This is a genomic window from Roseovarius sp., from assembly GCF_040219995.1.
Taxonomy (GTDB): Bacteria; Pseudomonadota; Alphaproteobacteria; order Rhodobacterales; family Rhodobacteraceae; genus Roseovarius.
In genome coordinates this window covers 1-93018 of record NZ_JAVJUC010000015.1, presented here as the reverse complement: position 1 = coordinate 93018, position 93018 = coordinate 1, and the positions used below count along the sequence as shown (strand labels likewise).

Sequence of the window (93018 nt, the reverse complement as noted above, 5' to 3'; positions counted from 1 at the left end):
CCTACCGGGTGAAGGAGGACATCGAGGCGCAGGACCTCAAGATGCGCCTGCACAAGACGCTCGACTACGAGGTCGACGTGCTGGAACATCAGTTTAACCGCAACCATGTCGATACGCTCAACGGCGTGGCGCGCTTCACCGACGCCCATACCGTCGAGGTCGCGACCGAGGCGGGCGAGGTCACGCGCCTCACCGCCGACCGGTTCCTGATCTCGACCGGCACCAAGACCTATCGCCCCGACACCGTGCCCTTCAACGGCAGCACCGTGGTCGACAGTGACGAGTTTCTCGAACTCGGGCAGATCCCGCGCAGCCTGATCGTGGTCGGTGCGGGCGTGATCGGGGTGGAATACGCCACCATGTTCTCGGCGCTCGACGTGCGGGTCACGCTGATCGAGCCGCGCGAGACCTTCCTCGATTTCATCGACCGCGCGATCATCCGGGATTTCACCCATCAGATCCTCGAAAACGGCGTCGACCTGCGGCTCGGCTCTGCCATCGACAAGATCGAGGATGCAGGCAAACATGTGGAGGTGAGCCTTGCCAATGGCCGCCACGTGCGCGCCGAGATGCTGCTTTTCGCCGCCGGACGGATGGGGGCGACGGACAAGCTCAACCTTGCTGCCGCCGGGCTGGAAACCGACCATCGCGGGCGGCTCGAGGTGGATCGCAAGACCTATCAGACCGCCGTGCCGCATATCTACGCGGCGGGGGACGTGATCGGGCATCCCTCGCTCGCGTCGACCTCGATGCAGCAGGGCCGCGTCGCCGCCTGCGACGCGCTCGACACGCCGACATTGCCCGAAAGCCCGTGGTTCCCCTATGGCATCTATTCGGTCCCCGAGATTTCCACCTGCGGCATGTCCGAAGAGGAAATGCAGGAGCGCGGCATCCCCTACGAGGTCGGCGTCGCCCGTTTCCGCGAAACCTCGCGCGGCCATATCATGGGGTTGGAACATGGGCTCTTGAAGATGCTCTTCTCGCTCAAGACTCGCCGGGTGCTCGGGGTGCAGATCGTGGGCGAGGGGGCGACGGAACTGATCCACATCGCGCAGGCGGTGCTCAACCTCAAGGGCACGGTGGATTACTTCGTGCAGAACACCTTCAACTACCCGACGCTGGCCGAGGCCTACAAGATCGCCGGTCTGGACGCGTTCAACCGGATGCCGATCCCCGAGGAATACAAGGTCAAGCAGGGCGGCAAGAAGGCCAAGAGCGCGTGAGCCTCTACGCCGACGCCGATGCCTGCCCCGTCAAGGACGAGGTCGAGCGGGTGGGCACCCGGCACGGGCTGCGGATGTTCATCGTCTCCAACGGCGGCTTGCGCCCCTCGCGCAATCCGCTGGTCGAGACGGTGATCGTGCCCGACGGTCCCGACGTGGCCGACATGTGGATCGCCGAACGCGCGGGGCCGGGCGATGTGGTGATCACCGGGGATATTCCATTGGCTGCAAGATGCGTCGAGGCCGGGGCGCAGGTGCTCAAGCACAATGGCGAGGCGCTGACGGCGGCCAATATCGGCAATGTGCTCGCCACCCGCGATCTCATGGCCGATCTGCGCGCCGCCGACCCGTTCCGCCAGGGCGGCGGCAAGGGCTTCACCAAGGCCGACCGCTCGCGCTTTCTCGAGGCACTGGAACGCGCGGTGCGGGCTGCCGGGCACTCCACCACCTGACGGCGCATCGTGACCGGGTGGGGCGCTTTTGCGCGGCCTGCCTGTGCAAGTCCGCGTCCTTTCCCCTCAGAACAAACTGCCTTGCCCCTTGGGTGGCTCTTTCGGCTTGGGCGCCTTGCGAGCGGGGTTCGCGGTATCGCCAACGCTCAGAACCCCGTCGGCGAATTCGATCTCCAGCGCCTTGGCCGCCGCCGCCGCGTCGCGCGTGGTCACAAGCGCGCCATCGCCGCGCACCACCGCATAGCCGCGCCGCAATGTCGCCTTGTAGCCCAGCGTCTCGCGCAGCCGGTCAAGCGCGTCGATCCGCTCGCGCCAGCCTTTGGTCTGCCGCCCTGCGGCATCTGAAAACCGCGCTGTCATCCGATCCAACTCGCGCCTCTTTTGGTCAATATCCCGCGTCAGCGCGTGGATATTGAGCCGCGCGGCGGTGTTCGCAAGACGCTGCCGGTCGCCTTCGACCGCACGCCGCAACAGCGACGGACGCAGCGCGCCGGCCGCATCCGACAGCGCCACGCGCCGCACCTGCACCGAGCGGATGAGTGCCGCGGGCAGGCGATCCGACCATGTGTCGAACCTCTGGCGCGGGGCCTCCAGCAAGGTCTCGACGCGCGGCAGGGCGCGCGCCAGATCGCGTAGCCGCTGACCGCGCAAACCAATGGACTGGCTCTGCGCATGGCTGAGCCGCGCCGCCTGATTGTCAAGCCAGGCCAGCAGATCAAGCCGCACCGGCACCGCCAGTTCCGCCGCCGCCGTCGGCGTCGGCGCGCGCTTGTCCGAGGCGTAATCAATCAGCGTCGTGTCGGTCTCGTGCCCCACTGCAGAGATCAGCGGAATGTCACTCTCGGCGGCGGCGCGCACCACTGCCTCGTCGTTGAAGCCCCACAGATCCTCGACCGACCCGCCCCCGCGCGCGACGATGATCAGATCCGGGCGCGGCAAGGCCCCGCCGGGGCTCAGCGCGTTGAACCCGCGAATCGCATTCACCACCTCGGGCGCGCAACGCTCGCCCTGCACGGCGACCGGCCAGATCAGCACCTTGCGCGGAAACCGCTCGCGCAGCCGGTGCAGGATGTCGCGAATGACCGCGCCCGAGGGTGAGGTGACGACACCGATGATCTCGGGCAGGTAGGGCAGGGGCCGCTTGCGCTCGGCTGCAAACAGCCCCTCGGCTGCGAGTGCCGCCTTGCGCTTTTCCAGCATCGCCATCAACGCACCCATGCCCGCAGGTTTGATATCCTCGATCACGATCTGATAGCGCGACTGTCCGGGGAAGGTGGTCAGCCGCCCGGTGGCCACCACTTCCATCCCTTCCTCGGGCTGCACCGAGAGGCGCGTCGCCACGCCCTTCCAGATCACCCCGGACAGAACCGCGCGGTCATCCTTGAGGTCAAGATAGATATGGCCCGAGCGGGGCCTTGATATCCGCCCCAATTCGCCGCGCACCCGGACGTGGCTGAACTCGCCCTCGATCACCCGCTTGATCGCGCCCGACAGGTCAGAGACCGAGAATTCCGGGGCGTTCTCGCCGGGCGTGTCTTCCAGAAGATCCATGCGCACCTCGCTTGTCCTGGCCGCAGACTATGCGAGCCGTGCATCAGAGGAAAGAGCGATGCGGGAGCGTGGTTGCGCCTCAGGCTGCGCTGTCGCCGGTCTTGATGTAACAGTCCGAGCAGCACAGAGCACAAGCGTTCAGCGGCGCGTAGATCTCAGCCGCCTGTTCCATGGCCGGGGCGCAGGTCTCGAATTGGCCCAGATCCTGCATCTCCAGTTCCGGCAGGACCTGGCAATTTTCGCTATGCAGGAAATGGCAGCCATCCGATTCGGGCACTTTGGTTACAAGATAGCGTGTCTGCATCATCGCGATCTCCTCTTCATATTGCGTCTCATGCGTTGCAGAGCGTCGGCGTCGGCCTTGCCAGCCTCGGGCCGAGCGACTACAGGGGCCAGAAAACAGGAGCTTTGTAACAGATGAATATCCTGATCCTCGGCGGCGGTGGCCGTGAACACAGCATCGCATGGGCCGCGTTGCAGAACCCCAAATGCGACCGGCTGATCGTGGCCCCCGGCAATGCCGGGATCGCCGAAATCGCGGATTGCGCCACGCTGGATATTCTCGACGGGGGTTTCGTGGCCGGGTTTTGCGAGGCCGAGGCGATTGATTTCGTGATCATCGGCCCCGAGGCCCCGCTGGCCGCAGGCGTGGCCGACCGGCTGCGCGAGGCGGGTCTGCTGGTCTTTGGCCCCGGCGCCGAGGCGGCGCGGCTCGAGGCCTCCAAGAGTTTCACCAAGACAATCTGCGATGCAGCGGGGGCACCCACGGCCGCCTATGGCCATTTCACCGATCTCGCGGCGGCAAGGGACTATGTGCAGGCCCAAGGCGCGCCGATCGTGGTCAAGGCCGACGGGCTGGCCGCAGGCAAGGGCGTGATCGTGGCCGAGACCGAGGATCAGGCGCTCGCCGCGCTCGACGACATGTTCGGCGGCGAGTTTGGCGCAGCCGGGGCCGAGGTGGTGATCGAGGAATTCATGACCGGAGAAGAAGCCTCGTTCTTCGTTCTCTGCGACGGAGAGACGGCCCTGCCCATCGGCACCGCGCAGGATCACAAGCGCGTCGGCGAGGGCGACACCGGCCCCAATACCGGCGGCATGGGGGCCTATTCCCCCGCGCCGGTGATGACCGAGGCGGTCACGCAAAAGGCGCTCGACCGGATCGTGCGCCCGGTTCTCGCGGAAATGGTGCGGCGCGGCACGCCCTATCAGGGGGTGCTTTTCGTCGGGCTGATGATCGAGAACGAGCAGCCCCGGCTGGTCGAGTTCAACGTCCGCTTCGGCGATCCGGAATGTCAGGTGCTGATGATGCGCCTGGGCGGTCAGGCGCTCGACCTGATGCAGGCGGCGGCCGAGGGGCGGCTGGACGAAGCCCGGGTCAACTGGGCCGAAGATCACGCGCTGACGGTGGTGATGGCGGCGAATGGCTATCCGGGGGCGTATGAAAAGGGCAGCGTGATCACCGGGCTGGACGAGGCCCCCGAGGACAGCTTTCACCAGGTGTTTCACGCAGGCACCGCGCGCAAGGATGGCCGGTTCGTCGCCAGCGGCGGCCGCGTTCTGGCGCTGACCGCGCGCGGGGCGACACTGCAAGAGGCCGCCGACCGCGCTTACGGGTTGGTCGACCGGATCGACTGGCCGCAAGGGTTTTGCCGCCGCGACATCGGCTGGCGCGCGCTCGGATGATCCTGCGCGACACGCCGGGGACGCTGCAGCTGCTTTTCGCGGTGCGCGGATCGGTCCTGCCGCAGATCTTGCCGCGCATCGTCGGGGTGACGGTGATCGCCGTCCTCATGGTGGCGGTGGACCGTCATGTCGTGACCCTGACCCATACCAGCACCGCGCCCTTTGCGGTGTTCGGGGTGGCGCTGTCGCTCTTTCTGGGGTTTCGCAACAACGCCGCCTATGACCGCTGGTGGGAGGCGCGCAAGCTGTGGGGGCAGCTGGTCGCCGACCTGCGCGCACTGGCCCGCGAGACGACGCTCTTCACGGACGATGCCGCGCGCCGCGACCGCATGCTGCGGCTCGCGCTCGCCTTCATCCATCTGCACCGCGCGCAACTGCGCAAGCTGGGGCCGTCAAAGGCGGCGTAGATGTGGAGCGATGACGATTTCTCGCAGGCCGCGCATCCGCCCTGTGCCGCGCTCGACCGGATTACCGAGGAGATCGCGGCCGGGCACAAGGCGGGCCGGATAGACGGGTTCGGCCTCAAGGCGCTGAGCGAGCGGATGGGGCAGATCGCGCTGGCGCAGGCGGGATGCGAGCGGATCGCGGCCACACCGCTGCCCTACGTCTATTCGCTGCTCGTGTTTCGCACGACCTATCTCTATTGCCTGCTGGTGCCGCTCGCGCTGCTGGATGTGGCGGGGTGGATGACGCCTGCGTTCGTGGCGGTGATCGCCTACGTGTTCTTCGGCCTTGCCGAAGTGACCGAGGAACTGGCGCACCCCTTTGGCGAGACGGTGAACGGCCTGCCGCTCGACGCGATGTGCCGCACCATCGAGATCAGCCTCGCGCCGCATCTTGGACAGACCCCGCCCGCGCCATTGCAACCGAAAAACTATTACCTGAGTTGAGAGCGGCGGAACGGATCTCGGATCGCTGCCGCGCTCCGACCGGGGCGGGGGGCCAGCCCCCCGCGCCCCCCGGAGTATTTTCGCCAAGAAGAAATCAGCGGCAGGACATCGCCTGGTCAAAGCCGGGGGCGCTGGCCTCGATCCCGAGGCGGCGCGTGGTGAGGTCGGGACCCTTGAAACCCACCGCCACGAGGGTCTCGAACCCGGCATCGGCCAGCACGATCTCTGGCCCCCGACCGCAGTCGCGCAGCCCGCCCCAGATCACCTCGTCGCCGATCCGGTGATTGGTCACGCCGCGCAGATGCGCGATCTGCGTGAGGCCACCGGGGGCCCAAGTCCAGACCCGCAGGGTCTTGCCCAGATGCGGCGTCTCGACATAGGCGATATCGGTCACACCGTCGCCGTTGAGATCGGCAATCGCGGCGGGGGCGAGCCAGCGAAACCGCGTGCCGATATGCGGCGTGGCGGCGGATTTCACCAGATCGCCCCGGCGCAGCGTGTAAACGGCCAGTTGCGCGCCTTCACGCGGGCTCGATTCGACCAGCACCACATCGTTCTGCCCGTCGCCATCGGCATCCACCACGCGCGGTGCGATATCCTCGAAGACATGGGCGGGGTCCGGGCCATTCCGCAGATCGAGCCGTATCTCGCGGCCCGCCGCATCGCGCACCGCCAGCACCCGGCGCTCGGGGATGGTGCCCATGATGCGATGCGGATAGCTGTCGTCGGGGACCTCGAACCGTGCCGCGGCGATACCCGCGCCGGGGGCGCTGACCCATGCCTCACCGGCCGCGCCCACCGTGGCGAGCGTGGTGCCAAGCGCGGCGATGAGGACCGCCGCGCGCATTGGCTCAGATCTGCTTTTCGGGCATCTGCACCACGAGACCGTCCAGCGCGTCGCTCACCTTCAACTGGCAGGTCAGGCGCGAGCGCACGGCATCGGGCTCATAGGCGAAATCGAGCATGTCCTCTTCCATGTCGTCCTTGGCGGGCAGTTTCTCGACCCAGTCCGGCGCGACATAGACATGGCAGGTGGAGCACGCACAAGCCCCGCCGCAATCGGCCTCGATGCCGGGGATATTGTTGTCGCGTGCGCCTTCCATCACGGTAAGGCCATTGGCGACCTCGACCTCGTGGCGGGTTCCGTTGTGCTCGATATAGGTGATTTTGGCCATACCCGGCATGCTCCCTTTCATCGCGTGTCAATGGGCTAACTAGCCAAGCCCCCCGCCCGAGACCAGCCTCATTTGCGACGCTGGCGCAAAAGAGTTGCGACAAAATCTACATGTTCTATATTTGTTCTCATGACGCATCCCCTGCCGCGCCCCCCCTCTGCCGTTGTCGCCGCACGGCTCGACGCGCCGCGCCCGGGCGCGCGGGTGACGGTGGCGGGGCTGGTGCTGCTGCGCCAGCGCCCCGGCACCGCGCAGGGCGTGGTTTTCGTCACGCTGGAGGATGAAACCGGCGTGGTGAACGTGGTGATCTGGCGCAAGGTGTTCGAGCGGTTTCGCCGGGCCGTCATCGCCGGGCGGCTGTTGCGGGTGACCGGCCGGGTGGAGCGGCAGAACGGCGTGGTGCATGTGGTGGCCGATCTGATCGAGGATCTCTCGCCGCTGCTCGACCGGCTGAGCGATCCGGACTGCGCGCTTTCGCAAGCGGGCGAAACCGGCTAAGCTTCGCGCAAAAACCCGCCCCCTCTGAGGCCCGAGCCGATGATCCGCCATCCTTTTCCCGCCGTTCTGGTGATCTTGACCGGGGTGCTCCTGACGGGGTGTCAGGCCTCCTTGCCCGGCCCCTCGGAACCCGCGCTCGTCACCCGGCTGGAAGAGGCGCCGCCGGGGGCTGCCCCCGGCACCTGCTGGGGCAAGACCGTGACACCGGCGGTGATCGAGACGGTGACGGAACAGGTCCAGACCGCACCGCCCGAGGTGGACAACTCGGGTCGTGTCATCCGCCCTGCACGCTACGTGACCGAAACCCGACAGGCGATCATCGAAGAGCGCAAGACCACCTGGTTCGAGGTGCCCTGCGCCGAGATGCAGACGCCGGATTTCACGGCCTCGGTGCAGCGCGCGCTGGCCGCGCGCGGGGGCTATCGCGGGGCGGTGACGGGGCAGATGGATGCCCGCACCCGCGCAGCGATACGCCGCTATCAGTCGGCGCGTGGTCTCGATAGCGGGATATTGTCGCTGGCAACGGCGCGCGAACTGGGGCTGGTCGCGGTAGAACGACCTGCGGGGTAACAGCTGGGGCGGATGGTCTGTAGTGGCCGTCAACCCGAACCCACCCACAGACGACCGCAGGGGTTTACAACCGGCAGCCCCGCGTCTCATGTATCAGGCAAAGACATTAACCTTGGATCCCCATGACCACCGCCACCGTTCAGCGTTCCAACCTGATCGGCGCCGCCTATGCCTTGGCGGCGGTGATGTGCTTCTCGATCAACGATGTGGGGATCAAGTTCCTCTCGGATGCCTATGCCCTGCATCAGGTGGTGTTCATTCGCGCGCTGGTCGGGCTGACGGCGTTCACCTGCTTCGTCATGCCGTTCGCCGGTGGCCCGCGCCTTTTGCGCACGCGGCGTCCCGTGGTGCACCTGATCCGGGGGCTTTGCGTGGTGTCGGCCAACATGTGCCTGTTCCTTGGACTGGCCGCCCTTCCCATCGCCGACGCCACCGCGATCTTCTTCGTCTCACCGCTGGTCATCACCGTCTTTTCGGTGATCTTCCTGAAAGAGGTGGTCGGCCCCCGCCGCTGGGCCGCCATCGTCGTGGGCTTCGTCGGCGTTCTGGTGATCGTCAAGCCGGGCACCTCGGCCTTTCAACTGGCCTCGTTGCTGCCCATCGTGGCGGCATTTCTCTACGCCACGCTGCACATGCTCACCCGCAAGATCGGCGGCACCGAATCTGCGCCCACCATGGCCTTCTATATCCAGCTCACCTTTCTCATCGCCAGCAGCATGATCGGGCTGGGGCTGGGCGACGGGCGCTTTGCCGGGTCGGGGCACCCGTCGCTGGAGTTCCTCTTTCGCGCCTGGGTCTGGCCGCCGGTCGGGGATTACCCGATCCTCGCCATGCTGGGCATCTCCGGCATGCTGGGCGGCCTGTTCATTTCTCAGGCCTACCGCCTGTCCGAGGCCGCCTTTGCCGCACCGTTCGAATATGTCGCCATGCCGATGGCGATCATGTGGGGGGTGACGGTGTTCGGCACATGGCCCGATGCCACCGCCTGGATCGGAATTGCCCTCATCGTCGGCTCCGGTCTCTATCTGGTGTGGCGCGAGTCGGTGAAGGATGCGAGGCTGACACCCAAGACAAACCGATACCGACGCTAAACCGACGTGATACCGACGCGATACAGAGGAGGAAAAGATGAGCCTGACGATCATTCCATTCGCTGAAGGCGAGGCGCATCTCGACTGGCTGGGTCTCTGTGCGGCGTTGCAAGCCGGGCACGATCTGCCCCGCGCCGAGATCGCCGACACCTTCCTCTATCGCGGCAAGGACACGCTCCTGAACCGCTCCGCCTGGATCGACGGGATGGGCATCGCGGTCAAATGCGCGACGATCTTTCCGGGCAATCCCGCCAAGGGCGATCCGATGATCAACGGCGCGGTCAACCTCTATGATGACGCCAACGGGACGCTCTCGGCGCTGGTCGATTTTCACCTTGTCACCAAATGGAAAACCGCCGGCGACAGCCTCTATGCCGCCACCCGTCTGGCGCGGGCTGACAGCGAAAATATCCTTATAGTTGGGGCGGGTACGGTGGGTCGCTCGCTCTGGCAGGCCTATTCTGCGGCCTTCCCCAAGGCGCGCTTTACCATCTGGAACCGCACCCGCGCCAATGCTGAAACCATGGCGGCAGAGTGTGACGGCATGGCCGTGGCCGATGATCTGGAGGCCGCCGTGCGCGCCGCCGATATCGTCACCTCTGCCACCATGTCCACCGATCCGCTGATCAAGGGGGACTGGTTCCAGCCCGGCCAGCATATCGACCTGATCGGCGCCTACCGCCCCGACATGCGCGAGGTCGATGATGAGGCCCTGCGCCGCGCGCGGGTCTTCGTCGACAGCTTTGAGACCACGGTGGGCCATATCGGCGAGATCAAGATCCCGCTGGAAACCGGCGCGATCACCCGCGACCATCTGTTGGCGGATTACTATGAGCGCGAGAAATTTCACCGGCAAAGTGACGACGAAATCACCCTCTTCAAGAACGGCGGCGGCGCGCATCTCGACCTGATGACCAGCCGTTACATCCTCGATGCCTGGCGGGCGGCAGCATGATCTGGCTCGGGCTTCTGGCGCTTGCCGTCGGGCTGCTTGCCGCAGCACCCTTTCTGCGCGAGATGTCCAAGCCCGAGATGGACGACACCGCCCGCCGCCATGCGCCCGGCGCCTTCGCCACGCTCTCGCGCGGTGTCACGCATTACCGCTGGATGGGGGCTGCGCGCGGCCCGGTCGCGGTCTGCGTGCATGGGCTGACCACGCCCTCCTTCGTCTGGTACGGGGTGGCGCAGGGGCTGGGGGCAATGGGCTTTCGCGTGCTGATCTACGACCTCTACGGGCGCGGTTACAGCGACCGGCCCGACGGTCCGCAGGACAGCGCCTTTTTCGTCACCCAACTTGAGGAATTACTGGAAGATCAGGGTATTGGCGGTGACATCACCCTTTTGGGGTATTCCATGGGCGGGGCCATCAGCACCGCCTTTGCGGCCCTTTATCCTGAGCGCCTGCGCCAGATCGTGCTGATCGCCCCGGCAGGGCTTGGCCATGATCTGGGCCCGATGGCGCGGCTGGTGGCGCGTGGCAACATGGTCAGCAGCTGGCTCATGCGCGCGATCTTCCCGCGCGTATTTCGCCAAGGCACCGAGGCCGAGCGCGATCTGCCCAGCAGTGTCGAAGACATCGTTGATCTGCAACAGGACGAGCTGAAATATCGTGGCTTCGTGCCCGCAATCGAACGCTCGATGAGCGGTATGCTGTCCGAGGATCTGGCCGAGGCGCACGTTGATATCGCCGAGGCCGGCCTGCCCGTCCTGGCCATCTGGGGGCGCGAGGACGAGATCATACCGCTCAGTGCCATGGGGCGGCTTGCCCAGATCAATCGCAATGCCCGACAAGAGGTGATCGAGGGGGCGGGCCACGGTCTGACCTACACCCACACAGACGAATTGTTGCACGCGATGCGCGACCTGATGCGCGACTAGGCCGCCTGCAACCGCCGTTCCTTCACCGGCAGATGCACGATGGCCGAGAACGCGCCGACGCCCACGCCGACCCACCATACCACGGTGTAATCGCCGTGCAGGTCATAGAGCTTGCCACCCAGCCAGACGCCCATAAAGCTGCCAAGCTGGTGCGAGAAGAACACGATCCCGTAGAGCGTGCCCATGTAGCGCAGCCCGTAGATCTGCGCGATCAGGCCAGAGGTGAGCGGCACCGTCGCCAGCCACAGCGCCCCCATCGATACCGAGAACAAGAGCACCGTGGCGGGCGTGATCGGCGTCAGGATGAAGGCCGCCGCAATCAGGGTGCGCCCCAGATAGATGCCCGCCAGCAGGTTCTTCTTGGAATAGCGATGGCCCAGCCACCCCGCCGTCAGCGTGCCCGCGATATTGGCGAGACCAATGAGCGAGATCGCCACCGCACCAAGCGCCGAGGTGGTGGTGATCCCGATGTTGTGCAGCGCGCCGCCGGGCAGGATCGGGCCGCACATCTCGGTCACAAAAGCCGGGAAATGCGCGGTGATAAAGCCCAACTGATAGCCGCAGCTGAAAAACCCAAGGAAAATCAGCGTATAGGACGGATCGCGGAACGCACGGCGCAGGATCGTGCCCATCGATTCCTCGATCACGCTGCGATCCACCGGCTCGGGCGCGCGCATCATCGGCAGCATCGCCAGCACCGCCAGGATCACGGCGGCAAAGACCAGGAACACGCTCTGCCATGTCATCGCCGACAGCATGAACTCTGCCACCGGCGCGCCGAAAACCTGCCCCGCCGAGCCGGCGGCGGTCGCGATGGCGAGGCTCATCGAGCGATTCTCGTCAGAGCTTGCGCGCCCCACCACCGCGAGGATCACACCAAAGCCGGTGCCCGCGATGCCAAAGCCCACGAGGATCTCATAAAGCTGATGCGCCTCGGGCGTGACCGCGAAGGACGACAGCACCAGCCCGGCCGCATAGGTCAGCGCCCCGAGGATGATCGCCTTTTGGTCCCCGAGTTTCTCGGCCAGTGCCCCGAAAATTGGCTGGCCGATTCCCCAGGCGAGGTTCTGGATCGCGATAGCGAGCGAGAACTCCGCGCGTGGCCAGTTGAACTCCGACGCAATCGGGATCTGGAACACCCCGAAAGAGGCGCGGATCGCAAAGGAGATCAGGATGATCGTGCAGCCCGCGATCAGGACAGGCGTGATGAGAGGGGCGGATTTTTGCATGAGGGCCTCGCGCGGTTCTCGCGCAGATTACGGCAATTGAACGGCTGGTCAATTCAGCCTTTGTGATGAGGCGCATCACGTTTTGCGGCATCGGGCCGTTTCGGGCACGAGGGATGGCGCGCGCCTGTCACCCCAGCAACTGCCCGACCATCCGGCTCGCCGGATCTTCCAGCGCCTCGATCACGTCGAAATGGTGCCGTCCCCGTGCCACCTCGTGCCCGGCCCCCCAGGCTTCGGCCAGCCACCGCGCCTGATCCAGAAACACCGGTCGCTCCTCGGCCCCGACCCAGACCGTGACCGGCACGGGCAGGGGGCGCATCAGGACCGGGCTTTCGGCCTCGGCTGCCGCCATGTCCAATCGGAACTGCTCGTTCATCGTGGTTTGCAGAAGTGGCCGCAAGTCCGACACCGGCGAGATCGGCATGACATGGCTGAGCCTAGCGGCCACCTCGGCCGGCAAGACCCCCGGCACCGCCATGCGCGTCACCAGATGCCCGCCTGCCGAATGCCCGGCAATCGCAATTCGCCCATCGACCCGCGCCGCCGCCACCGTCACGGCGAGGCTGATCTGCCGTGTGATATCGGCGATCCGTACCTCGGGGCAGAGATCATAGGACGGCATCGCCACCGCCCAGCCCCGCGCCAGCGGCCCGGCGGCCAGATGCGACCAGAAGGACCGGTCGAACCGCAGCCAATAGCCGCCATGCACGAAAACCACGAGGCCCTGCGCCGTGCCCTTGGGGTGAAAGAGATCGAACGCCTGACGCGCGCCCTTGCCATAGGGCAGGCCGAGTTCCGCACGCCGCTCCGCGCCTAGCCGCGCGCGAAACGCCTCTGCGGCGACGGTCCAGCGCGCGGGATATTGCGCCCCGCCCGGAATATGCGGGACATTGGCATAGGCATCGTCCAGTTCCACGGCGTGATCTCCCTTATCTGGCCCTAGACATTCCTAGCCCAAGCTGGTCTGTCATGACGAGACCAAAAGACACGCCCGGAGGACACCGCCATGACAACGACCGACCTGAAATCCCTGCTCAACGACCCCAGCCTGCTGGCGGAGAAGGCCTATATCGGCGGGCAATGGGTGGATGGCGACAATGGCACGTTCGAAGTCACCAATCCCGCGCGTGGCGACGTGATCGCCCATGTCGCCGATCTCAGCCGGGCGCAGGTGGCCCGCGCCATCGCCGAGGCCGAGGCGGCACAAAAGGATTGGGCCAAGTGGACCGGCAAGGAACGCGCCGCCGTGCTGCGCAAGTTCTTCGATCTGATGATGCAGAATCAGCACGATCTGGGCGTGATCCTGACCGCCGAACAGGGCAAGCCGCTGGCCGAGGCCACGGGCGAGGTGGCCTATGGCGCGTCCTTCATCGAGTTCTTCGGCGAAGAGGCCAAGCGCATCTATGGCGAGATGATCCCCGGCCATCAGCGCGACAAGCGGATCATGGTGCTCAAGCAGCCGATCGGCGTTGCCGCCTCAATCACGCCGTGGAACTTTCCCAATGCGATGATCGCCCGCAAGGCAGCACCTGCCCTGGCGGCGGGCTGTGCCTTCGTCGGGCGCCCGGCGGCGGAAACGCCGCTCTCGGCCACGGTGATGGGCGTGCTCGCGGAACGCGCGGGCATCCCGGCGGGCGTTTTCAATATCGTCACCTCGTCGCGGTCATCCGAGGTGGGCAAGGAATTCTGCGAGAACCCGAGCGTGCGCAAGCTGACCTTCACCGGCTCCACCGAGGTCGGGCGCATCCTGTTGCGGCAGGCCGCCGACAGCGTGATGAAATGCTCGATGGAACTGGGCGGCAACGCGCCCTTCATCGTCTTCGACGACGCCGATCTCGATGCCGCCGTCGAGGGCGCGATCCTGTGCAAGTTCCGCAACAACGGCCAGACCTGCGTCTGTGCCAACCGCATCTACGTGCAATCGGGCGTCTATGACGCGTTCGCCGCCAAGCTCAAGGCGGCGGTCGAAAAGCTGAAAGTCGGCGACGGTCTGGAAGAGGGCACATCACTCGGCCCGCTGATCAATGCCGATGCTCTGGTCAAGGTGCGCGAGCACGTGGCCGATGCAACCGCCAAGGGCGGCACGGTGATCCTCGGCGGGTCCGAAGAGACCGACGGGCTGTTCCTGCCGCCCACCATCATCACCGGTGCGACCCGGGACATGGATTTCGCCACCGAGGAGACCTTCGGTCCCCTCGCGCCGCTTTTCAAGTTCGAGGATGAAGACGAGGTGATCGACCTCGCCAATGACACGATCTTCGGCCTTGCCTCTTACTTCTATGCCAAGGATCTCAGCCGGGTCTACAAGGTGGCCGAGGCGCTGGAATACGGGATCGTCGGGGTCAATACCGGCATCATCTCGACCGAGGTCGCACCCTTCGGTGGGGTCAAGCAATCCGGGCTCGGGCGCGAGGGCAGCCATCACGGCATCGAGGATTACCTCGAAATGAAATATGTCTGCCTGAGTGTCTGATTGTCTCGACCGGCGCGCGGGCATTGGTTAGGGTACCGAAAACCGACCGCTAGAGGGAGGCGGCTCATGTTCCGCGTCATGTCTCTGACCTGTATTCCGGCGCTTCTGTCGGTCCTGCCTGCCGTCGCGCAAGAGGACGATGTGCGCCGGGTCACCGGCACGCTTGGCTATCTGCAGCGCATCGCCCTGCCGCCCGAGGCGCGTGCCACGGTGGTGGCCGAGGGCCGCTTTGGCGCGATGCTGGGCGAGGCAACGCTCAATCCCGACGGCAAACAGGTGCCACTGCCCTTCGAGATGGCGGTGCCGCCGGGCCTGTCGGGCGAGGTAAGCGCGGTGATCCGCGTCCATGGCGCGCCCCGGTGGGTGCTGCGCGGTCTGGCGTTCGAGGCCGGGCGCGCGCCCGTCGATTTGGGTGCGCTGACGCTGGAGCCGGTCACGCCGATTGCCTTCGCCAGCGAGCTCGTTTGCGGGGATGTGCCGGTCATGGTCGGCATATTGGGCGAGGAGATGGTGCTGCGCGCCGAGGGTCGCGATATCCCGCTCGTGCAGGTCGAGGCTGCCTCGGGCGCGCGCTATGAAGGCGTCAAGGACCCAGAGACGACCGTGTGGAACAAGGGCGACGCGACCACGATCCGGCTCGAGGGACGGGATCTGCCAGAGTGCCGCGAGGTGCCTCCGGCGGACGAGATGCCCTACCGCGCGCGCGGTAACGAGCCGGGATGGTATGTGGATTTCGGCCCGGAGACCGCAGAGATCGTCGGCGACTACGGCGAAATCACACGCGAGGCTCCGCGCCCCGTGGTGCAGGTCGTGCCCGGGGCCTATGAGTTCGATATGCCCGACGCAGGTGCGCATCTGCGGATCGAAGAACAGCTTTGTCATGACGACATGAGCGGCATGCCATATCCCGACACCGCCTATCTTGCGCTTGATGGCCGCGACCTGCGCGGCTGCGGCGGCGATCCGGCCTCGCTGCTGACCGATGGCGTCTGGCAGGTCACGGCCTTGGGTGACGCGGAGTTGATCGAGCCCGAGCGCCTGTCACTCAATTTCCTCAATCCGGGCCGTGTCGCGGGCAGCAGCGGGTGTAACCGCCTCGTCGGGGATTTCACGCTCACCGGCGAGGGGATGCAGTTCGGGGCCATGGGCAGTACGATGATGGCGTGCCATGAGCCACTGATGGAGCAAGAGCGCCGCATGCTCGACGCGCTCGAACAGGTTACCCGGTTCGATGTCACCGAGGATGGTACATTGCTGCTGATTGGCGGCGAAAGCGGGGCTGTGCTGCTCGAAGCACGTCAGCCCTGAAACGGCAGACGCCCGGCCGAGGGACATACGGCCGGGCGCAAGGTGCCTTTGGCGGGGTGTCCCGCCTCAGTTCACCTTTTCGGCGTCCACCACATCCTTGGCAACGGACTGATCGCCACTGGCAATCGAAATGCGGCGCGGCTTCAGCGCCTCGGGCATTTCGCGCTCCAGATCGATATGCAGCATGCCATCGGCATGCGACGCGCCGGTCACCCGGACATGATCGGCCAGTTGGAACCGGCGCTCAAAGGCGCGGGTTGCGATGCCGCGATGCAGATAGGTGCGGTCGCTGTCATCCTCGGCCTTGGCGGCTGAGACGACGAGCGCGCCATCCTTCACTTCGACGCTGAGGTCGTCGGCCCCAAAGCCTGCGACGGCGATCGAGATGCGATAGGCATCGTCGGCGGTCTTCTCGATATTGTAGGGCGGATAGGTGGGCTGCGTCACGTCGCTGGCCATCACCCGGTCCAGCAGGTCGGCGATCTGGTCGAACCCGACCGTCGCCCGGTAGAGCGGTGCAAGATCAAAGTTGCGCATGGGTCATCCTCCTTTGAGCGATACCTGTTTTCACGGCCTTCCCATCGGGACAGGCCTGTAGGGTTCCCGGCCCATTCCGTGGCACCGGGTGCAGATGATTTGGGAAGCGGTCCCGCCCCTGTCAAGAGGCGCGCAGATCGGCTCAGGGCTTGGCGAAACGCGCGCCCGACGCGCGCTTGCCCTCGCCCACCTGCACCCGCTTGAAGCCGGGATTGACCGTGGCCTGTCCGGCGGTGGCTGCGTGCAGGTCGCGTTTGAGCATGGGCAGAAGCGTGCTCAGGTCCATACCATAGGCGCGCCGATCCTCGCCTTGCCAGTTGCCTGCACTGACCAGCGACAGGATGCGCGCGCGATTGCCATGGCGGGCAAAAACCGGCGCGCCGGACGAGCCGAAGATCACGTCGCAGTCGAAGCCCATGATCCCCTCGGCGCGCCACAGCATGTTGCATTCGCGCTGCCACGAGGGGGCCTTGTCGCGGTCGCGCCCGTAAGAGACGACGCTCACGCTCTCGCCGTCGCGGGGGCGCTCATGCACGACAAAGGGCGCGGCAAGCGCGCTGCTGATCGGGGTGGCGAGGCGCAGGAGGGCCGCATCATTGCGGATGTTCTCGACCCGCGTGCCGCCCTGCGGATCATAGCCGGGGGCGGTGGCGTAGCCCTTCACCCCGGCCTCGGCGATCACCTCGCCATCGCGCAGCCCGGCGCGAAAGCGGATCGTTTCGGCCGCAACAGGCTGACCGGCGCGGTCATAGACGCAATGCGCCGCCGTCAGCACCTGATCGGGTGCAATCAGCACGCCGGTACAGAATCCGCTGCGTCCGATATCCACGCGCCCCACGGCCTCCCAGCCGAACAGGTCGTCACGGTCGGTCAGCCTGATCAGCCCGCTTGATTGTGCCACGGCCCCGCCAGCCCACAGGCAGAGCGCGGCAACAAGGACCGGGATATGCCGTGACCCGATCATGGCTTGGCGAATTTCGCGCCGGTGTCGCGGCGCTCGCCAAAGGTAAAGGTCTTGGGGGCTGCGTCCTGAAACACGCCTTGCCCCGCGTCGAGGGCGGCGCGCAGGGTCTGCAGCGGGGCCACCAGCTGCGTGCCGAGCGATACCTTGCGCCCTTCCACCTCGGCCATGGCCGACACCACCGAGACGATGCGCGGCCGCCCGCCCTCAAAGGAAAAGACCGGCGCGCCGCTCGATCCGAAATCGACATCGCAGGACATGATGAGCACCCCTTGCTGGCGCGCCATCACCTTGCACACATTCTGGAGCGACGGGGCCTCAGAGCGGTCCTTGGCATAGCTGACCACGCCGATATCCTGCCCCTTGCGCGGGCGCTCGTCGGTCTCGAACGGGGTGACGCGGGTGTTGTTGATCGGATGATGCAGTTCCAGAAGCGCCAGATCATAGCGCACCCGGTCGGCCGTCACCTCGGCGTCGAAATCATAATCGGGATGAACCACGGCACGGCGGATCGTGCGATAGGCCACGGCGCGCCCGTTGCGCCACCCGGCCATGAATTCGATGCGACCATGATCCACCCGTGTGCCGGTTGCGCGATCATAGAGGCAATGCGCCGCCGTCAGCACCAGATCGGGGGCGACCAACGCGCCAGTGCAAAATCCGCGACCGCCCAGTTCCAGCCGCCCGACGGCTTCCCATTGACGGGCGGCATCGCCCACATCCAGCCGTTCAAGGCGGCTGTCCTGCGCAATGGCGCTGCCGGCCAGCATGATAAAAAGGGTGACAAGAACAGGGCGCAGCATCGGACCTCCGGCACATCATTACGCCCGTCGGGTAGCAGGCGTTTGGGGCCAGAATATGACCGGCTCAGCGCAGGATAGGAACCCCGGACATGCCTGCCGCGGCGCGCTCCATCGCGGGCGGCTTCGGCCCGCCGGTGGCCCAGTCGAGCAATTCGACCGTATGCACCACGGGCGTGCAGGTGCCCGAGCCGATCTGCATCATGCAGCCGATATTTCCCGCCGCGATCACGTCCGGCGTCTTTGCCTCCAGCGTGCGGATCTTGCGCGCCTTTAGCTGCTTGGAAATCTCCGGTTGCATCAGGTTGTAGGTGCCCGCCGAACCGCAGCACAGGTGGGCGTCTGCCGGCTCGACCACGGTGAACCCGGCGCGCTTGAGCAGGTCCTTGGGATAGGTCTTGATCTGCTGACCATGCTGGAGCGAGCAGGCGGCGTGATAGGCAATCACCATTTCCTTCTTCGCGCCTTCCGGCAGGTCAAGCTGCATCAGCAACTCGCTCACATCCATTGCGATATCGCTCACCCGGGCTGCATCCTCCGCGAGCGGTTCCAGCCGGAACATATGCCCGTAATCCTTGACCGTGGTGCCGCATCCGCTGGTGTTGATCACGATGGCATCTAGCCCTTCGCCGTCCATCTCGCGTGCCCAGGCCCGGATGTTCTTCGCCGCTGTCGCGTGGCTTTCCTCGGTCTTGCCCATGTGATGCGTCAGCGCACCGCAGCAACCCGCACCCTCGGCCACCACCACCTCGCAGCCCAGCCGGGTCAGCAGGCGGATGGTGGCGTCGTTGATATCGGTGTTGAGCGCCTTTTGCGCACAGCCCGTCATCAGCGCCACCCGCTTCTTGCGCGCACCTTGCGCGGGGAACGTCTGCGGATCGTCATTGCGGCTGACGGGCGGCACCTGCTTTGGGGCCATCTCCAGCATCGCGCGCAGCCGGGCATCGGGCATCAGCCGCGCGAACGGCCGCCCGATTTTGGCCCCGAGCAGAGCCACGCGAAACCGCATCGGATAGGGCAGAATGCGCGCCAGGATCCAGCGCAGGGCGCGGTCGCCCATAGGGCGCTTGTAGCGCTCCTCAATGTATTCGCGCGCCTGATCCACCAGATGCATGTAATGCACGCCCGAGGGGCAGGTGGTCATGCAAGCGAGGCACGACAGGCAGCGGTCGATATGCTTGACGGTCTTCTCGTCGGGAACGCGGTCATTCTCCAGCATATCCTTGATGAGGTAGATACGCCCGCGCGGGCTGTCGAGCTCATCGCCCAGTACTTGATAGGTCGGGCAGGTGGCGGTGCAGAACCCGCAATGCACGCAAGAGCGCAGGATTTCGTTGGAGCGCGCGATCTTCGGGTCTTCGAGCTGTTCGGCGGTGAATTCGGTCTTCATGTGCTGTCTCTCCGGGCGCGGCTCAGGCGGTCTCGCCCTGCGCCATCAGGCCGGGGTTGAGGATTTGGCGGGGGTCGAATTTCTGTCGCAACCCCTCTTGCAGGGCGGCCACCGGCGCGGGCAGCGGCGGGAAGGTGGCGCGGCTCCGATCCCCCCGGATCAGCATCGCGTGCCCGCCTTTCGCTGCCACGGCGGCGCGCAGCCTGCCCGCGCTCACGCCCGAGCCCTCTGGGGCCAGCAGCCAGATCAGCCCGCCGCCCCAATCATAGAGCGCCTCTGCTCCGGCAAGATCGGCCACGATCCCGGCCGCGTCCGTGGGCTTGACCGAGATGCGCCAGACGTCGCCGTCGCGTCCGTGAAACGGGGCAACGTCGCGCACGTATTGCCAATCCGCCTCGGTCTTTTCCGGGTCTGTCTCCAGCGCGAAATTGCCGAACTCCGCCAGCAGCGATTGCAATTCTCCGGCGCGGTAGGCCACGGAGTTTTCGAACCCCTCCAGCCGGATCATCGTGACTGGCGCGCCATCCGTACCGCCTTGCAGATGCGCCGCCCCGGTCACCTCGTAGGGCGAGCCGAGCGCACGGCTGAGCGCGGTGATCGCCTGCGCGTCGCTCAGGCCCTCAACCCGCATCACCCCGGTACTGCGCGGGCGCGGCAGCACCTTGAGCGCAACTTCCGTCAGCACGCCCAACGTGCCGTAACTCCCGGCCATCAGCTTCACCAGATCATAGCCGGTCACGTTCTTCATCACCCGCCCGCCATTCTTGACGATGCGCCCCTGCCCATCGACGAACCGCACGCCCAAAAGGACATCGCGGCAGGCCCCAGCCTGTATGCGGCGCGGCCCGCTGACATTGGCGGCCACCACGCCGCCGATGGTGGGTGTGCCGCTCGTGCCCAAAAGCCCGCGATGATCCATCGGCTCGAAGGCCAGCCGCTGGCCCTCGGCCTCCAGCGCCGCCTCGATTTCCGCCAGCGGCGTGCCCGCCTTGGCGACCAGCGTCAGCGCGCCCGGCTCATAGAGCTCGATGCCCTTCAGCCCAGACGTGCTCAGCCGCGCCCCGTTCGAAGCCCGTCCAAGGGGCCGCGTGCCGCCGCCCTCGATGCGCAGAGGCCCCTCCGCGCCGGTGATGATCTCGGCAAGTTCCGCCTCGGTTTTCGGTGTCATGCTGTTTCTTCTCGGCAAAAATACCCTGGGGGTCCGGGGGTGAACCCCTCGGGTCTACTATGTCAGGCCGCGCGCCGCGGGTCGGACGAATCGAGCGGAAACACCTTGGCCGGGTTGAGCAGCCATTTGGGATCGAACACGTCCTTGACGTCCATCTGCGCGGCCAGATCATCGGGCGCGTATTGATGTGCCATCAGGTCACGCTTCTCGATCCCCACGCCATGCTCGCCGGTGAGGCACCCGCCCACCTCGACGCAAAGCTTGAGAATCTCCGCCCCGAATTCCTCGCACAGTTCCAGATCGCCCGGCTTGTTGGCATCGAACAGGATGAGCGGATGCATGTTGCCGTCGCCCGCGTGAAACACATTCGCAACATCCAGCCCGAACTGCTCCGACATCTCGCCGATGCGGCGCAGGACATGTGGCAGCTGGCTCACCGGGATGGTGCCATCGAGGCACATGTAATCGTTGATATTGCCCATGGCACCAAAGGCCGATTTGCGGCCCAGCCAGATCTTGGCGCTTTCCTCGGCGGACCGGCTCTGGCGCAGTTCCACCGGATCGTGCCGCCGTGCGATCTCTTCGATGAGGGCCAGTTGTTCGTCGATCTCGGCATCCGATCCCTCAACCTCGACGATCAGCAACGCTTCGCAATCGGGATAGCCCGCCTTGGCGAAATCCTCGGTCGCACGGATGCAGGGGCGGTCCATGAATTCGATCGCCACCGGCAGCACACCGGCCTTGATGATGTCGCTGACGCAGGCCCCGGCCACCTCGTTCGAGTCGAACCCGATGAGAACGGGCCGCGCGCCCTCGGGCTTGCGCAGGATGCGCAAGGTCGCCTCGGTCACCACGCCCAACTGCCCCTCGGACCCGCAAATCAGGCCCAGCAGGTCATAGCCCTCGGCCTCCAGATGCGCGCCGCCCAGTTCCATCACGGTGCCGTCCATCAACACCATGGTCACGCCCATCAGGTTGTTGGTGGTCACGCCGTATTTAAGGCAATGCGCCCCGCCCGAATTCATCGCGATATTGCCCGCGATGGCGCAGGCAAGCTGGCTCGACGGGTCAGGCGCGTAGAAAAAGCCATGCTCTTCGACCGCCCCCGTGACGCTCAGGTTGGTGCGTCCGGTCTGTACGCGGATGAAGCGGTTGTCGTAATCGGTTTCCAGCACATCGGCGAGCCGCGCCACGCCGAGGATCACGCTATCCGCCGTGGGCAGCGCGCCACCTGCAAGCGACGTGCCAGACCCGCGCGGTACCACCGGCACTCCCATCTCGTGACAGATCGCCAAGGCGTCCGAGACCTCTTGCGTCGAGGCAGGCAGGATCACCGCCAGAGGCGGGCATTTGTAGGCGGTCAGCGCATCGCATTCATAGGCGCGCGTCTCGGCCACGTCGGTGATCACGGCGTCACCCGGCAGCACTTCGTGCAGACGCTCCACAAGCGCGGCCTTCTTGTCGAGAATGGCGGGATTCGGCTCTGGCATCTGCATGGCGTACCTCCTGAAATTGGTAAAACTATATAACCAATTTGCCGATGTTGCGAGTCCTTTTTCATCGGCGCGACCCTCTGACACTTGCGCAGCCTGCCCCGCTCGGGCAAGGGAAAGCGCATGGATTGGGTCAAGATCATACATATTCTCTGCGTCATGGGCTGGATGACGTCGATCTTCGCCGTGCCGCGCGCGCTGATCTACTGGCATCGCGAATGGGACCGGCTTGGCGAATTCGGCCCGCTTGGCGATCTGACCATTCGGCTTTACCGGTTTTCGCTCGGGCTTGGCGTGATCGCCATCGCCACCGGGCTTTACCTCGCGCACTGGCTGGGCTGGCCGGGCTGGACGCATCTGAAGCTGGCGCTGGTTGTGGCGCTTGCGCTGCATTACGCTTGGACCGGTCGGCTTGTGCTGCGGGCGCGCAAGGGCATTTTCTCCGAAAGCGACCGCTTCCTGCGCATCTTCAACGAAATCAGCGTGTTCGGCGCGATTGCGGTGCTCTGGGCCGTGGTCGTGCGCCCGTTCTGAGCCAATGGGCGCGCTGCCGCCAGAGCTGTCGCAATTTACAATTCCCGACGCGGTCGGTGTGCTGCTGCTGCTCGGCGTCTGGATTGGCATGACCCTGCTGATCGAGAACGCTCCGCGCCGCTGGCCCTCCACTTCCAACCTGATGGCAGATTACCGCCGTGAATGGATGGTGCAATTCGTGACCCGTGATCCGCGTATCTTCGATTCGCAGGTGATCGGGCAATTGCGGCAGGGCACCTCGTTTTTCGCCTCGGCCACGCTGATTGCCATTGGCGGGGCGCTGGCCCTTCTGGGCGACCTGGAGCGCGTGATCGGGCTTGCCGGAGATCTGAGCGCCGGGCAACGCCCGATCATCGTGTGGGAAATCAAGATCCTCCTGATCGTGCTGTTTCTGGTCAACGGTTTTCTCAAATTCGTCTGGTCCAACCGGCTGTTCGGCTATTGCGCCGTTTTGATGGGCGCCGTGCCCAATGATCCGGGCCATCCCGCCGCGCTGTCGCGGGCGCGCAAGGCGGGTGAAATCAACATCACCGCCGCGCGCGGGTTCAATCGCGGGCTGCGTGCGCTCTATTGCGCGCTTGCCGCGACGGCCTGGCTGCTCGGGGCTTATGCGCTGATCGCGGCGGCGACGATCACGGCGCTGGTTCTGCTCCGGCGTGAATTCGCCTCAGCCTCTCGCGCGGTGCTGATGCAGCCCGACACTGCGGAAAATCACACACAGACGTGAGTGCAAGACAAGCGTTTTCGCGCTATGGTGGGGGGTATGAAACAGATCATATCTTGCCTTGCCGCCTGCTGTCTCGCCACCGCCGCTACGGCGCATGAGCCCGCGATCCTAGACGTTCAGGTCGAGAAATCGGGTATGTCCTGGCGCGTCGATGTGACCATCGAGCATCCCGATACCGGCTGGGACCATTACGCCGATGGCTGGGAGGTGCTGGATGCCGAGGGCAATCGCCTCGGCTACCGCGTGCTGCACCACCCGCATGTCAACGAACAGCCCTTCACGCGCTCGCTCACAAACCTCCAGATTCCTGACGGCACCCGCGAGATTTTCGTCAAGGCGCATTGCTCGGTTGATGGCTGGAGCGAGGAGCCGGTGCGCGTGGAGCTGGAGCCCTGAGGCAGGCCTTGGCCTGAAGCGGACGTTGCCGTCAGCGAGATGAGCCGCGCGGTGCCCGCCCGAGGGGCGGTCGGGCGCAGCGCGGCGGTGCCTGCGGCACCTCGATTCCGCGCATCGGTCCTAGATGTCAACGGCAGCTCAAGGCCAAAACCGCCCCCTACCTGCGCCCCTCGCGCAGCCAGCCTGCTAGAATCAGACCCGAGACCAGCAAAAGCACCAGCCATGGCGGCAGAAGCGCCATCTGGCTCACGCTCATCGTCTCATAGGCGCCGCGCGGGGTGATCCCGATCCAGCCGCGCCCGGCGGCGGGGCGGCCTTCGCGTACCTCGCGGATGCGCGGCACCCCGTCGGCCATCGCCTGCACGCCGCCATTGGTGGCGTCGATCACCGGGCGCAGGGCGGCGTCGCTGGCAATCGTGCGCTCGAACTCGACCGGGGCGGCGGGGCCAAGACCTATGACCGCGCTTTCCTCGCCATTCTCCAGCCGGTAAAGCCCGATCTCGGGCCCGTCATAGAGCGTCTCGAACCGACCCGGTGAGACCTCCTCGAGATCACGCTCGACCACCTCGCCCGAGGGCGTGGTGATCGTGACCGGCCCCACCTCGTCCGACAGCGACCGGCGGATGACGCGCATCTGCTGCCCCGTCGCCTCGGCCCAGAGCGCCTCTTCCTCAAGCTCCGGTTCCTTCATCATCCAATGCGCCAGACGCCGCAGCAACTCAAGCTGCGGCCCGCCGCCCTCGAACCCGCGTCCCCAGAGCCAAGCATGATCCGACGCAAGCAGCGCCACGCGCCCCTCGCCCACCCGGTCGAGCATCAGGAGCGGGCGGTCGCCCACGCCCGACATCACCACGTCGCCGCCCGTCGGCGTCACCTCGATCTGGCGCATCCAGCGGCCCCACTCGGCGCCAAAATCACGCTCCAGCCCGGCGGTCACCGGGTGCCGCTCGCCCAGGTCGGTGACATCGGGCCGATAGCCTTCTTCGACCACCCGCGCGGTGGGGCGGGCGGGCACCAGTTCCTCGAACGGACCGCGATAGATGCTTTCTGCCCCGGCGAAATCCGGCCCGGCGGCGAGCAGCACGGCGCCGCCCTTTTCGACATATTGGCGGATGTTTTCGAGGTAGATCGACGGCAGAATGCCGCGACGGCGGTAGCGGTCAAAGATGATCAGGTCGAAATCATCGACCTTCTCAAGGAACAGCTCGCGCGTCGGAAAGGCGATGAGCGAAAGTTCCCGCACCGGCACGCCGTCTTGTTTCTCGGGCGGGCGCAAGATCGTGAAATGCACCAGATCGACCGAGCTGTCGGATTTCAGCAGGTTGCGCCATGTCCGCGTTCCGGGATGCGGCTGGCCCGAGACCAGAAGCACGCTGAGCCGATCGCGCACGCCGTTGATCTGCACCAGCGCGGTGTTGTTGCGATCAGTGAGCTCTCCTTCGGCCATCGGCGTGGTGAATTGCAGCACGTTGCGCCCGCCATGCGGCAGGGTCAGCGGCAGGGTCATCTCCTCGCCCAGAGGCACCGAGAACCGGCGCGGTTCCTCGCCGTCGATGGATATGTCGAGCGGCACTTCCTCGACGCCTTCGGGGGCGGCCCCATCATCCTCGATGGTCAGCGTCAGGCGCACTTCCTCATCCAGAATGGCAAAGGCGGGGGCATTGTCGACGCGCAGGCGCCGGTCCCAGTCGCCCTCGCGCCCGCTATGCAGAAGGTGCAGCGGCGCAGGGATCTGAGGCGCGCGGTCGGCGTCGTGAATGCGCCCGTCCGAGAGCAGGATCACCCCGGCGATGCGGCCGCGCGGTTCCTCGGCCATGGCCTGTGCGAGGGCTGTCATCGCCAGCGTGCCGCCGTTCTCGGGCGCGTCAGGCACCGGCACGCGCCGCACCTCGGTATTGTCGCGCGCCTCCAGCCGCGCGGCGAGCGCATCGGCGGTCGATTGCGTCATCGTTTCGCGGTCGCCAAGGCCCTGGCTGGCGCTTTCATCCTCGACCAGCAGCACGATATCGCTCAGCGGTGCGCGATCCTCCTGTTGATAGGCGGGGCCAAGCAATGCGCCGAGCACGACCAGCCCGGCCAGTGCGCGGAACGCCCAGCCTGACAGGCCCCGCAAGAGTGCGAGGGACAGTCCTGCCGCCACCAGCACCGCCAATGCAGTAATCAGCCAGATCGGCAGGAGTGGATCAAAAATCACGCTGCCCGTCATTGGCCCAACCTGTCCAGAAGTGCCGGCACATGCACCTGATCGGATTTGTAATTGCCGGTCAGCACATGCATCACCAGATTGACGCCGAAGCGGTAGCTGAGTTCGCGCTGCCGCTCGCCAGCATAGCCGCGCCCGACCGGAAACAGCGGATCGCCACGCTCATTCACCGCCCAGGCCGAGGCCCAGTCATTGCCGCCGATCACCACCGGTGTCACCCCGTCATTGAGATTGCGGAACGGCATGCCCTCGATGCGTTCGGCGTCAGGGGGCGCGGCCTCTACCCAGACCGAGCGACCCGTGTGACGGCCCGGAAAATCACTGAGAAGGTAGAAGGTGCGGGTCAGCACGTGATCCTCCGGCACGGGCTCCAGCGGGGGAATATCCAGCGGTGCGGCCAGCCGTTGCAGCCGCGCGCCATTGGGGGAAGACGCGCCAAAACCCGCCACGTCGGCGTCGCGCGTGTCGAACACGATCATTCCGCCGCTCCGCAGGTAGTCGTTGAGCTTCACATAAGCCTCTGCCGAGGGGGTGGGCTGATCGGGAGTGATCGGCCAGTAGAGGATCGGGTAAAACGCCAGCTCATCGGTTTCGAGATTGACGCTGATCGGGGGATCAGGCTCGATCGAGGTGCGGAAGGTGAGCATCCGCCCCAGCCCCCGCAGCCCGGCGCGGGCGGCGTCGTCCACGTCAGTATTGCCGGTGATCACATGGGCGAGCACCACCTCTGACGTGGCTTCGATGGCGCGCGCATCGCTTTCCTGTGCCTGCGCCTGTTGCGGTGCACTGAGGCTGAGCGCGACCAGAAGCATCGCCGCTGCCCGCGCAGGCCAGAGCCGCCCCGACAGCGCCAGCGAGGCGAGAATATCCGCCGTCAGCAGTACTAGCGCCGTTGCCAGCAGCCACCCGCCAAGCGGCATCTCGGGCGCGCGGGCCAGCCCCTCGACGGGGATGCGCGCGGGCCATGTCATGGGGGTGAGGGGCGCCTCCTGCGTCATCACATTGCGCGCCATCCGCCGTTCCGGGCCATCGTAGAGCCCCGGCAGGAGATCGGGACCAAGCGATGCCTCAAGCAGGTCCTCACCGGCCACGCCGGGGCGGGTGCCTGCATCGTCCAGCCGCCCGAACCCGTCGAGCACCTCGACCGGCTGCCATGTGGTGCCCTCAAGTTCCGCCATGTCCGGCGGGGCCATGGCCGAGGACACAGCCAGCCGCTCCAGCATCTGCACGAAGAGGCCCGAGAGCGGCAGGGAGGACCATTCGGCATTGGCGGTGACGTGAAAGAGCACGACCTGCCCCGCGCCGATGCGCTTGCGCGTGACCAGCGGCGTGCCGTCACTCAGCTGGGCAATCACCCGGTCGGCCAGCGTCGGGTCGGGCTGTGCCATGACCTGCGCGCTCACCGTCACGTCACCGGGGATATCGAGCCCCTGAAACGGGCTGCCATCGGGGAAGGGGGCGAGCGATTTGGGCTCTCCCCAGCTCATCGCGCCGCCCACCGTGCGCCCGCCCGCGCGCAGGCGGACCGGCATCAGCGGGGCCTCTTCGCTGCGCGAGACATCACTTGCGGCGACGCGCGGCCCGGCGAAGCGCAGGAGCAGCCCGCCCTTTTCGGCCCATTCGAGCAAGGCCGCCTGCTCGGCCCCCGAAAGCGTCGCCACATCAGCGAGCACGATCACATCGGGGTTGGCGGGCAGCACGTCCATCAGCGCGCCGTCCAGAAGATCAGCGGTCGGCACCAGCGCCTGTTCGAGGTAATGCAGCGGCGACAAAAGCTCCAACCCCTCGCGATCCTCGCGACCGGCAATCAGCGCCACCTCGCGCCGTTTCAGCCCGTCATCGGTAAGCGTGACCGCCCCGGCCTGCGTCTCTCCGGCAATTTCGAACCGGGTGACGCGGGCGCGCAGTTCTGGCGGCAGCGAGAGCGCGCCGGTGGCCTCGGTGGCGTCTTCTTCGAATGTCATCGGCAGGCTCGCGAGCACGCGCGGGATGCCTGCGGGGTCAAGGCCATGGGCATTGACGGTGATCTCGCGCGTGCCCCCCGGCGCGGCGCGCAGGGCGGTCAGGTCGACCAGACCGTCGGACAGTTGCGCGGGGCGCAGCGCCATCACCGACCGTGCGCTTTCATGCACCGTGACCGGGCCACGCGCTTCCAGCGCCTCAAGCAGTGCATCGCGCCCGTCATGCGCCAGCCCGTCCGAGAACCAGCGCGTCTCGAACCCGTCATCGTCGAGCATCTCTGCCGCCGCCTCCAGCGTCTCGGGCGTGGGGGGCCAGGGGGCGGGTGTCAGCCCCGGCAGGCCGCTGCGCCATGTCTCGGCGGCGCGAAAGACTGGCGCTTCGGGGTCGCTCAACTCCATGATCGCGGCGGCGCGCCCGTCGCGCCCCGCCTCGGCCAGGAGGCCGTCCATCACCGCCACCTGCGCATTCCAGTCCCTGGCATTGGCCCAGCTTGCATCGGTCACGATCAGCAGCGGCAGGCGGCTTGCCGCCTCGCCGTCGGCGCGCGGATTGAGCACCGGGCCCGCCAACCCCACGATCACCGCCGCGACGGCCAGCATCCGAAGGAGCAACAGCCACCACGGCGTGCGATCCGTCACCGTGTCGTCATCGGTCAGCCCCAGAAGCAGCGCCACGCCGGGGAACCGCCGCCGGATCGGCGCGGGCGGCACGGCGCGCAGGATGAGCCACAGGATGGGCAGCGCGGCGAGTGCCAGCAACAACCAGGGTGCTGCGAAACCGATAGGTCCAAGCATCATGCGCTCGCCCCCTTGTCGATCGCGCGATAGAGCCACAGGAGCGCCGATTGCGCCGAGTCACCGGTGTGGTGCAGACCGTGCCGCCAGCCGGTCGCGGCACAAAGCGCGGCGAGTTCCGCCTTGCGTTCGGCCAACCGCTCCAGATAGCGGTCGCGCAGATCGTTGGCCTTCAGCGTCTCATGCGCCAGCGTGCCGCCCATGCTCTCGAAAATCGTGCGGCCACGATAGGGAAACGCCTCTTCCGCCGGGTCGAGCACCTGATAGACCACGCCGCGCACCCCGCGATCCGCCGCCTTGGTCAATGCGGCGCGCAGCCCCGCGAGATCGCCCATGAAATCCGAGATCAAGAGCGCCCGGCCATGCGGCACCAGGCCCGCCATGTCGGGGCTTGCATAATCTTCTTCGCTGTCGAGCGTGAGCGCCTGTGTGAGGCGCGCCAGTTGCGCCTGCCCGCGCCGGGGGGGCAGGGCGGTGCCGGTCATTCCCACCCGTTCGCCGCCGCGCAGCAGCAGCACCGAGATTGCCAAGGCGAGAAGCCGTGCGCGATCTGCCTTGTCGGGCAGGCCCTTGTCCGAGGAAAACCGCATCGAGGCGGCGGGATCGACCCAGAGCATCACGCTTTGCGCGATCTGCCATTCGCGTTGCCGCACGAATTGCGCATCCGACCGGGCCGAGCGGCGCCAGTCGATCATCCGGCGGCTGTCGCCTTGCTGAACCGGGCGGTATTGCCAGAAATCGTCGCCTTGCCCCGCGCGTCTGCGGCCATGCTCGCCCAACAGGACGGTGCCCGCCAGATGCTCGGCCCGCGCCAGAAGCGGCGGCAGGCGCGCGGCCTCGGCCTCGGCGCGGGGGCGCAGGGTATGGACGGTCTCTTCCATGTCAGGCGGCGGCCTGAACCTGTGTCACGTCCTCGACCATGCGCGCGATCAGTGCGTTGAGGCTGTCGCCCCGGGCCCTTGCGGCGAAATTGAGCGCCATGCGGTGGCCCAGCACCGGCTGTGCCATCGCGGCCACGTCGCTGGCATCGGGGGCAAGACGGCCCTGCAACATCGCGCGCGCGCGCACGGTCAGCATCAGCGCCTGTGCGGCACGAGGCCCGGGGCCCCAGGCGACGCTCTCGCGCACCCGGTCATCGGCGCTCGCATCCTCTGGGCGGCAGGCGCGCACAAGATCAAGGATGACCTCCATCACCTTTTCGCCCACTGGCATGCGGCGCAGCATCTGTTGCGCGTCGATCAGCTCTTCGGGGGTAAAGACGCCATGGGCCTCTTCTTCCTCGGCCCCGGTGGTGGCCAGCAGGATCGCGCGTTCTGTATCGCGGTCCGGGTAGGGCACGTCGATCTGCACGAGAAAACGGTCAAGCTGTGCCTCGGGCAGGGGGTATGTGCCCTCCTGCTCGATCGGGTTCTGTGTGGCCAGCACGTGAAACGGCGGGGTAAGCGTGCGGTTCTGGCCCGCGACCGTCACCTGCCGCTCCTGCATCGCCTGCAACAGCGCCGATTGCGTGCGCGGGCTGGCGCGGTTGATCTCATCGGCCATCAGAAGCTGGCAAAAGATCGGGCCCTCGATGAACTTGAAGGCGCGCTTGCCGTCCTCGGAGGTCTCCAGCACCTCGCTGCCGAGAATGTCGGCGGGCATGAGATCGGGAGTGAACTGCACCCGGTTGGTGTTGAGGCCCATCACCGTGCCCAATGTCTCGACCAGCCTTGTCTTCCCCAGACCGGGCAGACCGATGAGCAACCCATGCCCGCCGCACAGAAGCGCCGAAAGCGACAGGTCAACCACCCGCTCCTGACCGATGAAGCGCCGCGTGATCGAGGCGCGGGCCTGCGCCAATTTGCCTTCCAGCGCGTCGAGACCGGCGAGAAGATCGGGGTCATCGGTCATGGCAAAACTCCTGTCAGAACTATATCCTCAGCCTAGAATGTATCGCGCAAGACAGAAATGGCAAAAGCAATGAGCACAGAATCTCTCACAACCCCGTCAGCCGACAGCCTCGCCGCTTCTGCACGTGCGGTCGCCAAGCAAGGGCGCGGTCTGCCGCCGGTACAGGACTGGAATCCACCGTTTTGCGGCGATCTCGACATGCGCATCGCCCGCGACGGGACGTGGTTTTACCAGGGCACGCCGATCACGCGGACAGCACTTGTGCGGCTCTTTTCGACCATTCTGCGCCGCGACGGGGGTGATTATTTTCTGGTCACGCCGGTCGAAAAGGTCGGGATTACGGTCGATGACGCGCCTTTCGTGGCCGTTGATGTCGAGGCCGAGGGGGCAGGGCAGGATCAGACCCTGCGATTCGAGACCAATGTCGGCGATCACGTCACCGCCGGGCCGGAGCATCCGATTCGCGTGGAGCGCGACCCCGAAACCGGAGAGCCCGCGCCCTATGTGCTGGTGCGGGCCAATCTCGAAGCGCTGATCGACCGCAAGAGTTTTTACCGGCTGGTCGAGATCGGTGACCGGCAAGATGGCTGGTTCGGTCTGTGGTCGGGCGGCGCGTTCTTCCGCATCATCCCCGAGGACGAATTGCCCTGACCGCCCGGCGTCGCTGATCACTCGCATGGCGTGAATCCGCGCATCGCCGCGTCGCGCGCTTGCGCTTCGATGGCTGGGGTCTGAAATATCTCCCAGGTGTATCAGGAGTCTTGCCCCATGCGTGCCTTATGTCTTCCGCTGTTGCTTGTTGCCGCCCCGGCCATTGCCGACGATATCGCGCTGTCCAGCCGGGTCAGCGCGGTGACGTTGTTTCCGCAAGGCGCGACAGTCGTCCGCGAGGTGCCCTTTGCCGCGCCTGCGGGCCAGCATGACCTGATCCTCGCCGATCTGCCGCGCGGCACGCCGCTCGCCTCGGTGCGGGTCAGCGTCGAGGGCGCGCGCATGGGCGGGGTGACGACGCGCCGCGATTACGTGCCGCCCCGCGACATGAGCGAGAGTTCTGAACTGCTTGCAGCTCGCGCCGAGGTGGAACGGCTGGAAGAGGCACTGCGCGCCGCCCGGGCGCGGATCGACGATATCCGGCTGGAGGCCGAGGCGGCGCGCGCGCGGCTTGCCTTCCTTGACCGGATCGGACAGGGCGACGGGGTGGCGACGCTCGAGATCGACCGGTTGCGCGACCTGTCGCAGATGATCGGTACCGAGACCCTCGCCGCGCGGCAGACCGCGCTGGAGGCCACCCGCCGCGCCGACGCCGCCGAGCGCGCGCTCTCCGATCAGCAAGAGGCGCTGGACGCGGCGCGCAAGGCACTCAAGGCGCTGGTCCCGGAGGAGGAGGCGCGCGCAATGCTCGCCGTTGCGGTTTCAGCCGACAGCGCCACAGAGGGGCGGATGCTCGTGACCTACACCATCCCCGATGCGGGCTGGCAGCCGCTTTACGATATGCATCTCGAGCGCGACAGCGGCGCGCTGCGGATCGAGCGCGGGGCGCTTGTGCGCCAGGCCACCGGTGAGAATTGGCAGGACGTGGCGTTGACCCTTTCGACCGCGCGTCCGTCCGAGCAGACGCAGCCCGGGCAGATCTGGCCCTGGGTGCCGCGCATCGTGGACCCCGAAGAGATCCGGCCCCTCGCGCGTCAGAAAGGTGCCGACGCGCTCATGTCGATGGCCGCGCCCGCGCCTGAGATGGAAAATGCCGTGGTCGCCGACGCGACGTTAGACGGTCTTTCGGTTTCCTACAGCTATCCCGCGCCGGTCGATGTGACCACGGGCGCCGATCACGTGCGGCTTATGCTCGGCACGCTGGAGGCGCAGGCCGAGATCGTCGCACAGGCCGTGCCGATGGTGGATCAGACCGCCTATCTGATGGCGGAGTTCACCAATCAAACCGACGAAATCCTGCTGCCCACCTCTGAGGCGCGGTTCTATCTCGATGGGCGTTACGTGGGGCAGCGCGGCCTTGACCTGATCGCCGCCGGGGACGAGGCGGACCTGTCCTTCGGCCCCATCGACGGGCTGCGCCTGAGCCGCACCCTGCGTGACCGCAATGAAGGCGACCGGGGGCTGATCCGCAAATCCAACGAGATGACAGAGGCTGTGATGATCGAGGTCGAGAACCTGACCGACATGGCCTGGCCGCTGCGCGTGCTCGACCGGGTGCCGGTGTCGGAACAGGAAGATCTGGAGATCACCTGGTCCGCGACGCCCGCGCCTGCCGAAGAAAATGTCGATGACATGCGTGGTATCCTGGCTTGGGAGTTCGACCTGCCCGCCGGTGAGGCACAGTCCATCCGGCTTGAGACCGCGATGGAATGGCCCGAGGGCAAGGTGCTGCGCTGAACCGAAACATGCGCGCCATGAAAAAGCGGCGGTGCCGATCCGGCCCGCCGCTTGATTTGTCCGCGATCCGCCGCGTTACTGGCAGCGCTTCTCGGCCTCTTCGACCGCGGCGGTGTAGCCAAGCAGCGAGAACGTGTCCTTGGTCTGTGTGCCGCGCGAGGAGCGTGCCGTCAGCACCGCGTCCGCGCCGCGTTTCATTGCCGCCAGTATCTTGGCGTCATCCTCGGTGCTGGCGGGCCAGGCCCATTCGCCCTCGGTGAACAACTCGAACTCGCTGCCGCCGATATTCATGTTGACGGTCGAGCCGCCCGCGAACGGATAACCACCGGTAAAGGTGATCTGACCCTGCACGCCCGCGCCGGGGCGAAAGAACGTCATCAGCAGGATATCGCCCCGCCGCACGGCGACGACGCGACCGTCGCGCGTGTTGACGGTTTCCGTCGGGGCCGACACCGCCCAGCATTCGCGCGGGTCGGTGTCCTCGAACACGCTCCATGCGGTCTCGGCGGCGACCTGATTGGTGCTTGTTTCCTGCGCCAGCGCGCCGGTTGTCATCAACCCGACGAGCGCGAGTGCAATGCCGCCTGCAATTCGTGATACCATATGTCCAGCCTCCAAGCTGTCCTGAGCCTCAATTCCAAGGGTCGCTTGCATTCCTTGCCGGAATTCTTTTGAGATGCGACCAGTCCTATCTCGACACTGCAACATTAGCCTGAAACACGCGAGAAATGAAAGACGGTATTGGCGGATTTTCGCACACGCCGCCATGGTCCGTCGAACTGGAGAAGCTGCATGACCAATCCCGTCCCCCTTACCGAAATCTGGCGCGGACCGCGCCCCGAAAGCGTACATCTTGGCCATGCCGTGATCTGCGATAGCTCGGGCGGGATTGTCGAGGCCTCGGGCAACCCCGACGCGGTGGTGCTGCCGCGCTCCTCGGCCAAGATGTTGCAGGCGCTGCCGCTGATCACCAGCGGGGCGGCGCATGCCCATGGGCTGAACTCCGAACAATTGGCGCTGGCCTGCGCCTCACATGAGGGGGGCGAGATACATACCTCTCGCGTGCGACGCTGGATCGACGATCTGGGCCTGACCGACTATGATTTTCGCTGCGGTGCGCATATGCCGTGGGACAAGGCGGCGCATAAGGCGCTTTTGTGTTCCGATACCGCGCCCTGTCAGGTGCATAACAATTGTTCGGGCAAGCATGCGGGGTTCTTGACGCTCAATCGCCAGTTGGGGGGTGGGCCGGACTATGTGGAACCGGATCACCCGGTGCAAAAGGCGGTATTCGAGGCGTTCGAGGAGATCACCGCCGAAACCTCGCCCTATTACGGGATCGATGGCTGTTCCGCGCCCAACCCGGCCTGCACCCTGCATGGCATGGCCCGCGCGATGGCGTGGTTTGCGGCTGCGTCCGAAACCGGGGGCATGGTCGAAAACGCTGCCGTCCGGCTCTGGCAGGCGATGGTGGCCCATCCCGAACTGGTCGCGGGCGAGGGGCGTGCCTGCACCGAGTTGATGCGCGCCTGTTCCGAGCCGGTGGCGCTAAAAACCGGGGCCGAGGCGTTCTTTATCGCGATCCTGCCGCAGCGCAAACTGGGTGTCGCGCTCAAGATCGCCGATGGCGGCACGCGCGGTGCGGAATGCGCGATCGCCTCGATCCTCGTTCGTTTGGGCGTGCTCGACCCCGACCACCCGACCGCGCGCAAGTTCCGCAATGCGCCGATCACCAATTGGCGCGGCATCGAGACCGGCATGATCAAACCGGCCGCCGCTCTCGCCTGAGTCGCACCGGTCGGCAATGTTCCACTGATATGCGAGACGCACCATTCCGGCGGCGTTTCGCTCGAATGGCCGTGTCACGCGGGCAGGTTCCCGCCAGCCCGGGACGGGCGGCGTTGTCCCGCCCATGCGCCCCCTGCGTTTTGGCTGGTTTTCGCATGTTTTTCAGGTATTTGGGACGACCCGATGACAGCGAGCCAAGGCGGCCTCATGTTCTGGACACGATCGCGATAAAACGCGGTCCGAAACCTGAAACGAAAGGATGTCTGAGATGACCAAGACAACGCTTGCCACCGGCTTTGCCCTCACACTCGCGCTGCCCGGCCTTGCCCTTGCGGCCGATTTCGCGGAGATCGATGCCAACGGCGATGGGTACATCACCATGTCGGAATTCCAGCAGGCCATGCCCGATGCCTCCACGGATGCCTTCATGAAGGCCGATGCCGATGCCGACGGCGCGATCAGCGAAGAGGAGTTCGCCGCCGCGCAAGAGGAAGGCACCCTGCCGTCGAGCGAGGGCTGACCCGAGAGCCGGGGCATGCCACCGCGCATGCCCCGGCACCTTCCCTATGCGGCTCAGGCAACAAGTCTGGTTTCCCACCGGCGCAGACAGTGCCGCGCGGCTGCATCTGCCGTGTCCCCGTCCACGGCATCGACGTCCATGAGGTCCGGGAACAACGCCTTGAGCTCCGCATGCTCCGCCGCACTCAGCGCGCCAAGCGCCATCTCGCCCAGGTGCAGGCTCTCGCTCGGGATGCCCTCGGCAAGAACGACTTCATGCTGATCAAACGCCAGATGCACATAGCGCACCCGAGACCGTGGCACCTGTCGGATCGTATCCCCATTGACCAGATGCAATGCGGCGACCAGAACCTGAGGCTGGCCGAAATACATTTCCGTACGCCAATCGCCGATCAGCATGCGATGCTGCGGTGACACCACCAGCTTGCGCCAGTTGCCAAGCGCCCCCGACGCGATCTCGATCGGGGCCATCGATCCGCGCCCCGGCACTTCGCGCTGACCGCTCCACCGGACCGGTTGCAGCCCGTGATCCAGCGTGCGCACCAGATCCCCCGGACGTATCACCTCGACCGGCAACGGGCCGGTTTCGGTCTCGATCAGCGTGCCGGCGGCAAAGCAGGGAAAGACCGGCGGATCGGGAGAGAACGTGTCGAACGAGAGTTGCTGATCGCGGCGCGGCTCCAGTCCCGGACCGAATTGCACGGTGCCTGCGGTCAGCCCGTTGACATCAAACACGATATTCGCCGGGTTGGTGATGATCTGATGCTCACCGGACGAGGCGCGCCCCTGAAACTGATCATGCTGCGGATTGAGGCTTGAAAAAATCGGCGGTTCCGGCGGATCGGCATCGGGCCAAGCGTAGATATCGACGAATTGCCCGTTGCTGAACAGGTTGTCGTCCCCGTTCACCTGACGGATCACGATGCGGAACACGTCGCTCGACGTGCCAAGCGGCTCTACCCCTTGCAGGGTCACCTTCATGCCGTTGTTATTGCCGGATGTCGAAACGCTGGAAAAGGTGCCGACCTCGTCCCCCGTCACGAATATTTCCACTTCGGCCACGCCGGGCCTCCTTACAACTCATCCCCCCAGGATTTGCTGCCGGATCGATTGCGCTTAAGCTGCCTGAAAGATGACATGGTATCAATAGTTAAGAGGCGGGGCTTTGGAACTCTTCCCGGCTGTAGCCCTGCACGTACAAGAGCGCCGTCAGGTCGCCGTGGTTGATGCGGATATCGCAGTCTGCGGCGACCGAGGGCTTGGCATGCAGTGCCACGCCGGCGCCTGCCCGTCCGAGCATGCCCAGATCGTTCGCGCCGTCGCCGACGGCGATCACGTCGGCCTCTGAAATCCCCAAATGGGTGCTGATCTCTTCGAGCGCCTGCACCTTGGCGGCGCGTCCGAGAATGGGGCGTGCGACATCGCCCACAAGCGTGCCGCCCTCGGCCAGCAGCGTATTGGCGCGGTGCTCGTCAAACCCCAGCTGCGCCGCGACCGCTTCGGTAAAGGCGGTGAACCCGCCCGAGACCAGCGCGCAATAGGCGCCCTGCGCGCGCATCGTCGCGACCAGCGTGGCTCCCCCCGGCATGTAGCTGATGCGGGTGCGCAGCACCTCGCCGATCACCGCCTCGTCAAGGCCCTTGAGCAGCGCCACACGCTCCAGCAGGGCACCCTCGAAATCCAGCTCACCATTCATCGCCCGCGCCGTGATCTCGCGCACATGTGCGCCGACGCCCGCAACCTCGGCCAGTTCGTCGATGCATTCCTGCTCGATCATCGTGCTGTCCATATCCGCGAGCAGCATTTTCTTGCGCCGTCCCTCGACGGGCTGCACCACCAGATCGACGCCCATTTTCTGCAACTCGTCCCAGACATCCCACCGGTTGCCGGGATCCTGCGGCAGGCTGAATTCCGCCGCCTCATCCGGGGCAAGCCAGATCGCATCCCCGCCGCCCCAGGCATTGCGCAGGTTTTCGACAAGCGCGGGCTCAAGCGCCCCGGGGGCGGCGATCAGGGTGGCGATATACATGGAAACCTCGATTTTGCGATCCGCGGATGCCATAGCGCAGCTGTGGCCGGGGTTCCAGTGGGCGGGCGAATGCCGGGGGGGGAAGAAGCGGCCATTGAAAGTCGTGGTGATGCCGGGAAGATCGATTGCAGGACAGACGGATTGAGTCCTTCTCGAAGTCCAAAGAAGGCCGACCGGGACCACGTCGCCAATGATGCTAAAAAAACGTGATCTCCGTTTTCGGAATATCGGGAAATTCTGTCATTGTGCCAGGTGCAAACAATGAGATTACGCGATCATCTTGCTCGCCAGACATTGGATCGTAATACCGGTCTTCACGAAAGTCAAAAAAGCCGGTCATAGCCAGGTTCAGGCGCGTAAAGTTGACAGACCCAAGTTGATAGAAAGGCTTGTCACCGTTTGCTTTTTCGAACGCTTGCAGCGCAGTCCGTGTATCGTCTTGGAATACTTCGACATCCCCAATCAAGACGGGGATGGATGCCGGACCGGTGGCGATGAACACAACCTTGCCATCTCGATATGCCACGTTTGGATCGCCCAAACCCCAAAAGTGTGTCACCAGCCCGTCGTCCTCGACGATGGTGTCTTTCGCTCTGCCAAGCCCGGACGCCTCGGAAACTTCGCTTTCGGTCATGCCAAATTTTATAGGCAGGATGCCCACGTTAGGTTCGACACTCCATTTCGTCTCGCGCGTCATCGGACAATCCCATGCTTTTTCAAACACGTCGCATAGGCCATCATCTGGCCTATTGCCGCGTCATATTTGTCTTCGAACTTTAGCTTAATGTCAGCAACATCCAAAGCTATTGCACCCATGAAATTCCCGGCGGCTATCAACCGGGCTTGCTTGGCTTGGTATGCCTGAAAGCCTGGGCGCTTGCCGCTACTTGCGGTCTTGGCGTGGTCGAGTGGGTCCATTTGGATTGCAGGGCCAACTGATGTCGGCAGCGGGCTAACGGCCTTGGCCGGAGTGTGGTGACTTTCTTTACCGTCGCCTGAAGGTTGGGACATACCTAGATGAGACCCGCCGCGATATTTGCTGCCTGGAAGGCCATTCTGCAAATGTTGACATGGATTGTTTCTACCACATACTGCGCACGCCTCAGTGGCCTCCGTTTTGGCCAAAGTCCTGTTAACCTCATCCGAAGCGCCATTCATCATTGAACTGACAGCTGCAGCACCTGTGATAGTAGCGGCGACTGGAACGGCGTTTTGAGCGGCTGCAGTTGCCGTGCGTTGCGCAAAACTCCTAACAGCGTATTGCACGCCTATCCTGCCCAGATTCCACGCCACGGGAGCGAGAAAAGCAGGCATTATTCAGCTATACCTTGCGCGAGTTCCCCCATGGCATTGATCAAGTTGCGCAAATCCTGTTCGGGTTCTCCCATGTGTCTGCGTAAAAATCCGTCGATCTCTGGCATCGCATTAGCCTGACCATCCATCGCGCATTGCAATAAACAAAAGAGTCCAACGCCCTGTTCGGATCTGATCTTGTATCCGTAGCTCACGTGTCTTTGTTGTCTGATGAAGGCGTGAACATCAGATGCAGAAATGCTCGAAAGCTCCGCAACACGGCCGCGAAGAAACGTTTCAACACGGCGATCACTCTGCGCGAGCCGTTCTTCGCGCCCAACGTTGTCGATGAAGGTCCTTGAGAACCTGAGCACAGAAGCATCCAAACCAAAATGACTAACAACGGATTTTTGGCTAACATAGGTTGCGGGCCCGGTCTAGCTGAATGCTCTGCAGAAACAGCTTTCCTCGACGGATAGTAGGTGCGCGCAGTGAGAACAGCGGATCAACAGGTGGAGCTAAAACTCGCCATCCCTCGCCTGTTTCCGATCGTGGACACGCCATGTCGTATTTTTCACTCAAGCGGCGCTCCTGCGTCATTTCTGCGCTTGCGAAAGGCTCCGATTGGCCGTAATCCTGCAGGTGGGACACCCCTCCCCAACGAGGGGCGCTTATCTGGAAGGATAGCAGCAATGGCTATTGAACAACCGGCAACGCGGCCGGCAAATCCGCGTTTTTCCTCTGGCCCCTGTGCCAAACCCCCCGTTTTCGAATTGAGCAAGCTGTCGGATGCGCCCCTGGGCCGCAGCCACCGCGCTGCCGTGGGCAAGGCCAAGCTCAAGGCCGCCATCGAGGGCACGCGCGAAATTCTCGGCATCCCCGACGACTACCGCATCGGCATCGTGCCCGCCTCGGATACCGGGGCCGTGGAAATGGCGATGTGGAACCTGCTGGGCGAGCGCCGCGTCGAGATGCTGGCCTGGGAAAGCTTTGGCGCAGGCTGGGTCACCGACGCGGTCAAGCAGCTTAAACTCGACGCCGAGGTCAAGACCGCCGACTATGGCGAGATCGTCGATCTGGAGACGGTCGATACCGACAATGACGTCGTGTTCACCTGGAATGGCACCACCTCGGGCGTGCGCGTGCCCAATGGCGACTGGATCAAGGCGGACCGTGCGGGCCTGACGATCTGCGACGCGACCTCTGCCGCCTTCGCGCAGAACCTGCCCTGGGACAAGCTCGACGTGACCACCTTCTCTTGGCAGAAGGTGCTTGGCGGCGAGGCAGCGCATGGCATGATCATCCTTAGCCCCCGTGCGGTGGAGCGGCTGGAAAGCTACACGCCGCCCTGGCCGCTGCCCAAGATTTTCCGCCTCACGAAGGGCGGCAAGCTGATCGAGGGCATCTTTGTGGGCGAGACGATCAACACGCCGTCGATGCTCGCGGTCGAGGATTACCTGCTGGCGCTCGACTGGGCGCGCTCGGTGGGCGGCATGAACGGGCTGCGCGAGCGGGCCTATGCCAATCTCGCCGCCGTGCAGGCCTTTGTCGCCGGGCACCCTTGGCTGGCCTTCCTCGCGCATGAACCGGCGATCCGCTCCAATACCTCGGTGTGCCTGAAGTTCACCGATGAACGCATCAGTGATGGCGCGGGTTTTGCCAAGGCGGTCGCCAAGCGGCTTGAGTCCGAGGGCGTGGCCTATGACATCGGTGCCTATCGCGACGCGCCCCCCGGTCTGCGCATCTGGTGCGGCGGTACGGTCGAGACCGCCGATGTGGCGGCGCTGATGCCATGGATCGAATGGGCATTTGAAGCCGAAATCGCGGCGCTGTCCGAGACGGCGTGACCCCGATTTCTTGAAAAGAAATCGGTCCGAAGTCTTTCAAAGACTTCGGGCCCTCCCCCGAAATGTATCATCAAAGGACCAGAAAAATGGCTCCCAAGGTTCTCGTCTCCGACAAACTCTCTGAAACCGCCGTGCAGATCTTTCGCGATCGCGGCATCGACGTGGATTTCCAGCCCGATCTGGGCAAGGACAAGGACAAGCTCGCCGAGGTGATCGGCGACTATGACGGTCTCGCCATCCGCTCGGCCACCAAGGTCACGGAAAAGATCCTCGCCAACGCGACAAACCTCAAGGTCATCGCTCGGGCGGGCATCGGCACCGACAATATCGACAAGGCGGCGGCCTCGAAAAAGGGCGTGATCGTGATGAACACGCCCTTCGGCAACATGATCACCACCGCCGAGCATGCCATCGCGATGATGTTCGCCGTGGCGCGGCAAATCCCCGAGGCGTCGGCCTCCACGCAGGGGGGCAAGTGGGAAAAGTCGCGTTTCATGGGCGTGGAACTGACCGGCAAGACCTTAGGCGTGATCGGTGCAGGCAATATCGGCGGCATCGTCTGTGACCGCGCGCGTGGGCTCAAGATGAAGGTGGTGGCCTATGACCCGTTCCTCGGTCAGGAAAAGGCCGACAAGATGGGGGTGGAGAAGGTCGAACTCGACGACCTCCTGAAGCGCGCTGATTTCATCACCCTGCATGTTCCGCTCACCGATCAGACTCGCAATATCCTGAGCCGTGAGAACCTTGAAAAGACCAAGAAGGGCGTCCGCATCATCAATTGCGCGCGCGGTGGGCTGGTGGATGAGCAGGCCCTCGCCGACCTGTTGAAATCCGGCCATGTGGGGGGCGCGGGCTTTGATGTGTTCGCCGAGGAACCCGCCGTGGACAATCCGCTATTCGGCCTGCCCAACGTGGTCTGCACCCCGCATCTGGGCGCGGCCACCACCGAGGCGCAGGAAAACGTCGCCCTGCAGGTGGCCGAACAGATGTCCGACTACCTGCTGACGGGCGCTGTGACCAACGCGCTCAACATGCCGTCGGTGACGGCCGAAGAGGCCAAGGTGATGGGGCCGTGGATCAAGCTGTCGGATCACCTGGGCAATTTCATCGGCCAGATGACCGACGAGCCGATCAAGGCGATCAACATCCTTTACGATGGTGTGGCGAGCGAGATGAACCTCGGCGCGCTGACATCTGCCGCCGTGGCGGGGATCATGAAATCGGTGAACCCCGAGGTGAACATGGTGTCCGCCCCCGTCGTGGCCAAGGAACGCGGGGTCAAGATCTCGACCACCAAGCAGGACAAGTCCGGCGCTTTCGAGGGCTATATCAAGATCACCGTCGTCACCGACAAGCGCGAGCGGTCCATCGGCGGCACGGTGTTCAGCGATGGCAAGCCGCGTTTCATCCAGATCAAGGGCATCAATATCGACGCCGAGATCGGGCAGCATATGGTCTATACCACCAATGAGGACGTGCCGGGGATCATCGGCACATTGGGTCAAACCATGGGCGAGAATGGCGTCAATATCGCCAACTTCACCCTTGGCCGGTCGGATGCCGGGGGCGAGGCGATTGCGCTCTTGTACGTGGATGCGCCGGTGCCGGAGGCGGCGATCAAGGCGCTGCACGCGACGGGCAAGTTCCAGCAGATCCGTCCGCTGCAATTCGACATGGGCTAAGCCACGCCCAACAGCGATGGACGAGGTCGCCTGCCTGCGCTATCAGGCAGGCGATTTCGCGTTTTGCAGGAGACCGCCGCCCATGTCCGGCCACGCCACGCCCGTTCCCATGACCTCGCACAGATCCGGGCCTCTCAGCGGTCAGGCGGATGTGCCGGGGGACAAGTCGATCTCGCACCGCGCGCTTATCCTCGGCGCGCTCTGCGTCGGCGAGACGGTGATCACCGGGCTGCTGGAGGGAGAGGACGTTCTGGATACCGCCAAGGCGATGCGCGCTTTTGGGGCCGAGGTGACGCGCGACGAGAGCGGCACATGGCATGTGCATGGCGTCGGCGTGGGGGGCTTTGCCGAGCCTGAACAGGTCATCGACTGCGGCAATTCCGGCACCGGGGTGCGGCTGATCATGGGGGCGATGGCGACCTCGCCGATCTGCGCCACCTTCACCGGCGATGCGAGCCTCAACAAGCGGCCGATGGCGCGGGTCACCGACCCCTTGGCGTTGTTTGGCGCGCAAGCAGTGGGGCGCGCGAGTGGCCGGTTGCCGATGACAGTGGTCGGTGCAGCCGAGCCTGTGCCGGTGCGCTACAAGGTGCCTGTGCCGTCGGCGCAGGTGAAATCCGCTGTATTGCTGGCCGGGCTGAACGCGCCGGGCGAGACGGTGGTGATCGAAAAGGAAGCGACCCGCGACCATACCGAACGCATGCTGGCCGGGTTCGGGGCCGAGATCGTCACGCAAGTGACCGAAGAGGGCCGTGTCATCACCCTGACCGGGCAGCCGGAACTTATCCCGCAAGCCATCGTCGTGCCGCGCGATCCCTCGTCGGCGGCGTTTCCGGTCTGCGCGGCAATCATAACGCCCGGTTCTGACGTGCTGGTGCCCAATATCGGGCTGAACCCGACGCGCGCGGGGCTCTTTACCACGCTGCGCGAGATGGGGGCCGATTTGGAGTATGAGAACCTGCGCGAAGAGGGCGGCGAGCCGGTGGCCGACCTGCGCGCGCGGTTCTCACCCGATCTGCGGGGCGTCAAGGTGCCGCCCGAGCGCGCCGCGAGCATGATCGACGAATATCCCGTCCTGTCGGTGGTGGCCGCCTTTGCGACGGGGCAGACCGTGATGCGCGGGGTCAAGGAATTGCGCGTCAAGGAAAGCGACCGGATCGAGGCGATGGCGGCGGGGCTGCGCGCCGGTGGCGTGACCGTCGAGGACGGGCCGGACTGGTGGATCGTGCATGGGCTGGGTCACGGGAATGTGCCGGGTGGGCAGACCTGTGTCAGCCATCTCGATCACCGTATCGCGATGTCGTTCATGGTGATGGGCATGGCCACGCAAAGCCCCGTCAGCGTCGATGATGGCAGCCCGATCGCCACGTCCTTCCCGATCTTCGAGCCGCTGATGGCCGCGCTTGGTGCGGATATCCGGTGCGGCTGAGGGCGAAGACTGCGCGATGACGGGGCAGGTGGGTCTGGCCTGGCCATGGCGCGGCGGCCTTCGGCCTTGTTCCGCGCCGGGTCTGCCAAACAAAGGTACGCTCAAGGCCAACCCTCCCCTCACCCCGCCTTCTCGACGTTCACCTGATGCGGATAGGGGATCGAAATCCCCCCGGCATCGAACGCCTCTTTCACCGCCTTGGTCATCGCGAATTTCAGATCCCAGTAATCGGCGGCGTCACACCACAGGCGCACCGCGATATCCACACTGCTGTCGCCAAGGTTCACGACCTGCGCCCATGGTTCCGGGTCGGCTTGCACCCGGGCATCGGCCCGCGCCACATCGAGGATGATCCCGATCGCCCGGTCCGCGTCGTCGCCGTAATCGATCCCGAAACTCAGGTCGCAGCGCCGCGTCGCGTGGTGCGAATAGTTCGTGATCACCGAACCCCAGGCCTGACCGTTGGGCAGGATGATCTGCACGTTGTCGGGGGTCGAAAGCTCCGTGAAAAAGAGATTGAGATCGACCACCGTGCCCGAGGTGCCGCCGATATCGACATATTGCCCAAGTTTATACGGGCGAAACAGGATCAGCATGAACCCCGCCGCCAGATCGCTCAGCGTGCCCTGAAGTGCCAGACCGATGGCCAGCGTCGCCGCACCCAGCACCGCGACAAGGCTTGTCGCTTCGATCCCGAATATCCCCAGCACTGCGACCAGCACCATCAGCAGGATCACCCATTTCACGATGGAGGCCGCGAAATTGCCGATGGTCTTGTCGATCCGGGGGCTTGCGTTGACACGGCGCCGCACGATCCCGCTGACGATCCCGGCAACTATCCAGCCAAGGATCAGAACGGCGAGGGCCTTGGCTGCCGCGATCACGAGCGGCCCATAGCCGCTGAGTTGGGTCATGAGGTCTTGCATCACTGTCTCCTTTGAGCCGTATCGAGGCGCGCCGGCCACGAAAAAGGGCCCGCCGTGAAGCGGACCCCCCGCCATGTGAGCGGCTTATTTCTTGAGAGAATCGCGGATTTCCATGAGGATGTCCAGTTCGCTGGGTCCGGGATCGGCTGCCGGGGCCGCCTCTTCCGGCTTGGCCGAGGCCTCCTTGGCGCGGTTCACCGCCTTGACCAGCAGGAACACGACCCATGCGATGATCAGGAAGTTGATCACGGCCATGATGAAACGGCCATAGGCAAAGACTGCGGCGCCGGCTTCTTCGGCGGCGGCGATGGAGGCGTATTCGCCGGACCCGAGCAGCACGTAAAGGCCGGAAAAATCGATCCCGCCCATGAACAGGCTGATGATCGGGTTGATGAGGTCGGACACGAGCGAGCCGACAATCGCGGTAAACGCCGCGCCGATGATGATGCCAACGGCCATGTCCATGACATTGCCCTTCGCTATGAAATCCTTGAACTCTTGTACCATGATCGTCCCTATCTCACTGATCCCGGCGGGTCTCAGGCCGCGCCACGTTGGCGGTTTACCATGAAATGCCGCGAGGCAAGTCTGAAAAACCCGCGTCGCACGGGGAAATTGCGCCGCGTGTTCCCCGGGATCGTGGTGTGAGAGGGCTACCGTGAGTTCAGTTGATCAGGCCCGCGTGGCGCATCCCGTCCTCGACCAGTGCCTTGACCGGATCGCTCAGCCCGACCAGCGGCGTGCGAACCTCTTCGCTGCACAGCCCCAGCCGCGACATGGCGTATTTCACGCCGACCAGCCCCGGCTCGGTGAAGATCGCGCGATGCAGCGGCATCAGCCGGTCCTGCAGTTCGAGCGCGGTGGCATAGTCGCCCGCCAGCGTCGCCTCCTGCACCTGCGCCACCAGCTTGGGCGCGACATTGGCGGTGACCGAAATCACGCCGACGCCGCCCTGCGCGTTGAAGCCGTGCGCCGTGGCGTCCTCACCGGAAATCTGGACGAACTCCTTACCGCAGGTCAGGCGCTGCGCGCAGACCCGTGCCAGATCGCCGGTGGCGTCCTTGACGCCGACGATGCGCGGCAGCTTGGCCAGTTGCCCCATCGTGTCGGGCATCATATCCACGGCGGACCGGCCCGGGATGTTGTAGATGACGATCGGCAGGTCACAGCAATCGTGCAGCGCGGTGAAATGCGCGATCATGCCACCCTGCGTGGGCTTGTTGTAATAGGGCGTCACCACAAGCGCGGCATCGGCCCCCACCTTGTGGGCATGCTGCATGAAGCGGATCGCCTCGAGCGTGTTGTTCGATCCCGCCCCGGCAATCACCGGAATGCGGCCCGCGGCAGCGCGCACGACTTCCTCGACGACGGTCTCATGCTCTTTATGGGTCAGGGTCGGGCTCTCGCCGGTGGTGCCCACGGGCACAAGGCCGTGGCTGCCCTCGCCGATATGCCACTCGACGAGTTTCTTGAGCGTGTCCAGATCCAGCTCGCCGTTCTTGAACGGCGTGACCAGGGCAGGAAAAGATCCTTTGAACATGACACGCTCCTCTCGTCGTAATCTGCGGGCCGGGCCCGCGGTGATCGGGTTCGCCATCGGCGGCGGATCGCGCATGGTGCCGCGCATCGTGAATGGACGCGGGCGCGCAGGATGCCTAGGCTGGCGACGTCTATCCTTCGGCAAAGCGGGAAATGCAAGAGATGTTGCGCGTGCTCACGCTGGTTTTCGGGCTGATTTTCCCGGTTTTCGCCGCCCAGGCGGCCGATTTGCCGCGCATTGCTCCGCGTCCGCTGGCCAGTGCGCTTGACGCGATGCAGGCCGGACGCTGGGAGGTCGCGGCGCGGCTTGCCGCGCGCGATGGCCAGGCGGCGGCGGATCTGATCGAATGGCACCGCCTGCGCGCCGGGCAAGGAGAACCGGATGAAATTCTCGGCTTTCTGGAGCGTAACGCGCATTGGCCCGGTCTGGATTACCTGCGCCGCCAGAGCGAGGAGGCGATGACCCATGCCGATTTCGATGATGTGCTGACGTTCTACGATGGCAACCGCCCGCAGACCGGCACCGGCGCGCTCAACCTCGCGCGGGCGCTGCTGGCGCGCGGACGGCAGGGCGAGGCCGAGGCGAGCGTGGTGCTGGCATGGCGGACGCTCGATCTGAGCAGCGCCGAGCATGACGATTTCCTGCGCGAGTTCGACATTCTCCTGCGCCCGCATCATGCCGCGCGTCTGGAGATGGCGCTCTGGCGGGGTCTGCGTGATGTCGAGGACATGCTGCCGCTGGTCAGTGCCGAGGCGCGCGCTTTGGCGGAGTTGCGGGGCAAGGTGAAGCGGGGCGAGGCGCAGGACCTGACCGAGGCACAAGAGAGCAACGCGGGTATCGCGTTCGAGCGGTTCACCCGCCACCTGAGCAACGCGCCGGAAGAGGCGATCGCCGTGCTCTTGCGTCAAAGCCGGGCCGAGGGCGGCCTTGGTGAGCCCGAGCGATGGGCTAGCTGGCGCCGCGCCCTTGCCCGGCAGAAGATGCGCGAGGGCGAGCCGCGTCTGGCCTATGAGATCGCGTCGGTGCATCAACTGGTCGAGGGGGCGAATTACGCCGATCTCGAATGGCTGTCTGGTTATCTTGCGCTGACCTATTTCGATGCGCCGGACCTGGCGCTGGATCATTTCCAGCGGTTCCGCGCGGCGGTCGGCACGCCAATTTCATTGGGGCGCGCGGGGTACTGGATCGGCCGGGCGCAGGACGCGCTGGGCGACACCGAGGCCGCGCAACTGGCCTATGGCGAGGGGGCGGCGTATCAAACCAGCTTTTACGGGCTTCTGGCGGCGGAAGAGGCGGGGCTGCCGGTGGATGACGCGCTGCGCGGGGCTGAGGTGTTCCCGCCCTGGCGCGCGGCAGAGTTTGCCAAAGGCGACCTGCACGAGATCGGCACGCTTGCGCTGAGGATGGGCGATCTGGGGCTGGCGCGGCGGTTTTTCATTCATCTGGCCGACAGTCAGGACCGGACCGGTCTGGGCCAGATGGGGCAGATGCTGGCCGAACTGGAGCAGCCGCATCTTCAGGTGATGCTGGGCAAGGCGGCGGCAGAGCGCGGAATCGTGGTCGAGGCCCCGTATTATGCGCTCCACCCGATGACCGGGATGGACTTGCCGGTGCCGATGGAACTGGCGCTTGCCATTGCCCGGCGCGAGAGCGAATTCAACCCGGTCGTGGTGAGCGGGGCAGGGGCGCGCGGTCTCATGCAGCTCATGCCCGGCACGGCGCGCGACATGGCGCGCGATCTGGGGGTGGAGTATGACCGCTCGGACCTGCTGACCGAGCCTGAATATAACGCGCGGCTGGGTTCGGGCTATCTGGCGCAGCTTGCCGGGCGCTTTGACGGCAATATCGTGCTGATGTCGGTGGGCTATAACGCAGGGCCGGGCCGGGCCGGGCAATGGATCGAGGCCTATGGCGATCCGCGCGGGCGGGGTGCGCATGAGATCGTCGACTGGATCGAGCACATCCCCTTCCGCGAGACCCGCAACTACGTGATGCGCGTCGCCGAGAGCCTGCCCGCCTATCGCGCCCGCCTCGGCAAGCCCCCGCTGCCCGTGGCGTTCACACGCGAACTGGCGGGGCGCAGCGTGGCCGCGTTGGGGGAGTGACTGCGGATCAGTCCTGCGTGCGCAGCCGTGAATTCTGCACCATGGCCACCGCAAGCAATGGCAGCCCCACCGTCACCAGGCTGACAATGATCAGCAGGATGCCGAGATCGGAATAATCGGCGGGGGTCGTCACCTGCCCGGTCTCGCGGTCCGTCACCTCGCGGGTGATGACGAACACGTTGTTGAGGTATTTCGTCAGCAGCGAACTTGCCGACAGCGCAAGGTTGGTAAACGAGGCCATGACGGCAAAGAACGTCGCCTTGAGATCGTTCGGCGCATTGCGCGCGATCCAGGCCAGCATCGGGATCATCGCGATCTGCCCGAGCGGCGATTCGATGGCCGTGTCGAGAATCGCGATAAAGCGTGCATCGACGACACCGCCGGTGAGCGGCGCGGTTATATCCTGAATGCCGTAATAGAGCCCGATATTGGGCAGCGACAGAATGCCCCCCGCCAGCGTCAGCAGCACCACGATATAGACAATCGGTTTACTGGCCATCAGTGGGCGCAGAATCACCATGCCCACGAGGGTCAGAACGGACGTGATCAGCGACAGGATCGACAGGAACTGTTGATCAAACCCCAGAACGTCGATGGAAAACCACGTATAGCCGTCACCCGGTCGCGGCACCGCACGGAAGATGAAGATCACTACAGCCGTGCCGATCAGCGCCCGTGCTTGCGCCTGTGTCAGCACCTTGATCAATTGCCGCATCAGGAGCAGCACGATCGTCATGGAGCCGACAAAGATGATCTCCTGCCCGTAGGCGATATCGCTCAGCCCGACGGCCAGCGAGATCGCGACAAAGCCCGCGCCGCCGATGAAATACCACGGGTTGGGCTTGGTGTCCTCGTCGGGCCGCTCGAAGAGGGCATCGGCCTCTGCGGGGTCGAGGCCACGCCGGATGAACCCCCGCCGCGCGCGGATCTTCTGGATACCCGCCAGCACCACACCCGACACCGACACCACCGGAATGAGCAGCGCGGTCAGGTAGATATTGGCGTAGATCTGCCGCTTGGCGTCGTCGGCCATCGCCTCGATGCCCGAAAACATCGATATGTTGAGCACCGCCACCGCCACCGTACCCGAAATCAGCGCGAACCGGCCAAGCGTCTGCATCGTGGTGTGCATGGCGCGCGATTGCTCCAGCCCGATCTCGCGGCCTTCGGCATCAAAGCGCGGCACCGCCTCGACCGACATCGCATCGGCCACTGCGTCCTGAATCACCAGACCGCAGGGCGCCAGCAGGTAAGAGGTGATGTACCACGCAGCCATCGGCATGATCGCGGTCATCATCTCGGTCTGCGTCAGCAGCAGATACATGATGAAGACCGACAGCCCGATCAGCCCCGCGCCGAGATAGACCAGCAGCCATTTCCAGCGCCAGATGATATCGACGAGGTGGCCAAGCGGCATCTTCAGCGCCCAGGGCAGCCCCGCCCAGAAGGCGAGCCCCGCCAGATAGGCCGCCGAGAGGTCGAGATACTCCTTCACGAAGAAGGTGCCCACGATCATTGTCAGCCCCGAAAAACCGGCGGCGAAATAGACCATCAGCGGCGGCAGGAAGGTCCAGCGCATCTGCCGCCCGAGATCGAAGACGACCGCGTCGATCCAGCTTCCGATCCGGCCTGCCGCACTCATCTCGGGTTCGCCCCTTCGGGCCACCGGGCCGCACTTTCGGCTAGGGCGGTCACCACGATGTTGAGCCTGTCCACCGGCAGCATCACCAGCATCTTGGGCGCAGTGATGGTCAGATGCACCGGCCCCGTGGCCGCGTTCGACGTGCCGACCTGCCCGTCAGGCGCGAAATTCAACCCGCGCAGCGGCCATTGCAGCCCGTCGGACAGACCTTCAACCGCACCCATCGGAAAAAGCGAGACGCGACAGCCCGCATCGAGCGGCAGGTGGATTGCGGGCGGGCAGAGGAACACCAGATCGGTCTCGCCCAGCAGGACACAGCGCTGTAACGGATAGCGCACCAGCGTGTTGCAGGCCGCAAGCTGATGATCGATCCGATCACCGCAGAACCCGACGCCCAGAATCAGAGGTGCCGTGACGCTGCGCAGGCATTTGTCGAAATCGGTGCTGTTCTGGTCGGGCATGGGGTGCAGGATGGCCTCGGGCAGGGCAGCGCGTGCGTGGTCCGAGATGCTGTCGAAATCGCCGATCACCGCGCGGGGCGTAATGCCATGGGCAAGCGCGCGGTCTGCCCCGCTATCGGCGGCGACGACCAGACGCGCGACCTCGAGCGCCTGATCGAACAACTGGTCGGAAAGGCCCGCGCCGCCGACAAGCGTGATTGGATCGCTTTCGTGAACAATCATTTATCGCAGCCCTTATCGTTGCCTTAACTCGTCTGATGACACATTCTGACCATGAAATGATACGGTAAAGATCGAAGAATCGTGCCGCTTTGGTCTTGGCGGTCATGGTAAACACTGTCTTTGCAGGCAAGCAAAGCGAGCTTTAAATATGGTTGGTTCAAGTAAAATTCTAACAGTCTCCTACGGTACGTTCTCGTGCACGTTGGAAGGTTTTGACGATTCATTCGACACGATGAAGGCGATTGCGGAATATTTCCGCGATCTGGCCGCCGATGACCGCTATTTCGGGGCAGAGCCGCCCACGCCGGATGCCGAAATGCTGGCCCGGATCGCCGAGCGCGAAATCTCGCGCCGGGTCGAGGCGCATGAACATCAGGGCCGCATCGTGCTGCGCGCCGACGAGGGGCAGACCACACGTCAGCACGCTGCCGAACCGCAGCAGACCGCCGCCAAGGCGACACAGCAAGAAACCGCTGAAGACGCACCAAGGCAAGAGACCGCCGCGCGCACCGCCCTTGCGGCACCGCTGGCAGACCCGGTCGCGGAGCAGTCCAGGACGGAGGCCCCACTCGCCGAAGACATGCCCGCCGACACCGTGGCCGAGGCCCCGGTTGAGCAAAGCACCCCTGCGGTTGCCGCGCCTGAGCCCGAGGCCATGGCCGAACCGGAGCCTGAACCCGAGTCAGTCGCCGAGATGGAGCCCGAGGCTGTCGCAGACCCCGAGCCCGAAGCACCATCGGAACCCGTAACGCCCGAACCCGTCGCCGAGGAAGTGCGCGCACCGATTGCCGCCGACCCCGACAGTTTCGCCGCCAAGCTGCACATGATCCGCTCTGTCGTAAGCGGCGACGCGTCGTCTGCAGATGATCAATACAGCGAGGACGAGCACGCCCAGGATTTCGTGCAGCCAGAGACCGACGAGGCCGCCTTCTGGCCTGATACCTACGAGGAGCCCGACACCTACGAGGATGACGCGACGGCGGACGTGAGCACAGAGCTCGACGATCTTGTCGAGGATACCGCCCCCGAACCGGCGGAAACTGACAGCTTCGAGGATACGCTGGCCGCACTGATGTCAGATGCGCCTGCGGAACCCGAGGTGTCGGCCACGGCGGAGGTCTTGCAGGACGAGACCGCCGAGGATCTGCCAGAAGAGCTCGCCGAAGCGGAGCCGGAACCCCTCGCCGAGGACGACACGCCGCGCGCTGCGCTGGACGCCGACGACGCCCCCGAAATCGCTGCAGAGCCAGAGGAGCCGACATCCGCCCCCCAGGCCCCGGTTGCCCGCGTCATGAAAGTCAAGCGCGCAGAGCTTGAAGAGGTGCTCGACCAGGGCTTGTTCGAAGAGGATGAAGACGAGGCAGAAGACGACGACGCCGACAATCTCTTTGAGGAGACGGAGGCCGCGCTTAGCCCCGAGGACGAGGCCGAGCTTCAGCGCGAACTGGCCGAGGTCGAGGCGGAATTGACACCGGACGCGGCGGCAGAGGCGGCAGAGGATGTGGCCGACTACGCAGAAGATGCCGCAGAAGACGAGCCGACCCCGGTCGCAGAGGCCGCAGGCCCCGAGATTGAAGATCCCGCAAAAGACACCGATTCCGGGCGCCGCAAACTCGCCCGCGCCGAGGCCGGAGACGACCTGTCGCGCATCTTTGACGAGACCGACACCCAACTCGAGGCCCCGGCGTCCAGCCAGCGGCGCAACACCATCCAGCACCTGCGCGCCGCGCTCGCCGCGACCCGCGCCGAGAAACAGGCCGGATCGGAACTCAAGCGCGATGTGGATGATACGCCCTATCGTACGGACCTGGCTGATGTGGTGCGCCCGCGCCGTCCGCAGGCCGTGGCGTCCGAGGCCCGCAGCTCGCGGCCGACCGAGAGCCACCCCGCGCCACTCAAACTGGTGGCCGAGCAACGCGTCGACACACCGCGCAATCCGGTGCGCCCGCGCCGCATCTCGGCAGCCGATGTCCATGCCGAGGTTGAGGCCGACACAGATGGCGGTTTCGTCGCCTATGCCGATGAAATGGGCGCCACCGCCCTGCCTGATCTGCTGGAAGCGGCGGCGGCCTATCTCGCCGATGTCGAAGGCCGCCCGCAATTCTCGCGCCCGATGCTGATGGGCAAGCTCAAGGAGATCGAGAAAGACAATTTCTCGCGCGAGGATGGCTTGCGCTCCTTCGGGAGGCTGCTGCGCGAGGGCAAGCTGCAAAAACTGTCCGGGGGCCGCTTTGCCGTCACCGAAGAGACCGAGTTCCGCACGCAGGACAAGCGGCAGGCGGGCTGATCTGGCAGACCCGGCCTGCGCCACGTTTGACCACCACAGGACAAAGAACAGCACCGCCCGCGCGGTGCTGTTTTCATTTTGGGTGTGCTGTCAGAGGTGTTCGTCCGAGAGGGTAGATTACGCGCCGGCCGGCTCGTCACAGGCTGGACAACAAATTCGGCCCGCCCGGCGCGCTTGGCGCCTCAGATCCGCAGGAACGGCTGCGCGAGGCGCGGCATGATCGAGCGGAAGCGCAGCGGCGCATCGGTCGCCGCGAGACAGATGCAATCCGCCCCGATATCGGCGACCGGGGTGTGGCTCAGGTCTTCGTTCGCCACCTCGATATCACCGGGGCCGAAATGATCGACCTCGTCAGCGAATGCGCCCTGCAGGACCAGTGTCAGTTCGGTGCCGCGATGGCCGTGATCGGGCACCGAGGCCCCGGCGGGGATATAGAGCAGCCGCGCGGTCGCATCGCGCGACGTCGGCAGAATAACCTGTTTGACCCCCATGCCGACGGACCGCCAGCGCACGCTCTGCAGATCGCCCCCGACATAATCACGCAGCGGAGCGGGCAGATTATCGGCTGCCGTTCGCGGCGCGGGTTTCTCGACAGGCGCGCCACCCCGAATAAGCGCCATCGTCGCCGCCAGACTGTCGGCCCCGACCTCGACGGCTTCGCTGCGGTCCAGCAGCGTGCCACCCACCGTATCGAAGGAGGCCAGACGCGCACGGCAGTCGTCACACATCGAGATATGCGTCGCCACCGTCAGGCTGAACGCCTCGGGCAATGTCCCTGCCGAATAGGCCATAAGCAGGGCGTCGGTCAGATGATGTTTGATCGCGGGTTGTGTCATGGCATTCACTTCATTTCATTGCGTGGCGCAAACGGTCCAGCGCCAGTCTGATACGGGATTTGATCGTACCGAGCGGCAGCCCGGTCTGTTCGGCGATTTCGGAATGGCTCAGATCGCCGAAATACGCCTTTTCGATCAGCACCCTCTGTTTCTCGGGCAGGGCGGCGATTGCGTCACCCAGTTGGTCGCTTTCCTGTTGCAGGGCCAGCACATCGGCCTGATCCGGTTCCGGGTCCTGACCCCAGGGCAGATCCTCGGGCTCGGGTCGTTTCTGTTTGCGCAGTGCGTCGATCTTGCGATTGCGCGCGATGGTAAAGATCCAGGTGGCAGCTGATGCGCGCGCCGGATCGAACATATGCGCCTTCTGCCAAAGGGCAGCCATCACCTCCTGAGTGCACTCCTCGGCCAGGGTCGCATCCGCACCGGAGCGCATCAGAAATGCCTTTACACGTGGCGCGAAATGAGCAAACAGCCGGGCAAAGGCTGCCTCGTCCTGCGCGTCACGAATACGGGCGATACAGGCCACCCAATCTTCGTTTTCAATTTGTCGTGTCGTTCCGTTCTTCGATGTCACGATTGCCGTTCCTGCCACCTTGCCCGCTCTTGATCGCCTCCTATCATGCGTCGCCGACACGGGCGAGGGCGCTGGTGCATCAATGAGTGCGGCATCGGTGTACATGAGGTTGATACGCGGCTTGGCAAGGATCGGATCACCGGACGGACCGAATTTCTTTCTAATCCGGTTTCGCACCCTCCACGTAAGTCTTCTAAATACTCAAAACGCAGGTAACGTCACTCATGCCATTCGAAACCGGCGCGGTCGCGCGCAAAAGGGTTGCCGTCATCGGCGCGGGAATCTCGGGAATGGGCGCGGCAGAGCGTCTTTCGGCCTCTCACAACGTTGTACTCTTCGAAGCCGAGCCGCGCCTTGGCGGTCACGCTCGCACGATCACAGCGGGCAAGCATGGTGATCGCCCGGTCGATACCGGCTTCATCGTCTTCAACTATGCCACTTACCCGCATCTCACCGCGCTCTTTGACCGGCTCGACGTACCCGTGGTCAAGAGCAACATGAGCTTTGGCGCCTCGATCCGGGGCGGCGCATTCGAATACGGGCTCGACAGTGCGGCGGCTTTTTTCGCGCAGAAGCGCAACGCGCTCAACCCACGATTTCTGACTATGCTGCGCGATATCTTCCGCTTCAACGCGGGTGCGTTCGTCGCCTCGCAGGAGGCAGGGCTGACCATCGGCGGGCTGATCGAGAAAATGCGCCTTGGGCGTTATTTCCGCGACTATTACCTGCGGCCCTTTTCCGGCGCGATCTGGTCCACCCCGGTCGAGAAAATCCTCGATTTCCCGGCCCATGCCATGGTGCAGTTCTTCAAGAATCACGGGCTTCTGGGCTATGATGATCAGCATCAGTGGTTCACGGTTCAAGGCGGCTCTGTTGCCTATGTCGACCGGCTGGAGCAGGCGATGCGCGCCAAGGGCGTCGATATCCGCCTCGGCGCGCCGGTGGCCGGGATTGTGCGCCTTGATGACGGCGTAAAAATCCGCGCCGAGGGCGGCGACTGGGAACTCTTCGACGAGGTGGTGATCGCGGCCCATGGCGACGACGCGCTGCGCCTGCTGTCGGATGCCGACGAAATCGAGCGCGCCGATCTTGGGGCGATCACCTATCAGCCGAACGACATCACGCTGCATGCCGACGCTTCGGTGATGCCCAGGCGGCGCGCGGTCTGGTCGTCCTGGAACTATACCGAGGCGAAGGTCAAACGCAGCGGCCAGATCGACCTCACCTACTGGATGAACAGCCTGCAACCGATCCCGCAGGACGATCCGCATTTCGTGACCCTCAACACCACCCGCCCCATCCGCGAGGAGTTGATCTACGATCAGGTGACATTGCACCACCCGGTCTATGATCTGGCCACGCTGGCCGCACAGGGCCGGGTGCGGGCGAGGAACGGACGGCGCAACACATGGTTCTGCGGCGCATGGATGCGACACGGCTTTCACGAGGACGGGCTGTCGAGCGGGCTGGAAGTCGCCGAGGCGATCTGTGCGCGCGACCCATTGGCGGTGGCGGCGGAATGAGTGCGGTCGATCATATCGCCGGCCACACCTGGCACGGGCGCAAGGGCGCGGTCGAAAATGCGTTCCGCTACGGAATTGACTACGTGCTCTTGGATGCCGAAGCCGCACTAGAGGCACCGCGCCTCTTCGGTCGCAACCGGACCGGGCTGGCCTCGGTCGGGGACCGCGATCATGGCGGCGCGCCCACGGCCGGGCGCGGCGCGGACTGGGTGCGCGAGACGCTGGCCGAGCGCGGCTTGCCCGCCCCCGACCGGATCGAGCTTTTGGCGCAGCCGCGCGTTCTGGGCCATGTCTTCAACCCGGTCTCGTTCTGGATCTGCCGCGACGCGCAGGATGACGTACGGGTGATCATCGCCGAGGTGTCCAATACCTATGGCGAGCGGCATTCCTACCTGTGCCACCGCGATGACCTTGCACCGATCACGGCGCAGGACCGCCTCCATGCCAACAAGATCTTCTACGTCTCGCCCTTCCTGCGGATCGAGGGCGGCTATGAATTCCGCTTCGATCTGCGGCCCGACCGGATCGGCATCTGGATCGATTTCACCGGGGGGAATGGCGGCGTGATCGCCACGCTTGTCGGCCCGCGCAAGCCGCTCACGACCGGCGGTCTGATCATGGCCGCGCTGCGCCGACCCTTCGGGTCGCGCCGGGTGCTGGGCCTTATCCACTGGCAGGCGCTCAAGCTGTGGTGGAAGGGTGCGCAGTTCCGCTCGCCACCGCCGCCACCCTCGGAGGAGATCAGCCGGTGAGCCACGCCGCCACCATATCCGCTCCGGGCATTGCCCCGCGACTGCCCGGCTTTGCCGTCTTTGCAGCACTTCTTGCGGCGGCGGGGCTGCCGCTATACATCCACGCGCCCAAGTTTTACGTGGATGAATACGGCGTCTCGCTGGCCGCGCTCGGCTCGGTGCTCTTCGTGCTGCGCCTGCTCGACGTGGTGCAGGACCCGCTGCTTGGACGGCTGAGCGCGCGGCTGCGCAGGCACCGCGCGATAAGCGTCGCCGTGGCTGTCGTGGCAATGGCGGCGGCCATGCTGGGATTGTTCGCCGTGACCCCGCCGATTGCGCCGCTGTGGTGGTTTGCAGCCATGCTCACGGTGGTCTTTTCCGCCTTCAGCTACCTCACCATCTGCTTTTACGCCCAAGGCGTGGCAAGCGCCGCCCATCTGCCGGGCCAAGGGCATCTGCGGCTGGCTCGCTGGCGCGAAACCGGCGCATTGCTCGGGATTTGCGCCGCCGCCGTGGCCCCGCTGGCGCTTGGCGGGCATGCCGGGTTCGCCGTGGCCTTTGCCGCCCTCGCCCTCGTCGCCGCCCTTGCCATGACGGGGCAGTGGGGTGCCACGGATGTTCCCGACGGCACCGGGTTCGGCCCGGTCCTGCGCGATCAAACCGCGCGCCGCTTGCTGATCGTGGCGCTGTTCAACGCGGCCCCCGTGGCGGTCAGTTCCACGCTGTTCCTGTTCTTCGTCGAAAGCCGCCTGCAAGCGCCGGGATGGGAGGGGCCGTTCCTTCTGATCTTCTTTCTGTCCGCCGCGCTCGCCGCCCCTGCGTGGAGCAAGCTGGCCGAGGCCTACGGCGCCAAGCGCGTGCTCCTTGGCGCGATGGTGCTGGCCATCGCGGCCTTTGCCTGGGCGATCCTGCTGGGTGCGGGCGATCTCTGGGCCTTCGGCATCATCTGCGTCGTCTCCGGCGCAGCCGTGGGCGCGGACATGACACTGCTGCCCGCGCTCTTTGCGCGGCGGATGTCGGATATCTCGCCCGGGGCCGCCGAAGGCTTTGGCCTGTGGTCCTTCGTCTCGAAATTCACCCTCGCCCTTGCCGCCGTAGGCCTCTTGCCGCTGTTGCAGGCGGGCGGCTTCTCGGCGGGACAGGACAACGACGAGGGAGCCCTGCGCCTACTCAGCCTGCTCTATGGCGGGCTGCCCTGTGCGCTCAAACTCATGGCCATTGCGCTCTTGGCCCGAACACAGATTGAGGAAAGGAGCTGACCCGATGGACGCTTTTGGTTTCATCCTGCTGGGGGCCGCGATCATGCTGGCGCTGATGCTGCTCAAGGAGCGGTTCACAGGGTTTTCCGCACAGACCCCACAGGATTACGCGCAGCTTGAGCCGCATTTCGATCTGCGCGAGCATCTCAACGGCCCGATCAAATGCGAGGGTGTGATCTATGGCCCGCTTGGCCGCGTCGCCTCGCGCTTCACCGGCGATTTCGAGGCGCATTGGCAGGGCAATCGCGGCATCATGCGCGAGCATTTTGACTATGACAGCGGCAACAGCCAGGATCGCGAATGGCGGCTGGAACTGGGCAATGACGGGTCCATCCGCGCCGAGGCGGATGATCTGGTGGGCTCGGGCGAAGGCCAGCAGATGGGCGCGGCGACGCGGCTCTCCTATCGCATCCGCCTGCCGAAGGAGGCGGGCGGCCATGTCCTCAGCGTCACCGACTGGATGTACCTCACGCCCGGCGGCGTGGTGGTGAATCGCAGCCAGTTCCGCAAGTTCGGCATCAAGGTGGCGGAACTCGTGGCAACCATGCGCCGGGTGGAAGCATGACCGACTGGCAGGGCAAACGCTATTGGCTGGTGGGCGCAAGCGAGGGGCTGGGCGCGGCCCTCGCCCACAAGATCAACGCGGCCGGGGCCGAGGTGATCGTCTCGGCCAGAAGTGCCGACCGACTTGAGGACTTGGTGCAGAGCCTACCGGGTCGCGCACACGCCGTGGCGATGGATGTGCGAGACGACGCCAGCGTGGCTGAGGCGGCCAAAACGGTAGGAGAGGTCGACGGTCTGGTCTATCTCGCGGGCGTCTACTGGCCGATGCCCTCGACCGAGTGGCAGGCCGAAGAGGTCACCGCCATGGCCGATGTGAATTTCACCGGCGCGGTGCGGGTGCTGGGCGCGGTGATCCCCGGCATGGTGGCGCGCGATGCGGGCCATGTGGTGCTGACCGGCTCGCTCTCGGGCTTTCGCGGCCTGCCGGGGGCGATCGGCTATACCGCCTCCAAGGCCGGCGTGATGAACCTCGCCGAATCGATGCGCGCCGATCTGTGGCGCACGGGGGTGCGTGTGCAACTCGCCAATCCCGGCTTCATCAAGACGCGGCTGACCGACAAGAACAATTTCAAGATGCCATTCATCATGTCGCCCGAGGATGCAGCACAGGAGATGTTCGAACTGATGTGCGATGACAGCGCCTTTCAGCGCCATTTCCCGCGCCTCTTCAGCTATCTCTTCCGCCTGTCGCGGTTCCTGCCGGACTGGGCCTATTACCGGCTATTTGAGTAAGAACAAGGACGGGGGACGACCCGACCGGCATTACTGAGCTAGACTAGCTCAACAGGAGACTATGACAAGATAGACATCACAGTTCACAAGATCGCGCAGATCATTTTGATGTCCCGGGAACTGGACCGGGCCGAAGGGGAACTGCGCGCCTTCATCGACCGATTGAGCGAGGAAGAACAGGCAAGCCTCGTCGCCGTCATGTGGATCGGGCGCGGCAGCTTCGAGGCCGAGGATCTGGAAGAGGCCAAGCGCACCGCTTTCGAGGAAGCGACCACACCCTGCGCCGATTACCTGCTCGGCACGCCGCATCTGTCGGACCATCTGGAGAACGGCCTTGACGCGCTCGGGCTGTCGGCCTCGGACGATGAGGACGAGCTGATCCGCGGCGGTTGATCCCCGCGGGCATCACCCCTCCTGAATGCTCTCCAGATAGGCCATCAGCGCCGCAAGCGGGCGCGGCGTGGGCGTCAGCACCCCGTCGCCGACATCGACCGGAACGGTATCACCCTCCAGCAGCAGCCCGAATTCCGGCATCTCCTTGCCCGGCAGATCGGTGCGGTCATAGCCGTCGATGACTGACAGCACATGCGCGCGCGGGAATTCCCCGTCCATCGTCAGTTGCGTGAGATCCGAGGGCGGTGGCGTCATGCCCGACGCCCAAGGGCCATCGCCCTTGCCCGAGGCCCCGTGGCACTGCGCGCAATTCTCGGCATAGATCGCGGCACCCTCGCGCGCATCGGGCATCGACACCGTTTGCGCGCAGGCCGCGAGTGCCGCTGCTGTCAGGATGGCTATGGTCCGCATCGCTCGCCCCCTTGCTGTTTTCCCGAAAGGTAGCAAGCGGACCAAAGCCGCGCAATGATCCAGATCAGGCCAGTTCGCCCGCCAGCCCCTTGTCGATCAGCACCACGGTTTCCTGCACGCCGTAAAGCGCGATGAACCCGCCAAAGCGCGGCCCCTGAGAGGCCCCCAGAAGCACCTCGTAGAGCGCCTTGAACCAGTCGCGCAGAGGGTCAAACCGGTCGCGGCCCACGGCATAGACAATCGATTGCAGCGCCTCGTCCTCGACCGGTCCGTCATAGGCCGCCAGTTGATCGCGCAGATCGGTCAGCGCCTCGCGCTCCAGATCGGTGGGCGCGCGATAGGTCTTGGCGGGCGCGACGAAATCCTCGTAATAGCGCACCGCGTATCCGGCGGCGGCATCCATGTCGGGATGGGTCTCGGCACTCGCCTCGGGCGCATAGCGGCGGATGAAGCCCCAGAGCGTCTCCTTGTCATGCGCGGCGGAAACCGAGGCGAGGTTCAGCAGCATCGAGAACGGCACCACCATCCGGCTCTCGGGCACGTCGCCGTTGTGGATATGATGCACCGGGTTGTTGAGGCGCTGCGTGATGTCCTGCCCGGCATAGGCGCGCAACTGCTGGTGATACTCGTCCACCGCCTTGGGGATCACGTCGAAATGCATGCGCTTGGCGGTCTTGGGCTTTTGATACATGAAATAGCTCAAGGATTCCGTCGCGGCATAGCTCAGCCACTCGTCGATCGAGATCCCGTTGCCGCTCGACTTGGAGATCTTCTGGCCGTTCTCATCCAGGAACAACTCATAGGTGAAATGCTCCGGCGCGCGCATGCCGAGCGCCCGGCAGATGCCGTCATAGATCGGCGTATTGGTGGAATGGTCCTTGCCATACATCTCGAAATCGACGCCGAGCGCCGCTCAACGGGCACCGAAATCGGGCTTCCATTGCAATTTCACATTGCCGCCCGTCACCGGCAGCGTCCACTCGCGCCCGGTCTCGTCGTCAAAGGTCACGGTGCCGTCCTTGGCATTGACCTCCTTCATCGGCACATAGAGCACGCGGCCCGTCTCGGGATGGAGGGGCAGGAAGATCGAATAGGTCTGCTGACGCTCCTCGCGCAGGGATTTCAGCATGATCTTCATGATCTCGTCATAGCGCTCGGCGGCGCGCAGCAGCACCTCGTCGAATTGCCCCGACGCGTAGAACTCGGTCGCCGAAATGAACTCGTATTCAAACCCGAACGTGTCGAGGAACCGGCGCAGCATGGCGTTGTTATGCGCGCCAAAGCTCTCATGCGTGCCGAACGGATCAGGCACCGAGGTCAGCGGCTTTTGCAGATGCTCGGCCAACATCTCGCGGTTGGGCACGTTGCCCGGCACCTTGCGCATCCCGTCAAGATCGTCGGAGAAACAGATCATCCGCGTCGGGATGTCGCTGATCACCTCAAAGGCGCGGCGGATCATCGTGGTGCGGAGCACCTCACCGAAGGTGCCGATATGCGGCAGGCCAGAGGGGCCATAGCCGGTTTCGAAGAGGACATGACCCTTTTCAGGCGGGTTTTTCTCATACCGTTTGAGCACGCGGCGCGCCTCTTCAAAAGGCCAGGCTTTCGAATTCATCGCGGCTTCGCGCATATCTGACATCGGATCGTCTCCTCTCGCGCCGGTCAGGCCACCGGCAGGGCTGGGCCGGTTCCTATTGCGGGGGGGCGGAACAGTCAATATTCTGCACTGCAACAATGCCCGGCGTGAAAGGCCCAGAATGACCGATCAAATCCCCCACCCGCTGACCCCGCAGGACTGTCTTGTCGCGGTCATGATCGCCGTCGCTGCCTCGGACGAGGACATGCGCACCGCCGAACTCGTCAAGATCGAGAGCACGGTCAACAACCTGCCGGTCTTTGCCGCCTATGACCTCGACCGGCTGCGGGTGATGTCGCAGACCGTGTTCGACCTGTTCAGCGTCGAGGATGGGCTCGACGCGCTGTTCGGTCTCATACGCGACAACCTGCCCGAGCAACTCTATGAAACCGCTTATGCGCTCGCCTGCGATGTGGCGGCGGCCGACGGCATGCTCAACGACCGTGAATTGCGGCTGTTGGAGGAAATCCGATACGAATTGAACATCGACCGGTTGCACGCGGCGGCCATCGAACGGGGCGCGCGGGCCCGGCACTTGACGGTCTGAACCGGGGCCGAGCCGCGCAATTGCCCCTCGCGCCCGCGCCCCAACTCTCCTATAACCCGGGCGGAACACACGGGGAGTCGCTGCCATGACCGGAGAATTATCGCCCATCGACAAGGCCAAATTCGTGGCCGCCAAACGCTCGGTGGATTTCGTCGAGGACGGGATGCGCGTGGGGCTCGGCACCGGCAGCACGGCGGCCTGGATGGTGCGCTGTCTGGGCGAGATGGTGCGCGAGGACGGGCTAAAGATCAGGGGCGTGCCGACCTCCACCCGCACCGCCGAACTGGCCCGCGAAGTGGGCATCGAGGTGATCAGCCTCGATGAGGCGAAATGGCTCGACGTGACAATCGACGGGGCCGATGAATTCGATGCCAATCTCAACCTGATCAAGGGCGGCGGCGGCGCGCTCCTGCAGGAAAAGATCGTGGCGACGGCCAGCGACCAGATGGTGGTGATCGCCGATATCGGCAAGGAGGTCGAGGCCCTCGGCGCCTTCCCCCTGCCGGTCGAGGTGATCCCCTTCGGCTGGCAGACCACCAAGTCGCTGGTCGAGGAATTGCTGATCAACATGGACGTGCTGGGCCGCGACGCGACCCTGCGGATGAACGGCGACCGGCCCTTCATCACCGATGAGGGCAATTACATCATCGACCTGCACCTGGGCCGCATCGGCAACGCGCATCAGCTCTCGATGGCGCTCAACCAGATGCCGGGGGTGGTCGAGAACGGGCTCTTTCTCGATATCTGCGACGTGGTGATCCTTGGTTACGGCGATGGCCGGGTCGAGACCCGCGACATCAACGAGGGCACGGTCGAGGAAGACCGGCTCGATTTCGTCGAGAACGACAATCTTTTCACCGATCTGAACGACTGACACGGGGGCGGGCATGGCATTCGACTACGATCTTTTCGTGATTGGCGGCGGCTCCGGCGGGGTGCGCGCGGCGCGCGTGGCGGCACAGGGCGGGGCAAAGGTCGCGCTTGCGGAGGAGGACCGCTATGGCGGCACCTGCGTCATTCGCGGCTGCGTGCCGAAAAAGCTGATGGTCTTCGCCTCGGAATATCGGGGCGCCATGGCCGACGCGCAATCCTATGGCTGGACGGTGCATGCGGGCGGTTTCGACTGGGACGCGTTCAAGACGAAACTGCATGCCGAGCTGGACCGGCTCGAGGAGATCTATCGCGGCATCCTGCGCAACAACGAGGTGGAGAGTTTCGATACCCGCGCGCGGCTGGTTGACCCGCATACCGTGGAACTGGCCGACGGCACACAGCATAGCGCGCGGCATATCCTGATCGCCACCGGCGGACGCCCGGTCAAACCCGACCTGCCAGGGGCCGAGCACGCCATCACCTCGAACGACATCTTTCATCTTGAAACGCTGCCCAAGTCGATCCTGATCATCGGTGGCGGCTATATCGCCTGCGAGTTTGCCTGCATCCTCAACGGCCTCGGCGTGCAGGTGACGCAGTTCTATCGCGGCGCGCAGATCCTGCGCGGCTTTGACGGCGAGGCGCGCGGCCTGGTCTCTGACGAGATGATCCAATCGGGCATTCACCTGCATCTGGGCACCAACATCCTGTCGATGGACCCTGTCGAGGGTGGCTATCGCGTCAAGGCCAGCAATGGCACCGAGGCCATGTATCAACAGGTTATGTTCGCCACCGGACGCGCCCCCAACACCGAGGATCTGGGGCTTGAGGCCGCAGGCGTCGCCACCGGGCGCAAGGGCGAAATCGTGGTCGATGAGTATAGCCAGACCGGCGTGCCCTCGGTCTATGCCATCGGCGAGGTGACCGACCGGGTGAACCTCACGCCGGTGGCCATCCGCGAGGGCATGGCCTTTGTCGAGACGGTATTCAACGGCAACCCGACGCCGGTCGATCACGAGTTGATCCCGACCGCGATTTTCACCCAGCCAGAGATGGGCACCGTGGGCCTGAGCGAGGAAGCCGCACGCGATCAGGAGCCGGTCGATGTCTATTGCAATTCGTTCAGACCGATGCAGACCGCCTTTGCCGGACGCCCCGACCGGGTGCTGATGAAACTTGTCGTCAGCCGTGAAACCCGCAAGGTTCTGGGGTGTCATATCGTAGCACCCGGCGCGGGCGAAATGATCCAACTGGCGGGGATCGCCGTCAAGATGGGCGCGACCAAAGAGGATTTCGACCGGACCGTGGCGGTGCATCCGACCATGTCGGAAGAGCTTGTGACAATGAAAACGCCTGTCTGAGCGGCTTGATTTTTCGCCTGTGCTGCACAGGTAGAGACCAAGACCGTGACTGGCGGGACAACAAGGGAAGAGAGACGTATGGCTGGAAATTCTGGCGGCCCATGGGGCGGCGGCGGCAATTCTGGAGGCGGCGGCGATGATCGTGGCCCTAACAAGGGTGGTGGCCGGCGCCCTCCCGAAGGAGGCTCGCAACTGCCCGAGATCGACGATCTGGTGCGCAAGGGTCAGGACCAGCTTCGCGTGCTGATGGGCGGTCGTGGCGGCGGCTCGAACGGCACCGGCGGCGGTGGCGGCGAAGGCCCGCAATTCGGCAAGGGCACCATCGGTCTGGCCGCGCTCGGCGCGGTGGCGCTCTGGGTGTTCGCCAGCGTCTATACCGTCAAGCCCGAAGAGCAATCCGTAGAGCTTTTCCTGGGCGAATATTACAAGACCGGCAACCCGGGTCTGAACTTTGCACCCTGGCCGGTCGTGACCTACGAAATCGTCAATGTCACTTCGGAACGCACCGAGGATATCGGCGAGCGCCAGACGCGCGGCAATGAAGGTCTGATGCTGACCACCGATGCCAATATCGTGGACATCAACTTTCAGGTGGTCTGGAACATCGCCGACCCCGCCAAGCTCCTGTTCAACATCCGCGATCCGCAACTGACCGTGCAGGCGGTATCGGAATCCGTCATGCGCGAGATCATTGCGGCCTCGAACCTTGCGCCGATCCTCAACCGGGATCGTGGGATCATCGCCGACACCGCGATGGAGGACATTCAGGCCACGATGGATGATTACGAAAGCGGCATCCGCATTGTCCGTGTCAACCTCGACAAGGCTGACCCGCCGCGCGAGGTGATCGACGCCTTCCGCGAAGTGCAGGCCGCCGAACAGGAACGCGACCGCCTGCAACGTCAGGCCGACGCCTACGCCAACCGCGTGCTGGCCGAGGCCCGTGGTGAGGCCGCGCAGACGCTGGAAGAGGCCGAAGGCTACCGCGCCCGCGTGGTCAACGAGGCGCGCGGTGACGCAAGCCGCTTCAACTCGGTTCTCGAAGAATACTCGAAAGCACCCGAAGTCACGCGCAAGCGTCTCTATCTGGAGCGCATGGAGCAGGTTCTGGGCGATATCGACAAGACGATCCTCGACCAGTCCATCGTCGGCAGCGGCGAAGGCAGCGGCGTCGTGCCATACCTGCCGCTGAACGAACTGCGCCGCAACAGCACCACCAATCAGGGGAACTGAGATCATGGGCAAGACGAAATTTTTCATTCCGTTCCTCGTCGTGGTCGTCTTTCTCGGCCTCTCCTCGATCTTCGTGGTGGATGAGCGCGAAAAGGCGCTGGTGCTGCAATTCGGCCAGATCAAGGACGTCAAGGAAGAGCCGGGACTCGCCTTCAAGATCCCCTTCATCCAGGAAGTCGTGCGCTATGACGACCGTATCCTGTCGCTCGATACTGACACGATCGAGGTTACCCCGTCGGATGACCGCCGCCTCGTGGTCGATGCGTTCGCCCGCTACCGCATCCGCGATGTCGTGCAGTTCCGGAAGGCGGTGGGTGTCGGCGGTCTGCGCGTGGCCGAGGATCGGCTCTCGTCGGTTCTCAACGCGCAGATCCGCGAGGTTCTGGGTGCCGATCAGGTGACGTCCGACACCATCCTGTCGGAAGATCGTCGCAGCCTGATGGGGCGCATCCAGCAAAATGCGCAGACCAGCGCCGCAGGCCTCGGTCTCGACGTGGTGGACGTGCGGCTCAAGCAGACCAACCTGCCCGATCAGAACCTCGACGCCACCTTTGCCCGGATGCGTGCCGAGCGCGAGCGCGAGGCCGCTGACGAGATCGCCCGTGGTAACGAGGCCGCACAACGCGTGCGCGCTCTTGCCGACCGGACCGTGACCGAGACCCTGTCGGATGCCGAGCGTGAAGCGCAGGTGATCCGAGGCGAGGCCGACGCCGAGCGCAACTCGATCTTTGCCGAGGCCTACGGCTCGGACGAGGAGTTCTTTGCCTTCTACCGCTCGCTCGAAGCCTATGAAAAGGCGCTCCAGGGCGGCAATTCCTCGATGGTGATGACGCCGGACAGCGAGTTCTTCGATTACCTGCGTTCGGCCACACCGGACCAATGATCGAAACCGCGCTTCTGGCTCTCGGGCTGGTGCTGATCGTGGAGGGGCTGGTCTATGCGCTGGCCCCTTCGCTTATCGACCAGATGCTTGTCGCCCTCGCGGCCCTGCCGCCCGAGGCACGTCGGCTGCTGGGATTGCTCGCGCTGGTGATCGGGCTGGCGCTGGTCTGGGCCGCCAAGACGCTCGGGGCATGAACGCCCCGCGCCACCACGCCGCTTGACAACGCACCCCGCCCGCGCGACAGACGCCGCCATGATGATGACCTTTCTTCAGGTGGCTCTTGGCGGTGCGATCGGGGCCTGCCTGCGCTTTGGCGTGGGTCTTGCCATGCTGCGCGTCGCGGGGCCCGGCTTTCCCCTCGGCGTGCTGACGGTCAATGTTCTGGGCTCTTTCCTGATGGGGGTGATCATGGTGCTGTCCTTTCAACGCGGGTTCGATCATCTCAACCCGTTCCTGATGACCGGGGTGCTGGGCGGCTTCACCACATTCTCGGCCTTCTCGCTCGAGGCCTTCACGCTTTATGAACGCGGGCAGATCGTGGCGGCGGCGGCCTATGTCGGCCTGTCGGTCGTGCTTTCGCTCGCGGCACTGGCGCTTGGCGTCTGGCTGGCACGGGGGATCACGGCATGAGCACGGTTCAGACACGGGTCGTGAAACCCGGCGATGGCGATCAGCGTCTCGACCGCTGGCTGCGGCGGCAATTCCCGCATCTGACCCAAGGCCAGATCGAAAAGATGTGCCGCAAGGGCGAGGTGCGGGTCGAGGGCGGGCGCGTGAAATCCGCCACCCGGCTGGAAGAGGGGCAAAGCGTGCGCATCCCGCCGCTGCCCGATGCCGACAGCAAGCCCGCACCTGACGCCGCCCGGATCAGCCCAACGGATGCCAAGATGATCCAGTCCTGCGTGATCTACCGCGACGATCACATCATCGCACTGAACAAGCCGCCGGGCCTGCCGGTGCAGGGCGGCAGCAAACAGGCGCGGCATGTGGACGGGCTCTCGGAGGCGCTGCGCTTCGGGTATGAGGAAAAGCCACGTCTGGTGCATCGGCTCGACAAGGACACCTCGGGCGTGCTGATCCTCGCCCGCACCCGCGAGGCGGCCAAGGGTCTGACCGCCGCGTTCCGCCACCGCAACACGCGCAAGATCTACTGGGCCGCCGTCGCCGGATCGCCGGTGCCGCGCATGGGCACGATCCGGTTCGGTCTGGTCAAGGCACCCGGGCACGGGGCCAAGGGCGAGGGCGAGAAGATGCTCTGCCTGCATCCGCGCGAGGTCGAGACTACGCCCGGCGCGAAACCCGCCACCACCGACTACGCGATGATCGAGAATGCCGGCGGGCGCACCGCGTGGATGGCGCTGATTCCGGTGACCGGGCGTACGCATCAGCTGCGCGCGCATATGGCCGAGATCGGGCATCCCATCGTCGGTGACGGAAAATATGGCGGCTCAGGGCAGGAAAACCTCGGTGACGGCTGGGGCGCGCAACTGGGCGGCGATGTCAGCCGCAAGCTGCACCTGCACGCCCGCTCGCTCAAGATCGAGCATCCGGTGACCCGAGCGATCCTGCATCTTACAGCACCTCTGCCCGAGCATATGGCGCGCACCTGGGACCTCTTTCAGTGGCAGCCATCCGAGGCGCCGGAGGACCCGCTCGAGGATATGGCATGAGCCGCCCGTTGCGTCTGGTGATCTTCGATGTGGATGGCACGCTGGTGGACAGTCAGGGCGACATTCTGGCGGCGATGACGGCGGCGTTCGAGCGCGCCGACCATCCTGCGCCCGGCCGCGAGGCGGTGCTTGGCATCGTCGGGCTGTCGCTCGACGTAGCGGTGCCGCGGCTGGCACCGCACTTGCCCGCCGATCTGCACACCCGCCTCGTCGGCTGGTACAAGGAGGCCTATATGGGCCTGCGCGCGCAATCAGGCGTGGCGCAATCCTCGCCGCTCTATCCGTATGCGCTCGACACCCTGCGCGCACTGCACGCGGTGCCCGAAACGCTGTTGGGCGTGGCGACGGGGAAATCCGCGCGCGGGCTCGACAAGCTGCTGGACGGCCATGATCTGCGGTCCTTCTTCGTGACCCGGCAGGTGGCCGACCACCACCCGTCGAAACCGCATCCCTCGATGCTGCGCGCGGCCCTCTCGGAGACTGGCGTCGCGCCGGAAAACGCGGTGATGGTGGGTGATACAAGCTTCGACATGGAAATGGCCCGCGCGGCGGGCATCCCCGGCATCGGCGTCAGCTGGGGCTATCACAAGCCCGAGGCATTGGGCGCGGCGACTGCGATCGCGCGCGATTTCCGCGATCTTGCGGGGTTGATCGACGATATCTGGAGGGCACCGGTATGAGCGAATGGGCCGCGAAACGCTTCTGGAAAGAGGCCGGGATCAGTGAGACCGACCAAGGTTTCAGCGTGCATCTGGATGGTCGCCGCGTGCGCACCCCCGCCAAGGCGGAACTGATCGTGCCGACCCGTGCCATGGCTCAGGCCATCGCCACGGAATGGGACGCGCAAGACAGCAAAATCGTCCCCGACACCATGCCCGTCACCCGCGCTGCCAATGCCGCCATCGACAAGGTCGCGCATCAGCATGCCGAGGTGGCGCGCATGATCGCCGATTACGGCGACAGCGATTTGTTGTGCTACCGCGCCGAGAGCCCGGCGGAACTGGCCGCACGGCAGGCCGAGGCCTGGGATCCGCTGCTTGACTGGGCCGAATCGGTCCTTTCCGCACGGTTGCACCCGCGCACGGGCGTCATGCACCAACCGCAAGGGGTTGAACCGCTTGCGCGCCTGCACGCACAGGTGGAAATGCTGGATAATTGGGCATTGACCGCCTTTCACGATCTCGTCAGCCTCAGCGGCTCGCTGATCATCGGCTTCGCCGCGATCCATGATCTTCACCCTGCAAAAACCCTGTGGCAGCTGTCCCGAATTGACGAAACCTGGCAACAGGAGCAATGGGGTAACGACGAAGAGGCCGAAGCGGTCGCGCTGCGGAAAGAAACTGACTTTCTCAACGCGAAATACTTTTACGATCTTTCGCGCGGGTGAGGCGGATGCCCTTTTCAGGTCTTTGACCTTGGGTCATGATCCTGTCGGCTATTGGTTTTCTTGAACAAAGACTTGACGTTTTGTGATGAATCCACACAAACTTGCGGACACTGACAGGGGTTTTGATCCCTCAAACAGTGTCACAGCGGCCCCGTGCGGGCCGAACGAACCGCTTTCGAAAGAGCGGACAATCAGGAAGAGGTAAACATGAAAAAAACCGTATTTTTGGGCGCGCTGACCGTCGCTGGCGTGGCTGCCGGCGCATCTGCGGCTGCTACGCTCGATGACGTCAAGGCCCGCGGCAAGCTGAACTGCGGCGTGACCACCGGTCTCGTCGGTTTCGCTGCGCCCGACGCGAACGGCGTCTGGGAAGGCTTTGACGTCGCTGTGTGCCGCGCCGTTGCTGCCGCTGTTTTGGGCGATCCGCAAGCTGTCGAATTCGTGCCGACCACCGGCAAGACACGCTTCACCGCGCTCGCCTCTGGCGAGATCGACATGCTGGCGCGCAACACCACCTGGACCTTCTCGCGTGATACCGACCTCAAGTTCGAATTCGTCGGCGTCAACTACTATGACGGTCAGGGCTTCATGGTGCCCAAGGCTCTGGGCGTAAGCTCGGCCAAGGAACTCGACGGCGCGACCGTTTGCATCCAGACGGGCACCACCACCGAGCTGAACCTCGCGGATTTCTTCCGCAAGAACAACATCAGCTACGAACCGGTGCCGATCGAAACCAACGCCGAAGGCCAGCAGCAGTACCTTGCCGGTGCCTGCGACACCTACACGACCGACGCCTCCGGCCTTGCCGCGACCCGCGCCGCGTTCGAGAACCCGACGGAGCACGTGATCCTGCCCGAGATCATCTCGAAAGAGCCGCTTGGCCCGCTTGTGCGCCACGGCGACAACGAGTGGGGTGATATCGTGCGCTGGACGCTCAATGCCCTGATCTCGGCTGAGGAACTGGGTGTCACCAGCGCCAATGTCGAAGAGATGGCATCGGCGCCGACCAACAGCCCCGAGATCAACCGCCTGCTTGGCACCGAGGGCAACCTTGGCGAGATGATCGGCCTCGACGCTGACTGGGCCAAGCGCGCAATCGCGGTTGGTGGCAACTATGGCGAGGTGTTCGAGAGGAACATCGGCGAGAATACCCCGATTGGTCTGGCGCGCGGTCTGAACGCGCAGTGGACCGATGGCGGCATCCTCTACTCGCCGCCCTTCCGCTAAGACCAGAACTGACAAAGGGCGCGGATCATCCCGCGCCCTTTTCACCTGACAGCTCTCAAAAAATCGGCCCACGGCGCAAAAGCCGATAAAAAACCGGGTCGAAACACAGGGAAACCCAGATGACAACGGTATCCGACCCTCCCAAGGCGTCGTTCCAACTGTCGCAGCTGATCTACGACACGCGGTATCGCTCCTACACATTCCAGTTCATCGCCCTGATGCTTCTGGTCGCGCTGATGGCCTATCTTGGCGCGAATCTCGTGCGTAACCTTGCCGAGCAAGGCCAGAACATCGCCTTCGGCTTTCTGGCAGAGCCGTCGGGCTATGACATCAACCAGCGACCGATCGAGTATGACAGCCAGTCGAGCCATTTGCGGGCCTCGATCGTGGGGGTGCTCAACACGCTGATCGTGGCCTTTCTGGGCTGTATCACCGCGACCATCTTCGGCGTGACCGCAGGTATCCTGCGGCTCTCGCCCAACTGGCTCGTGCGCAAGCTGATGGCGGTCTATGTCGAGGCGTTCCGCAACGTGCCGGTGCTGATCTGGATCCTGATCATCTTCACCATCATGACGGCGGTGCTGCCCGCGCCAAGCGCATTCCGGGGCGACGACCCGGATTCGAGCATGCTCTTCGGGTCATTCGCCTTTACCAATCGCGGCGTCTACACGCCCGCGCCGATTTGGGGGCCGGGCTCGGTCGTCGTGGTGCTGACCTTCCTCGCCTCGATCTTTGGCGTGTTCTACTATCGCCGCTACGCGACCAAACTGCTCTATGACACTGGCAAGCTGCTGCCGATGGGCTGGCCGTCGCTGGTCATCCTCTTCGTGCCGACCATCCTCATCTATTTCATCCTCGGCCGGCCGATCGGCCTCGATTACCCTGCGCTTGCCGGCTTCAACTTTCAGGGTGGCATTCACATTCGCGGCTCGCTGATCGCGCTGTGGTTCGCGCTCGCGATCTATACCGGTGCCTTCATCGCCGAGAACGTCCGCGCTGGCATTCAGGCGGTCAGCAAGGGCCAGACCGAGGCTGCGGCCTCGCTCGGGATGCGGCCGCGCCGGATCATGAACCTGGTGATCCTGCCGCAGGCGCTGCGGGTGATCATCCCGCCGCTGATCTCGCAATATCTCAACCTCACCAAGAACTCCTCATTGGCCATCGCCGTGGGTTACATGGATGTGACCGGCACCCTCGGGGGTATCACCCTCAACCAGACCGGGCGCGCCATCGAATGCGTCCTGATGCTGATGTTGTTCTACCTGACGATCAGTCTCGCCATCTCGGCGGTGATGAACGTCTACAACAACGCCATTGCGCTGAAGGAGCGTTGAGCCATGTCGGACAATCAGATTTCCTTCGTGCGCACCCACATGCTCCCCGAAGCGCCGCCACCTGTTGCGGCAACCGGGGTGGTCAAATGGCTGCGTGAAAACCTGTTCTCGTCACCGGCCAATTCGCTGCTGACGATCGTGTCCCTCTACGTGGTGATCGAGATCGTGATCTCGGCGGCCCCATGGTTCCTCAACGGGGTCTGGGACAGTCCCAGCCTTTCGGCCTGCCGCGAGATTCTCGACGGCAATGTGGGGGGTTGTTTCGCGGTGCTCTCCGAGCGATGGAACCAGCTTCTCTTCGGGTTCAAATACCCGTCTGAACTCTACTGGCGCCCGGGGCTGGCCTTCATCCTGCTGTTTGTCGCGGGTGCGCCCCTGCTGTTTTTCAAGCTTTTCCCGAGCAAGATGCTGATCTTCACCGGGCTCTACCCGTTCATCGCCTACTGGCTGATCTGGGGCGGATCGCTGCTCGTGCCGATCTTTGCCCTGCTGGGCGTGCTGCTCGGCTTCTATGTCTACAAGCGCACCGTGTTTGCCAGCGCAGGCATGGCGGTGATCGCGGGCTTTGTGGCGGCGCTGATCTTCTGGATCCTGTCCGGCTTCATCAGCGGGCCGATGGAGAACGTCCTGGCCATTGAGCCGGTACCGTCGCGCGACATGGGCGGCTTCATGATCAACCTGATGCTGGGCGTAGTCTGCGTGTCGCTCTCGGTGCCGTTCGGCATCCTGCTGGCGCTCGGGCGGCAATCGAGCATGCCGATCATCAAGTGGATCTGCGTGGTCTTCATCGAGTTCATTCGCGGTGTGCCGCTGATCACGCTGCTGTTCGTGGCAAACGTGGTGCTGGCCTACTTCCTGCCGCCGGGCACGGCATTCGACCTGATCCTGCGGGTGATCATCATGATCACGATGTTTGCCTCCGCCTATATCGCCGAGGTCATCCGGGGCGGCCTCGCGGCCCTGCCGCGCGGGCAATATGAAGCGGCGGACAGTCTGGGTCTGGATTATGCGCAGGCGATGCAGCTCATTATCCTGCCGCAGGCGCTCAAGATCTCGATCCCGGGCATCGTCAACGTCGCCGTGGGCCTCTTCAAGGATACCACGCTCGTTTCGGTGATCTCGATGTTCGACATCGTCGGCATGATCCGCGGCCCGATCCTCGCCTCGGCGGAGTGGAATGGCGTCTACTGGGAGCTGTTTGGCTTTGCCGCTCTTTTGTTCTTCGTCACCTGCTACGGCATCTCGCAATATTCTCAGTGGCTGGAGCGTCAGCTTCAGACCGATCACCGGTAAGGAGGGTCATCATCATGGCCGCAGAAACACAAATGAAGGTCTCCGATCAGGTCGCTGTCGAGATTAACAAGATGAACAAATGGTTCGGCGCGTTCCACGTGCTGCGCGATATCGACCTGACCGTCTATCAGGGCGAGCGGATCGTGATCGCGGGGCCCTCCGGCTCGGGCAAGTCGACGCTGATCCGCTGCATCAACGCGCTGGAGGAGCATCAGAAAGGCTCGATCACGGTGGACGGAACGGTGCTGTCCAACGACATCAAGAACATCGACCGGATCCGCTCCGAGGTCGGGATGGTGTTCCAGCATTTCAACCTCTTTCCACACCTGACGATCCTCGAAAACTGCACCCTTGCCCCGATCTGGGTGCGCAAGACGCCCAAGCGCGAGGCCGAGGAAATCGCGATGCATTTCCTCGAAAAGGTCAAGATCCCCGAACAGGCCGATAAATATCCCGGCCAGCTTTCGGGCGGGCAGCAGCAGCGGGTGGCAATCGCGCGCTCGCTGTGCATGAAGCCACGGATCATGCTCTTTGACGAGCCCACCTCGGCGCTTGATCCGGAAATGATCTCCGAGGTGCTCGACACCATGATCGAACTCGCCGAGGAGGGCATGACCATGCTTTGCGTCACCCACGAGATGGGCTTTGCGCGCAAGGTGGCGAACCGGGTGATCTTCATGGATCAGGGTCAAATCGTGGAGCAGAACGAGCCCGAGGAGTTCTTCAACAACCCGCAATCCGAGCGGACCAAGTTGTTCCTGAGCCAGATCCTCGGGCACTGATGGTATCGGGGGCGCTGCCCCCGTCGCGCGATGCGCGACTCCCCCGGGATATTTGGGGCAAGATGTAGGGGCGGTCCGACGGGCCGCCCTTTTCCTGTCAGACCCAGGCCGCCTGTCGGGCGCGCAGAGTGTGGATCGAGGCGCGCAACTCGTCCGGGACGCCCCCCTCGCGCGGCGCATCGCGCAGCGTGTCGATAAGAGCATCGGGCGGGAACGCGGGGCGGCGCGTCCATGTCAGCGCGGCGAGGACGGCGCGGGCGCGTTCGGGCAGACGGTCGGGGATCTCATATCCGTTCAGCGTGGCCCAGCCCCCCGACCAGAGCCGCCCCACCGTCCACGGATTGTAACCGCCACCGCCGAGGACAAGCAGGCGGGGTGCAAGCGATCGCAGCAGCGCCACCGCCTGCCAATGCGCATTGTTCGACAGGCTCAGGCGCGAGAGCGGGTCTTCCGTGACGGCATCCGCCCCGCATTGCAGCACGATGGCCTCTGGCCGCATCGTCTGAAGGGCGGGCAGGATCACCTCGTGCAGCGCCATGGCAAAGCCGCTGTCATTGGTCTCGCGCGGCAGGGGCAGGTTGATGGCGTGGCCCCCTGCCCGGTCGTCCAGAGCGCCGGTGAAGGGCCAGCGCCGGACCTCGTGGGTAGAGATCATCAGCACGCGGTCCTCGCCGTCAAACGCCGCCGCGACCCCGTCGCAATGATGCGCGTCGATATCAACATAGGCGATCCGCGTAAGCCCCTGGGCAAGCAGCGCCTTGAGCGCCAGGACCGGATCGTTGAGGTAGCAGAACCCACCCGCGTGATCGGCCATGCCGTGATGCGTGCCGCCGCCGGGATTATAGACCACGCCGCCCCCGGCAATCAGGTCGGCGGCAAGAAGCGAGCCACCGGCGGCCGTGGCCGGTCGGCGGAACATCTCCGGAAAGACCGGGTTCGAGAGCGTGCCAAGGTGGTGGCGCGCACGGGTCTCGGGGCTGACCATGCCTTCGGTCTCGGCGCGTTGGAGCGCCTCGATATAGGCGGGGGTGTGCCACGATGTCAGCGCCTGCGGTCGCGCACGCGGGCTGTTGATATACTGCGACGCGGGCAGCCAGCCCATGGCGCGGCAGAGGTCGATCACCGTCGGCACCCGCGGGATCGAGAGCGGGTGGCGCGCGCCGTAGCTCGATCCACGATAGATCTCCGATCCGATGAAGCGCGGGGCCTGCATCGCGCTCAGGTCAGCTCGCGCGGGATGACGAAATGCTGCACCGCGCCGGTGCCGGGGGCCAGGTCCGCCCAGCCCGCGATGTCAAAGCGCACGACCAGCGTCGCCCCGGTGGGGTAGTCGTCGAACCGCTCATGCGCGGGCGGCGTGGCGACAAGGCTTGCAGCAAACTCGGCGATGCCCGGGTTGTGGCCCAGCATCAGAACGCGCGCACCGCTGGCCCCGCGCAATACGCGCAGCATATCGGGAACTTCGGCCAGATAGAGCGCATCGTGAAGCTCTGGCGAAAGCGGCAACTTCAGGCGCGCGCAGGTTTCCTGTGTGCGCGCAGAGGACGAGCACAGGATCTGATCCGGGATCAGGTCTTGCGCGCGCAACCACTCCCCCAAGGCAGTGGCCGAGCGCCGCCCGCGCTTGTTCAGCGGTCGCGCGTAATCACGCAGCAGCGGACTGCCCCAGTCGGATTTCGCATGCCGCATCAGGATCAGTTCTTTCATCCGAAATATCCCATGTGAAAGGCGGATTGCGCAGGCTCCCGCCCGTAGGTTTGGCTGACCGGACAGGCACGACGCACCGCGCATCCCTGCGCGCGGCAGTCATTGCCGTCACGGTCCAGATCGGCCTTGCAGGCGGGCACGTCATAGGCCCCCGGGCGCAGCGCATCCACCGGGCAGGCGGTCAGGCAGGGCTGCGTCGCGCATGTCTCGCAGGGGCGCAGGCCCGGCTCTGGCAGGTCGAGCCGGTCGGGCAGCGCCAGCGCGCCGCGATAAGACACCATCAGCCCCGCCACGTCATGCACCAATAGCCCCACCGGCGACGGCCAGGCCCGCCCGCTGCGCCGCGCCCAATCGGTAAAGGGCTGCCACGGCGGGCCGCCAAAGGGAAAGAGCGGCACGGCCCCGAGATCCTCGGCAAGCGCGGTGATCACGCGGGTCGACCAGCGATCCATCGGGTCCGGCGTGCCGTCGCGATACTCGGGCGTCTGCGTGAAGGCCGTCCAGAACCCCGGCTCCGACGGCCCCAAAAGCACCAGTGTCGCATGCCCCGGCACCTCATCCGCCGCCAGATGCAGCGCGCCCATCACCGCGAGGTGATGCGGGGCGGCGTGGCGGGTGATCTCGGGCAGGCTCATGGCGGCATCCTTGCTGTGGCAATGAACCTAACGCGCGCCGCCGCTTTCACAAGGTCACGTCGCCCGGATCAGCGACCCCGCCCCGTGCTCGGTATAAAGCTCAAGCAGCGTGGCATTGGGCGCGCGTCCGTCGAGGATGACCACGGCCCGTACCCCGCCCTCGATCGCGGCCAGCGCGGTTTCGGTCTTGGGGATCATGCCGCCCGCGATGATGCCGTCGCGGGTCATCTGCCGGATCTGATCGGCGCTGAGTTCGGTGACCACCTGACCCGACGCATCGCGGACCCCGTCGATATCCGTAAGCAGCAAGAGCCGGTCGGCCTTGAGCGCGGCGGCCACGACACCGGCGACGGTGTCACCGTTGATGTTGAAGGTCTCACCATTGCGCCCCGCGCCAAGCGGCGCAATCACCGGGATGATATTGGCGTCAAACAGCGTGTGCAGGATCGCCGGGTTGATCTCGTCGGGCTCGCCCACAAGGCCCAGATCGGGGCTGGACGGCGTGCAGGTGATCAGCCCCGCATCCTTGCCCGAAAGCCCCACAGCGCGCCCGCCCTGGCCGTTGATCGCCTGCACGATCCGCTTGTTGACGCGGCCCGAGAGCACCATCTCGACCACTTCCATCGTGGCGGCATCGGTGACCCGCTTGCCGTTCACGAAATCGGACTTGATCGCCAGTTTCTCCAGCATCTCGTTGATCATCGGCCCGCCGCCATGCACGATCACCGGATTGACGCCGACCTGGCTCATCAGCACCACGTCGCGGGCGAAGGTTTCCATCGCCTCGTCACTGCCCATCGCATGGCCGCCCAGCTTGATCACGACGATGGCGCCGGTATAGCGTTGCAGATAGGGCAGTGCCTCGGAGAGCGTGCGGGCGGTGGCGATCCAGTCGCGGTTCATGTCTCTGGCCTTCATCCTTGTCTCCGGTATGGCGGTGAGCGCCTTGTTAGCCGCTCTGCATTGCCCTGCCAAGGGTCGTTGCAAGTGCGCCCCGCTGCGTTAGGGTCAGCGCGAGGCATCAGGAAAGGACACAGGCATGACGGAACAGCGGACATTGCTTCTCACGGGGGCGAGCCGGGGGATCGGTCACGCCACGGTTCAGCGGTTCAACGCGGCAGGCTGGCGGGTCATCACCTGCTCGCGCCATCCCTTTCCCGCAGAATGCCCGTGGGGTGGCGGTGAGGCGAACCATATCCAGATCGACCTTGCCGATCCCAAGGACGTGATCGAGAAGGTCGAGGAGATCCGCGCGCGACTGAACGGACGGCTTGATGCGCTGGTCAACAATGCGGGCATCTCACCCAAAGGGCCCGAGGGCGAGCGCCTTGATACGATCAGCACCGACCTGCGCACATGGGGGCACGTGTTTCATGTCAATTTCTTCGCCCCCGTCGTGCTGGCGCGCAGCCTGAAAGACGAGTTGGCGGCGGCCAAGGGGGCGGTTGTCAACGTCACCTCTATCGCAGGGGCGCGGGTGCATCCCTTCGCGGGGGCTGCCTATGCGACGTCCAAAGCGGCGCTGGCGGCGCTGACCCGCGAGATGGCGTTCGATTTCGGCCCCCTGGGCGTGCGCGTCAATGCCATCGCACCGGGCGAGATCCGCACCGCGATCCTGTCGCCGGGTACCGAGGATCTGGCCGACCGCCTGCCGATGCGCCGCCTCGGCGAGCCGCAGGAGGTGGCCGATACGGTCTATTTCCTCTGCACCGAAGGCTCAACCTACATCTCGGGCACCGAGATCGAAATCAACGGCGCTCAGCACGTGTAAGTCGCGGTTGCGCGCGGGTGTCGGCTATTCCAGCGTCGCGATCACGGCGCGCAGGGTGGCGATGCCTTCGCCCTTCTCGCTGGATGTCAGGATCAGTTCGGGAAAGGCCGCAGGGTGCGCGGCCAGCTTTTGGCGCACCTGCTCCAGCACCTTGTCCCGCGCGGTTGCGCTGATCTTGTCGGTCTTGGTCAGCACGCATTGAAAGGTCACGGCAGAGCTGTCGAGCAACGCCATGATCTCCTCGTCCACCGGCTTGATTCCGTGGCGGGCATCGACCAGCACGAAGGCGCGGCGCAGGGTCTGACGCCCCGATAGATATTGCTTGAGCAGCGCCTGCCATTTGCGCACCACATCCACCGGCGCGTTGGCATAGCCATAGCCGGGCAGGTCGACCAGATAGCGGCTGTCGCCAAGGGTGAAATAGTTGATTTCCTGCGTCCGCCCCGGCGTGTTCGAGGCCCGCGCCAGCGCCTTGCGCCCGGTCAGAGCGTTGATCAGCGTCGATTTGCCCACGTTCGAGCGGCCTGCGAAACACACCTCCAGCCGGTCGGCAGGGGGCAGGCCCGACATCGCGACCACGCCTTTGACGAAATCGACCGGCCCGGCAAAGAGCTTGCGCCCCAGTTCCGCGCTGGCCTGATCGGGGGCCTCGGCCTCGGGAAAATGCATCTGCATCACAGCACCTCTACCGGGGCGCCGACGGCGATGGCGCCGGTCCGGGTGACCTCGGCATAGATGCCGAAATCCTGATGGTTCCAATTGGCGTTGAGCGCGCCCAACGTGTCGAGATCGCGCGCGCCGGTGGCCGGGTTGGCGGTGGTCGCCATGCAGCGCCGGATCGGCTCGCGGACCTGCAGTTCCGCCTCCCCGATGCGCAGGGTCCGCCCCACCAGATCGAATTCCGCCCAGGGCGCCAGCCCGTCCAGATGGATGTTGCAGCGCCAGCGCAGTGGCGACACCTCGGTCCCCATGCGCGCCGCCAGATCGGCGTTGGACGCAAGATTGAGCAGGCTCACCGACGGGTAATCCGTATCCGTCACCCCGCGCCCATCCAGCCGGAAGAGCCGCACCGATTGCGCACGGTTCACTGGCATCAGCGGCCGCACCCAATCGAGAAACGCCTGCGCGTCGCGGTCAGGATCAAGGGTCAGATCAGGCCGGTCGGGATGGCTCAGCGTCACCAGCCCCGTCGTCTCGTCCACCTGCGCGTTGATCGCCATCAGCGCCGGGGCCTTGGCCCCGATCGAGAAATTGGTGCAGGGGGCCCATTCGCCCTCGGTCAGCCGCGCCAGTTCATGCGCCACGGCCCAAAGCCTGTCCCACGGCATCGCCTGCCCTGCGGCGAGGGTCACATCGGTCAGCGCCTCGCGCCCATGCCCCTTGATAGGGTGCCGCCAGAGGGCGCTGACCTGCGTCATCACTTCTTCTTGCCCGTATCCGGGGCCGCCTTGTCACGCTTGAATCCGGACATGATGTTGCCGAACACGTCCGGCTTGTAGCCTTGGCTGCGCATGATCAGGTATTGCTGCGTGAAGGTGATCACGTTGTTCGCGATCCAGTAGACCACAAGGCCGCTGGCAAAGCTGCCCAGCATGAACATGAAGACCCAGGGCATCCACGCAAAGATCATCTTTTGCGTCGGATCGGTCGGCGACGGGTTCAGCTTTTGCTGCAGCCACATCGACACGCCGAGGCAGAGCGGCAGGATACCGATGAAGATCAGCGCCATGATCGAGCCCGGCTCCGGCGCGGCCCAGGGCAGGATGCCCCAGAGATTGTATAGCGACGACGGGTCAGGCGCCGACAGGTCGTTGATCCAGCCGATCCACGGCGCGTGCCGCAATTCCAGCGTGACGAAGATCACCTTGTAGAGCGAGAAGAAGATCGGGATCTGCAACAGGATCGGCAGACAGCCCGAGGCCGGATTGACCTTTTCCTTCTTGTAGAGCGCCATCATCTCCTGCTGGAGTTTCTGACGGTCGTCGCCGGCGCTTTCCTTGATCTTCTCCATCTCCGGCTGAAGCTCTTTCATCTTCGCCATCGAGACGTAGGATTTATAGGCCAGCGGCAGCAGGATGACCTTGATCAGCAGGGTCAGGCCGATGATCGCCCAGCCCATGTTGCCGATGAGCGCGTTGAGCCAATGCAGCACCGCAAAGATCGGCTTGGTCAGGAAAAAGAACCAGCCCCAGTCGATCGAGTCGAGAAAACCCTGGACGCCTTCCTCGTTCTCGTAGTTGCGGATGGTGGCCCATTCCTTGGCCCCGGCAAACAGCCGGGTCTCGGCGACCGAGGTCTCACCGGGGGCGAGGCTGCGCGTCGCCTGCACCGTCTCGGTCTGGAAAATGCCGCGCTGCGGGTCGTATTTGCTGACCGCCTTGAACGGGTTGCCCTGTTCTGGGATGAGCGTGGTCATCCAGTAGTGATCGGTGAACCCGATCCAGCCGTTTTCGTTGACCTGCGTGACTTCGGCGGGCGCGCCCTCGCGCGGGTTGAATTCGTATTCCTCGACATCGTCATAGTCGATCTCAGAGAGCGTGCCGTCGGCCATGCCGATGAGGCCCTCGTGCAGGATGAAGAAATTCTTCAGATCGTCCGGCCGCCCGTGCCGCGCGAGAATGCCATAAGGCGCAAGGCTGACCTCACTCTCGCCGGTGTTTTCGACGCTCTGACGCACCGAGAACATGAAGTCCTCGTCAACGCTCAACTGCCGACGAAAGATCAGGCCCGCGCCGTTGTCCCAGACCAGCGTGACGGGGCTGTCGGGCGTCAGCGTCTCGCCGCTCTCGACCTGCCAGAGCGTGTTTGCACCGGGCACATTGTCGATGGTCAGCCCCGCGCCTGGGGCCCAGCCATAGAGCGCATAATAAGGCGTTTCGCTGCCGACGGGCGACAGCAGGCGCACGATCTCGGAGGAGGGGTCGATCGTCTCGCGGTAGTTCTTGAGCAGCAATTCGTCGATCCGCCCGCCCTGAAGCGAGATCGTGCCGGTCAGGCTCGGCGTCTCGATATCGAGCCGCGGCGCGTCGGGGGTTTCGGCGGTCTCGGTGCCGGTGGCCGCTTCGCCTGCGGTGCTGGCCGGGGCATCCGCCGACGGTGTGGACGGGGTCAGTTCCCCTTCGGTCGCGGTGACCGGCGCGTTGGGATCGGTGGGCGCGGGTTCCGGTGGCGGGAACATCACGAACCAGACAAGGATCACGAGAAAGCTGAGCGCCGTCGCGAGTATGAGGTTCTTGTTCTGATCATCCATATCCGGGGGCCGTCCGTCTGTTACCTGTTCCGCGCGTTCAACAGAGTGCGGCCCCAAAGGTCAAGCGGATTCCGTTGTTTTGCAGGCGGGCGCGAGGATTCGCCGCCTCTGCATGCCGGGGCCGGTTCCGCCGTCGCCCTAGCGCCGGGGCTGTGGACCGGGGTCATGGACAAGCATCGCCGAGGGTCCGCGACGCACCGCCTCGTCCAGCGTCACCATAAGGCCCTCAAGCAGCGCCGTGCCGGACCGGAGCCGCCCTGCCGGGGCAAGGCAAAGCGCCAGTGACGCGGCCGGATGCAGCGGGTCATCCCCGGTGAAAACCTGTTCCTCGACAATGGCTTGAAGCCGTCGGCCAAGACGGACAAGCGCCGGGTCGTCAAGGCCGGGCACCGGGGCGAGCAGGAGGGCGATCCGGCCGTCCTGGAGATCGAAAATCCGGTCCTCGGGGCGCAACGACTGGCGCAGGCGGGTCAGGGTCTGTTCGGTCACCTGCGCGGGCGTGATCCGCAGCAGGATACAGGCGAATCTCCAGCCTGTTTTCCGGCCCCTCTCCAGGTCCCGCTCAAGCGCGTGGCGCAGGTCTGTGGCGGCATCACCGGTGCGCCGCCGATCCTGCGAGAGCGGGAAAAGGCCCAGAAAAACAAAGGGTAAGGCAAAGACCAGCGCCTGCGCCCCGAACCATGACAGGGCCAGCGCCGCGGCCAGCAGAAAGACCAGGCCGGTGGGCAGATACGCCCGGATCATCCCGTATTTATCAGATAGATGTGCCATCTTTCCCCTCGATGGGGCGCAGCATGGCAGGCAAAGGTTAACGAAGCTTGGGCAAGCCTTCGGGATTTCCGTCGGATTTTAGCGGCTCCGTGCTCAGCCCCGCGAAATCAAACAGCTTTGGGTCGAGCAGGTGCGAGGGGCGCGCGTTCATCAGCGCGCGGAACATCACCTGACGGCGACCCGGCGAATTGGCCTCCCACCCGTCGAGGTTCTGCTTGACCTGCTGGCGCTGCAAGCCGTCCTGAGAGCCGCAGAGATCGCAGGGAATGATCGGATAGTTCATCGCCCGCGCAAACCGCTCGCAATCGGCCTCGGCGACATGGGCGAGGGGGCGGTAGAGAAAGAGATCGCCCTCCTCGTTCACCAGCTTGGGCGGCATCGTCGCGAGCCGCCCGCCGTGAAAGAGGTTCATGAAGAAGGTTTCCAGAATATCGTCGCGGTGATGGCCCAGAACCACCGCCGTGCAGCCTTCCTCGCGCGCGATGCGGTAGAGGTTGCCCCGGCGCAGCCGCGAGCAGAGCGCGCAATAGGTGCGCCCCTGCGGCACCTTGTCGACGACGATGGAATAGGTGTCCTGATACTCGATCCGGTGCGGCACGCCGCGCGCTTTCAGGAACTCGGGCAGGACGGTAGCGGGAAAGCCGGGCTGCCCCTGATCGAGATTGCAGGCCAGCAACTCCACCGGCAGAAGGCCGCGCCATTGCAGCTCATGCAGCACGGCCAGAAGCGTGTAACTGTCCTTGCCGCCCGAGAGACAGACCAGCCATTTGCCCCCCGGCTCGACCATGCCGTACTGCTCCACCGCCTCGCGCGTGTGCCGCACGATGCGCTTGCGCAGCTTGCGGAACTCGGTGCTGGCGGGGGCCCCGTGAAAGAGCGGATGGATATCGTCGGTCTCGTCTAGCATGGGCTGGCTTTAGGGGTTTTGAGGGGGGCAGGCAAGGGTTTGGGTGGGGTAAGGGTTGGGCGCGCGGTGGGGGGTGATGGCGTGGGTCGGCACGGGGGGCAGATGTACAACTCGGGCGCTGAATGCCATGTTCGAGCGAAGGTATGGGACGGTGGGGCTATGAGGTGTGGGAATAGTTGGTTCGCTGTCAAAACATAGGAATCATTTCCCTGCCCTAAACCGTTAGTAACGCAATTTTTCTCCTTGGAGTTGAAATGCTGTCTGCCTATGCTTCGGCTCGATTAGCAAGTTAGAGGAATATCAAAGTGTCACGTTGGTCTGAGGAATTTGAAAACCATCCCATTCATCAACAATTAGATCAAATAAGCGAATTTCTAGAAACAGAAGTCGAAGACACAGATGCCGCTTTTGAGGACGAACGGAGACGCTTGAAGAATGTAATTAGCAACTTGCGTGAGATCATCGACGGGTTGGATCCCGAGTTCTTTCCCAAACAGTGGATCGATCAGGTTCAAGGACATCTCGCGCATCAAAATTTCATGCAGCAGTTGCAGGCATACGCGAGTAATGGATCCATCAACCACATTCAGACTGCTAATAATCACATAACACAATACGCCCCGCAGATATTCAATCTGGCATCAATGTCTCGTCCACTTGAGTCCAAAAAGCTAATTGCCGGTGCCCAAGAGGCATTTGCCTCTTTCACGGCGTCGATGGAAAACACAGCGAACGAAATAGAACACCGGATCAAACAATCCCACGCTGAGCTTCAGGGTATTTTGGACAGAACCGAGGCCGCTGAGCGGAACATTAACACTCTGGATAAAGAGATTAGTGAAAAGCTAGCGGAATGGCAGGAGGATTTTACTGCGAAACAGACTGCGCGCGCCAAGGAACATTCGGACGCACAGATAAACCGCGATGCTAAGTTTGACGAGCTACTTTCAGCGTGGAAGGCTACCGTTGAAGAGCAAAGAGCGAACCTTGAGCAAACACAAACAGACAAATTACAAGCGACGTTGGATCACTTTAAAGAATCTGGCCAGTCTATTTTGGCAGATATGGCGAAGAAGCATGAGGAGGTTAAGGAAATACACAAGCTCGTCGGGCGTGACAGCGTTGCCGGTGGATATCAGAGTAGCGCCGGGGAGGAAAAAAATGAGGCAAACCGTTGGCGTTGGATTTCCTTAGCATGTCTGGCAACAGCAGTTATTTGGCTAGGTATTAAATACTCAGTCGGATTTACGACGACGGCAGAGGGAAGTTTCGATTGGCCGGAAATCGTTACAGCTTCATCTTTAACGGCGATCCTTCTCATTGCAGCTGGATACACATCCAAACAGTCGAAGCTGCATCGGGACAATGAAAAGCTTTTGAGATCTTACGCACTTGAGACAAAGGCGCTGGATCCATTCATCGCAAGCTTAGACAAGCCTGAACAGCAAGCGATTAAGGCGGAACTAGTCAGGCGGATGTTTGGCCAGCAAAATAATGTTGACGCAAGCAGATCAACAAGGTTGGATGACGGGACCGTCAATACTCTGACTAGTCGCCTGACAGATGCGGTCAAAGACGCTTTGCAAAAGGTCGGTGGCAATAGTTAAATCGACGAGTCATTCGTTGTGTGGCCTCAACTCCCCCCACCCCCATCAATCAGCGCCGCAATAATCGCCATCGCGCTCTCACTATCCCAGTGCGCATCCCCCTGCAGGCGGGCGATCTCGTTTCCTTGCGGGTCGAGGATCACCGTGATGGGCAGGCCGAAGACGCCCATTTGACGCGCCAATGCGCTCTTGGGGTCGCGGTGGAGGGGCAGGTTGTCGACGCCGATCTCGTCAAAGAACGCCTTCATCGCCGGGGGCGGGTTGCGGCCCGTGGCGATGGTGACGACGGTGAAATCCTCGCCGCCCATCTGGGTCTGCAGGTTCGACAGCATCGGCATTTCCACCCGGCAGGGCGCGCACCACGTCGCCCAGAAATTGAGCACGACATGCTTGCCCTGATACTCGGCGAGCGTGGCGGTTGAGCCGTCCTCGCGCTCGAATTCCACCTGCGGCGCGGGCTTGGGGGCGGAATGGAACATCAGTTTCTTCATGTCCCCCTCGCGCAGCGCCTCAAGTGCTGCGGTATCGGCCACGGCGGCGTTTGCACCGAGCGCGAGGGCCATATAAAGGACGATCTGACGAATGGTTTTCATAAATCCCTCCGAAGGGCAAAAGACATGACTGACACGACCTCGAACCAGATGTGGGGCGGCCGCTTTGCCGCCGGGCCGGATGCGATCATGGAGGCAATTAATGCCTCGATCTCATTCGACAAGCGGATGGCGGCGCAGGATATCGCCGGGTCGCGTGCCCATGCCGCCATGCTGGCCGCCACGGGTATTGTCAGTGATAAGGATGCCGAGGCGATGAGGGAAGGGCTTCTCACGGTCTTGTCAGAGATCGAGGGCGGGAAGTTCGAGTTTTCCACGGCGCTGGAGGACATTCACATGAATGTCGAGGCGCGGTTGAAGGCGCTGGTCGGCGAGCCTGCCGGGCGGCTGCATACCGGGCGGAGCCGTAACGATCAGGTGGCCACCGATTTCCGCCTCTGGGTGCGCGATCAACTGGACGCCGCCGATGGCGCGCTTGAGGCGCTGATGCGCGCGCTGGTCGCGCAGGCCGAGGCCGGGGCGGATTGGGTAATGCCGGGCTTCACCCATCTGCAGACCGCGCAGCCGGTTACCTGGGGGCATCACATGATGGCCTATGTCGAGATGTTCGGGCGCGACCTGAGCCGGGTGCGCGATGCCCGCGCGCGGATGAACGAATGCCCCCTGGGCGCGGCGGCGCTGGCCGGGACGTCGTTCCCGATTGACCGCGAGATGACGGCGCAGGCATTGGGCTTTGACCGGCCCTGCGCCAACAGCCTCGATGCCGTCAGCGACCGCGATTTCGCGCTGGAGTTTCTGGGCGTGGCCAGCATCTGCGCGATGCATCTCAGCCGCTTTGCGGAGGAACTGGTGATCTGGTCCTCGGCGCAGTTCCGATTTGTCGCCCTGTCGGATCGGTTCTCCACCGGGTCGAGCATCATGCCGCAGAAGAAGAACCCCGATGCGGCGGAGCTTATCCGCGCCAAGGTGGGGCGGATTTTCGGGGCCAATGTGGCGCTGATGATGGTGATGAAGGGGCTGCCGCTGGCCTATTCCAAGGACATGCAGGAGGACAAAGAGCAGGTCTTTGATGCCGCCGACAACCTGATGCTGGCGCTCGCGGCGATGGAAGGCATGGTGCGCGACATGCAGGCTCAGAAGGCCAATCTGGAGAAAGCGGCCGGGTCGGGCTTTTCGACCGCGACGGATCTGGCCGACTGGCTGGTGCGGGTGGCGGGCATGCCCTTCCGCGAGGCGCATCACGTCACCGGCAGCCTCGTGGCCCGCGCCGAGGCGAAGGGCTGTGACCTGCCGGACCTCAGCCTTGACGAGATGCAAGAGGTGCATGGCGAAATCGACGCGTCGGTCTATGATGTGCTGGGCGTGCATAATTCGGTGGCGTCAAGGATGAGCTATGGCGGCACCGCCCCCGAACAGGTGCGCGCGCAGGTGGCACGGTGGAAGGAGCGTCTGGGATGACAAGAGCGGTTCTGACGGGGCTGGCGCTGATCGCGCTCGCGGCCTGCGGCGCGGATGGCGATCCGGTGCGCCCCTCGGTCAACACCACGGTGAGCGCGGGCACCGGCGGCGTGCATACCAGCGTCAGCACCGGCGTGCGCGTGGGCGGCGTGAATGTCGGCGTCGGGGTGGGCCTATGAGATGGGTCTTTGCCGCACTGGCGCTCTGGGGCGCGGTACATCCGATGTACTGGTTCATGTCCTACATGGCCGCGAACGACTGGAGTCTCGCGGCACTGATCGACGCTTGGTATGTCAATGACAGTACGACCGGGCTGACGTGGGACCTGACCATCGCCGCTGTGGCGCTCACCGTCTGGGTGCTGGTCGAGGTGGTGCGGCACCGGCACTGGGCCGGGCTGATCGCGATCCCCGCGACCTTCTGCATCGGGGTAAGCTGTGGCTTGCCGCTTTACCTCTTCCTGCGCATGTCGCGAGAGGTGTAGAGGCCGGATTTGAGTATTTTTGGCAAGATGAAACGGGGCGGGAGCGCGCGTGGATCATTTTCTCTATCGTGACGGCGTTTTGCATGCCGAAGATGTGCCACTCTCGGAGATTGCCGAGGCGGTGGGCACGCCGTTCTACTGCTATTCCACCGCGACGCTGACGCGGCATTTCCGGCTGTTCGACGAGGCGCTGGAGGGCATGGATCACCTCGTGTGCTATGCGATGAAGGCGGCGAGCAATCAGGCGATTCTGCGCACGCTGGCGGGGCTTGGCGCGGGGATGGACGTGGTGTCGGGCGGCGAATACATGCGCGCCCGCGCGGCGGGGGTGCCGGGCGAGAGGATCGTGTTTTCCGGCGTCGGCAAGACCCGGGATGAGATGCGTCTGGCGCTTGAGGGCGGCATCCGTCAGTTCAACGTCGAGAGCGAGCCCGAGATGCGCGCGCTGAGCGAGGTGGCGGTAAGCCTCGGGGTGGTGGCCCCGATCACCGTGCGGGTCAATCCGGACGTGGACGCGAAAACCCATGCCAAGATCGCCACCGGCAAGAGCGAGAACAAGTTCGGCATTCCGATCTCGCGTGCGAGTGCGGTTTATGCCGAGGCCGCCGTCCTGCCGGGGCTGGAGGTGATCGGCATCGACGTGCATATCGGCAGCCAACTGACCGAGTTGGAGCCGTTTCGGCAGGCCTATCGGAAGGTGGCCGACCTGACGGAGGAGTTGCGCGCCGACGGGCACGATATCCGCCGTCTCGATCTTGGGGGCGGCCTTGGCATTCCCTACACCCGCTCGAACGAGGCGCCGCCGCTGCCCACCGAATACGGCGCGCTGATTCGCGAGACATTGGGCCATCTGGACTGCGAGATCGAGATCGAGCCGGGGCGGCTGGTGGCCGGGAATGCCGGAATTTTGATCAGCGAGGTGATCTATGTGAAAGAGGGCGAGGGGCGCGACTTCCTGATCCTCGACGCGGCGATGAACGACCTCATTCGCCCGGCCATGTATGACGCCCACCACGACATCATTCCCGTTGTGGAACCGGCCCCGGGCGTCGAGCAGAGCGCCTATGACGTGGTCGGCCCGGTCTGCGAATCGGGTGATACCTTTGCCAAGGGGCGAATGCTGCCGCCTCTGCGCGAAGGCGATCTGGTGGCGTTCCGCAGTGCCGGGGCCTATGGCGCGGTGATGTCGAGCGAGTACAATACCCGCCCCCTGATCCCCGAGGTTCTGGTCAATGGGCGTGAATTTGCCGTGATCCGGGCACGCCCGACCTTTGACGAAATGATAAATCGCGATACCATCCCTGAATGGCTCTGACGCGGTGCGCGCGTCGGGCCGAGGAGAGGCGCGGCCCATGGCAGACACGCGAAACCCCCTGAACACCGTGACGGCGCGGCTGCGGCGGCCCTTGGCGCTGACCTGGGCCGGGCTGATCGCCGAGCGGCTTGTGCGCGCCTTCTGGCCAGTCTGGAGCCTTCTGGCAGGTGCGGCGGCGCTTGTCATGCTGGGTGTGCAGGACATGGTGAGCATCGAGGCGGTGTGGACCGGCCTGATGCTGGGCGGTCTGGCGCTGGTGATCTTTGCCGCGCGCGGTGCGTCTCGGTTCCACTTCCCGACCCGGGCCGAGGTGCTGGCCCGGCTTGATGCGACATTGCCGGGGCGTCCCCTGGCGGCATTGGCCGATACGCAGGCGGTGGGCGCGCAGGATACCGGATCACAGGCGCTCTGGCAGGCGCATCAGGCGCGGATGGCGGCCCGCGCGGCAGAGGCAAAGGCGGTCGAACCCGATCTGCGCCTGTCGCGGCAGGACCCGTTCGGGCTGCGTTACGTGGCGCTTCTGGGGCTGGTGGTGGCGCTGCTCTTTGGTTCTGTCTGGCGCGCGGGCTCTGTGGCCGACATGGTGCCGGGTGCCGGGCGCGGCGCGGCGCTTGCCTCTGGCCCGACATGGGAGGGCTGGATCGAACCGCCCGCCTATACCGGCTTGCCGAGCCTATATCTGGCCGATCAGTCAGGCGTGATCGAGGTGCCCGAGGGTAGCGAGATCACCCTGCGGTTTTACGGCGAGGTCGGCGCGCTCAGCCTGAGCGAAACGGTATCGGGCCGTGCGGGTGACGTGCCCCCCGCGACCGGGACGGAACAGGAATTCACCATCGCGCAAGATGGCGAGATGCGTATCGACGGCCCCGGTGGCCGCAGCTGGCAGGTTGAGGCGATTGCCGATGCGGCCCCGGCTGTGCAGGTGCTGGAGGGCGAGGCCAAGACCGCCTTTGACGGCCAGATGAGCCAGCCTTTTGACGCGCGTGACGATTACGGCGTCGTGACCGGGGGCGCTGTGTTCGAGCTCGACATGGACCGCATCGACCGGCGCTACGGCCTTGCCACGGAGCCCGAGCCACGTCAGCCCATCCGGCTCGATCTGCCGATGCCGCTGGCGGGAGACCGCAGCGACTTCACCGAGACGCTGATCGAGAACCTCTCGGAGCACCCCTGGGCGCATCTGCCGGTGACGCTGCGCTTGCGGGTCGAGGATGCGGCGGGGCAGGAGGGTCTGTCGGAGCCTGTCGAGATGGACCTGCCCGCGCGGCGGTTTTTCAACCCGATGGCGGCGGCAGTGATCGAACAGCGGCGTGATCTGCTGTGGTCGCGCGACAATGCGACCCGGGTGGCACGGGTGCTGCGCGCGGTCTCCTACCAGCCGCGCGAGGGGCTTTTCCGGTCCGAGAAGGCCTATCTGCGGCTGCGGGTGATCCTGCGGCAGCTTGAGGCGATGACCGACAGCGGAGACGGGCTTAGCGGGGATGAGCGAGACGAGATCGCGCAGGCGCTGTGGGATCTGGGCGTGCTCTTGGAAGATGGCGATGTGGGCGACGCGCTGGAGCGGATGCGCGCCGCGCAGGAACGGCTGAGCGAGGCGATGAAGAACGATGCCAGCGAAGAGGAGATCGCCCGGCTGATGCAGGAATTGCGCGACGCCACGCAGGATTACCTGCGCCAGAAGATGCAGCAGGCGCAGCGCGAGGACCCCGAGAACAGCGGCGATCAGCAGAGCGCCGAGAACATGATGCAGATGAACCAGCAGGATCTGCAGGACATGATGGACCGCATTCAGGAACTGATGGAACAGGGCCGCTTTGCCGAGGCGCAGCAGGCGCTGGAAGAGTTCCAGAAGATGATGGAGAACATGCAGGTCACCCAGGGCGAGGGCCAGCAGGGCCAGTCGCCGGGGCAACAGGCGATGGAGGGCCTGGCCGAGACGCTGCGCGAGCAGCAGGGCCTGTCGGATCAGGCGTTCCGCGACCTGCAGGAGCAGTTCAATCCCGGTGCGCAATCCGGCCAGTCGCAGGGCAATGAGGGCCAGAGCGGCGGCGAGGGCCGCGGCCAAAGCCATGAGGGCCAGCCCGGGCAGGGCGGTCAGGGTGGCCAGCAGCAGGGTCAGGGCGGTGAAGGTCAGGAGCGTGCGGAGGATCCGGGCCAAGGCGGGCAGCAGGGCGCCGAAGGGGAACTGGCCGACCGGCAAGAGGCGCTGCGCCGCGAGTTGGAGCGGCAGCGGCAGGGCCTGCCGGGGCTGGGCGGCGAGGCCGGAGAGGCCGCGCGCGAGGCGCTGGAACGGGCTGAGCGGTCGATGGAAGGGGCCGAGGAGGCGCTGCGCAACGATGATCTGGCCGGGGCCATCGACGAACAGGCCGACGCCATGGAGTCGCTGCGCGAAGGCATGCGCAACATGGGCGAGGCAATGGCGGAACAGCAAAACCCGGGCGGGCAGGGCCAACAGGACGGCCCGCCGGGACAGGCGCAGGCCGATCCCTTGGGTCGCGAGGCCGGGCAGGGACGGCGTGCGGGCACGCAGGACAACCTGTTGCAGGGCGAGGATGTCTATCGCCGGGCGCGTGATCTGCTCGATGAAATCCGGCGGCGCTCGGGCGAGGGCGACCGGCCCGACGTGGAACTCGATTATCTCGAACGCTTGCTGGACCGGTTCTGAGCCGGGGTAGGAAGGCCTTTGCAAAAGGCCTTCGCCCGTGGCTGATGGTGCTTTGAATCTCTGAGATATGGGCGCTTGGTTTGGCCTTGAGCAGTCGTTGCCGTCAGAGAGATGAGCCGCGCGGGCGACCGACCGCGGGTGGGCGCTGCAACGGTCGTGGGATGCGCTTTATGGTGGCCAAATACTGCAACGATTGCGCGGGTTTGCGACGTTGCAAAAGCGCCCGCCCTCGGGGGCGGTCGGGCGCTCGCGCGGCGGCGTGCAAGCACGCCGTTATTCCGCGCGGATGGTCACAAGTAGAATGGCAGCTCAAGGCCAAACCCTACCGCATCACACCAACACGACCCTACTGCGCCAATGCCGCATCCACCACGGGCTGCCACGTCTCCTCATTGGCGGCGCGCCACTCGGCGGCGACCTCGGCTACCGACCGGCCGTCCTGCTCGACCGCGCGCATCAGCGCCTCCTGCGTCTCGGTATCGATCTGGAAATCCTCCAGCATGTACCACGCGGCGGGCCATTTGATCTTGGTCCCCTTGATCACTGTCTTGACCGCCTCGAGCGAGGGGATGCCGCAATCGCCGGGCAGGTCCGGGTTCGGGCCCCAGCTTGGCGTTTCATAACAGGCGGCCTCAGGCGTGGGCAGGGTGACAAAGCGCAAATCCTGCGCCGCCACCGCCCAATGCGGGCGCCAGAACATCACCAGCGCCGGATCGCCCGAGGTGCTGGCCTCGGTCAGCGTCTGCGATAGGTCCGCCTCGGACGCGGCGGGGCGCACCTCGAAGGGCAGGCCCAAGGCCTCGATGATCCCGGCGGCCGGGCCTTCCCATTCCTCGGGATAATCCACCACCGTCAAACCGGACAGCGCGGCGCAATCGCGCAGCGCCTCCCACGCGGGCAGGCCGGGGCAGGTCGCGTCCATATGCGCGGGATAGGCAAGGCCCTCTGACAGTGTCACACCCAACTCACCCATGTCCTGCAAATCGCCGTCGAGGATCATGTCACGGTAATTGCGCGGCGCGCGGGCCTCCCAGACCTCGACATTGACGTCGATACGGCCCTGCCGCATGTCACTGAAGACACGCATCTGATCGGCCTCGACATACTCGACCGCGTATCCCATGGCGCTGAGAACCTCACCGGCCAGATGCGCGGATATCTGTGCGCCGGTTTCGGGCAGAAGCGCCAGCCGGATCGCCGTGTCGGTATCGCCGATCTCGGCGGCTTGGGTCGCGGCGGGCAGGGTCAGGCCGGTCAAGGCCATGGCGCGGATTGTGGATCGCATATTTAGCTCCTGGTACAATATTCGGGCGCGTGGCCCGCATGGGTCAAACGGTCGGACCGGAAAGCAGGGTGCTGAAAAGCGTTTGCGAGTAATGTAAGGGTGCCTTCCGAGTCGGGCGCACGATAGCATGCGCGCCGGACAGTGCACCTGTTTTCGTAAAGGGAGGGCGAATTCAGGGAGGGGGGGTGGTTCTGGCCTGGAGCGGACATTGACGCATCTCGCGCGAAACGCACCGAAGGTGCCGCGCGATCGCCGGGCCGTCCCGCGGCCTGGCGATTTGATAGGGCGCGCAACGTGTCGAGGTTAGAATGACTTGGCTGGGATAAAGC

The 93018-nt window shown here is 64.7% G+C and carries 90 protein-coding genes and 2 pseudogenes; 50 read left to right on the top strand and 42 right to left on the bottom strand.

From position 1 onward, the window contains the following. A partial coding sequence (sthA, locus tag RID11_RS09225) for a Si-specific NAD(P)(+) transhydrogenase (protein ID WP_350138014.1) occupies positions 1-1223 on the top strand: 1223 nt, incomplete at its 5' end. After that, positions 1220-1675, top strand: a complete 456-nt coding sequence (locus RID11_RS09220; protein ID WP_350138011.1) for a YaiI/YqxD family protein — start codon at positions 1220-1222, stop codon at positions 1673-1675. The genes sthA and RID11_RS09220, both read left to right, overlap by 4 nt. 66 nt (positions 1676-1741) lie before the next feature. Here the strand turns inward: RID11_RS09220 and xseA are convergent, their stop codons facing one another. Together xseA and RID11_RS09210 are read right to left on the bottom strand one after the other, a co-directional pair. Further along, positions 1742-3226: an exodeoxyribonuclease VII large subunit gene (gene xseA, locus RID11_RS09215; protein ID WP_350138008.1), complete on the bottom strand. Its 1485-nt coding sequence runs from the start codon at positions 3224-3226 to the stop codon at positions 1742-1744. Positions 3227-3305: 79 nt separating this feature from the next. Further along, positions 3306-3533 carry a hypothetical protein gene (locus RID11_RS09210; RefSeq protein ID WP_350138005.1) on the bottom strand — a complete coding sequence of 76 codons (228 nt, stop codon included), beginning with the start codon at positions 3531-3533 and terminating at the stop codon, positions 3306-3308. 110 nt (positions 3534-3643) lie between these two features. Here RID11_RS09210 and purD point away from each other — a divergent pair, with 110 nt between their 5' ends. Next, complete coding sequence (gene purD, locus RID11_RS09205) at positions 3644-4909, top strand: phosphoribosylamine--glycine ligase (RefSeq protein WP_350138003.1); 1266 nt, start codon at positions 3644-3646, stop codon at positions 4907-4909. Next, positions 4906-5799, top strand: a pseudogene (locus tag RID11_RS09200) (bestrophin family protein). Before purD ends, RID11_RS09200 begins: the two are co-directional and overlap by 4 nt. Positions 5800-5893: 94 nt before the next feature. On the opposite strand, the gene RID11_RS09195 reads toward RID11_RS09200, so the two are convergent. Together RID11_RS09195 and RID11_RS09190 are read right to left on the bottom strand one after the other, a co-directional pair. Next, positions 5894-6646, bottom strand: a complete 753-nt coding sequence (locus RID11_RS09195) for an FG-GAP repeat domain-containing protein (RefSeq protein ID WP_350138001.1) — start codon at positions 6644-6646, stop codon at positions 5894-5896. A 4-nt stretch (positions 6647-6650) separates the two neighbouring features. Continuing rightward, positions 6651-6974 carry a 2Fe-2S iron-sulfur cluster-binding protein gene (locus tag RID11_RS09190; RefSeq protein WP_050662369.1) on the bottom strand — a complete coding sequence of 108 codons (324 nt, stop codon included), beginning with the start codon at positions 6972-6974 and terminating at the stop codon, positions 6651-6653. 129 nt (positions 6975-7103) lie between these two features. Between RID11_RS09190 and RID11_RS09185 the strand changes: the two genes are divergently transcribed. The 5 genes from RID11_RS09185 to RID11_RS09165 all read left to right on the top strand — a co-directional run bounded on the left by RID11_RS09185 (position 7104) and on the right by RID11_RS09165 (position 11011). Continuing rightward, positions 7104-7472, top strand: a complete 369-nt coding sequence (locus RID11_RS09185) for an OB-fold nucleic acid binding domain-containing protein (RefSeq protein WP_350137997.1) — start codon at positions 7104-7106, stop codon at positions 7470-7472. A gap of 39 nt (positions 7473-7511) precedes the next feature. Then, on the top strand, positions 7512-8042 hold the full coding sequence (locus RID11_RS09180; RefSeq protein WP_350137994.1) for a peptidoglycan-binding domain-containing protein: 531 nt from the start codon (positions 7512-7514) through the stop codon (positions 8040-8042). A 122-nt stretch (positions 8043-8164) separates the two neighbouring features. Then, the gene (locus tag RID11_RS09175) at positions 8165-9133 is read left to right on the top strand and encodes a DMT family transporter (RefSeq protein WP_350137991.1); all 969 of its coding nucleotides are present in this window, start codon (positions 8165-8167) and stop codon (positions 9131-9133) included. 37 nt (positions 9134-9170) lie between these two features. Next, a complete protein-coding gene (locus RID11_RS09170; protein ID WP_350137988.1) occupies positions 9171-10088 on the top strand; it encodes an ornithine cyclodeaminase family protein in 918 nt (305 codons plus the stop codon). Then, the gene (locus RID11_RS09165; protein WP_350137986.1) at positions 10085-11011 is read left to right on the top strand and encodes an alpha/beta fold hydrolase; all 927 of its coding nucleotides are present in this window, start codon (positions 10085-10087) and stop codon (positions 11009-11011) included. Before RID11_RS09170 ends, RID11_RS09165 begins: the two co-directional genes overlap by 4 nt. Here the strand turns inward: RID11_RS09165 and RID11_RS09160 are convergent. Both RID11_RS09160 and RID11_RS09155 read right to left on the bottom strand, forming a co-directional pair. Then, a complete protein-coding gene (locus RID11_RS09160; protein WP_350137984.1) occupies positions 11008-12240 on the bottom strand; it encodes an MFS transporter in 1233 nt (410 codons plus the stop codon). The two genes, RID11_RS09165 and RID11_RS09160, sit on opposite strands and share 4 nt — an antisense overlap. Before the next feature lie 127 nt (positions 12241-12367). Next, positions 12368-13156, bottom strand: coding sequence for a hormone-sensitive lipase (locus tag RID11_RS09155; RefSeq protein WP_350137982.1), 789 nt, complete (start codon positions 13154-13156; stop codon positions 12368-12370). A gap of 90 nt (positions 13157-13246) precedes the next feature. Between RID11_RS09155 and RID11_RS09150 the strand changes: the two genes are divergently transcribed. Both RID11_RS09150 and RID11_RS09145 read left to right on the top strand, forming a co-directional pair. Then, a complete protein-coding gene (locus tag RID11_RS09150) occupies positions 13247-14713 on the top strand; it encodes an NAD-dependent succinate-semialdehyde dehydrogenase (RefSeq protein ID WP_350137979.1) in 1467 nt (488 codons plus the stop codon). Positions 14714-14779: 66 nt separating this feature from the next. Then, positions 14780-16021 carry an META domain-containing protein gene (locus RID11_RS09145; protein ID WP_350137977.1) on the top strand — a complete coding sequence of 414 codons (1242 nt, stop codon included), beginning with the start codon at positions 14780-14782 and terminating at the stop codon, positions 16019-16021. 66 nt (positions 16022-16087) lie between these two features. Here RID11_RS09145 and RID11_RS09140 read toward each other — a convergent pair whose 3' ends face one another. The 6 genes from RID11_RS09140 to RID11_RS09115 all read right to left on the bottom strand — a co-directional run bounded on the left by RID11_RS09140 (position 16088) and on the right by RID11_RS09115 (position 22373). Continuing rightward, the gene (locus tag RID11_RS09140) at positions 16088-16558 is read right to left on the bottom strand and encodes an Hsp20 family protein (RefSeq protein WP_350137974.1); all 471 of its coding nucleotides are present in this window, start codon (positions 16556-16558) and stop codon (positions 16088-16090) included. A 142-nt stretch (positions 16559-16700) separates the two neighbouring features. Next, positions 16701-17459, bottom strand: coding sequence for a trypsin-like serine peptidase (locus RID11_RS09135; protein WP_350137972.1), 759 nt, complete (start codon positions 17457-17459; stop codon positions 16701-16703). A 59-nt stretch (positions 17460-17518) separates the two neighbouring features. After that, positions 17519-18289, bottom strand: a complete 771-nt coding sequence (locus RID11_RS09130) for a trypsin-like serine peptidase (protein WP_350137969.1) — start codon at positions 18287-18289, stop codon at positions 17519-17521. A 97-nt stretch (positions 18290-18386) separates the two neighbouring features. Beyond that, positions 18387-19709 carry a glycolate oxidase subunit GlcF gene (glcF, locus tag RID11_RS09125; protein ID WP_350137966.1) on the bottom strand — a complete coding sequence of 441 codons (1323 nt, stop codon included), beginning with the start codon at positions 19707-19709 and terminating at the stop codon, positions 18387-18389. A 22-nt stretch (positions 19710-19731) separates the two neighbouring features. Beyond that, the gene (gene glcE, locus RID11_RS09120) at positions 19732-20877 is read right to left on the bottom strand and encodes a glycolate oxidase subunit GlcE (RefSeq protein WP_350137964.1); all 1146 of its coding nucleotides are present in this window, start codon (positions 20875-20877) and stop codon (positions 19732-19734) included. Positions 20878-20939: 62 nt separating this feature from the next. Further along, on the bottom strand, positions 20940-22373 hold the full coding sequence (locus RID11_RS09115) for an FAD-linked oxidase C-terminal domain-containing protein (protein WP_350137961.1): 1434 nt from the start codon (positions 22371-22373) through the stop codon (positions 20940-20942). A gap of 120 nt (positions 22374-22493) precedes the next feature. Between RID11_RS09115 and RID11_RS09110 the strand changes: the two genes are divergently transcribed. Genes RID11_RS09110 through RID11_RS09100 form a run of 3 tightly spaced genes read left to right on the top strand, consistent with a single transcriptional unit; the run spans position 22494 to position 24027 of the window. Continuing rightward, positions 22494-22904 (top strand): CopD family protein, encoded by a 411-nt coding sequence (locus RID11_RS09110; protein WP_350137959.1) that lies wholly within the window; start codon positions 22494-22496, stop codon positions 22902-22904. 4 nt (positions 22905-22908) lie between these two features. Beyond that, positions 22909-23631, top strand: a complete 723-nt coding sequence (locus RID11_RS09105; protein WP_350137956.1) for a DUF599 domain-containing protein — start codon at positions 22909-22911, stop codon at positions 23629-23631. Between the two features lie 36 nt (positions 23632-23667). Beyond that, positions 23668-24027 carry a hypothetical protein gene (locus RID11_RS09100; protein ID WP_350137954.1) on the top strand — a complete coding sequence of 120 codons (360 nt, stop codon included), beginning with the start codon at positions 23668-23670 and terminating at the stop codon, positions 24025-24027. Positions 24028-24184: 157 nt separating this feature from the next. Here the strand turns inward: RID11_RS09100 and RID11_RS09095 are convergent, their stop codons facing one another. Genes RID11_RS09095 through RID11_RS09080 form a run of 4 tightly spaced genes read right to left on the bottom strand, consistent with a single transcriptional unit; the run spans position 24185 to position 30876 of the window. Further along, positions 24185-26233, bottom strand: coding sequence for a hypothetical protein (locus RID11_RS09095; protein ID WP_350137952.1), 2049 nt, complete (start codon positions 26231-26233; stop codon positions 24185-24187). Beyond that, on the bottom strand, positions 26230-28989 hold the full coding sequence (locus RID11_RS09090; protein WP_350137949.1) for a DUF4159 domain-containing protein: 2760 nt from the start codon (positions 28987-28989) through the stop codon (positions 26230-26232). Before RID11_RS09090 ends, RID11_RS09095 begins: the two co-directional genes overlap by 4 nt. Further along, positions 28986-29867: a DUF58 domain-containing protein gene (locus RID11_RS09085; protein ID WP_350137947.1), complete on the bottom strand. Its 882-nt coding sequence runs from the start codon at positions 29865-29867 to the stop codon at positions 28986-28988. Before RID11_RS09085 ends, RID11_RS09090 begins: the two co-directional genes overlap by 4 nt. 1 nt (position 29868) lies before the next feature. Further along, a complete protein-coding gene (locus tag RID11_RS09080; protein ID WP_350137945.1) occupies positions 29869-30876 on the bottom strand; it encodes an AAA family ATPase in 1008 nt (335 codons plus the stop codon). Between the two features lie 69 nt (positions 30877-30945). Between RID11_RS09080 and RID11_RS09075 the strand changes: the two genes are divergently transcribed. Both RID11_RS09075 and RID11_RS09070 read left to right on the top strand, forming a co-directional pair. Further along, complete coding sequence (locus tag RID11_RS09075) at positions 30946-31527, top strand: DUF1285 domain-containing protein (RefSeq protein WP_350137941.1); 582 nt, start codon at positions 30946-30948, stop codon at positions 31525-31527. A 117-nt stretch (positions 31528-31644) separates the two neighbouring features. Continuing rightward, positions 31645-33264: a mucoidy inhibitor MuiA family protein gene (locus RID11_RS09070; protein ID WP_350137937.1), complete on the top strand. Its 1620-nt coding sequence runs from the start codon at positions 31645-31647 to the stop codon at positions 33262-33264. Between the two features lie 75 nt (positions 33265-33339). Here RID11_RS09070 and RID11_RS09065 read toward each other — a convergent pair whose 3' ends face one another. Continuing rightward, positions 33340-33867, bottom strand: coding sequence for an invasion associated locus B family protein (locus RID11_RS09065; RefSeq protein WP_350137935.1), 528 nt, complete (start codon positions 33865-33867; stop codon positions 33340-33342). A 189-nt stretch (positions 33868-34056) separates the two neighbouring features. On the opposite strand from RID11_RS09065, the gene RID11_RS09060 reads away from it, so the two are divergent. Continuing rightward, positions 34057-35052: an asparaginase gene (locus RID11_RS09060; RefSeq protein ID WP_350137933.1), complete on the top strand. Its 996-nt coding sequence runs from the start codon at positions 34057-34059 to the stop codon at positions 35050-35052. 268 nt (positions 35053-35320) lie between these two features. Further along, positions 35321-35572, top strand: coding sequence for an EF-hand domain-containing protein (locus tag RID11_RS09055; RefSeq protein WP_350137931.1), 252 nt, complete (start codon positions 35321-35323; stop codon positions 35570-35572). Between the two features lie 53 nt (positions 35573-35625). Here the strand turns inward: RID11_RS09055 and RID11_RS09050 are convergent, their stop codons facing one another. The 5 genes from RID11_RS09050 to RID11_RS09030 form a co-directional block, all read right to left on the bottom strand. Then, entirely contained in the window at positions 35626-36633 is a 1008-nt protein-coding gene (locus RID11_RS09050; RefSeq protein WP_350137928.1) for a Hint domain-containing protein, read from the bottom strand. An 88-nt stretch (positions 36634-36721) separates the two neighbouring features. Continuing rightward, positions 36722-37600, bottom strand: a complete 879-nt coding sequence (gene serB / locus RID11_RS09045; protein ID WP_350137925.1) for a phosphoserine phosphatase SerB — start codon at positions 37598-37600, stop codon at positions 36722-36724. A gap of 196 nt (positions 37601-37796) precedes the next feature. Then, the gene (locus RID11_RS09040; RefSeq protein ID WP_350137922.1) at positions 37797-38297 is read right to left on the bottom strand and encodes a hypothetical protein; all 501 of its coding nucleotides are present in this window, start codon (positions 38295-38297) and stop codon (positions 37797-37799) included. Further along, positions 38294-38914, bottom strand: coding sequence for a hypothetical protein (locus RID11_RS09035; RefSeq protein WP_350137920.1), 621 nt, complete (start codon positions 38912-38914; stop codon positions 38294-38296). Before RID11_RS09035 ends, RID11_RS09040 begins: the two co-directional genes overlap by 4 nt. Beyond that, on the bottom strand, positions 38914-39279 hold the full coding sequence (locus RID11_RS09030) for a hypothetical protein (protein ID WP_350137917.1): 366 nt from the start codon (positions 39277-39279) through the stop codon (positions 38914-38916). The genes RID11_RS09035 and RID11_RS09030 overlap by 1 nt, the downstream gene beginning before the upstream one ends. Positions 39280-39585: 306 nt before the next feature. Between RID11_RS09030 and RID11_RS09025 the strand changes: the two genes are divergently transcribed. From RID11_RS09025 to aroA, 3 genes are all read left to right on the top strand, one after another. Beyond that, entirely contained in the window at positions 39586-40740 is a 1155-nt protein-coding gene (locus RID11_RS09025) for a phosphoserine transaminase (RefSeq protein ID WP_350137915.1), read from the top strand. Positions 40741-40826: 86 nt separating this feature from the next. Next, a complete protein-coding gene (gene serA, locus RID11_RS09020; RefSeq protein ID WP_350137912.1) occupies positions 40827-42422 on the top strand; it encodes a phosphoglycerate dehydrogenase in 1596 nt (531 codons plus the stop codon). A gap of 82 nt (positions 42423-42504) precedes the next feature. Then, a complete protein-coding gene (gene aroA, locus RID11_RS09015) occupies positions 42505-43851 on the top strand; it encodes a 3-phosphoshikimate 1-carboxyvinyltransferase (protein WP_350137910.1) in 1347 nt (448 codons plus the stop codon). Positions 43852-43970: 119 nt separating this feature from the next. Here aroA and RID11_RS09010 read toward each other — a convergent pair whose 3' ends face one another. The 3 genes from RID11_RS09010 to dapA all read right to left on the bottom strand — a co-directional run bounded on the left by RID11_RS09010 (position 43971) and on the right by dapA (position 46317). After that, complete coding sequence (locus tag RID11_RS09010; RefSeq protein ID WP_350137908.1) at positions 43971-44777, bottom strand: mechanosensitive ion channel family protein; 807 nt, start codon at positions 44775-44777, stop codon at positions 43971-43973. Between the two features lie 84 nt (positions 44778-44861). After that, complete coding sequence (mscL, locus tag RID11_RS09005; protein WP_350137906.1) at positions 44862-45284, bottom strand: large conductance mechanosensitive channel protein MscL; 423 nt, start codon at positions 45282-45284, stop codon at positions 44862-44864. Positions 45285-45441: 157 nt separating this feature from the next. After that, the gene (dapA, locus tag RID11_RS09000; RefSeq protein WP_350137904.1) at positions 45442-46317 is read right to left on the bottom strand and encodes a 4-hydroxy-tetrahydrodipicolinate synthase; all 876 of its coding nucleotides are present in this window, start codon (positions 46315-46317) and stop codon (positions 45442-45444) included. Between the two features lie 152 nt (positions 46318-46469). On the opposite strand from dapA, the gene RID11_RS08995 reads away from it, so the two are divergent. Beyond that, positions 46470-48422 (top strand): lytic transglycosylase domain-containing protein, encoded by a 1953-nt coding sequence (locus RID11_RS08995; protein ID WP_350137901.1) that lies wholly within the window; start codon positions 46470-46472, stop codon positions 48420-48422. Between the two features lie 7 nt (positions 48423-48429). Here RID11_RS08995 and RID11_RS08990 read toward each other — a convergent pair whose 3' ends face one another. Next, the gene (locus tag RID11_RS08990) at positions 48430-50064 is read right to left on the bottom strand and encodes an MFS transporter (RefSeq protein WP_350137899.1); all 1635 of its coding nucleotides are present in this window, start codon (positions 50062-50064) and stop codon (positions 48430-48432) included. Next, positions 50061-50747: a thiamine diphosphokinase gene (locus RID11_RS08985; RefSeq protein WP_350137897.1), complete on the bottom strand. Its 687-nt coding sequence runs from the start codon at positions 50745-50747 to the stop codon at positions 50061-50063. Before RID11_RS08985 ends, RID11_RS08990 begins: the two co-directional genes overlap by 4 nt. 232 nt (positions 50748-50979) lie before the next feature. Here RID11_RS08985 and RID11_RS08980 point away from each other — a divergent pair, with 232 nt between their 5' ends. After that, on the top strand, positions 50980-53034 hold the full coding sequence (locus RID11_RS08980; RefSeq protein WP_350137895.1) for a hypothetical protein: 2055 nt from the start codon (positions 50980-50982) through the stop codon (positions 53032-53034). 182 nt (positions 53035-53216) lie between these two features. On the opposite strand, the gene RID11_RS08975 is transcribed toward RID11_RS08980, so the two are convergent. Continuing rightward, positions 53217-53870 carry a ChrR family anti-sigma-E factor gene (locus RID11_RS08975; RefSeq protein ID WP_350137893.1) on the bottom strand — a complete coding sequence of 218 codons (654 nt, stop codon included), beginning with the start codon at positions 53868-53870 and terminating at the stop codon, positions 53217-53219. A 10-nt stretch (positions 53871-53880) separates the two neighbouring features. After that, complete coding sequence (locus RID11_RS08970) at positions 53881-54549, bottom strand: sigma-70 family RNA polymerase sigma factor (protein WP_350137891.1); 669 nt, start codon at positions 54547-54549, stop codon at positions 53881-53883. A gap of 119 nt (positions 54550-54668) precedes the next feature. On the opposite strand from RID11_RS08970, the gene RID11_RS08965 reads away from it, so the two are divergent. From RID11_RS08965 to RID11_RS08940, 6 genes are all read left to right on the top strand, one after another. Continuing rightward, positions 54669-55967, top strand: coding sequence for an NAD(P)/FAD-dependent oxidoreductase (locus RID11_RS08965; protein ID WP_350137889.1), 1299 nt, complete (start codon positions 54669-54671; stop codon positions 55965-55967). Further along, positions 55964-56719, top strand: coding sequence for a DUF1365 domain-containing protein (locus tag RID11_RS08960; RefSeq protein ID WP_350137886.1), 756 nt, complete (start codon positions 55964-55966; stop codon positions 56717-56719). The genes RID11_RS08965 and RID11_RS08960 overlap by 4 nt, the downstream gene beginning before the upstream one ends. Continuing rightward, complete coding sequence (locus RID11_RS08955; protein ID WP_350137883.1) at positions 56716-57957, top strand: MFS transporter; 1242 nt, start codon at positions 56716-56718, stop codon at positions 57955-57957. Before RID11_RS08960 ends, RID11_RS08955 begins: the two co-directional genes overlap by 4 nt. A 4-nt stretch (positions 57958-57961) precedes the next feature. Further along, a complete protein-coding gene (locus RID11_RS08950; protein ID WP_350137881.1) occupies positions 57962-58522 on the top strand; it encodes a DUF3833 domain-containing protein in 561 nt (186 codons plus the stop codon). Next, complete coding sequence (locus RID11_RS08945) at positions 58519-59253, top strand: SDR family NAD(P)-dependent oxidoreductase (RefSeq protein WP_350137879.1); 735 nt, start codon at positions 58519-58521, stop codon at positions 59251-59253. Before RID11_RS08950 ends, RID11_RS08945 begins: the two co-directional genes overlap by 4 nt. A gap of 108 nt (positions 59254-59361) precedes the next feature. Continuing rightward, entirely contained in the window at positions 59362-59646 is a 285-nt protein-coding gene (locus RID11_RS08940; protein WP_350137876.1) for a DUF3775 domain-containing protein, read from the top strand. Positions 59647-59658: 12 nt separating this feature from the next. Here RID11_RS08940 and RID11_RS08935 read toward each other — a convergent pair whose 3' ends face one another. Both RID11_RS08935 and RID11_RS08930 read right to left on the bottom strand, forming a co-directional pair. Continuing rightward, on the bottom strand, positions 59659-60057 hold the full coding sequence (locus RID11_RS08935; protein WP_350137873.1) for a c-type cytochrome: 399 nt from the start codon (positions 60055-60057) through the stop codon (positions 59659-59661). Positions 60058-60121: 64 nt separating this feature from the next. Then, positions 60122-61696: pseudogene (locus RID11_RS08930) on the bottom strand (lysine--tRNA ligase). A 118-nt stretch (positions 61697-61814) separates the two neighbouring features. Here RID11_RS08930 and RID11_RS08925 point away from each other — a divergent pair. From RID11_RS08925 to RID11_RS08860, 14 genes are all read left to right on the top strand, one after another. Continuing rightward, the gene (locus RID11_RS08925; RefSeq protein ID WP_350137870.1) at positions 61815-62240 is read left to right on the top strand and encodes a tellurite resistance TerB family protein; all 426 of its coding nucleotides are present in this window, start codon (positions 61815-61817) and stop codon (positions 62238-62240) included. 85 nt (positions 62241-62325) lie between these two features. Further along, positions 62326-63114: a ribose-5-phosphate isomerase RpiA gene (gene rpiA, locus RID11_RS08920; RefSeq protein ID WP_350137868.1), complete on the top strand. Its 789-nt coding sequence runs from the start codon at positions 62326-62328 to the stop codon at positions 63112-63114. Between the two features lie 13 nt (positions 63115-63127). Then, positions 63128-64474: a glutathione-disulfide reductase gene (gene gor, locus RID11_RS08915; RefSeq protein ID WP_350137865.1), complete on the top strand. Its 1347-nt coding sequence runs from the start codon at positions 63128-63130 to the stop codon at positions 64472-64474. Between the two features lie 78 nt (positions 64475-64552). After that, on the top strand, positions 64553-65707 hold the full coding sequence (hflK, locus tag RID11_RS08910) for an FtsH protease activity modulator HflK (protein WP_350137862.1): 1155 nt from the start codon (positions 64553-64555) through the stop codon (positions 65705-65707). Positions 65708-65711: 4 nt separating this feature from the next. Continuing rightward, positions 65712-66590 carry a protease modulator HflC gene (gene hflC / locus RID11_RS08905; RefSeq protein WP_350137860.1) on the top strand — a complete coding sequence of 293 codons (879 nt, stop codon included), beginning with the start codon at positions 65712-65714 and terminating at the stop codon, positions 66588-66590. Further along, positions 66587-66784, top strand: a complete 198-nt coding sequence (locus tag RID11_RS08900; RefSeq protein WP_050663710.1) for a DUF2065 family protein — start codon at positions 66587-66589, stop codon at positions 66782-66784. Before hflC ends, RID11_RS08900 begins: the two co-directional genes overlap by 4 nt. Before the next feature lie 58 nt (positions 66785-66842). Further along, on the top strand, positions 66843-67220 hold the full coding sequence (gene crcB, locus RID11_RS08895; protein WP_350137857.1) for a fluoride efflux transporter CrcB: 378 nt from the start codon (positions 66843-66845) through the stop codon (positions 67218-67220). Further along, positions 67217-68260: an RluA family pseudouridine synthase gene (locus RID11_RS08890; protein WP_350137854.1), complete on the top strand. Its 1044-nt coding sequence runs from the start codon at positions 67217-67219 to the stop codon at positions 68258-68260. Before crcB ends, RID11_RS08890 begins: the two co-directional genes overlap by 4 nt. Beyond that, a complete protein-coding gene (locus RID11_RS08885; RefSeq protein ID WP_350137851.1) occupies positions 68257-68940 on the top strand; it encodes an HAD-IA family hydrolase in 684 nt (227 codons plus the stop codon). Before RID11_RS08890 ends, RID11_RS08885 begins: the two co-directional genes overlap by 4 nt. After that, positions 68937-69647, top strand: a complete 711-nt coding sequence (locus tag RID11_RS08880; RefSeq protein ID WP_350137849.1) for an ATP12 family chaperone protein — start codon at positions 68937-68939, stop codon at positions 69645-69647. Before RID11_RS08885 ends, RID11_RS08880 begins: the two co-directional genes overlap by 4 nt. 207 nt (positions 69648-69854) lie before the next feature. Next, positions 69855-70874, top strand: coding sequence for an amino acid ABC transporter substrate-binding protein (locus tag RID11_RS08875; RefSeq protein WP_350137847.1), 1020 nt, complete (start codon positions 69855-69857; stop codon positions 70872-70874). A 119-nt stretch (positions 70875-70993) separates the two neighbouring features. Beyond that, positions 70994-72208 carry an amino acid ABC transporter permease gene (locus RID11_RS08870; RefSeq protein WP_350137845.1) on the top strand — a complete coding sequence of 405 codons (1215 nt, stop codon included), beginning with the start codon at positions 70994-70996 and terminating at the stop codon, positions 72206-72208. 3 nt (positions 72209-72211) lie between these two features. Then, the gene (locus tag RID11_RS08865) at positions 72212-73501 is read left to right on the top strand and encodes an amino acid ABC transporter permease (protein ID WP_350137842.1); all 1290 of its coding nucleotides are present in this window, start codon (positions 72212-72214) and stop codon (positions 73499-73501) included. Positions 73502-73515: 14 nt separating this feature from the next. Beyond that, positions 73516-74283 (top strand): amino acid ABC transporter ATP-binding protein, encoded by a 768-nt coding sequence (locus RID11_RS08860; RefSeq protein WP_350137840.1) that lies wholly within the window; start codon positions 73516-73518, stop codon positions 74281-74283. A gap of 97 nt (positions 74284-74380) precedes the next feature. On the opposite strand, the gene RID11_RS08855 is transcribed toward RID11_RS08860, so the two are convergent. The 4 genes from RID11_RS08855 to argB are packed head-to-tail and all read right to left on the bottom strand — an operon-like array spanning position 74381 to position 77543. Continuing rightward, complete coding sequence (locus RID11_RS08855) at positions 74381-75496, bottom strand: acetoin utilization protein AcuC (protein ID WP_350137837.1); 1116 nt, start codon at positions 75494-75496, stop codon at positions 74381-74383. Positions 75497-75501: 5 nt separating this feature from the next. Then, entirely contained in the window at positions 75502-75990 is a 489-nt protein-coding gene (locus RID11_RS08850; RefSeq protein WP_350137835.1) for a SixA phosphatase family protein, read from the bottom strand. After that, positions 75987-76625: a ferredoxin gene (locus tag RID11_RS08845; protein WP_350137832.1), complete on the bottom strand. Its 639-nt coding sequence runs from the start codon at positions 76623-76625 to the stop codon at positions 75987-75989. Before RID11_RS08845 ends, RID11_RS08850 begins: the two co-directional genes overlap by 4 nt. A gap of 54 nt (positions 76626-76679) precedes the next feature. Further along, the gene (gene argB / locus RID11_RS08840) at positions 76680-77543 is read right to left on the bottom strand and encodes an acetylglutamate kinase (protein WP_350137830.1); all 864 of its coding nucleotides are present in this window, start codon (positions 77541-77543) and stop codon (positions 76680-76682) included. Positions 77544-77664: 121 nt separating this feature from the next. Here argB and RID11_RS08835 point away from each other — a divergent pair, with 121 nt between their 5' ends. Then, on the top strand, positions 77665-78396 hold the full coding sequence (locus RID11_RS08835) for an SDR family NAD(P)-dependent oxidoreductase (RefSeq protein WP_350137828.1): 732 nt from the start codon (positions 77665-77667) through the stop codon (positions 78394-78396). 24 nt (positions 78397-78420) lie between these two features. Here RID11_RS08835 and yihA read toward each other — a convergent pair whose 3' ends face one another. The 5 genes from yihA to ttcA form a co-directional block, all read right to left on the bottom strand. Beyond that, a complete protein-coding gene (gene yihA, locus RID11_RS08830) occupies positions 78421-79071 on the bottom strand; it encodes a ribosome biogenesis GTP-binding protein YihA/YsxC (RefSeq protein ID WP_350137827.1) in 651 nt (216 codons plus the stop codon). Beyond that, a complete protein-coding gene (locus RID11_RS08825) occupies positions 79071-79814 on the bottom strand; it encodes an MOSC domain-containing protein (protein WP_350137825.1) in 744 nt (247 codons plus the stop codon). The genes yihA and RID11_RS08825 overlap by 1 nt, the downstream gene beginning before the upstream one ends. Then, a complete protein-coding gene (yidC, locus tag RID11_RS08820) occupies positions 79814-81646 on the bottom strand; it encodes a membrane protein insertase YidC (protein WP_350137823.1) in 1833 nt (610 codons plus the stop codon). Before yidC ends, RID11_RS08825 begins: the two co-directional genes overlap by 1 nt. A gap of 138 nt (positions 81647-81784) precedes the next feature. Beyond that, positions 81785-82417: a hypothetical protein gene (locus tag RID11_RS08815; RefSeq protein WP_350137821.1), complete on the bottom strand. Its 633-nt coding sequence runs from the start codon at positions 82415-82417 to the stop codon at positions 81785-81787. 37 nt (positions 82418-82454) lie between these two features. Beyond that, on the bottom strand, positions 82455-83324 hold the full coding sequence (gene ttcA / locus RID11_RS08810) for a tRNA 2-thiocytidine(32) synthetase TtcA (protein WP_350137819.1): 870 nt from the start codon (positions 83322-83324) through the stop codon (positions 82455-82457). Between the two features lie 305 nt (positions 83325-83629). Here ttcA and RID11_RS08805 point away from each other — a divergent pair, with 305 nt between their 5' ends. Further along, the gene (locus RID11_RS08805; protein WP_350137817.1) at positions 83630-84931 is read left to right on the top strand and encodes a hypothetical protein; all 1302 of its coding nucleotides are present in this window, start codon (positions 83630-83632) and stop codon (positions 84929-84931) included. Positions 84932-84957: 26 nt separating this feature from the next. Here RID11_RS08805 and RID11_RS08800 read toward each other — a convergent pair whose 3' ends face one another. Continuing rightward, on the bottom strand, positions 84958-85524 hold the full coding sequence (locus RID11_RS08800; RefSeq protein WP_350137814.1) for a TlpA family protein disulfide reductase: 567 nt from the start codon (positions 85522-85524) through the stop codon (positions 84958-84960). Positions 85525-85548: 24 nt separating this feature from the next. Here RID11_RS08800 and argH point away from each other — a divergent pair, with 24 nt between their 5' ends. Genes argH through RID11_RS08775 form a run of 5 tightly spaced genes read left to right on the top strand, consistent with a single transcriptional unit; the run spans position 85549 to position 91404 of the window. Next, positions 85549-86940, top strand: a complete 1392-nt coding sequence (argH, locus tag RID11_RS08795; RefSeq protein WP_350137812.1) for an argininosuccinate lyase — start codon at positions 85549-85551, stop codon at positions 86938-86940. After that, positions 86937-87119 carry an argininosuccinate lyase gene (locus RID11_RS08790; RefSeq protein ID WP_350137809.1) on the top strand — a complete coding sequence of 61 codons (183 nt, stop codon included), beginning with the start codon at positions 86937-86939 and terminating at the stop codon, positions 87117-87119. Before argH ends, RID11_RS08790 begins: the two co-directional genes overlap by 4 nt. After that, the gene (locus RID11_RS08785) at positions 87116-87424 is read left to right on the top strand and encodes a DUF2834 domain-containing protein (protein ID WP_350137807.1); all 309 of its coding nucleotides are present in this window, start codon (positions 87116-87118) and stop codon (positions 87422-87424) included. Before RID11_RS08790 ends, RID11_RS08785 begins: the two co-directional genes overlap by 4 nt. A gap of 49 nt (positions 87425-87473) precedes the next feature. Next, the gene (lysA, locus tag RID11_RS08780) at positions 87474-88739 is read left to right on the top strand and encodes a diaminopimelate decarboxylase (protein ID WP_350137804.1); all 1266 of its coding nucleotides are present in this window, start codon (positions 87474-87476) and stop codon (positions 88737-88739) included. A 37-nt stretch (positions 88740-88776) separates the two neighbouring features. Continuing rightward, the gene (locus RID11_RS08775; RefSeq protein ID WP_350137802.1) at positions 88777-91404 is read left to right on the top strand and encodes a TIGR02302 family protein; all 2628 of its coding nucleotides are present in this window, start codon (positions 88777-88779) and stop codon (positions 91402-91404) included. A gap of 346 nt (positions 91405-91750) precedes the next feature. Here RID11_RS08775 and RID11_RS08770 read toward each other — a convergent pair whose 3' ends face one another. Beyond that, positions 91751-92689, bottom strand: coding sequence for an ABC transporter substrate-binding protein (locus RID11_RS08770; protein WP_350137800.1), 939 nt, complete (start codon positions 92687-92689; stop codon positions 91751-91753). Between the last annotated feature and the right edge of the window lie 329 nt (positions 92690-93018).

Excerpts from the sequence above, each read along its gene's own strand:
- RID11_RS08850 (WP_350137835.1), bottom strand. The coding sequence starts at position 75,990 with ATGAAAGAACTGATCCTGATGCGGCATGCGAAATCCGACTGGGGCAGT.
- RID11_RS08900 (WP_050663710.1), top strand. The coding sequence starts at position 66,587 with ATGATCGAAACCGCGCTTCTGGCTCTCGGGCTGGTGCTGATCGTGGAG.
- RID11_RS08940 (WP_350137876.1), top strand. The coding sequence starts at position 59,362 with ATGTCCCGGGAACTGGACCGGGCCGAAGGGGAACTGCGCGCCTTCATC.
- RID11_RS08815 (WP_350137821.1), bottom strand. The coding sequence starts at position 82,417 with ATGGCACATCTATCTGATAAATACGGGATGATCCGGGCGTATCTGCCC.
- RID11_RS09070 (WP_350137937.1), top strand. The coding sequence starts at position 31,645 with ATGCGTGCCTTATGTCTTCCGCTGTTGCTTGTTGCCGCCCCGGCCATT.
- RID11_RS08845 (WP_350137832.1), bottom strand. The coding sequence starts at position 76,625 with ATGAGCCTGCCCGAGATCACCCGCCACGCCGCCCCGCATCACCTCGCG.
- RID11_RS09180 (WP_350137994.1), top strand. The coding sequence starts at position 7,512 with ATGATCCGCCATCCTTTTCCCGCCGTTCTGGTGATCTTGACCGGGGTG.
- RID11_RS08935 (WP_350137873.1), bottom strand. The coding sequence starts at position 60,057 with ATGCGGACCATAGCCATCCTGACAGCAGCGGCACTCGCGGCCTGCGCG.
- hflK (WP_350137862.1), top strand. The coding sequence starts at position 64,553 with ATGGCTGGAAATTCTGGCGGCCCATGGGGCGGCGGCGGCAATTCTGGA.
- RID11_RS08870 (WP_350137845.1), top strand. The coding sequence starts at position 70,994 with ATGACAACGGTATCCGACCCTCCCAAGGCGTCGTTCCAACTGTCGCAG.
- RID11_RS09190 (WP_050662369.1), bottom strand. The coding sequence starts at position 6,974 with ATGGCCAAAATCACCTATATCGAGCACAACGGAACCCGCCACGAGGTC.
- RID11_RS08865 (WP_350137842.1), top strand. The coding sequence starts at position 72,212 with ATGTCGGACAATCAGATTTCCTTCGTGCGCACCCACATGCTCCCCGAA.
- crcB (WP_350137857.1), top strand. The coding sequence starts at position 66,843 with ATGATGATGACCTTTCTTCAGGTGGCTCTTGGCGGTGCGATCGGGGCC.
- RID11_RS09090 (WP_350137949.1), bottom strand. The coding sequence starts at position 28,989 with ATGATGCTTGGACCTATCGGTTTCGCAGCACCCTGGTTGTTGCTGGCA.
- RID11_RS08925 (WP_350137870.1), top strand. The coding sequence starts at position 61,815 with ATGACCGATCAAATCCCCCACCCGCTGACCCCGCAGGACTGTCTTGTC.
- yihA (WP_350137827.1), bottom strand. The coding sequence starts at position 79,071 with ATGCAGATGCATTTTCCCGAGGCCGAGGCCCCCGATCAGGCCAGCGCG.
- RID11_RS09100 (WP_350137954.1), top strand. The coding sequence starts at position 23,668 with ATGAAACAGATCATATCTTGCCTTGCCGCCTGCTGTCTCGCCACCGCC.
- RID11_RS08980 (WP_350137895.1), top strand. The coding sequence starts at position 50,980 with ATGAAGGCGATTGCGGAATATTTCCGCGATCTGGCCGCCGATGACCGC.
- hflC (WP_350137860.1), top strand. The coding sequence starts at position 65,712 with ATGGGCAAGACGAAATTTTTCATTCCGTTCCTCGTCGTGGTCGTCTTT.
- RID11_RS09010 (WP_350137908.1), bottom strand. The coding sequence starts at position 44,777 with ATGCAAGACCTCATGACCCAACTCAGCGGCTATGGGCCGCTCGTGATC.
- dapA (WP_350137904.1), bottom strand. The coding sequence starts at position 46,317 with ATGTTCAAAGGATCTTTTCCTGCCCTGGTCACGCCGTTCAAGAACGGC.
- RID11_RS08880 (WP_350137849.1), top strand. The coding sequence starts at position 68,937 with ATGAGCGAATGGGCCGCGAAACGCTTCTGGAAAGAGGCCGGGATCAGT.
- RID11_RS09085 (WP_350137947.1), bottom strand. The coding sequence starts at position 29,867 with ATGGAAGAGACCGTCCATACCCTGCGCCCCCGCGCCGAGGCCGAGGCC.
- RID11_RS09165 (WP_350137986.1), top strand. The coding sequence starts at position 10,085 with ATGATCTGGCTCGGGCTTCTGGCGCTTGCCGTCGGGCTGCTTGCCGCA.
- RID11_RS09035 (WP_350137920.1), bottom strand. The coding sequence starts at position 38,914 with ATGCCTGCTTTTCTCGCTCCCGTGGCGTGGAATCTGGGCAGGATAGGC.
- RID11_RS09160 (WP_350137984.1), bottom strand. The coding sequence starts at position 12,240 with ATGCAAAAATCCGCCCCTCTCATCACGCCTGTCCTGATCGCGGGCTGC.
- RID11_RS08835 (WP_350137828.1), top strand. The coding sequence starts at position 77,665 with ATGACGGAACAGCGGACATTGCTTCTCACGGGGGCGAGCCGGGGGATC.
- RID11_RS08800 (WP_350137814.1), bottom strand. The coding sequence starts at position 85,524 with ATGAAAACCATTCGTCAGATCGTCCTTTATATGGCCCTCGCGCTCGGT.
- RID11_RS08885 (WP_350137851.1), top strand. The coding sequence starts at position 68,257 with ATGAGCCGCCCGTTGCGTCTGGTGATCTTCGATGTGGATGGCACGCTG.
- RID11_RS08890 (WP_350137854.1), top strand. The coding sequence starts at position 67,217 with ATGAGCACGGTTCAGACACGGGTCGTGAAACCCGGCGATGGCGATCAG.
- RID11_RS08950 (WP_350137881.1), top strand. The coding sequence starts at position 57,962 with ATGGACGCTTTTGGTTTCATCCTGCTGGGGGCCGCGATCATGCTGGCG.
- RID11_RS09075 (WP_350137941.1), top strand. The coding sequence starts at position 30,946 with ATGAGCACAGAATCTCTCACAACCCCGTCAGCCGACAGCCTCGCCGCT.
- serA (WP_350137912.1), top strand. The coding sequence starts at position 40,827 with ATGGCTCCCAAGGTTCTCGTCTCCGACAAACTCTCTGAAACCGCCGTG.
- rpiA (WP_350137868.1), top strand. The coding sequence starts at position 62,326 with ATGACCGGAGAATTATCGCCCATCGACAAGGCCAAATTCGTGGCCGCC.
- glcE (WP_350137964.1), bottom strand. The coding sequence starts at position 20,877 with ATGACACCGAAAACCGAGGCGGAACTTGCCGAGATCATCACCGGCGCG.
- argH (WP_350137812.1), top strand. The coding sequence starts at position 85,549 with ATGACTGACACGACCTCGAACCAGATGTGGGGCGGCCGCTTTGCCGCC.
- RID11_RS09055 (WP_350137931.1), top strand. The coding sequence starts at position 35,321 with ATGACCAAGACAACGCTTGCCACCGGCTTTGCCCTCACACTCGCGCTG.
- RID11_RS08790 (WP_350137809.1), top strand. The coding sequence starts at position 86,937 with ATGACAAGAGCGGTTCTGACGGGGCTGGCGCTGATCGCGCTCGCGGCC.
- RID11_RS09175 (WP_350137991.1), top strand. The coding sequence starts at position 8,165 with ATGACCACCGCCACCGTTCAGCGTTCCAACCTGATCGGCGCCGCCTAT.
- RID11_RS08995 (WP_350137901.1), top strand. The coding sequence starts at position 46,470 with ATGCAAGAGATGTTGCGCGTGCTCACGCTGGTTTTCGGGCTGATTTTC.
- RID11_RS09110 (WP_350137959.1), top strand. The coding sequence starts at position 22,494 with ATGGATTGGGTCAAGATCATACATATTCTCTGCGTCATGGGCTGGATG.
- RID11_RS09065 (WP_350137935.1), bottom strand. The coding sequence starts at position 33,867 with ATGGTATCACGAATTGCAGGCGGCATTGCACTCGCGCTCGTCGGGTTG.
- RID11_RS09060 (WP_350137933.1), top strand. The coding sequence starts at position 34,057 with ATGACCAATCCCGTCCCCCTTACCGAAATCTGGCGCGGACCGCGCCCC.
- serB (WP_350137925.1), bottom strand. The coding sequence starts at position 37,600 with ATGTATATCGCCACCCTGATCGCCGCCCCCGGGGCGCTTGAGCCCGCG.
- RID11_RS09040 (WP_350137922.1), bottom strand. The coding sequence starts at position 38,297 with ATGACGCGCGAGACGAAATGGAGTGTCGAACCTAACGTGGGCATCCTG.
- RID11_RS08785 (WP_350137807.1), top strand. The coding sequence starts at position 87,116 with ATGAGATGGGTCTTTGCCGCACTGGCGCTCTGGGGCGCGGTACATCCG.
- RID11_RS09025 (WP_350137915.1), top strand. The coding sequence starts at position 39,586 with ATGGCTATTGAACAACCGGCAACGCGGCCGGCAAATCCGCGTTTTTCC.
- RID11_RS09170 (WP_350137988.1), top strand. The coding sequence starts at position 9,171 with ATGAGCCTGACGATCATTCCATTCGCTGAAGGCGAGGCGCATCTCGAC.
- purD (WP_350138003.1), top strand. The coding sequence starts at position 3,644 with ATGAATATCCTGATCCTCGGCGGCGGTGGCCGTGAACACAGCATCGCA.
- RID11_RS08945 (WP_350137879.1), top strand. The coding sequence starts at position 58,519 with ATGACCGACTGGCAGGGCAAACGCTATTGGCTGGTGGGCGCAAGCGAG.
- RID11_RS09140 (WP_350137974.1), bottom strand. The coding sequence starts at position 16,558 with ATGCGCAACTTTGATCTTGCACCGCTCTACCGGGCGACGGTCGGGTTC.
- RID11_RS08875 (WP_350137847.1), top strand. The coding sequence starts at position 69,855 with ATGAAAAAAACCGTATTTTTGGGCGCGCTGACCGTCGCTGGCGTGGCT.
- RID11_RS09210 (WP_350138005.1), bottom strand. The coding sequence starts at position 3,533 with ATGATGCAGACACGCTATCTTGTAACCAAAGTGCCCGAATCGGATGGC.
- RID11_RS09130 (WP_350137969.1), bottom strand. The coding sequence starts at position 18,289 with ATGCTGGCCGGCAGCGCCATTGCGCAGGACAGCCGCCTTGAACGGCTG.
- gor (WP_350137865.1), top strand. The coding sequence starts at position 63,128 with ATGGCATTCGACTACGATCTTTTCGTGATTGGCGGCGGCTCCGGCGGG.
- ttcA (WP_350137819.1), bottom strand. The coding sequence starts at position 83,324 with ATGCTAGACGAGACCGACGATATCCATCCGCTCTTTCACGGGGCCCCC.
- RID11_RS08990 (WP_350137899.1), bottom strand. The coding sequence starts at position 50,064 with ATGAGTGCGGCAGGCCGGATCGGAAGCTGGATCGACGCGGTCGTCTTC.
- RID11_RS08965 (WP_350137889.1), top strand. The coding sequence starts at position 54,669 with ATGCCATTCGAAACCGGCGCGGTCGCGCGCAAAAGGGTTGCCGTCATC.
- glcF (WP_350137966.1), bottom strand. The coding sequence starts at position 19,709 with ATGAAGACCGAATTCACCGCCGAACAGCTCGAAGACCCGAAGATCGCG.
- RID11_RS08860 (WP_350137840.1), top strand. The coding sequence starts at position 73,516 with ATGGCCGCAGAAACACAAATGAAGGTCTCCGATCAGGTCGCTGTCGAG.
- RID11_RS09195 (WP_350138001.1), bottom strand. The coding sequence starts at position 6,646 with ATGCGCGCGGCGGTCCTCATCGCCGCGCTTGGCACCACGCTCGCCACG.
- RID11_RS09185 (WP_350137997.1), top strand. The coding sequence starts at position 7,104 with ATGACGCATCCCCTGCCGCGCCCCCCCTCTGCCGTTGTCGCCGCACGG.
- RID11_RS08960 (WP_350137886.1), top strand. The coding sequence starts at position 55,964 with ATGAGTGCGGTCGATCATATCGCCGGCCACACCTGGCACGGGCGCAAG.
- aroA (WP_350137910.1), top strand. The coding sequence starts at position 42,505 with ATGTCCGGCCACGCCACGCCCGTTCCCATGACCTCGCACAGATCCGGG.
- xseA (WP_350138008.1), bottom strand. The coding sequence starts at position 3,226 with ATGGATCTTCTGGAAGACACGCCCGGCGAGAACGCCCCGGAATTCTCG.
- argB (WP_350137830.1), bottom strand. The coding sequence starts at position 77,543 with ATGAAGGCCAGAGACATGAACCGCGACTGGATCGCCACCGCCCGCACG.
- RID11_RS08975 (WP_350137893.1), bottom strand. The coding sequence starts at position 53,870 with ATGACACAACCCGCGATCAAACATCATCTGACCGACGCCCTGCTTATG.
- RID11_RS08985 (WP_350137897.1), bottom strand. The coding sequence starts at position 50,747 with ATGATTGTTCACGAAAGCGATCCAATCACGCTTGTCGGCGGCGCGGGC.
- yidC (WP_350137823.1), bottom strand. The coding sequence starts at position 81,646 with ATGGATGATCAGAACAAGAACCTCATACTCGCGACGGCGCTCAGCTTT.
- RID11_RS09105 (WP_350137956.1), top strand. The coding sequence starts at position 22,909 with ATGGGCGCGCTGCCGCCAGAGCTGTCGCAATTTACAATTCCCGACGCG.
- RID11_RS09150 (WP_350137979.1), top strand. The coding sequence starts at position 13,247 with ATGACAACGACCGACCTGAAATCCCTGCTCAACGACCCCAGCCTGCTG.
- RID11_RS09115 (WP_350137961.1), bottom strand. The coding sequence starts at position 22,373 with ATGCAGATGCCAGAGCCGAATCCCGCCATTCTCGACAAGAAGGCCGCG.
- RID11_RS09095 (WP_350137952.1), bottom strand. The coding sequence starts at position 26,233 with ATGACGGGCAGCGTGATTTTTGATCCACTCCTGCCGATCTGGCTGATT.
- RID11_RS08970 (WP_350137891.1), bottom strand. The coding sequence starts at position 54,549 with ATGTACACCGATGCCGCACTCATTGATGCACCAGCGCCCTCGCCCGTG.
- mscL (WP_350137906.1), bottom strand. The coding sequence starts at position 45,284 with ATGGTACAAGAGTTCAAGGATTTCATAGCGAAGGGCAATGTCATGGAC.
- RID11_RS09080 (WP_350137945.1), bottom strand. The coding sequence starts at position 30,876 with ATGACCGATGACCCCGATCTTCTCGCCGGTCTCGACGCGCTGGAAGGC.
- RID11_RS09145 (WP_350137977.1), top strand. The coding sequence starts at position 14,780 with ATGTTCCGCGTCATGTCTCTGACCTGTATTCCGGCGCTTCTGTCGGTC.
- RID11_RS08825 (WP_350137825.1), bottom strand. The coding sequence starts at position 79,814 with ATGACGCAGGTCAGCGCCCTCTGGCGGCACCCTATCAAGGGGCATGGG.
- RID11_RS08855 (WP_350137837.1), bottom strand. The coding sequence starts at position 75,496 with ATGCAGGCCCCGCGCTTCATCGGATCGGAGATCTATCGTGGATCGAGC.
- RID11_RS08770 (WP_350137800.1), bottom strand. The coding sequence starts at position 92,689 with ATGCGATCCACAATCCGCGCCATGGCCTTGACCGGCCTGACCCTGCCC.
- RID11_RS08775 (WP_350137802.1), top strand. The coding sequence starts at position 88,777 with ATGGCAGACACGCGAAACCCCCTGAACACCGTGACGGCGCGGCTGCGG.